The 99,892-nt window shown below is 67.2% G+C and carries 96 protein-coding genes, 1 other RNA gene and 2 pseudogenes; 61 read left to right on the forward strand and 38 right to left on the reverse strand.

The annotated features are described in order from the left end of the window. Positions 1-209: 209 nt before the first annotated feature. Entirely contained in the window at positions 210-1,121 is a 912-nt protein-coding gene (locus tag QMX85_RS06215) for an SdiA-regulated domain-containing protein (protein WP_282339284.1), read from the forward strand. A 31-nt stretch (positions 1,122-1,152) separates the two neighbouring features. On the opposite strand, the gene QMX85_RS06220 is transcribed toward QMX85_RS06215, so the two are convergent. Together QMX85_RS06220 and rpiA are read right to left on the reverse strand one after the other, a co-directional pair. Further along, complete coding sequence (locus QMX85_RS06220) at positions 1,153-3,099, reverse strand: autotransporter domain-containing protein (RefSeq protein WP_282339285.1); 1,947 nt, start codon at positions 3,097-3,099, stop codon at positions 1,153-1,155. A 225-nt stretch (positions 3,100-3,324) separates the two neighbouring features. Then, positions 3,325-3,996, reverse strand: a complete 672-nt coding sequence (gene rpiA, locus QMX85_RS06225; protein WP_090224266.1) for a ribose-5-phosphate isomerase RpiA — start codon at positions 3,994-3,996, stop codon at positions 3,325-3,327. A gap of 120 nt (positions 3,997-4,116) precedes the next feature. Between rpiA and ilvA the strand changes: the two genes are divergently transcribed. Genes ilvA through QMX85_RS06245 form a run of 4 tightly spaced genes read left to right on the forward strand, consistent with a single transcriptional unit; the run spans position 4,117 to position 8,617 of the window. After that, on the forward strand, positions 4,117-5,652 hold the full coding sequence (gene ilvA, locus QMX85_RS06230; protein ID WP_282339286.1) for a threonine ammonia-lyase, biosynthetic: 1,536 nt from the start codon (positions 4,117-4,119) through the stop codon (positions 5,650-5,652). Between the two features lie 3 nt (positions 5,653-5,655). Beyond that, positions 5,656-6,927: an SDR family oxidoreductase gene (locus QMX85_RS06235; RefSeq protein WP_282339287.1), complete on the forward strand. Its 1,272-nt coding sequence runs from the start codon at positions 5,656-5,658 to the stop codon at positions 6,925-6,927. Further along, complete coding sequence (locus tag QMX85_RS06240) at positions 6,924-7,391, forward strand: DUF2269 domain-containing protein (protein WP_090224260.1); 468 nt, start codon at positions 6,924-6,926, stop codon at positions 7,389-7,391. The genes QMX85_RS06235 and QMX85_RS06240 overlap by 4 nt, the downstream gene beginning before the upstream one ends. Continuing rightward, positions 7,391-8,617: an MFS transporter gene (locus tag QMX85_RS06245; protein WP_282339288.1), complete on the forward strand. Its 1,227-nt coding sequence runs from the start codon at positions 7,391-7,393 to the stop codon at positions 8,615-8,617. Before QMX85_RS06240 ends, QMX85_RS06245 begins: the two co-directional genes overlap by 1 nt. Here QMX85_RS06245 and QMX85_RS06250 read toward each other — a convergent pair. Continuing rightward, positions 8,604-9,257, reverse strand: a complete 654-nt coding sequence (locus QMX85_RS06250) for an HAD family hydrolase (RefSeq protein ID WP_282339289.1) — start codon at positions 9,255-9,257, stop codon at positions 8,604-8,606. The two genes, QMX85_RS06245 and QMX85_RS06250, sit on opposite strands and share 14 nt — an antisense overlap. 188 nt (positions 9,258-9,445) lie before the next feature. Between QMX85_RS06250 and QMX85_RS06255 the strand changes: the two genes are divergently transcribed. The 14 genes from QMX85_RS06255 to QMX85_RS06320 all read left to right on the forward strand — a co-directional run bounded on the left by QMX85_RS06255 (position 9,446) and on the right by QMX85_RS06320 (position 22,367). After that, complete coding sequence (locus tag QMX85_RS06255; RefSeq protein ID WP_282339290.1) at positions 9,446-9,925, forward strand: RNA pyrophosphohydrolase; 480 nt, start codon at positions 9,446-9,448, stop codon at positions 9,923-9,925. Positions 9,926-9,946: 21 nt separating this feature from the next. Next, positions 9,947-12,226 (forward strand): phosphoenolpyruvate--protein phosphotransferase, encoded by a 2,280-nt coding sequence (ptsP, locus tag QMX85_RS06260; protein WP_273234036.1) that lies wholly within the window; start codon positions 9,947-9,949, stop codon positions 12,224-12,226. 133 nt (positions 12,227-12,359) lie between these two features. Next, a complete protein-coding gene (locus QMX85_RS06265) occupies positions 12,360-13,106 on the forward strand; it encodes a GntR family transcriptional regulator (RefSeq protein ID WP_282339291.1) in 747 nt (248 codons plus the stop codon). Positions 13,107-13,425: 319 nt separating this feature from the next. Further along, positions 13,426-14,808, forward strand: a complete 1,383-nt coding sequence (locus QMX85_RS06270) for an ABC transporter substrate-binding protein (RefSeq protein ID WP_282339292.1) — start codon at positions 13,426-13,428, stop codon at positions 14,806-14,808. A gap of 211 nt (positions 14,809-15,019) precedes the next feature. Beyond that, positions 15,020-15,796: an ABC transporter permease gene (locus tag QMX85_RS06275; RefSeq protein ID WP_282339355.1), complete on the forward strand. Its 777-nt coding sequence runs from the start codon at positions 15,020-15,022 to the stop codon at positions 15,794-15,796. Positions 15,797-15,847: 51 nt separating this feature from the next. Beyond that, positions 15,848-16,720, forward strand: a complete 873-nt coding sequence (locus tag QMX85_RS06280) for an ABC transporter ATP-binding protein (protein WP_282339293.1) — start codon at positions 15,848-15,850, stop codon at positions 16,718-16,720. 114 nt (positions 16,721-16,834) lie between these two features. Beyond that, the gene (locus tag QMX85_RS06285; RefSeq protein WP_282339294.1) at positions 16,835-17,581 is read left to right on the forward strand and encodes a GntR family transcriptional regulator; all 747 of its coding nucleotides are present in this window, start codon (positions 16,835-16,837) and stop codon (positions 17,579-17,581) included. A gap of 8 nt (positions 17,582-17,589) precedes the next feature. Further along, the gene (locus QMX85_RS06290; protein WP_090224245.1) at positions 17,590-19,323 is read left to right on the forward strand and encodes a fumarate reductase/succinate dehydrogenase flavoprotein subunit; all 1,734 of its coding nucleotides are present in this window, start codon (positions 17,590-17,592) and stop codon (positions 19,321-19,323) included. Between the two features lie 73 nt (positions 19,324-19,396). Continuing rightward, complete coding sequence (locus tag QMX85_RS06295) at positions 19,397-19,630, forward strand: 4Fe-4S dicluster domain-containing protein (RefSeq protein ID WP_282339295.1); 234 nt, start codon at positions 19,397-19,399, stop codon at positions 19,628-19,630. Between the two features lie 30 nt (positions 19,631-19,660). Continuing rightward, positions 19,661-20,620, forward strand: a complete 960-nt coding sequence (locus QMX85_RS06300; protein ID WP_282339296.1) for a HEAT repeat domain-containing protein — start codon at positions 19,661-19,663, stop codon at positions 20,618-20,620. Between the two features lie 63 nt (positions 20,621-20,683). Further along, entirely contained in the window at positions 20,684-21,007 is a 324-nt protein-coding gene (gene fdxA, locus QMX85_RS06305) for a ferredoxin FdxA (RefSeq protein WP_282339297.1), read from the forward strand. Positions 21,008-21,010: 3 nt separating this feature from the next. Beyond that, the gene (locus QMX85_RS06310; protein WP_282339298.1) at positions 21,011-21,196 is read left to right on the forward strand and encodes a hypothetical protein; all 186 of its coding nucleotides are present in this window, start codon (positions 21,011-21,013) and stop codon (positions 21,194-21,196) included. 19 nt (positions 21,197-21,215) lie between these two features. Next, positions 21,216-21,518: a DUF971 domain-containing protein gene (locus QMX85_RS06315; RefSeq protein WP_282339299.1), complete on the forward strand. Its 303-nt coding sequence runs from the start codon at positions 21,216-21,218 to the stop codon at positions 21,516-21,518. Between the two features lie 72 nt (positions 21,519-21,590). Next, positions 21,591-22,367 carry a ferredoxin--NADP reductase gene (locus QMX85_RS06320; RefSeq protein WP_282339300.1) on the forward strand — a complete coding sequence of 259 codons (777 nt, stop codon included), beginning with the start codon at positions 21,591-21,593 and terminating at the stop codon, positions 22,365-22,367. A 10-nt stretch (positions 22,368-22,377) separates the two neighbouring features. Here QMX85_RS06320 and QMX85_RS06325 read toward each other — a convergent pair whose 3' ends face one another. Further along, positions 22,378-23,133 (reverse strand): NRDE family protein, encoded by a 756-nt coding sequence (locus QMX85_RS06325; RefSeq protein WP_282339301.1) that lies wholly within the window; start codon positions 23,131-23,133, stop codon positions 22,378-22,380. Between the two features lie 159 nt (positions 23,134-23,292). On the opposite strand from QMX85_RS06325, the gene QMX85_RS06330 reads away from it, so the two are divergent. The 3 genes from QMX85_RS06330 (at position 23,293) to QMX85_RS06340 (ending at position 25,784) form a co-directional block, all read left to right on the forward strand. After that, positions 23,293-24,075, forward strand: a complete 783-nt coding sequence (locus QMX85_RS06330) for a sulfite exporter TauE/SafE family protein (protein WP_282339302.1) — start codon at positions 23,293-23,295, stop codon at positions 24,073-24,075. 9 nt (positions 24,076-24,084) lie between these two features. Then, positions 24,085-24,879, forward strand: a complete 795-nt coding sequence (lgt, locus tag QMX85_RS06335; RefSeq protein WP_282339303.1) for a prolipoprotein diacylglyceryl transferase — start codon at positions 24,085-24,087, stop codon at positions 24,877-24,879. Positions 24,880-24,989: 110 nt separating this feature from the next. Next, a complete protein-coding gene (locus QMX85_RS06340; protein WP_282339304.1) occupies positions 24,990-25,784 on the forward strand; it encodes a thymidylate synthase in 795 nt (264 codons plus the stop codon). 286 nt (positions 25,785-26,070) lie between these two features. Here QMX85_RS06340 and QMX85_RS06345 read toward each other — a convergent pair whose 3' ends face one another. Then, on the reverse strand, positions 26,071-27,390 hold the full coding sequence (locus QMX85_RS06345; protein WP_282339305.1) for a sigma 54-interacting transcriptional regulator: 1,320 nt from the start codon (positions 27,388-27,390) through the stop codon (positions 26,071-26,073). Between the two features lie 183 nt (positions 27,391-27,573). On the opposite strand from QMX85_RS06345, the gene cydP reads away from it, so the two are divergent. Genes cydP through cydX form a run of 5 tightly spaced genes read left to right on the forward strand, consistent with a single transcriptional unit; the run spans position 27,574 to position 31,019 of the window. Then, positions 27,574-27,777, forward strand: a complete 204-nt coding sequence (cydP, locus tag QMX85_RS06350) for a cytochrome oxidase putative small subunit CydP (protein ID WP_090224222.1) — start codon at positions 27,574-27,576, stop codon at positions 27,775-27,777. A 2-nt stretch (positions 27,778-27,779) separates the two neighbouring features. Then, positions 27,780-29,375 carry a cytochrome ubiquinol oxidase subunit I gene (locus QMX85_RS06355; RefSeq protein WP_282339306.1) on the forward strand — a complete coding sequence of 532 codons (1,596 nt, stop codon included), beginning with the start codon at positions 27,780-27,782 and terminating at the stop codon, positions 29,373-29,375. A 10-nt stretch (positions 29,376-29,385) separates the two neighbouring features. Then, positions 29,386-30,522, forward strand: a complete 1,137-nt coding sequence (cydB, locus tag QMX85_RS06360; protein ID WP_282339307.1) for a cytochrome d ubiquinol oxidase subunit II — start codon at positions 29,386-29,388, stop codon at positions 30,520-30,522. Positions 30,523-30,532: 10 nt separating this feature from the next. After that, entirely contained in the window at positions 30,533-30,871 is a 339-nt protein-coding gene (locus tag QMX85_RS06365) for a hypothetical protein (RefSeq protein ID WP_282339308.1), read from the forward strand. A 31-nt stretch (positions 30,872-30,902) separates the two neighbouring features. Then, a complete protein-coding gene (gene cydX / locus QMX85_RS06370; protein WP_273234066.1) occupies positions 30,903-31,019 on the forward strand; it encodes a cytochrome bd-I oxidase subunit CydX in 117 nt (38 codons plus the stop codon). Here cydX and QMX85_RS06375 read toward each other — a convergent pair. Next, positions 31,016-32,386: a DUF3482 domain-containing protein gene (locus QMX85_RS06375; RefSeq protein ID WP_282339309.1), complete on the reverse strand. Its 1,371-nt coding sequence runs from the start codon at positions 32,384-32,386 to the stop codon at positions 31,016-31,018. The genes cydX and QMX85_RS06375 overlap by 4 nt on opposite strands. 72 nt (positions 32,387-32,458) lie before the next feature. After that, on the reverse strand, positions 32,459-33,847 hold the full coding sequence (locus tag QMX85_RS06380; protein ID WP_282339310.1) for a DUF2868 domain-containing protein: 1,389 nt from the start codon (positions 33,845-33,847) through the stop codon (positions 32,459-32,461). 102 nt (positions 33,848-33,949) lie between these two features. On the opposite strand from QMX85_RS06380, the gene QMX85_RS06385 reads away from it, so the two are divergent. Beyond that, the gene (locus QMX85_RS06385) at positions 33,950-34,465 is read left to right on the forward strand and encodes a dihydrofolate reductase (protein WP_282339311.1); all 516 of its coding nucleotides are present in this window, start codon (positions 33,950-33,952) and stop codon (positions 34,463-34,465) included. 63 nt (positions 34,466-34,528) lie between these two features. Here QMX85_RS06385 and QMX85_RS06390 read toward each other — a convergent pair whose 3' ends face one another. Next, positions 34,529-34,990, reverse strand: coding sequence for a metallophosphoesterase family protein (locus QMX85_RS06390; protein WP_282339312.1), 462 nt, complete (start codon positions 34,988-34,990; stop codon positions 34,529-34,531). A gap of 183 nt (positions 34,991-35,173) precedes the next feature. On the opposite strand from QMX85_RS06390, the gene QMX85_RS06395 reads away from it, so the two are divergent. After that, the gene (locus tag QMX85_RS06395) at positions 35,174-35,533 is read left to right on the forward strand and encodes a DUF1090 domain-containing protein (protein WP_282339313.1); all 360 of its coding nucleotides are present in this window, start codon (positions 35,174-35,176) and stop codon (positions 35,531-35,533) included. 87 nt (positions 35,534-35,620) lie between these two features. Here QMX85_RS06395 and ilvD read toward each other — a convergent pair whose 3' ends face one another. Together ilvD and QMX85_RS06405 are read right to left on the reverse strand one after the other, a co-directional pair. Continuing rightward, positions 35,621-37,459: a dihydroxy-acid dehydratase gene (gene ilvD / locus QMX85_RS06400; RefSeq protein ID WP_282339314.1), complete on the reverse strand. Its 1,839-nt coding sequence runs from the start codon at positions 37,457-37,459 to the stop codon at positions 35,621-35,623. 371 nt (positions 37,460-37,830) lie between these two features. Then, the gene (locus QMX85_RS06405; RefSeq protein WP_090224203.1) at positions 37,831-39,027 is read right to left on the reverse strand and encodes a class I SAM-dependent rRNA methyltransferase; all 1,197 of its coding nucleotides are present in this window, start codon (positions 39,025-39,027) and stop codon (positions 37,831-37,833) included. 126 nt (positions 39,028-39,153) lie between these two features. Between QMX85_RS06405 and QMX85_RS06410 the strand changes: the two genes are divergently transcribed. Beyond that, the gene (locus QMX85_RS06410; RefSeq protein WP_282339315.1) at positions 39,154-40,335 is read left to right on the forward strand and encodes an NnrS family protein; all 1,182 of its coding nucleotides are present in this window, start codon (positions 39,154-39,156) and stop codon (positions 40,333-40,335) included. Here the strand turns inward: QMX85_RS06410 and QMX85_RS06415 are convergent. Continuing rightward, positions 40,324-41,004 (reverse strand): Crp/Fnr family transcriptional regulator, encoded by a 681-nt coding sequence (locus QMX85_RS06415; protein ID WP_282339316.1) that lies wholly within the window; start codon positions 41,002-41,004, stop codon positions 40,324-40,326. The genes QMX85_RS06410 and QMX85_RS06415 overlap by 12 nt on opposite strands. Before the next feature lie 161 nt (positions 41,005-41,165). Here QMX85_RS06415 and QMX85_RS06420 point away from each other — a divergent pair, with 161 nt between their 5' ends. Then, positions 41,166-42,683, forward strand: a complete 1,518-nt coding sequence (locus QMX85_RS06420; protein ID WP_282339317.1) for an acetyl-CoA hydrolase/transferase family protein — start codon at positions 41,166-41,168, stop codon at positions 42,681-42,683. Between the two features lie 56 nt (positions 42,684-42,739). Here QMX85_RS06420 and QMX85_RS06425 read toward each other — a convergent pair whose 3' ends face one another. Beyond that, a complete protein-coding gene (locus QMX85_RS06425) occupies positions 42,740-43,279 on the reverse strand; it encodes a type 1 glutamine amidotransferase domain-containing protein (RefSeq protein ID WP_090224196.1) in 540 nt (179 codons plus the stop codon). Positions 43,280-43,515: 236 nt separating this feature from the next. Between QMX85_RS06425 and QMX85_RS06430 the strand changes: the two genes are divergently transcribed. The 3 genes from QMX85_RS06430 (at position 43,516) to QMX85_RS06440 (ending at position 45,676) form a co-directional block, all read left to right on the forward strand. Next, on the forward strand, positions 43,516-44,328 hold the full coding sequence (locus QMX85_RS06430) for an HDOD domain-containing protein (RefSeq protein ID WP_175534289.1): 813 nt from the start codon (positions 43,516-43,518) through the stop codon (positions 44,326-44,328). Positions 44,329-44,419: 91 nt separating this feature from the next. Continuing rightward, the gene (gene mutM / locus QMX85_RS06435) at positions 44,420-45,232 is read left to right on the forward strand and encodes a bifunctional DNA-formamidopyrimidine glycosylase/DNA-(apurinic or apyrimidinic site) lyase (RefSeq protein WP_090224193.1); all 813 of its coding nucleotides are present in this window, start codon (positions 44,420-44,422) and stop codon (positions 45,230-45,232) included. A gap of 99 nt (positions 45,233-45,331) precedes the next feature. Beyond that, on the forward strand, positions 45,332-45,676 hold the full coding sequence (locus QMX85_RS06440; RefSeq protein WP_282339318.1) for a multidrug transporter: 345 nt from the start codon (positions 45,332-45,334) through the stop codon (positions 45,674-45,676). 28 nt (positions 45,677-45,704) lie between these two features. Here QMX85_RS06440 and ggt read toward each other — a convergent pair whose 3' ends face one another. The 6 genes from ggt to QMX85_RS06470 all read right to left on the reverse strand — a co-directional run bounded on the left by ggt (position 45,705) and on the right by QMX85_RS06470 (position 52,111). Then, on the reverse strand, positions 45,705-47,402 hold the full coding sequence (gene ggt / locus QMX85_RS06445; protein ID WP_282339319.1) for a gamma-glutamyltransferase: 1,698 nt from the start codon (positions 47,400-47,402) through the stop codon (positions 45,705-45,707). 1 nt (position 47,403) lies between these two features. After that, positions 47,404-47,655: a YfhL family 4Fe-4S dicluster ferredoxin gene (locus QMX85_RS06450; protein ID WP_058163014.1), complete on the reverse strand. Its 252-nt coding sequence runs from the start codon at positions 47,653-47,655 to the stop codon at positions 47,404-47,406. Between the two features lie 143 nt (positions 47,656-47,798). Then, positions 47,799-48,278, reverse strand: coding sequence for a pantetheine-phosphate adenylyltransferase (gene coaD, locus QMX85_RS06455; RefSeq protein ID WP_090224188.1), 480 nt, complete (start codon positions 48,276-48,278; stop codon positions 47,799-47,801). Positions 48,279-48,420: 142 nt separating this feature from the next. Then, positions 48,421-50,013, reverse strand: coding sequence for a GMC family oxidoreductase (locus QMX85_RS06460; protein ID WP_282339320.1), 1,593 nt, complete (start codon positions 50,011-50,013; stop codon positions 48,421-48,423). Between the two features lie 76 nt (positions 50,014-50,089). Continuing rightward, positions 50,090-50,635: a twin-arginine translocation pathway signal protein gene (locus QMX85_RS06465; protein ID WP_282339321.1), complete on the reverse strand. Its 546-nt coding sequence runs from the start codon at positions 50,633-50,635 to the stop codon at positions 50,090-50,092. A gap of 33 nt (positions 50,636-50,668) precedes the next feature. After that, positions 50,669-52,111, reverse strand: a complete 1,443-nt coding sequence (locus QMX85_RS06470; protein ID WP_282339322.1) for a coniferyl aldehyde dehydrogenase — start codon at positions 52,109-52,111, stop codon at positions 50,669-50,671. A gap of 216 nt (positions 52,112-52,327) precedes the next feature. On the opposite strand from QMX85_RS06470, the gene QMX85_RS06475 reads away from it, so the two are divergent. Beyond that, complete coding sequence (locus QMX85_RS06475; RefSeq protein ID WP_282339323.1) at positions 52,328-52,993, forward strand: TetR/AcrR family transcriptional regulator; 666 nt, start codon at positions 52,328-52,330, stop codon at positions 52,991-52,993. 73 nt (positions 52,994-53,066) lie between these two features. Here QMX85_RS06475 and QMX85_RS06480 read toward each other — a convergent pair whose 3' ends face one another. Further along, complete coding sequence (locus QMX85_RS06480) at positions 53,067-54,059, reverse strand: hydrolase (RefSeq protein WP_282339324.1); 993 nt, start codon at positions 54,057-54,059, stop codon at positions 53,067-53,069. 162 nt (positions 54,060-54,221) lie between these two features. On the opposite strand from QMX85_RS06480, the gene QMX85_RS06485 reads away from it, so the two are divergent. The 3 genes and pseudogenes from QMX85_RS06485 to QMX85_RS06495 all read left to right on the forward strand — a co-directional run bounded on the left by QMX85_RS06485 (position 54,222) and on the right by QMX85_RS06495 (position 57,357). After that, positions 54,222-55,691: an NAD(P)/FAD-dependent oxidoreductase gene (locus QMX85_RS06485; protein ID WP_282339325.1), complete on the forward strand. Its 1,470-nt coding sequence runs from the start codon at positions 54,222-54,224 to the stop codon at positions 55,689-55,691. After that, a pseudogene (locus QMX85_RS06490) lies at positions 55,675-56,589 on the forward strand (alpha/beta hydrolase); the annotation flags it as partial. The gene QMX85_RS06485 and the pseudogene QMX85_RS06490, both read left to right, overlap by 17 nt. Before the next feature lie 9 nt (positions 56,590-56,598). Continuing rightward, a complete protein-coding gene (locus tag QMX85_RS06495; protein WP_282339356.1) occupies positions 56,599-57,357 on the forward strand; it encodes an SDR family oxidoreductase in 759 nt (252 codons plus the stop codon). Between the two features lie 28 nt (positions 57,358-57,385). On the opposite strand, the gene rsmD is transcribed toward QMX85_RS06495, so the two are convergent. From rsmD to QMX85_RS06510, 3 genes are read right to left on the reverse strand one after another with little or no spacing between them, the layout of a single operon-like run. Beyond that, entirely contained in the window at positions 57,386-57,991 is a 606-nt protein-coding gene (gene rsmD, locus QMX85_RS06500) for a 16S rRNA (guanine(966)-N(2))-methyltransferase RsmD (protein WP_282339326.1), read from the reverse strand. Next, positions 57,991-59,484 (reverse strand): pitrilysin family protein, encoded by a 1,494-nt coding sequence (locus tag QMX85_RS06505; RefSeq protein ID WP_282339327.1) that lies wholly within the window; start codon positions 59,482-59,484, stop codon positions 57,991-57,993. The genes rsmD and QMX85_RS06505 overlap by 1 nt, the downstream gene beginning before the upstream one ends. Then, complete coding sequence (locus tag QMX85_RS06510) at positions 59,477-60,835, reverse strand: pitrilysin family protein (RefSeq protein ID WP_282339328.1); 1,359 nt, start codon at positions 60,833-60,835, stop codon at positions 59,477-59,479. The genes QMX85_RS06505 and QMX85_RS06510 overlap by 8 nt, the downstream gene beginning before the upstream one ends. A gap of 247 nt (positions 60,836-61,082) precedes the next feature. Between QMX85_RS06510 and ftsY the strand changes: the two genes are divergently transcribed. The 4 genes from ftsY to rpoH all read left to right on the forward strand — a co-directional run bounded on the left by ftsY (position 61,083) and on the right by rpoH (position 65,039). Beyond that, a complete protein-coding gene (gene ftsY, locus QMX85_RS06515) occupies positions 61,083-62,345 on the forward strand; it encodes a signal recognition particle-docking protein FtsY (RefSeq protein ID WP_282339329.1) in 1,263 nt (420 codons plus the stop codon). After that, positions 62,342-63,010, forward strand: coding sequence for a cell division ATP-binding protein FtsE (ftsE, locus tag QMX85_RS06520; RefSeq protein ID WP_090224165.1), 669 nt, complete (start codon positions 62,342-62,344; stop codon positions 63,008-63,010). The genes ftsY and ftsE overlap by 4 nt, the downstream gene beginning before the upstream one ends. Then, complete coding sequence (ftsX, locus tag QMX85_RS06525) at positions 63,007-64,026, forward strand: permease-like cell division protein FtsX (protein ID WP_282339330.1); 1,020 nt, start codon at positions 63,007-63,009, stop codon at positions 64,024-64,026. Before ftsE ends, ftsX begins: the two co-directional genes overlap by 4 nt. 158 nt (positions 64,027-64,184) lie before the next feature. Further along, entirely contained in the window at positions 64,185-65,039 is an 855-nt protein-coding gene (rpoH, locus tag QMX85_RS06530; protein WP_282339331.1) for an RNA polymerase sigma factor RpoH, read from the forward strand. Positions 65,040-65,112: 73 nt separating this feature from the next. Here the strand turns inward: rpoH and mtgA are convergent, their stop codons facing one another. Continuing rightward, positions 65,113-65,820 (reverse strand): monofunctional biosynthetic peptidoglycan transglycosylase, encoded by a 708-nt coding sequence (gene mtgA / locus QMX85_RS06535; RefSeq protein ID WP_282339332.1) that lies wholly within the window; start codon positions 65,818-65,820, stop codon positions 65,113-65,115. Positions 65,821-65,951: 131 nt separating this feature from the next. On the opposite strand from mtgA, the gene QMX85_RS06540 reads away from it, so the two are divergent. From QMX85_RS06540 to trmB, 4 genes are all read left to right on the forward strand, one after another. Then, the gene (locus QMX85_RS06540; RefSeq protein ID WP_282339333.1) at positions 65,952-66,326 is read left to right on the forward strand and encodes a DUF423 domain-containing protein; all 375 of its coding nucleotides are present in this window, start codon (positions 65,952-65,954) and stop codon (positions 66,324-66,326) included. A gap of 92 nt (positions 66,327-66,418) precedes the next feature. Further along, positions 66,419-66,619: a sulfur carrier protein ThiS gene (gene thiS / locus QMX85_RS06545; protein WP_090224157.1), complete on the forward strand. Its 201-nt coding sequence runs from the start codon at positions 66,419-66,421 to the stop codon at positions 66,617-66,619. Positions 66,620-66,637: 18 nt separating this feature from the next. Then, on the forward strand, positions 66,638-67,432 hold the full coding sequence (locus QMX85_RS06550) for a thiazole synthase (protein WP_282339334.1): 795 nt from the start codon (positions 66,638-66,640) through the stop codon (positions 67,430-67,432). Positions 67,433-67,568: 136 nt separating this feature from the next. Further along, positions 67,569-68,240 carry a tRNA (guanosine(46)-N7)-methyltransferase TrmB gene (gene trmB, locus QMX85_RS06555; protein ID WP_282339357.1) on the forward strand — a complete coding sequence of 224 codons (672 nt, stop codon included), beginning with the start codon at positions 67,569-67,571 and terminating at the stop codon, positions 68,238-68,240. Positions 68,241-68,520: 280 nt separating this feature from the next. Here the strand turns inward: trmB and QMX85_RS06560 are convergent, their stop codons facing one another. Continuing rightward, positions 68,521-68,955, reverse strand: a complete 435-nt coding sequence (locus QMX85_RS06560; protein WP_282339335.1) for a TIGR02444 family protein — start codon at positions 68,953-68,955, stop codon at positions 68,521-68,523. 50 nt (positions 68,956-69,005) lie between these two features. Between QMX85_RS06560 and QMX85_RS06565 the strand changes: the two genes are divergently transcribed. The 4 genes from QMX85_RS06565 to QMX85_RS06580 are packed head-to-tail and all read left to right on the forward strand — an operon-like array spanning position 69,006 to position 72,601. Beyond that, entirely contained in the window at positions 69,006-70,913 is a 1,908-nt protein-coding gene (locus QMX85_RS06565) for an ATP-binding cassette domain-containing protein (protein WP_282339336.1), read from the forward strand. Then, on the forward strand, positions 70,910-71,491 hold the full coding sequence (locus tag QMX85_RS06570; RefSeq protein ID WP_282339337.1) for a mechanosensitive ion channel family protein: 582 nt from the start codon (positions 70,910-70,912) through the stop codon (positions 71,489-71,491). Before QMX85_RS06565 ends, QMX85_RS06570 begins: the two co-directional genes overlap by 4 nt. Positions 71,492-71,507: 16 nt before the next feature. After that, complete coding sequence (gene rhtB / locus QMX85_RS06575; protein ID WP_282339338.1) at positions 71,508-72,140, forward strand: homoserine/homoserine lactone efflux protein; 633 nt, start codon at positions 71,508-71,510, stop codon at positions 72,138-72,140. 11 nt (positions 72,141-72,151) lie between these two features. Beyond that, positions 72,152-72,601, forward strand: coding sequence for a YaiI/YqxD family protein (locus QMX85_RS06580; protein WP_090224141.1), 450 nt, complete (start codon positions 72,152-72,154; stop codon positions 72,599-72,601). Between the two features lie 11 nt (positions 72,602-72,612). Here the strand turns inward: QMX85_RS06580 and elbB are convergent, their stop codons facing one another. Together elbB and QMX85_RS06590 are read right to left on the reverse strand one after the other, a co-directional pair. After that, positions 72,613-73,266: an isoprenoid biosynthesis glyoxalase ElbB gene (elbB, locus tag QMX85_RS06585; protein WP_282339339.1), complete on the reverse strand. Its 654-nt coding sequence runs from the start codon at positions 73,264-73,266 to the stop codon at positions 72,613-72,615. A 117-nt stretch (positions 73,267-73,383) separates the two neighbouring features. Further along, complete coding sequence (locus tag QMX85_RS06590; protein WP_090224137.1) at positions 73,384-73,938, reverse strand: DedA family protein; 555 nt, start codon at positions 73,936-73,938, stop codon at positions 73,384-73,386. A 218-nt stretch (positions 73,939-74,156) separates the two neighbouring features. Here QMX85_RS06590 and hemB point away from each other — a divergent pair, with 218 nt between their 5' ends. Beyond that, positions 74,157-75,170 carry a porphobilinogen synthase gene (hemB, locus tag QMX85_RS06595; protein WP_282339340.1) on the forward strand — a complete coding sequence of 338 codons (1,014 nt, stop codon included), beginning with the start codon at positions 74,157-74,159 and terminating at the stop codon, positions 75,168-75,170. An 18-nt stretch (positions 75,171-75,188) separates the two neighbouring features. Further along, complete coding sequence (gene ppk1, locus QMX85_RS06600; RefSeq protein ID WP_282339341.1) at positions 75,189-77,399, forward strand: polyphosphate kinase 1; 2,211 nt, start codon at positions 75,189-75,191, stop codon at positions 77,397-77,399. A gap of 51 nt (positions 77,400-77,450) precedes the next feature. On the opposite strand, the gene QMX85_RS06605 is transcribed toward ppk1, so the two are convergent. Next, a complete protein-coding gene (locus QMX85_RS06605; protein WP_282339342.1) occupies positions 77,451-78,422 on the reverse strand; it encodes an AraC family transcriptional regulator in 972 nt (323 codons plus the stop codon). 202 nt (positions 78,423-78,624) lie between these two features. Between QMX85_RS06605 and QMX85_RS06610 the strand changes: the two genes are divergently transcribed. Beyond that, on the forward strand, positions 78,625-80,925 hold the full coding sequence (locus QMX85_RS06610; RefSeq protein WP_282339343.1) for a TonB-dependent siderophore receptor: 2,301 nt from the start codon (positions 78,625-78,627) through the stop codon (positions 80,923-80,925). Between the two features lie 132 nt (positions 80,926-81,057). Next, positions 81,058-81,357: a DUF2218 domain-containing protein gene (locus QMX85_RS06615; RefSeq protein WP_282339344.1), complete on the forward strand. Its 300-nt coding sequence runs from the start codon at positions 81,058-81,060 to the stop codon at positions 81,355-81,357. Between the two features lie 6 nt (positions 81,358-81,363). Here the strand turns inward: QMX85_RS06615 and ppx are convergent, their stop codons facing one another. Beyond that, entirely contained in the window at positions 81,364-82,866 is a 1,503-nt protein-coding gene (gene ppx, locus QMX85_RS06620) for an exopolyphosphatase (RefSeq protein WP_282339345.1), read from the reverse strand. A gap of 266 nt (positions 82,867-83,132) precedes the next feature. On the opposite strand from ppx, the gene trxA reads away from it, so the two are divergent. The 4 genes from trxA (at position 83,133) to QMX85_RS06640 (ending at position 87,560) form a co-directional block, all read left to right on the forward strand. Beyond that, complete coding sequence (trxA, locus tag QMX85_RS06625; RefSeq protein WP_090224122.1) at positions 83,133-83,459, forward strand: thioredoxin TrxA; 327 nt, start codon at positions 83,133-83,135, stop codon at positions 83,457-83,459. Between the two features lie 249 nt (positions 83,460-83,708). Then, the gene (gene rho, locus QMX85_RS06630; protein ID WP_090224120.1) at positions 83,709-84,968 is read left to right on the forward strand and encodes a transcription termination factor Rho; all 1,260 of its coding nucleotides are present in this window, start codon (positions 83,709-83,711) and stop codon (positions 84,966-84,968) included. Positions 84,969-85,088: 120 nt separating this feature from the next. After that, complete coding sequence (gene ubiD / locus QMX85_RS06635; protein ID WP_282339346.1) at positions 85,089-86,555, forward strand: 4-hydroxy-3-polyprenylbenzoate decarboxylase; 1,467 nt, start codon at positions 85,089-85,091, stop codon at positions 86,553-86,555. 39 nt (positions 86,556-86,594) lie between these two features. Continuing rightward, on the forward strand, positions 86,595-87,560 hold the full coding sequence (locus QMX85_RS06640; RefSeq protein WP_282339347.1) for a CDP-6-deoxy-delta-3,4-glucoseen reductase: 966 nt from the start codon (positions 86,595-86,597) through the stop codon (positions 87,558-87,560). A gap of 86 nt (positions 87,561-87,646) precedes the next feature. On the opposite strand, the gene QMX85_RS06645 is transcribed toward QMX85_RS06640, so the two are convergent. Further along, positions 87,647-88,624, reverse strand: a complete 978-nt coding sequence (locus tag QMX85_RS06645; RefSeq protein WP_282339348.1) for an NADPH:quinone oxidoreductase family protein — start codon at positions 88,622-88,624, stop codon at positions 87,647-87,649. Between the two features lie 168 nt (positions 88,625-88,792). Here QMX85_RS06645 and QMX85_RS06650 point away from each other — a divergent pair, with 168 nt between their 5' ends. Then, positions 88,793-89,209 carry a flagellar basal body-associated protein FliL gene (locus QMX85_RS06650; protein WP_090224112.1) on the forward strand — a complete coding sequence of 139 codons (417 nt, stop codon included), beginning with the start codon at positions 88,793-88,795 and terminating at the stop codon, positions 89,207-89,209. Positions 89,210-89,218: 9 nt separating this feature from the next. On the opposite strand, the gene QMX85_RS06655 is transcribed toward QMX85_RS06650, so the two are convergent. The 9 genes and pseudogenes from QMX85_RS06655 to QMX85_RS06695 form a co-directional block, all read right to left on the reverse strand. Next, entirely contained in the window at positions 89,219-90,343 is a 1,125-nt protein-coding gene (locus tag QMX85_RS06655; RefSeq protein ID WP_282339349.1) for an ABC transporter permease, read from the reverse strand. Positions 90,344-90,345: 2 nt separating this feature from the next. Continuing rightward, entirely contained in the window at positions 90,346-93,078 is a 2,733-nt protein-coding gene (rbbA, locus tag QMX85_RS06660; RefSeq protein WP_282339350.1) for a ribosome-associated ATPase/putative transporter RbbA, read from the reverse strand. Then, positions 93,075-94,145 (reverse strand): HlyD family efflux transporter periplasmic adaptor subunit, encoded by a 1,071-nt coding sequence (locus tag QMX85_RS06665; protein ID WP_273233168.1) that lies wholly within the window; start codon positions 94,143-94,145, stop codon positions 93,075-93,077. The genes rbbA and QMX85_RS06665 overlap by 4 nt, the downstream gene beginning before the upstream one ends. Positions 94,146-94,220: 75 nt before the next feature. Continuing rightward, complete coding sequence (locus tag QMX85_RS06670; RefSeq protein ID WP_282339351.1) at positions 94,221-96,095, reverse strand: diguanylate cyclase; 1,875 nt, start codon at positions 96,093-96,095, stop codon at positions 94,221-94,223. Positions 96,096-96,146: 51 nt separating this feature from the next. Then, complete coding sequence (locus tag QMX85_RS06675; RefSeq protein ID WP_282339352.1) at positions 96,147-96,596, reverse strand: EVE domain-containing protein; 450 nt, start codon at positions 96,594-96,596, stop codon at positions 96,147-96,149. Between the two features lie 355 nt (positions 96,597-96,951). Next, positions 96,952-97,551, reverse strand: a pseudogene (locus QMX85_RS06680) (5-formyltetrahydrofolate cyclo-ligase); the annotation flags it as partial. A gap of 61 nt (positions 97,552-97,612) precedes the next feature. Continuing rightward, positions 97,613-97,790, reverse strand: a non-coding RNA gene (gene ssrS / locus QMX85_RS06685) — 6S RNA. Positions 97,791-97,823: 33 nt separating this feature from the next. After that, positions 97,824-98,138 carry a cell division protein ZapA gene (locus tag QMX85_RS06690; RefSeq protein ID WP_090224100.1) on the reverse strand — a complete coding sequence of 105 codons (315 nt, stop codon included), beginning with the start codon at positions 98,136-98,138 and terminating at the stop codon, positions 97,824-97,826. Beyond that, on the reverse strand, positions 98,138-98,344 hold the full coding sequence (locus tag QMX85_RS06695) for a TIGR02449 family protein (protein WP_090224098.1): 207 nt from the start codon (positions 98,342-98,344) through the stop codon (positions 98,138-98,140). The genes QMX85_RS06690 and QMX85_RS06695 overlap by 1 nt, the downstream gene beginning before the upstream one ends. Positions 98,345-98,558: 214 nt before the next feature. Here QMX85_RS06695 and QMX85_RS06700 point away from each other — a divergent pair, with 214 nt between their 5' ends. Together QMX85_RS06700 and QMX85_RS06705 are read left to right on the forward strand one after the other, a co-directional pair. After that, entirely contained in the window at positions 98,559-99,122 is a 564-nt protein-coding gene (locus QMX85_RS06700) for a YecA family protein (protein WP_282339353.1), read from the forward strand. Positions 99,123-99,141: 19 nt separating this feature from the next. Continuing rightward, the coding region (locus tag QMX85_RS06705; RefSeq protein ID WP_282339354.1) for an aminopeptidase P N-terminal domain-containing protein at positions 99,142-99,892 on the forward strand (751 nt) is incomplete at its 3' end.

The raw sequence follows: 99,892 nt of genomic DNA on the forward strand, positions 1-99,892 counted from the left end.
AAGCTGGAAGTGGGTGGCCGTGCGAGCTTCGACAGCCAGGTGCTTTGCCGCCCGGCGGCCCGCCGCGCGGCGGGCCACCGAGGGCGATGATCCGACGGGCTTTCGACGGCTTGGCGAAAGCCTCATCGGGCATCCTGCCGGGCGTTCAGCTCGGCGTAAGCTCCGCCTGATATCCCTGCGCCACCTTCCCCTTCCGAGTAGTAGTTTCGATGCGTGTCGCCCTGAATCCGAAAATACTCCTGGCCGCCTCGCTGGCCGTCCTGCTGGTGCTCAGCGGACAGTACTTCCGCCTGTTCGAGCGCGGCTGGTTCGCGCTCCAGGAATGGCGCCACGCCGATGCGTGGGAAGCGCGCTCGGTATGGCTGCCCGATTACCGGGTGACGCTGGACGGCCAGCCGATCGAAGGCCTCGACGAGGACCTCTCGGCGCTGACCTACGACCCGGACCGCAAGACGCTGTTCTCGGTGACCAACAAGCATCAGCGTCTGGTCGAGCTGTCGCTGGACGGGCGCCTGCTGCGCAGCGTCGAGCTGGTGGGTTTCAAGGACCCCGAGGCGGTCGAGTACATCGAACCCAACGTCTACGTGATCGCCGACGAGCGCCGCCAGCAACTGGTGCGCGTGCAACTGGACGAGGACACCCGCTCGGTCGACGCGAGCTCGGCGCAGAAGCTCTCCTTGGGGATCGGCACAAACGGCAACAAAGGCTTTGAGGGGCTCGGCTACGATACCGCGGGCAAGCGTCTGTTCGTCGCCAAGGAGCGCGATCCGGTGCGGATCTACGAGGTCCGCGGGTTCCCCTACGGCACGTCGCCGGAGTCGATCTCGGTGCACGTACTGGAGGATCGCAAGCGCGATGCCAGGCTGTTCGTGCGCGACCTTTCCAGTCTCGAGTACGACCGCCAGAGCGGCCATCTGCTGGTGCTCTCCGACGAGTCGCGGATGATCCTGGAGCTGGACGTGGAGGGCCGGCCGATCAGCAGCCTGTCGCTGCGCGCCGGGCAGAACGGCCTGGTGAAAAGCGTCCCGCAGGCCGAGGGTCTGGCGATGGACGACGAGGGCGCGTTGTACGTGGTCAGCGAGCCGAACCTCTTCTACAAGTTCGAGAAACCCGCCAGGTGAACGCCACGCCGTTGCGGCGTGGCGTCTTGCGTCAGAACTGCAGGCTGACCCCCAGCGAGTAGCCGGTCTGACTGCCTTCGCTGTGGCCGAAGCGGCTGTTCGCTTCGGCGAACACAGCGAACATCGGGTTGATCAGCAGGCGGCTGCCCAGTTGGGCGCGGCCGAAGCGGGTGTCCACGCTGCCGAGTTCGGCGACCCGCACCTGGCGATCGCCACGGCTGACCAGGTCGATGTCTTCGAGGCGACCGTCACCCAGTTCCTTGACCAGTGCCACGCTGCCGTAGGGCTGCAACTGCATGCCGTTGCCCAGCGCCAGGTTGCCGCGCAGGCGCCAGCCGAGGCTGGCTTCCAGCGAGTCGAAGGTCTGATCCTCGTAGCCGAGGGCGGTGCGCAGGTCTTCGCGTTCGTTGAAGCTGTCGATGCGGTAGTGGCTGTAGTCCAGGCCGGCGAAGGGGCCGCTGCGCAGTTCGCCGAAGCTGAAGTCGTAGCCGCCTTCGACGCGGGCGCTCCAGAACAGCGCGCTGGTGTCGCCGCTGAGTTCCTGGTCGAGGAGCACCGGGCCGCCTTCGCTCTGGATCTGCAGGTGGCGATCACTGTCGAAGCTGGCGTGACCCAGGCTGAGGTCGCCGGCCAGCCAGGCCGGGCCGCCGTCGTTGAACAGGGCGTAGACACCGGCCAGCCAGGTGTCGTTGTCCAGCTTGCCGCGATGCTCCAGCTCGTCGCGACCGTTCTGGTAGCTCAGGCTGGCGCCCAGGGTGAGGCTGTCGCTGAGCTGATAGTCGCCCAGCATGTACAGGCCGAAGCGACGGGCCTCCGGGTTCGGAGCCTTGTCGAAGCCCTGGTCGGGGGAGATTTCGCCGTCGGCACCGATCTCGCCGTCGAAGCTGCCGGTTTCGCGGCTCATGCTCTGCAGCGTCAGCCAGCGTCGTTCGTGCAGGCGGCTGAGGGTCTGGTGCTGGCGCTGCAGGTTGTCCTGCATGTTGCGCGCGACGGCGCCGCCGGACGCGGTGGAGGCCAGCAGGTCGGCGTTGGTCAGCTCCAGCACCAGGCGGCTGAGCAGGCGCGAGTAGTCGCGCAGGCGCTGCTCGATGCGCTCGGCGCCGAAGGCGTCGGTCAGCACGTCCTCGTTGTCCAGTGTCGGGTTGTGCCAGGTCGCGCCACCGGGAATCGCCGGGTTGGTGGTCTGCTCGTAGCCGTCCAGGTCGCCGATGTCCCAGTTGGTCGCCTCGACGTAGAGGATCGGCACGCCGAGGTCCTCGAAGGATTCGCCGTCGCTGCAGCAGCCCGTGCCAATTGGATATTCGTCGTTGAGACCGGGGTTGCTGTGCAGCTCGATGTTCAGCTCCTTCGCGATGCGAAAGGTCTGTTCGCGCCAGGCGGCCAACGCGGGGTTCTCCGCGCTGTTGATGCCGGCGTGGGCGTACATCATGTCGCCGGTGATCAGGCTGTCGAGGTTGATCATGCCGAGCATGTTGGCGCGCTGGGTGGCGTCCAGCGAGGCGACGTAGGCGGCGGAGCCGCGCAGGCCTTCTTCCTCGGCGCCGAAGCCGACGATCTGCACGCCGTTCTCCATCTTCAGGCCGCCGAGGTTGCGCGCGATCTCGGTGAGTACCGCGGCACCGGAGCCATTGTCGTCCAGGCCTTGCAGGGTGGGCCTGCCATAGTAGGTATCGAAGTGGGCGCCGATGACCACATAACGGTCGGTGGTGCCGGCGGCGGAGGCGATGACGTTCTGCGACGCGCGGGTGCCGTTGGACCAGGTGAAATTCTGCCGGCTCAGGGTGTAGCTGTTGCCCATCTGCGCCGCCATCCAGTCCGCGGCGCCGGCGAAGTTGGCGGTCCCCCGATAGCGACCCGGATAGTCGTTGATCAGGGTGTCGAGTGTAGTGGCGGCATGCTCGCCGTACTCGTATGCGCCTGCCCAGTTGGGCAGCAGTGCACTGGCCAGGGCCAGGCTCAGAATCGAAAGCTTTGACACGAGACGCTCCTGCGGTTTGTTTTTTGGCGTGGAGCCGTTTGCAGGATGTGCGCCTTAACCTGGCACGAACGTCAGGTTGGCGCCTGACTGTATGGATGAGTCGCCTTTGTACACGCTTGTATCAGGCGATTTACATTTGGCTTTCAGGCCCGTTCCAGAGCCATAAAAAAAGCGCACCGGGCAGGTGCGCTTCGCCTGGCGGCAGAAACGGCCGGGCGGCCGCCCTCAGCGGGTCAGCGTCTGCACGCCGTCGGCGGTGCCGAGCAACAGCAGGTCGGCGGGGCGCGCGGCGAACAGGCCGTTGGTGACCACGCCGACGATGTTGTTGAGGTCTTCCTCGAGCGCCATCGGACTGTCGATGCGCAGGTTGTGCACGTCGAGGATGATGTTGCCGTTGTCGGTCAGCACGCCCTCGCGGTACACCGGATCGCCGCCGAGTTTGACGATCTGCCGGGCGACGTGGCTGCGCGCCATGGGGATCACCTCCACGGGCAGCGGGAAGCCGCCGAGCAGCGGCACGCGTTTGCTGCCATCGGCGATGCAGATGAAGGTGCGCGCCACCGCGGCGACGATCTTCTCGCGGGTCAGCGCGGCGCCACCGCCCTTGATCAGCTCCAGGCGGTCGTTGGCTTCGTCGGCGCCGTCGACGTAGAACTCAAGGTCGCTGACCGTGTTCAGCTCGTAGACCGGAATCCCGTGGCCCTTGAGGCGCGCGGCGGTGGCTTCGGAGCTGGCCACGGCGCCGTCGAACTCCATCTTGTGCCGGGCCAGCGCGTCGATGAAGCAGTTGGCGGTGGAGCCGGTGCCGACGCCGACGATGCTCTTGGCGTCGAGTTTGGGGAGAATGAAGTCGACCGCGGCCTGTGCCACCGCCTGCTTGAGTTGGTCCTGGGTCATGTCCGTTTCCGCGCCGCTGGGGCTTTCAAAAGACACCATTATAGCCGTGCGAACCGCCAAAACCGCGCATTCGTTGTGGTCCGTGGCGGAACGGCTGGAGTAGACTTCCGGGTCCCCGAAGTGCCCGCCAGTGAAGCCGTGATGCTCGAACAGTACGTCAAGAAGATCCTCAGCTCGCGCGTCTACGACGTCGCCGTGGAAACCCCGCTGCAGCCCGCCAGGCAGCTCAGTGAGCGCCTGGGCAACCAGATTCTGCTCAAGCGTGAAGACCTGCAGCCGGTGTATTCCTTCAAGGTGCGGGGTGCCTACAACAAGCTGGCGCAGCTGTCCGCCGAGGAACTGGCGCGCGGCGTGGTCACCGCCTCGGCCGGCAACCACGCGCAGGGCCTGGCGCTGGCTGCCCGCGAGCTGGGCATCGAGGCGACCATCGTCATGCCGCGCACCACGCCCGAGCTGAAGGTGCAGGGCGTGCGCGCCCGCGGCGGCAAGGTGGTGCTGCACGGCGACGCGTTCCCCGAGGCGCTGGCGCATTCGCTGAAACTGGTCGAGGAAAAGGGCTACGTCTACATCCACCCGTACGACGACCCGCACGTGATCGCCGGTCAGGGCACCGTGGCGATGGAAATCCTCCGCCAGTACCAGGGCCCGCTGGATGCCGTGTTCGTTCCGGTCGGCGGCGGCGGCCTGATTTCCGGGATCGCCGCCTACATCAAGTACCTGCGCCCGCAGACCAAGGTCATCGGCGTCGAGCCGGACGACTCCAATTGCCTGCAGCAGGCGCTGGCCGCCGGCGAGCGCGTCGTGCTGCCGCAGGTCGGACTGTTCGCCGACGGTGTCGCCGTGGCGCAGATCGGCCTGCACAACTTCGAGATTTGCCGGCATTACGTCGACGAAGTGATCACCGTCAGCACCGACGAAATCTGCGCGGCGATCAAGGATATCTACGACGACACCCGCTCGATCACCGAGCCTGCCGGCGCGCTGGGCGTGGCCGGGATCAAGAAGTACGTCGAGCGCGACGGCGTGCGCGGGCAGACACTGGTGGCGATCGACTCCGGCGCCAACGTCAACTTCGACCGCCTGCGCCACGTCGCCGAGCGCGCGGAGCTGGGCGAGAAGCGCGAGGCGATCATCGCCGTGACCATCCCCGAGCAGCCCGGCAGCTTCAAGGCCTTCTGCGAGGCGATCGGCAAGCGCCAGATCACCGAATTCAACTACCGCTACCACAGCGCGCGCGAGGCGCAGATATTCGTCGGCGTGCAGACCCACCCGGAGAACGACCCGCGCGCGGCGCTGGTGGAAAACCTCCGTGGCCAGGGCTTCCCGGTGCTCGACCTGACCGACAACGAGCTGGCCAAGCTGCATATCCGCCACATGGTCGGCGGCCACAGCGCGCAGGTCGACGACGAGATGGTGCTGCGCTTCGAGTTCCCCGAGCGGCCGGGCGCGCTGTTCAACTTCCTCAACAAGCTCGGCGGGCGCTGGAACATCTCGATGTTCCATTACCGCAACCATGGCGCCGCCGACGGTCGCGTACTGGCCGCGCTGCAGGTGCCGCCGGAGGAGCGTCACCAGGTGCCGGCCGCTCTGGAAGCCATCGGCTATCCCTACTGGGACGAGACCGAGAACCCCGCCTACAAACTGTTCCTCGGCTGACCGATGCGCATCCTGTTGGTGGGCGCGGGCGGTTTCATCGGCCGTCACCTGCTGACGGCCCTGCAGGCGGGCGGCCATGAAGTGGTCGCCACCTCGCGCTCGGGCAGGGGCGCCGAGCTGCCGGGCGTAATCTGGCGCGCGCTGGACCTCGCCACGCTGGCGGACGACCCCACGGCGTTCGGCTGGCCGGAGCAGGTCGAGCTGCTGATCAACGCCGCCGGGCTGCTCGATACCGACGCCGAACACCTCGACCGCGTGCAGCACCGCGGTACCCGCGCGCTCTTCGATCTCGCCGCGCAATGGCCGGTGAAGGTCATCCACATTTCTGCATTGGGCGCCGGCAGCCAGCGCGACGTGCCCTTTCTGGCGAGCAAGGCCATCGCCGACGACCACCTGCTCGAACTCGGCGTGCCGGCCGTGGTGCTGCGCCCGTCGTTGGTACTCGGCCAGGGCAGCGCCAGCAGCGCCTGGCTCGGGCGCCTGTCGGTGTGGCCGCTGGCGCCGCTGCTGGATACCCGCGCGCAGCTGCAGCCGTTGCACATCGACGATCTGGTAGGCGCCGTGCTGGCGCTGCTGCGGCACTGGCCGGAGGAATCCTGCGTGCTGCCGGTGGTGGGCGGCGAGCCGATGACCCAGGCCGAGATCGTCCAGTTGCTGCGTCGCCAGCAGGGCCGCGGGCGCGCGCTGACCTTCGCGCTGCCGGGCTGGCTGGCGGCGATCGGCGCCTTCCTCGGCGACACCTTCGGCTGGCGCGCGCTGAATTCGCAGACGCGCACGCTGGCGCGGCGCGACAACATCGCCTCCGGCGAGCCGCTGCAGGATGCCTGCGGCTACCGCGTGGCGCCCTTGCGCGCGCGCCTGCACGAGTGGCCGGACGCCCGCAGCACCGCCAGCGATGCCCTGCGCCCGTTGCTGCTGGCGACCCTGCTGCTGGTCTGGCTGGGCACCGCCTACGTCTGCCTCGGGCCGGGCTTCAACTGGGGCCTGAGCATCCTCGCCGAGGCCGGCGTGCGCGGCGAGGGCGCGGCCTGGGTGGTTCGCGTCGGTGCCGTCTGCGACGCGCTGCTCGGCCTCGGCCTGCTCAGCCGCCGCTGGCGCAAGCCGGCCCTGCGCGCGCAGCTGGCGCTGATGCTCGGCTACAGCCTGATCCTCACGGCGATCCTGCCGTACTACTGGTTCGATCCATTCGCCGCGCTGGGCAAGAATCTGGTCCTGATGGTCGCCACGCTCTGGCTGTTGTGGACCGAGGCTGGAGCTGGACAAATGCGCCGATGAGCTTCTACCTGACCCTCAAGACGCTGCACATCCTCTCGTCCACGGTCCTCTTCGGCACCGGCCTGGGTTCGGCCTACTACAGCCTGCGCGCCTGGCTCAGCGGCCGCGTCGAGGTGATCGCGGTGACCTTCCGCCACCTGGTCTTCGCCGACTGGGTGTTCACCGCCACCGCGGCGGTGTTCCAGCCGCTTTCCGGGCTGGGTCTGGCGCACCTGGCCGGCTTCGATATCACCCAGCCGTGGCTGCTCTGGAGCCTGGGGCTCTACGTGTTCGCCGGCGCCTGCTGGCTTCCGGTGGTCTGGCTGCAGATCCGCATCCATCGCCTCGCCGAGGACGCGCTGCGCGACGGCACGCCCATCGCGCCGGTCGCCGCGCGCTACATGCGCCTGTGGTTCATCCTCGGCTGGCCGGCGTTCGCGGCTTTTCTGATCATCTTCCATCTCATGGTGAACAAGGGCTTTTGATGACGCAGGCAGCCAGAAAAGCCCCCTCCGCCGTCGTCGTCGTGGCGCTGGTGACCGCCCTCTGTCTGACCGGCGACTCGATGCTCTATATCGCCCTGCCGATCTACTGGCGCGAGGCGGGGCTGGATTCGCTCTGGCAGGTCGGCGTGCTGCTGTCGGTGAACCGGCTGGTGCGCCTGCCGTTCAACCCGCTGATCGGCGCGCTGTACCGGCGCATCTCGCTGAAGACCGGGCTGCTGCTGGCGGTTGTTCTCGGCGTCATCACCACGCTCGGCTACGCGCTGGCCAGCAGCTTCGTCGCCTGGCTGGCTCTGCGGGCGCTGTGGGGCGTGGCCTGGTCGTTTTTCCGCATCGGCGGCATGTCGACGGTGGTCTACAGCGCGGCCGAGGGCGGTCGCGGGCGGGCGATGGGGCTGTACAACGGACTGTACCGGCTCGGCAGCCTCGGCGGCATGCTGATCGGCGGGTTGCTGGTGCCGCGCTACGGATTGCCGGCGCTGGCCGCCGGTTTCGGCATCGCCTCGCTGCTCGGCATCCCGCTGTTGCTGATGGGCTTCCGGCTGCCGCCGGGCCACGAGCAGGCGGCGTCCGCTGCCGCGGTGGTGACGCAGGGCGAGCCGCTGCTCGGACGCTTCTGGAACCGCGTGGTACTCAGTGGCTTCTGCATCGCGCTGCTGATACAGGGCGTGCTTGCCGCGACGCTCAGCGCCCTGATCGAGCATTACTACGGCGCCCGCATCGACCTGTTCGGCCTGTTGCTCAGCGTCACCGCGCTGTCCGGGCTGCTGCAGGCGGCGCGCTGGAGCTGGGAAACCTGGCTGGGTGGCCGCATCGGTCACTGGAGCGATGGCGCGCGCGGCCGCCTGCCGCTGCTGATCGGCACGCTGGTGCTGGGCGCGCTGGGGTTCGCCGGGCTCGGCAGCGGCTTGCCGATGGGCCTGTGGCTGCCGACCTGCCTGCTGGTGATGCTGCTGTGCACCGCGCTGACCACGCTCAACGATGCGCTGGCGGCGGATGCCGCCCGGCGCGGCGACGTGGTGCGGGCGATGACGCGCTACTCCGTGGCCCAGGATCTGGGCGCCGCGCTGGGGCCGGTGCTGGCGTTCCTGCTGGTGGCGCTGCCCGGCGGTTTCATCTGGCTGTACGGCGGCGGCGGGCTGATGCTCGCCGTGCTGGCCGGATTGTGGTGGCGCAACCGGGGCGCGGCGCCGCTTAGCGCAGCGTGATGACCGGCCAGCCGCGGCGCTCGGCCTCTGCGCGCAGGGTCGGGTCGGGGTCGACGGCGACCGGGCGGGTGACCTGTTCGAGCAGCGGCAGGTCGTTCATCGAGTCGCTGTAGAAGGCGCTGTCGGAGAGATCCAGGCCGTTCTCCGCGAGCCAGCGGTTCAGCCGCGTGACCTTGCCTTCCTTGAAGCAGGGCACGTCGGTGGTGCGCCCGGTGTAGCGCCCGTCGGCCATCTCGCACTCGGTGGCGAGCAGCGTCTCCACGCCCAGGCGCGCGGCGATGGGCTGGGTGACGAAGCGGTTGGTGGCGGTGATGATCAGCAGCTTGTCGCCGGCCGCGCGGTGCTCGGCGAGCAGCGCTTCGCCCCTGGGCAGGATGATCGGCTCGATGCATTCCTTCATGAACTCCAGGTGCCAGTCGGCCAGTTGCCGCATCTCGCTGCGGCCAAGGATTTCCAGGCTGAAGTTGAGGTACGCCTGGATGTCCAGCTTGCCGGCCAGGTAGTCCTGGTAGAAGGCGTCGTTGCGCGCCTTGTAGGCGACGCCGTCGAGGATGCCGCGGGCGCACAGCCAGTCGCCCCAGGCGTGGTCGCTGTCGCCGCCCAGGAGGGTGTTGTCGAGATCGAATAGGGCCAGGCGCACGGTGAACCTCTCTTGGCGAAAAGCCCGCAGCATAGCGAAAAAGCCCCGCGCGCTGCAGGTACGCCGGCATTTGCGGCATGCCGCGACGGCGATTTCGGCCAATCTCCGCGCGCAGGCGCCAGCCGCCTTTCGGCCGCGTGCCCTTTTATGGAACAATGCCGAAACATGCGTTTACGAGGTTGTTCGCCGTGATCGATCCTGATGGTTTCCGCCCCAATGTCGGCATCATCCTGACCAATGATGTCGGGCAGGTGCTCTGGGCGCGTCGCATCAATCAGGATTCCTGGCAGTTCCCTCAAGGCGGTATCAACGACCGCGAAACCCCCGAAGAAGCGCTTTTTCGCGAGTTGACCGAGGAAGTCGGTCTCGAGGAGCAGGATGTGCGCATCCTCGCCTGCACCCGCGGCTGGTTGCGCTACCGCCTGCCCCAGCGCCTGGTGCGCACCAACAGCCAGCCGCTGTGCATCGGCCAGAAACAGAAATGGTTCCTCCTGCGCCTGACCGGCTCGGAGGAGCGGGTGCGCATGGACCTGACCGGCAAGCCAGAGTTCGACGGCTGGCGCTGGGTCAGTTACTGGTATCCGCTGGGCCAGGTGGTGACCTTCAAGCGCGAGGTTTACCGCCGGGCCCTGAAAGAACTCGCCCCACGCCTGCTGGCGCGGGACTGACCACCGACCTAGAGCCGAGCCATGCTCAACGTGCTGCGTAAGATCGTCCAGGAAGTGAATGCCGCCAAGGACCTCAAGGCGGCGTTGGGCATCATCGTGTTGCGGGTCAAGGAGGCCATGGGCAGCCACGTTTGCTCGGTCTACCTGCTCGATCCGGACACCAACCGCTTCGTGCTGATGGCTACCGAGGGCCTCAACAAGCGCTCCATCGGCAAGGTCAGCATGGCGCCGAACGAAGGCCTGGTCGGCCTGGTCGGCACCCGCGAAGAACCGCTCAACCTGGAAAACGCCTCCGATCACCCGCGCTACCGCTACTTCGCCGAGACCGGCGAGGAGCGCTACGCCTCCTTCCTCGGCGCGCCGATCATCCACCACCGCCGGGTGATGGGCGTTCTGGTGATCCAGCAGAAGGAAAACCGCCAGTTCGACGAGGGCGAGGAAGCCTTCCTGGTGACCATGAGCGCGCAGCTCGCCGGCGTCATCGCCCACGCCGAGGCCACCGGTTCGATCCGCGGCCTGGGCCGCCAGGGCAAGGGCATCCAGGAGGCGCGCTTCGTCGGCGTGCCCGGCGCGCCCGGCGCGGCGGTCGGTACCGCGGTGGTGGTGCTGCCGCCGGCGGACCTCGAAGTGGTGCCGGACAAACCGATCAAGGACATCGAGGCCGAGGTCGAGCGCTTCAAGGCGGCGCTCGAGGGCGTGCGCCAGGACATGCGCGAGCTCTCCAGCAAGCTCGCCAGCCAGCTGCGCAAGGAAGAGCGCGCGCTGTTCGACGTCTACCTGATGATGCTCGACGACGCCTCCATCGGCCTGGAAGTGAAGCGCGTGATTCGCACCGGCCAGTGGGCCCAGGGCGCGCTGCGCCAGGTGGTGATGGAGCATGTCAAGCGCTTCGAGCTGATGGACGATCACTACCTGCGCGAGCGCGCCTCCGACGTGCGCGACATCGGCCGCCGCCTGCTCGCCTACCTGCAGGAAGAGCGCAAGCAGAACCTGGTCTACGACGACAACACCATCCTGGTCAGCGAGGAATTGTCGCCGGCGATGCTCGGCGAAGTGCCGCAGGGCAAGCTGGTCGGCCTGGTCTCGGTGCAGGGCTCGGGCAACTCCCACGTGGCGATCCTCGCCCGCGCCATGGGCATTCCCACGGTGATGGGCGTGGTCGACCTGCCGTACTCCAAGGTCGACGGCATCCAGCTGATCGTCGACGGCTACCACGGCGAGGTCTTCACCAACCCCAGCGAAATCCTCCGCCGGCAGTACGCCGAGGTGGTCGAGGAGGAGCGCCAGCTGACCCAGGGCCTGGACGCGCTGCGCGCGCTGCCGTGCGAGACGCTGGACGGTCATCGCATGCCGCTGTGGGTCAACACCGGCCTGCTCGCCGACGTGGTGCGCGCGCAGGAGCGCGGCGCCGAGGGCGTCGGCCTGTACCGCAGCGAAGTGCCGTTCATGAACGGCCAGCGCTTCCCCAGCGAGAAGGAACAGCTGGCGATCTACCGCGAGCAGCTCGCCGCCTTTCACCCGCTGCCGGTGACCATGCGTACCCTGGACATCGGCGGCGACAAGGCGCTGTCGTATTTCCCGATCAAGGAAAGCAACCCGTTCCTCGGCTGGCGCGGCATCCGCGTCACCCTCGATCACCCGGAAATCTTCTTGGTTCAGGCGCGCGCCATGCTCAAGGCCAGCGAGGGGCTGAACAACCTGCGCATCCTGCTGCCGATGATTTCCGGCATCCACGAACTGGAAGAGGCGCTGCACCTGATCCACCGCGCCTGGGGCGAGGTGCGCGACGAGGGCACCGACGTGCCGCTGCCGCCGGTGGGCGTGATGATCGAGATCCCCGCGGCGGTCTACCAGACCCGCGATCTGGCGCGGCAGGTGGACTTCCTTTCGGTCGGCTCCAACGACCTGACCCAGTACCTGCTGGCGGTGGACCGCAACAACCCGCGGGTCGCCGACCTCTACGACTACCTGCACCCCGCGGTGCTGCAGGCGCTGCAGCACGTGGTCCGCGACGCGCATGCCGAGGGCAAGCCGGTGAGCATCTGCGGCGAGATGGCCGGCGATCCTTCCGCCGCCGTACTGCTGCTGGCGATGGGCTTCGACAGCCTGTCGATGAACGCCACCAACCTGCCCAAGGTGAAGTGGCTGCTGCGGCAGATAAGCCTGAGCAAGGCGAAGGAATTGCTGACGCAACTGATGACCATCGACAACCCGCAGGTCATCCACAGCACGCTGCATCTGGCGTTGCGCAACCTTGGCCTGGGCCGCGTGATCAACCCGGCGGCGAGCGTCCAGTCCTGAGTCGGCCGGCGCCTCGTCGCCGTTTCCCCGGTTCGTTGCTCCGGCGCCGATGCGAGTTGTTCGCAGCGGCACATGGCCGGTTGCCGAGTCTTGCTTTACAGTTCATGTCACGACTCGTCATGACGCGTACCCGATGAACTCCAAGACGCCCGCCCAACTGATTCCCCATTCGCCAGTGCCGCTGTACACCCAGCTCAAGGAATTGCTGCGCGCGCAGATTCTCGACGGGGTGTTCGCGCCGCATACGCGGATGTCCTCGGAAAGCGAACTGGGCGAGGCCTACGGGGTCAGCCGCATCACCGTGCGCCAGGCGCTGGGCGACCTGCAGAAGGAAGGGCTGATCTTCAAGATCCACGGCAAGGGCACGTTCGTCGCCAAGCCCAAGGCGGTGCAGAACGTCAGCACCTTGCAGGGCCTTTCGGAAGCGATGTCGGCGTCCGGCCACGAGGTGCTCAACCGCATGCTCAGCCAGCGCTTCGTGCCGGCCGGGCGGCTGGTGGCGGAGCGCCTGGGGATGGCGGAGGGCACCACGGTCTGCGAGATCAAGCGGGTACGGCTGATCAACCGCGAGCCGGTGTCGCTGGAGGTCACTTACCTGAGCCAGACGCTCGGCGAGCGCCTGCAGAAAGCCGACCTGGTGACCCGTGACATCTTCCTGATCCTGGAAAACGATTGCGGCGTGCCGCTGGGCCACGCCGACCTGGCCATCGACGCGATCCTCGCCGACGCCGAGCTGGCCAAGGCGCTGCAGGTGTCGGTGGATGCGCCGATCATGCGCATCGAACGCCTTACCCATGCCGCCGATGGCACGCCACTGGATTTCGAGTTCCTCTACTACCGCGGCGATGCGTTCCAGTACCGCCTGCGCGTCGACCGCTAGTTTCCTTGCACAGTCCCCGAGACCGTCCATGGACGGTCTCTTCGTTTCTGCCGCCGGCCGGCGCCGGCACTTGTCCTACTTGTCGCATCGATCCGCGCGCGGCCTGCGCCTCGCTGGAACCCGGCCGCTCCGCTCGCACCAGCGGAGGGCGCAACGGCGTGCCGCAACGGCCCGGAGGCCTGAGCCTCCCTCCATCAAATAATCCTTGAGAAACAAGCGGCTATGACCCTGCTGCAACCAAGTGGCACGGCCAATGCACCCGTATTTGAAGCCGTTATGGCTTGTTAGTACAAGTTGCCCGGACTACAGGTGCACAACCATGAACAACCGTAAAAGCCTGATCGTGTCATGCGTGTTCGCGTCACTGTCGATGCTGGGCAACCCAGCGTTCGCCGAAACCATCCGTATCGGCATCGGCCACCAGAGCATGGTGACCAATACGGTCTCCGGCGGCGTGGTCCTGGAGAAGCTCAAGCTGATCGAGAAATACCTGCCCAAGGACGGCAAGTACGCGGATGCCGGCTACAAGATCGATTTCAAGGACTACGATTCCGGCCCGCCGATCACCAACCAGATGCTCGCCGGCAAGCTCGATTTCGGCGTGATGGGCGATTACCCGCTGATCGTCAACGGCGCCAAGTTCCAGGAAACCGGCAAGCTGCAGACGCGCCTGGTCGGTATCACCGGCTACAACCTCCGCGGCACCGGCAACGGCATCGTGGTGCCGACCGGCTCTTCGGCGCAGAGCCTCGCGGATCTCGCCGGCAAGTCGATTTCCACGCCGGTGGGCAGCGCCGCCTGGGGCATGACGCTGAAAGCCCTGCGTGACGCCAAGCTGTTCGACCAGGTGACGATCATCAACCAGGCGCCGCCGGTGGGCGCGGCGAACATCGCCGCGGGCAAGATCGACGCGCATGCCGACTTCTGCCCGTGGTCGGAAATCATGGAGTTCCGCGGTACCGGACGGAAGATCTTCGACGGCAGCGAGGCGGGCATTCCCACCTTCCACGGCATCGTCGTGCGCGAGGACTACGCGAAGGAATACCCGGAAGTGGTCGAGGCGGTGCTGCGGGCCACGCTGGAGGCGCAGCGGTGGATCCAGGCCGATCCGGTGCGCGCGGCGACCCAGGTGGCCGAATGGACCGGCGTCGACAAGGAGGTGCTCTATCTCTACTTCAGCGCGGGCGGCATCACCACGATGGACGCCAGCATCAAGCCGGCCTGGGTCGAGGCGCTGAAGTACGACCACGCGCTGCTGCAGAAGGAGAAGCAGATTCCCGACCTCGACTTCGCCCAGTGGATCGACGACAGCTACCTGAAGAAGGCCTACGCCGCCGCTGGCCAGGATTACCCGGCGGCGCTGCAGGCGATGGTCGAGCCGATCCCCGGCAACCCGGCGCTCAAGCCGGCGGAAATCTGGTTCGCCGACGCCGGCGTAGTCGGTTACGACAGCGTCGCAGCGATGCTCGAGGCCTATAAGCAGGCCGGCGCGGCGGGCAAGAAGGTCAACGCCAGCTATGTCTACGACAAGCCGAGCGGGATCAAGCTGTTCGGCAAGTCGGCCTACCTGGTGCAGGACGCTTCCGGCGCGGTCGTCGCCTTTCGCAAGAAGGTCGATTCCGAACAGTACGTCGCCCAGTCCGGAGGCAAGCCTCTGACGCTGGCCGCCTTCGCCGACGCCAAGGTGGCCGCCGCCGACTGAATCCGCAGCGGACGAGCGGGACGCCAGATCCCGCCGCCGACCCGCAATGCCTTGTACGCGGCTCGCAGAGCCCGTGCCCCGTGTAGCCGCGAGGTGTGTGATGAGTGTGAAACCCAGTCCCGTCTTCAAGCCGGTGGAGGCGCCGAGTGTTCCCGTTCACGAGGTGCCGCCGGCCGCTGTGCTGCCGGTCGCCAGCGCCCCGCAACGCAAGGTGCCGTTGCGGGTCCGGCGTTACCTGGTGCGCAGCCTGGCGCTGCTGGTGGCGCTGCTGCTCTGGCAGTTGGCGTCGAGCACCGGCTTCGAGCTGTTCGTCAAGTTCGACAACGTGCCGACCCCGGTCGCGGTCTGGCAGGCGCTGCTGGTGGAACTGTCCAGCGGCGAGTTCTACCTGCACATCCTGCATAGCCTGCAGCGTATCGGCATTGCCTTCGCCCTGGCGGCGGTGCTCGGCGTTTCCCTCGGCATCGCCATGGGCCGTTCGCCGCTGGCCGAGGACATCATCCTGCCGTACATCGAGCTGCTCCGGCCGATTCCGGCGGTGGCGTGGATTCCGCTGGCGATCCTGATGATGCCCAGCGAGGAGTCGAGCATCATCTTCATCACCTTCCTCGGCGCGTTGTTCCCGGTGGTGCTGAACACCTGCCAGGGCGTCGAGCAGAGTTCCAAGCTGCTGGTGCGCGCCGCGCGCAGCCTCGGCGCCAGTCGCACGGCGATCCTCTGGCATGTGGTGATTCCCGGCGCCATGCCGAGCATCGTCACCGGCCTGGCGGTGGGCATGGGCGTCGCCTGGTTCTCGCTGCTGGCGGGGGAAATCATCAGCGGGCAGTACGGCATCGGCTACTTCACCTGGGCCTCCTACACCCTCATCGAGTACCCCAAGATCATCATCGGCATGCTCGCCATCGGCGGCCTCGGCACGCTCTGCACGCTGCTCGTGCGGCTTGCCTGTTCGCCGCTGCTGCGCTGGCAGAAGCGCGGAGGGCACTGAGTGGACGCACCTTCGGCAAGCCCCGCCCCGTCGCCCGTGGAGGATCAGGACATGAACAGCGCCACCCAGCTCAACCGTCTCGCCGTGCTCGACCACAGTCGCTTGGCGCGCAGCCAGGAAGGCAGCAGTCGCAAGGGCCACATCAGCGTTCGCAACGTGCAGGTGGAGTTCGGCAGCGATGCCGGGCGCCGCGTGGCGGTGCAGGACGCCAACCTGGAGATTCGCCCAGGCGAGTTCGTCTGCCTGCTGGGACCGTCCGGCTGCGGCAAGTCGACCCTGCTCAATGCGGTCGCCGGCTTCGTCGAACCCTGCGCTGGCGAGTTGCGCGTCGACGGCCAGCGGGTGAAGGGCCCCGGGCCCGAGCGCGGCATGGTGTTCCAGCAGCATTCTCTGTTCCCCTGGAAGACGGTCAAGGAGAACGTCGCCTTCGGGCCGCTGATGGCGGGTGTCGGCAAGTTCGAGGCGGATCAGGTGGGGCGCACCTTCCTCGGGCTGGTCGGCCTCTCGGCCTACGAGGATGCCTTTCCCGAGACCCTGTCCGGCGGCATGCAGCAGCGCGTCGGCATCGCCCGCGCGCTGGCCAACTATCCCAGCGTGCTGCTGATGGACGAGCCGTTCGGCGCGCTGGACGCGCAGACGCGGATCATGATGCAGGAGAACCTGCTGGATATCTGGCGGGAGTTCCATAACACCGTGCTGTTCGTCACCCACGACATCGACGAGGCGGTGTTCCTCTCCGACCGCATCGTGGTGATGAGCGCGAGTCCGGGGCGGATCATCGCGGACATCCCGGTCAGGCTGCCGCGACCGCGCAGCCAGGACCTGCTCACCGAGCCGGCATTCATCGCGCTGAAGCGTGAATGCCTGGCGCTGATCCGCCAGGAAACCCTGCGCGCCTTCGAGCAACAGAACGCCAGCCGCTGAATTTCCGCGGGCGCCTGACGGTGCTGGCGACGGCCGGTTCATCGAGGGCGGATCGGACATTGACAATCCATTCGCTAGTTTATAACTTGTCATAACAAGTAGGGAGGAGCCGATATGAACCTTGCCGTAGCGACCCTCAACCCGAGTGATTCGCCGCAGCCGTTGTATGCGCAGATTCGCGATCAACTGCGCCGGCAGATTCTCGAGGGCGGTTACGCCACGCATCAGCAACTGCCCTCGGAAAAGAGCCTGATGGGCGCCTTCGGCGTCAGCCGCATCACCGTTCGCCAGGCGCTCAGCGACCTGCACAGCGAAGGCCTGGTGTTCAGCGCCCAGGGCAAAGGCACCTACGTCAGCCGGCCGAAGGCGGTGCAGAACATCCAGCGCCTGCAGGGCTTCGGCGAAGCGATGGCGGCGCAGGGCTACGCGGCGAGTGCGCGCCTGCTCGGCTTCCAGGAACGCCGGCCGCCGCGCGCGGTGAGCGAAGCGCTGGGCCTGGCCACGGGCGAGGAGGTGATCGAGGTGACCCGCGTGCGCTACCTCAACCAGCAGGCGGTGTGCGTCGAGAGCAGCTACTTCCCGCTCGTCATCGGTCGCCGGCTGTTCGGCCTCGACCTGTCCGGCGACATCTTCCCGCTGCTGGAGAACCGCCTCGGCATCGCGCTGGGCGCGGCGGACATCGGCCTGGAGTCGGTGCGTTGCGACGAAGCCGCGCAGCACCACCTGAACCTGGGCGCCGATGAGCCGATCCTGCGCGTCGAGCGCCTCACCCACGACCGCAATGGCCGACCGATCGATTTCGAATACCTCCGCTTTCGCGGCGATTCCTTCAAGTACCAGTTCCGCGTCGAGCGGAAATAGGAGGCAGCATGCAGATTCAAGACATCCCGGTGATCGACACCGACGTGCTGGTGATCGGTGGCGGCACGGCCGGCCCGATGGCCGCGGTGACCGTCAAGGAGCAGGACCCGAACCTCAGGGTGATCCTCCTGGAAAAGGCCAACGTGAAGCGCTCCGGGGCGATTTCCATGGGCATGGACGGGCTCAACAACGCCGTGGTGCCCGGCCACGCGACGCCCGAGCAGTACGTGCGCGAAATCACCATCGCCAACGACGGCATCGTCCACCAGCCGGCGATCATGGCCTACGCCCAGCGCTCGTTCCCGATGATCGAGAAGCTCGACTCCTGGGGCGTGCACTTCCAGAAGGACGAGACCGGCGACTACGACATGAAGAAGGTCCACCACCTCGGCACCTACGTGCTGCCGATGCCGGAGGGCCACAACGTCAAGAAGATCCTCTACCGCCGCCTGCGCCGGGTACGCGTGGAAATCGAGAACCGCTACCAGGCGACGCGCCTGCTGAAGGACGCCGAAGGCCGGATCGCCGGCATGGTCGGGGTGAACACCCGCACCGGCGAGCCGATCATCATCCGCGCCAAGGCGGTGATCATGGCCACCGGCGCCGCCGGACGCATCGGCCTGCCGACCTCGGGCTACCTGTTCGGCACCTACGAGAACCCGGCCAACTCCGGCGACGGCCATGCGATGGCCTATCACGTTGGGGCGGACCTGGCGAACCTCGAGTGCTTCCAGATCAACCCGTTGATCAAGGACTACAACGGCCCGGCCTGCGCCTACGTCACCGGTCCGCTCGGCGGCTACACGACGAACGCGGCGGGCGAGCGCTTCATCGAGTGCGACTACTGGTCCGGGCAGATGATGCTGGAGTTCTTCAAGGAGCTGGAATCGGGCAGCGGCCCGGTTTTCCTCAAGCTCGACCACCTCGCCGAGGAAACCATCCAGGAAATCGAGACGGTGCTGCACACCAACGAGCGCCCCAGCCGCGGGCGTTTCCATGACGGCCGGCAGACCAACTACCGGCAGAAGATGGTGGAGATGCACATCTCCGAGGTCGGCTTCTGCAGCGGGCATTCCGCCTCGGGCGTGTGGACCGACGAAACCGGCGCGACCACCGTGCCGGGCCTCTACGGCGCCGGCGACATGGCCTCGGTGGCGCACAGCTACATGCTCGGGGCGTTCGTCTACGGGCAGATCTGCGGCGAGAACGCGGCGGCCTTCGCCAGGGACCGCGCCGAACCGCAGCTGGACGAAGCCTACATCGCCGCCGAGCTGGCGCGGATTCGCGCACCGCTGGCGCGCACCGATGGCATCCCGCCCGAGCAGATGGAATACAAGGTCCGCCGCCTGGTGAACGACTACCTGCAGCCGCCCAAGGTCACCCGCAAGATGGAGATCGGCCTGGAGCGAATCCTCGCCGTGCGCGAGGACGTGGACAAGCTGGTTGCCCGCGACCCGCACGAGCTGCTGCGCGCGCTGGAGGTCCAGTCGATCATCGACTGCGCCGAGATGGCCGCCCGCGCCTCCCTGTACCGCACGGAATCGCGCTGGGGCCTCTATCACTACCGGGTCGACTTCCCCGAGCAGGACAACGCCGAGTGGTTCTACCACAGCCGCCTGTTCAAGGACGCCAACGGCAACATGGCCCACGGCAAGCGCCCGATCGCCGACTACGTGGTCGAGCTGGGCGAGGAAAAGGACGCCTACAACCGCTTGCGGGTCAAGAAAGCCGCCAACGGCTGACCATCCATGACGCGGGAACGGGCCGTGCCGTTCCCGCGCGACAGAACCATTGCCCGAGTGCGAGGAGAGTTTCATGCCATTGGCCAACCATACATCCAGCGTCCCGGTGATCGTCGACGAAGACAAGTGCATCGCCGACAAGGGCTGCCGCGTCTGCATCGAGGTCTGCCCCCTGGACGTCCTGTGGATCAACGAAGAGACCGGCAAGGCGCACATGAAGTACGACGAGTGCTGGTACTGCATGCCGTGCGAGGCCGACTGCCCGACGGACGCCGTGAAAGTGAACATTCCCTACCTGCTGAGCTGATCAGCGCAGCCGCGCATGCCGGAGAACCTTATGAAACAATATGACGATCCCGAACTGCAGCGCCTGGCCGGCGAGCTGGCCTCCGACGATCCGGAGATTCGCCGGGTCGCGGTGCTCGATCTGGTCGACAGCGGCGAACCCGAAGCGGCCGAGTTGCTGATTCTGGCGCTGAAGGACCCCGACCCAACGGTTCGTCAGGAGGCGGCAAAGGTGGTCGACGAGTTCGACGCGGCGGAGATCGCCGACGCGCTGCTCGCCGCGCTGGGTGACGACGACGAAGTGGTGCGCAACGCCGCGGCCCATGCACTCTCCGATCTCAAGGACCCGGCGGCCGCCACGCCGCTGCTCGCGGCACTCAGCGCGAGCAGCGCGCCGTTCGTGACCGCCGGCATCCTGCGGGCGCTTAAGGCCTTGCGCGACCCCCGTAGCCAGGGCCCGGCGCTGGAGTGCCTGGGCCATGCCGACCCGCAGGTGCGCCGCGAGGCGGTGGCGGTGCTCGGCTGGCTGCGCCAGTTGCAGAACCTGCCCGCGCTGATGGAGCGCGCCCACGCCGATGCCGACCCGGAGGTGCGTCGCGCCGCCGCCGGTGCGCTGGTGTATGCCGAAGCCGGGCAGGTCGGGCCGATGCTCATCCAGATCCTGCGCGACGAGCACTGGCAGGTGCGCATCGAGGCGGCGGTGAGCATCGGCAAGCTGAACTACCGGGACGGTGTTCCCGCCCTGGTCAAGGCGACCGAGGATGAGTTCTGGCAGGTGCGCGAGAAAGCCGTCGACAGCCTCGGCAAGCTGGCGGCCGTGCCGGCGATTCCCGCCATCGGCGCGTGCAGCCATGACCCAATGCCGAACCTGCGCAAGGCCGCCATCGGCGCGCTGGGCACGATTGCCCACGCGGACGGGCGGCCCTACGTGGAGGCGGCGATGGACGACGCCGACCCGGACGTTCGCAAACTGGCGCGCTGGGCCATGTCCAAGCTCGACGCCGCGGCCTGAACCCCGTCTCCCGCGGCGCACCCGGCGCCGCGTGGCTCGACCTTCCTGCTGGAGAAACACGCCATGACCTACGTGGTGACGGAAAACTGCATCCGCTGCAAATACACCGACTGCGTCGAAGTGTGCCCGGCGGACTGCTTTCACGAGGGGCCGAACTTCCTCGTGATCAACCCGGAAACCTGCATCGACTGTTCGCTGTGCGCGCCGGAGTGTCCGGCCGACGCGATCTTCGCCGACAACGCGCTGCCGACCGGGCAGGCGCATTTCCTCCAGCTCAACGTCGAACTGGCCGAGGTCTGGCCGGTGATCGCCGCCTCAAAGTCGCCGCTCGGCGAGGCCGAGGACTGGGTCGACCGTGGCGACAAGCTGCAGTACCTGGAGCGCTAGGCCGTGTCCGCATTCGCCCTGCGCCGTTGCCGGCGTGCGCTTCTGCTGCTGGTGCTCATCGGCGCCGCCACCCAGGGCAGCGCCCGCCCGCTGGATATCGACCCGGCGGTCCTGCGTCCGCCCGAAGTCGCCGCGCTGATCCTGCCCGACTGGCAGGCCCTGGCCCCCGTTCACTATGCGCGGCTGTAGCGCCGCGGGAGGAATACCCATGTCCGCACAGATCGCCGCGCCGCTGGAAGTGCGCCTCAACCGCCGCGAGCGCCACCTGCAACTGACCTGGCCGGACGGCGCGGTCAGCCGCTTGAGCTGCCTGATGCTGCGCCGCTGTTGCGCCTGCTCAAGCTGCACCCAGGCGCGCCGCGGCGAGCAGCTGCGCCTGCTGGATGCCGGTCTCGGCCTGGAGCGCGTCGAACTGTTCGGCGTCAGCGGCCTGCAACTGCACTTCAGCGACGGCCACTCGCGCGGCGTCTACCCGTGGCGCTACCTGCGCGAGCTGGGCGAGGGCGCCTGAGATCCGTCTCACCCGAAACGCCTCGTTTCATTCACCCAACCGCCTGCGGGCGATGCACTCCGGAGAGCCTGCATGGCAGCCATCGGTACCGAAAGCGTTCTCAGCGTCCATCACTGGAACGACTCCCTGTTCAGCTTCAAGACCACCCGCGACCCCGCGCTGCGCTTCGAGAACGGCCACTTCGTGATGATCGGCCTGGGCGTCGAAGGGCGCCCGCTGATGCGCGCCTACAGCATCGTCAGTGCCAATCACGACGAGCACCTGGAGTTCCTCAGCATCAAGGTGCCGGACGGCCCGCTGACCTCGCGCCTGCAGCACCTCAAGGAAGGCGATCCGATCTTCATCAGTCGCAAGCCGGTCGGCACCCTGGTGATGCACGACCTGCGCCCCGGCCGGAACCTGTTCCTGTTCGGCAGCGGCACCGGGTTGGCGCCGTTCATGAGCATCATCCGCGACCCCGAGGCCTACGAGCGTTTCGAGCGGATCGTGCTGGTGCACAGCGTGCGCACGATCAGCGAACTGGCCTACCACGACTACATCAGCCACGAATTGCCCGAGCACGAATTCCTCGGCGAGGAGGTCCGCGCCAAGCTGGTCTACTACCCGACGGTGACCCGCGAGGCGTTCCGCAACCAGGGCCGCATCACCACGCTGATCGACAACGGCAAGCTCTGCGACGACATCGGCTTGCCGCCGCTCAACCCGCAGAGCGACCGGGTGATGCTTTGCGGCAGCCCGGCGATGCTCGACGAGCTGACGCGGATGCTCGATGCGCGCGGTTTCGAGGCCTCGCTACAGCAGGGCGAACCGGGCGACTACGTGATCGAGCGGGCGTTCGTCGAGAAGTGAGCAGGGACGCTCACCCCGCGGGCAACTGCAGGCGGGTTTCGCCGAGGGCGCGGCCGCCTTCGCCGAAGCGGCGCTCGACGAGTTCGCGGCGGCCCTGGGCGTCGGCGATCAGCACCGTGCTGGCGCGGGTGCCGTAGGTCGCGCTGGCGATGAACGGGCTCGACAGCAGGCGCTCCATGGCGAGGCCGATGCCGGTGTCCGGCAGGGCCTCGTCGGACGCGGGCGCGGCGTCGTGCAGCAGCTGCAGCAGCATCGACGGGGTGGGCGCTTCCAGGCATTCGGCAAGGCCCGCGCGGGTTCGCTGCAGCTTCGGCCAGGGGGTGTCGAGGTCGGCGTTGGACAGGCCGTAGACGCCCGCCGGCAACCGCCCGATCCGCCCGGCGCGGGAGTTTAGGTGCCACAGCTGCGCGCCGTCGCCGAGCAGCAGGTTGAAGCCGGAGTAGTCGGCGATTCGCTCGCGCAGCCGTTCCAGATAGCGTTCGGCGTCCAGGCTGCCGCGCAGGAAATCCGCCACCAGCTCGCCGCGCGATCGGTCGCCCGGCGCCTGCTGCGGATCGCGGATGTTGGTCAGTGCGGCGAAGCGATTGGCCGGGCCGACGCCGAGCCAGGTGCCGCCGGCCTGCAGGTCGCGCCCGGCGAACACGCCTGGGCAATCCGCCCATTCGCCCAGGGCCTGGGTCGGGCGCCTGTAGAACTCGTCGCGGTTGGCGGCGACGATCAGCGGCAGTTCGTGGTCCGGCCGCCAGGCGAAAACGATCAGGCACATGGCGCACCGCTCCCGCTGCCGTGTCGACGGTAGAAAGCGTTCATCCGTTGTTCTCCTTGTTTCCCCCACTCTACGGAAAGCCCCGGGGCGCTGCCAACCTCGCCGGTGGAGTGGCGGCGGGGCTTCCGCTACCATGCCGGTTCGTTTTCGGAGACCTCGATGGAATTCCTCCTCTACCTCGTGCTGGGCGCCTGCGCCGGCGTGCTTGCCGGGCTGTTCGGCGTCGGGGGCGGCCTGATCATCGTGCCGGTGCTGGTCTACAGCTTCACAGCCCACGGCTTCCCCGTCGAAGTGCTGACCCAGATGGCGGTCGGCACCTCGCTGGCGACCATCTGCTTCACCTCGATCAACGCGATCCGCGAGCACCACAAGCGCGGCGCGGTGCGCTGGCCGGTGTTCGTCTGGATGACCGTCGGCATCGTCGTCGGCAGCGGCCTCGGCGCCTTGACCGCGGCGCACATCCACGGCCCGATCCTGCAGAAGATCATCGGCAGCTTCGCCGTGCTGGTGTCGATCCAGATGGCCCTGGACATTCGTCCCAAGGCCAGCAAGGACCTGCCCGGGAAGCCCGGGCTGACGGTCGCCGGCGTGGTGATCGGCTGGGCCTCGGCGATCTTCGGCATCGGCGGCGGCTCGCTGACCGTGCCCTTCCTGTCCTGGCGCAGCGTGCCGATGCAGCAGGCAGTGGCCACCTCGTCGGCCTGCGGGCTGCCGATCGCGCTGTCCGGCGCGGCCTCGTTCATCTTGGTCGGCTGGGGCAATGCGCAGCTGCCGGAATACAGTTTCGGTTTCGTCTACCTGCCGGCGCTGCTCGGCATCGCCGTCGCCAGCATGTTCTTCGCCCGCTTCGGCGCGCGGCTGGCGCACCGGCTGTCGCCGAAAGTGCTCAAGCGCCTGTTTGCCCTGCTGCTGTTCAGCGTCGGGCTGAGTTTCCTGATCTAAGGAGTCGCAATGCTGCCTTACCCGCAAATCGACCCGGTGGCGCTGGCCATCGGTCCGCTGAAAATCCACTGGTACGGCCTGATGTACCTGATCGGCATCGGCAGCGCCTGGTGGCTGGCGTCGCGCCGGCTGAGCCGCTTCGAACCGAGCTGGAACAACGAGAAGCTCTCCGACCTGGTGTTCTGGACGGCCATGGGCGTGATCCTCGGCGGCCGCCTCGGCTACGTGCTGTTCTACGACCTGGCCGCCTACATGGCCAACCCGCTGCTGATCTTCGAGGTGTGGAAGGGCGGCATGTCGTTCCACGGCGGCCTGCTCGGCGTGATGCTGGCGACCTGGTGGTTCGGCAAGCGCAACGGCAAGAGCTTCTTCGAGCTGATGGATTTCATCGCGCCCTTCGTGCCGATCGGCCTGGGGGCCGGGCGCATCGGCAACTTCATCAACGCCGAGCTGTGGGGCAAGGCCAGCGACGTGCCCTGGGCGATGATCTTCCCCACCGACCCGGCACAACTGCCGCGGCACCCCTCGCAGCTCTACCAGTTCGCCCTCGAGGGCGTGGCGCTGTTCCTGATCCTCTGGGTCTACTCGCGCAAGCCGCGGCCGACCATGGCGGTCTCCGGGCTGTTCGCGCTGTGCTACGGGATCTTCCGCTTCATCGTCGAATTCGTCCGCGTACCGGACGCCCAGCTCGGCTACCTGGCCTTCGGCTGGCTGACCATGGGCCAGGTGCTGTGCATGCCGATGATCCTCGGCGGTCTCGGCCTGATGGTCTGGGCCTATCGCCGGCAGCCGCAGCCGGCCTGATCCATCCGCGCCGGCGGGCATCGGTCGCTATCCACTTGAGGCGAGCCCGCCCGGCTCTTACCATGCTGCATCCATCCGCGCCGGCATGACCGGCCCGCACGAGCTCCGCGATGAAACAGTACCTCGACCTGATGCGCCACGTGCGCGACCACGGCACCTTCAAGAGCGATCGCACCGGTACCGGCACCTACAGCGTGTTCGGCTATCAGATGCGCTTCGACCTGGGCGCCGGCTTCCCGCTGGTAACCACCAAGAAGTGCCACCTGAAGTCGATCATCCACGAGCTGCTGTGGTTTCTGCAGGGCGACACCAACATCCGTTACCTGAAGGAAAACGGCGTGCGCATCTGGGACGAGTGGGCCGACGAGAACGGCGATCTCGGCCCGGTCTACGGCTACCAGTGGCGCAACTGGCCGGCACCCAATGGCGAGGCGATCGACCAGATCGCCAAGCTGGTGGCGATGCTCAAGAGCAACCCGGATTCGCGCCGGCTGATCGTCTCCGCCTGGAACCCGGCGCTGGTCGACCAGATGGCGCTGCCGCCGTGCCACGCGCTGTTCCAGTTCTACGTCGCCGACGGCAAGCTCAGCTGCCAGCTCTACCAGCGTTCGGCCGACATCTTCCTCGGCGTGCCCTTCAACATCGCCAGCTACGCGCTGCTGACGCTGATGCTGGCGCAGGTCGCCGGGTTGCAGCCGGGCGATTTCGTCTGGACCGGCGGCGACTGCCACCTCTACGCCAACCACCTCGAACAGGCCGACTTGCAGCTCGCCCGCGAGCCGCTGGCGCTGCCGACGATGAAGCTCAACCCCGAGGTGAAGGACCTGTTCGCCTTCCGCTTCGAGGACTTCGAGTTGCAGAACTACGAGGCGTATCCCCACATCAAGGCGCCCGTCGCGGTCTAAGCGGCCCGGTTGTCGCGGCGCTCAACCGCAGGCTGCGGTGGACGGGGGCCTAGCCTGGCGCAGCCCGGCAGGTAAACCGGGGATCGGCTCCGATTCCCACCGCAAAGCGCTCGACACGTCGTGCGCTTTCGCGTCGCCTTTTGGTTTCTGCACCCTGCTGTTTGCTTTCCCCGCCCAAATCACCCGCCGTGCATCCGTCGCGCCAGCTGGCTGTTGCCGATCGCTGCGAGCCGCTGTTCGTGCCGATTTGCGGGCAGGCTATGCCGCCTTCGTGGGCCTCGGGTACTCAGCGAGGGGGCAGGGCGCCGGCGGGAAGTTTGCGGTAGAGGGTGCGGACGCTGACTCCCAGGGTTTTCGCCATGGCGCCAAGATCGCCGTTGAACTGCGCGAGCAGCCAGCTCAGATAACGCTGTTCCAGTGTGTCCAGGTCCACCGCCTCGTTCAGGGTAAAGCCTTGGGTGGCGGGCCCGGTGAGTGCCGGTTCGTCGCCGTCCAGCAGGTCCGCGAGCGTGATGCTCTCGCCGTCGGCCATCAGGGTGGCGCGTTCGATGAGGTTGCGCAGCTCGCGGATGTTGCCGCTGTAGCGACGCGCGCTGAGCCAGGCCATGGCTTGCGCGGTGAAAGGGCGTCCCGGGCGGCGGTCGACCCGACTGAGCAGCGAGCTGGCCAGTAGCGGGATGTCCTCGGCCCTTTCGTGCAGGGCGGGGGTATGGATCGGGAAGGTGTTGAGGCGAAAGTAGAGGTCGCGTCGGAAGGTTTCGGCCTCCACCATGGCGCGCAGGTCGCGGTGGGTCGCCGCGATCAGGCGGAAGTCGGCGGGACGGCTATCCAGTCCGCCGACCCGGCGAAAGGTGCCGCTTTCCAGCAGGCGCAGCAGCTTCACCTGCAGGGTCAGGGGGAGCTCGCCGATTTCATCGAGAAACAACGTGCCGCCGGCAGCCGCTTCCACCAGGCCCAGTTTGCGATGGGTGGCGCCGGTGAAGGCGCCTTTTTCATAGCCGAACAGTTCGCTCTCGAACAGGGTTTCGGTCAGCCCTGCGCAATCGACGACGACGAAGGGGCTGTCGCGGCGGTCGCTGGCCTCGTGAAGCGCGCGCGCCACCAGCTCCTTGCCGGTCCCGGTTTCCCCCAGCAGCAGGACCGAGGTGCTGGCGCTGGCGACACGCAACATGCGCTCCAGCATCCTCACGAACGCCGGCGAGCGCCCCACCAGGCCACGGGCGGCGGTCTGGCTGCTGGCCTGGCGCACCACGCGCAGGGTCTCCACGAAGTAGCTGATGCGCCCATCCTCGTCGCGGATCGGACTCAACTCGACGTCGACGTGCTCCTCACCGCGGGCCGTGTGGTGCAGATGCAGGACGCGCTGGGCGGTGCCGCTCTCCTGGCAGCGGCTCAGCGGGCAGGCTTCCCCGGCCTGATCACAGGGCACGTCATAGTGGTGTGACACGGCATAGCAGGTGCGCCCCAGTGGGCTGCTGGCGGAGCCGAACTCTTGGATGTATGCGCGGTTGGCGCCAACGATGCGGAATTCGCCATCCATGACGATGCGGGGTTCGGGCAGGCCGTCGAGGAAGGAGACCAGTTCCGGCAGCGAATAGGAGTCCATGGGACACCTTTGACAGATATGTCAAAGCAGTTTGCCATATCTGGCGAGCGGCTGTCGCAAGGGCAGGTCGCCGCCTCCCGCGTCCGGCCCCAAATGCCCGGAATTCGCGCCCTGGCAAGGCGTTGATGCCGATGGCACGGCTCTTGTACTGCGTCCTGGGGGAAGCAGGACCCTGGAGCCGAGATGAACGTAGACCTTCCATCCACGCCGCCGCTGGCTCGTGAGTTGTTCCTGATCGTGCTGCTCAAGCTGGTACTGCTCGGCCTGATCTGGTGGGCGTGCTTTGCACACCAGCCTCGGATCAAGGGCGAAGCGCTCGCCGAGGGGCTGCTCAGCAGGGTTTCTGCTTCCTCTTCCGTCGCCTCACACCCTCCGAGGAACCCCTGACCATGCTCACCGATGAACTGGTGGACCTCTCGCGGCTGCAATTCGCCGTTACGGCCATGTACCACTTTCTATTTGTTCCACTGACCCTGGGTTTGGCGTTCATTCTGGTGATCATGGAGGCCTGTTACGTGCTTACCGGCCGCCAGGTCTACAAGGACATGACGCAGTTCTGGGGCAAGCTGTTCGGTATCAACTTTGCGCTGGGAGTGACCACCGGCATCACCATGGAGTTTCAGTTCGGTACCAATTGGGCTTACTACTCGCACTACGTCGGCGACATCTTTGGCGCACCGCTGGCCATCGAAGGGCTGATGGCGTTCTTCCTGGAATCGACCTTCATCGGCTTGTTCTTTTTCGGCTGGGACCGCCTGTCACGCGGCAAGCACTTGTTGGTGACCTTCCTCATGGCGTTGGGCTCGAACCTCTCGGCCTTGTGGATTCTCATCGCCAACGGCTGGATGCAGGACCCGGTGGGCTCGGTGTTCAGCGATGTGACCATGCGCATGGAGCTGGTGGACTTCTGGGCCGTGGTGTTCAACCCCACCGCGCAGGCGAAGTTCGTGCATACCGTGTCGGCGGGCTACGTCACCGCCTCGGTGTTCGTCCTGGCGATATCCAGTTACTACCTGCTCAAGGGGCGCGACCTCGACTTTGCCCGCCGCTCGTTCCGGGTGGCGGCGGCGTTCGGCTTCGCCTCTGCCTGCTCGGTCATCGTCCTGGGCGACGAGTCGGGCTACACGGTCACGGCTTCGCAACAGACCAAGCTCGCAGCCATGGAAGGCATGTGGCAGACCCTCCCGGCGCCCGCGCCCTTCACACTGTTTGCCCTGCCCGACGACGAGGCGCGGCAGAACCGCTACGCACTGGAGATTCCCTGGGTGATGGGGCTGATCGGCACCCGCTCGCTGAGCCAGGAAATCCCTGGTATCCGCGAGATCGAGGCGCAAAACCGCGAACGTATCGCTTCGGGCGCCGTCGCCGTGCAGGCCTTGGCGGTATTGCGAAGTCGTGAGGCCAGCGAACAGGCCAAGGCCCAGGCGCGAATACCGTTCGAGGCGCACAAGGCCGATCTCGGCTTTGGCCTCCTGCTGCAGCGCTATACCAGCGACTACAGCCAGGTGACCCCCGATCTGATTGCCCAGGCCGCCCGCGACACCATCCCGAAAGTAGCGCCAATGTTCTGGAGCTTTCGCCTGATGGTGCTGCTGGGCTTCTCCTTCTTCGCCCTGTTCGGCCTGGCGCTCTACTTCAGCCTGAAGAACAGCTTCATGCAGAAGACGTGGCTGCTGCGCTGGGCGCTGTGGTTCCTGCCCACGCCCTGGCTGGCCTGCGAGCTGGGCTGGTTCGTCGCCGAATATGGCAGACAGCCCTGGACCATCTACGGGGTACTGCCGACGCACCTGTCGGTGTCCAGCCTGACGCCGGCCAGCCTGTATGGCTCGCTGGGCGGCTTTGTCGGTTTCTACACGCTGCTGCTGGGGGTGGAGATGTACCTGATGATCAAGTTCGCCCGCCTCGGCCCTGCGTGTCTCGGCAGCGGGCGATACGGCGCCTCTGCGGCGCCGTCCGGTGCGCTTGCCCGTCCCGTGGATATTTGAGGACAACGCCATGCTCGACTACATGACCTTAAAACTCATCTGGTGGGTGCTGGTAGGGGTACTGCTGGTGGGCTTCGTCATCATGGATGGCCACGACATGGGGGTCGGCACGTTGCTTCCCTTCGTCGGCCGCAGCGACCCGGAGCGACGCGTGGTGATCAACACCGTGGGTCCGCACTGGGACGGCAATCAGGTGTGGTTTATCACCGCCGGCGGGGCAATCTTCGCCGCCTGGCCATTGGTGTACGCCACGGCCTTCTCGGGCTTTTACTGGGCCATGCTGGCGGTGCTGTGGTCGCTGTTCTTTCGCCCGGTAGGCTTCGACTACCGCTCGAAAATCAGCGATCCGCGCTGGCGCAGCACCTGGGACTGGGGGCTGTTCATTGGCGGTGCGGTGCCTCCTCTGATCTTCGGTGTGGCCTTCGGCAACCTGCTTCAGGGGGTGCCCTTTCACTTCGACGACAACCTGCGCTCCACCTATACCGGTACGTTCTGGGCCCTGCTCAATCCCTTCGCGCTGCTATGCGGCCTGCTGAGCACGGCGATGATCACTGCCCACGGCGGCCATTACCTGATGCTGCGCAGCGAGGGCGCGGTTTATCAGCGGGCCCGTCGCGCCGCTATGGGCTTTGCGGGGTTGGCACTGGTGTGCTTCGTCGCTGGGGGGCTTTGGGTTCAGCTGTTGCCAGGGCATGTCATCACCATCGCCGCATCCCCCAACGCGCTGCCCGATCCGCTGGCGAAAACAGTGGCGCTGGTTCCGGGTGCCTGGCTTGACAACTTCCGCCAGGCTCCGTTGCTCTGGAGCGTGCCGGGGTTGGGGATAGGGGCGTTGGCGCTGGGGTTCGCCATGGCCCTGCTGAATCGCCCGGGCCTGGCCTTCGTGGCCTCGGCGCTGGCCATGACGGGCGTCATCGGTACTGCCGGGGTGGCGCTGTTCCCCTTCATTCTGCCGTCGTCCACCGACCCTTCTTCCGGTCTGACGGCCTGGGATGCGGTGTCCTCGCACTTCACCCTGGGCCTGATGCTGGGCGCCACGCTGATCTTCATGCCGCTCGTCGTGCTGTACACCAGCTGGGCGTACCGGGTGATGGCCGGCAAGGTGACGCTGGAGTTCATCCGCCAGCACGACAGGAGCGCCTATTGAGGAGGCTGCCATGCGACTGATCGGCGTTAGCTGCCAGGATGGGCGCACCGTGACCGGCCATGCCGGACGTTGCCGACGATTCTTTCTATTCGGAGACCGGGGCGGGCCGATGATGGGCACCTTGGAACTGACCGCCGACCAAGTGCTGCATCGTGGCCCTCTGGGCGCCGATCACCCGCTCGGACGGATCAAGGTACTGGTGACGGCCGGGATGCGCCCGGCCCTGCAGAAGTCGTTGGCCAGCTGCGGAATCGATGTATTCATCACCGACGAGCAGTCGCCGGAGCTGGCCGTGCGCCGGTTCCTCGAGGGCACGCCGTCACTCCCCTGTCTCGACGGCTGCCGCTGAGGCGACGCGTCGATCCAATGAGGTAATGGTCATGTGGTATTTCGCCTGGATTCTCGGCCTTGGTCTGGCCTTGCTGCTGTCGGTCCTCGCCAATCTGTACGGCGACGCCCGGGAAGCGCGCGCCGTGGTCCGTGAGGGCGACGACTAGCGCGCCAGCTGCGCCGAAAGGGCTGCTACCTGCTCCGCCCGCTCGGGCTGGTGCAGCGCGGCGCCGGCGTTGAGGCTCGACCAGCGGGGGTGCGCCCGCGCCTTGCGCAGCGGTTCGGGCAGGTCGCCCTGGCGCCATGCCGGGTCCTGCCGCAGATCGAGGCGGATGGCCTGTTGGGCGGCGTGGCCGCGACGAGCCAGGGCGTCGAGCAATTGCCGCTGACGCAACGCCAGCAGCCGCAGTACGGCATCGTCCAGGGTGAGTTCACGCTCGCCGCGGAGCTTGCCCAGCAAGCGCTGGCCATAATGACGCGCAGTCTGAGCCCCGCCACCGGCGAGGGCGCCGACCAAGGCGGCGGCGCCCAGGGTGAGTCCGCCCACCAGCAAATCGACACCGGCGCCAGCCGCCGCGCCGGCCGCCACGCCACTCCCCAGGTTGACGCTCAACTGTTTCAGCGTCTCCGGGTTGAACAGGTCGTCACCCCAACGGCCGTCGAGCAGGGGTAAATCCGTGACGTCGGCCGTTCCGCCGTCGAACGCATACAGGCGCAGCAGGGCATCGACGCACTGTTGTTCGCGGCGCCGCACGTCTTCATGCAGTGCCATGACCGCGGACCTTGCCACGGCGGGTTCAGTCGCCACCTGACGCCGGCAGGCGGCGATATCCACCAGCAACTCGGCGATCAACCGACGGCCGTCTTCCTGTCGCGCCCGGGCCTGCGCCTCGTGATCGGCGATCAGGCGCTCCAGCTGCGGGCGCGAGCGCTCCAGCAGCAGCGCCAGGCTTTCGTACAGGCGCCGCTCGCCATCCAGCGGCGGCGCCACGCTGTCGAAGCGCACCAGCGCGTGCAGTCCGAGCCGCGCCAGCGCCTCGCGCCAGTCGTCCTCGCGGGTGGCCGGGCTGGCGATGAAGTTGAGCACCGGCAACAGCGGCTTGCCGCAGCCGGCGAGCACCGCCAGCTCGTCGCGGTACTTGGCCAGTACCGGTTCGCGGGCGTCGATCACGTAGAGGCCGGCGTCCGAGGCGAGCAGTTGACGCAGCACCTTGGCTTCCTGTTCGAAACGCTGGCGCGCCTCGCTGCCGTCGAGAAAGCGCGCCAGCCGCGCCGGACCGTCGAGGCGTTCGCCGGGCCGCTCGCTGCGCTCGAGGTGATCGAGCAGGGCGATGGCGTCCTCCAGGCCGGGCGTGTCGTACAGCTCGAGCAACGCATCGCCGTCCACCGACAGCCGCGCGCCCTCGACGTGGCGGGTGGTGCTCGGCCGGTGCGAGACCTCGCCGAAGCCGATGTCGCGGGTCAGGGTGCGCAGCAGCGAGGTCTTGCCGACATTGGTGTGGCCGACCACGGCCAGCTTCAGCGGGGCGCTCATCGGTGCTCACCCCTGTTCGGGAGGCCTTGGTGGGTGAAAAAAAGGGCGTCATCCATCCGGCGTTCGATCGGCTCAGTCATGGCCCGTCTCCAGCCAGCCCAGCGGCGCATCGCCGTGCTTCAGGCCGAGCGCATCCAGCGCCTGGTGCCAGTCGCCCAGGCGGGCGCCGTCCAGCGCCTCGCCGGGGAGCGGCGCGAGCAGCCAGATACGCGTGGCCGCGGCGCAGCGCGACAGTTCGCCGATCAGCGCCAGGGTGCCGCGGTCGGGCGAGCGGCGTGGGTCACAGGCGATGGCCAGGCGCGCTGGCGCGAAGCGGCTGAGCTGATCGAGCAGGCGATTGCGCTGTTCGCGGCTGTCGAGGATGCCGGCATCGGCGACGCCCGCGGGCAGCGCCGGCGGCCAGGGGCGGCGGTCGTCCAGCTCGATGGCCACCAGCAGCGCGCCCTGGCCGTCGCCGATCAGCGCCCCGGCCCTGTGCTCGGGCAGCGACGCCGGCGCGGCATCGGCCACGCCGAGGCGTTCGCTGGTCGGCTGCAGGCGCTCGCGCAGCACCTGGTAGCCCGGCAGCGAGAGGTCCAGCGCCAGGCGCCGCGTGCCGGTCTTCCAGCGCCACAGGCAGAGCAGCGCCAACAGCAGGCGCGGCAGCAGGCCGTAGACCAGCAGCACGCCGAGCAGCCAGCCGGCCCAGGCCTGGCGCGCGCTTTCGTCGACCAGGGCCTGGGCGCCGCTGGCGCGGATCGCCGTGGCGTCCGGCACGCTCAGGCCGAGCAACGCGGGCAGGGCGCCGAGGGCCTGGGTCAGGGCGACGAAGGTGTCGCCGCCGAGGATGGTGGTCTCCCAGACGAAGCCGTAGCGGCGGGTGGCGAACAGCATCAGCAGGGTCACGGCGGCGGTCGCCAGCAGCAGCGTCCATAGCCCGTGCACCAGCAGGCCGAGGCCCCAGCGGCTCAGGCGCTGGCGGCGCAGCAGGATCAGCAGCGCCGGCAGCAGGTGCGCGGCCTGGGCGTCGCGGGCGAGTTTTTCGCTGAGCCACAGCCAGAGCCGCCCGAGCGCGCCACCGCCGTTGCCGAACGCCGACGCCAGCGCCCAGCCGAGCAGGGTGATCAGGTTCAGGCCGAGCAGGCTGCCCAGCGCCCAGAAAACGTTGACCGGGCGCAGGCCGTCGCCTAGCGCGGCGACGGCGAGGCTCGCGCCGCTGACCAGCGCCAGCAGGGCCAGCATCAACAGCGCCAGTCGCGCGCCCTGTCGCCAGTGCAGCAGTGCGGCGCGCTGGCCGTCGCGTTCGGCCAGCAGCAGGGCGCGGGCCTCGATGCGTGCGCCCAGCTCGCCGCCGGCGGCGCTCGCCCGGCGGTTGGCTTCGGCGTCTTCCAGCGGGCCACCGTGTTCTTCGCGCAGGCGCACGGCTTCGGTCAGCCAGAGGCGGTCGAGGGGGGCGATCGGGGGCAGGGCGGTATCGGGCACGCGGCGGCTCGTCTGGCGGATTGAGCCCGAGGATAACCGCTTGACGCCCCGGCTTCACCCGCGCGGCTTCATTCGCCGACGTCGAGCCGTTATCCTCCGCGGATGAATACGACCCGGCTACCCCTCGCCCTGATCGCCGCTCTCGCGCAGAACCGCGTGATCGGCCTCGACAACAAGATGCCCTGGCACCTGCCGGCGGACCTCAGGCACTTCAAGGCCATGACCCTCGGCAAACCGGTGATCATGGGCCGCAAGACCTGGGATTCCCTTGGCCGTCCGCTGCCGGGGCGCCTCAACCTGGTGGTCAGCCGCCAGCCCAACCTGCTGCTGGACGGCGCCGAGGTCTTTCCGACCCTGGAACAGGCGCTCCTGCGCGCCGAGCAGTGGGCGCGCGAGCAGGGTGCCGACGAGCTGATGCTGATCGGCGGCGCGCAGCTCTATGGGCAGGCGCTGGATCAGGCCGACCGGCTGTACCTCACACGCATCGCCGCCAGTCCCGAGGGCGACGCCTTCTTCCCGGCGTTCGATGAGGCGCAGTGGGCGTGCATCTCCAGCGTCGAGCATCCGGCCGACGGCGAGGCGCCGGGTTACGCGTTCGAGGGGTGGGTCAGGCGCTGAGGTGAGTGGTGCGCGCGGCGCAGGCGTTCGTAGGGTGCGCCGTGCGCACCGCCAGCACCGAAATCAGGGCAGCAGCGTCTTCAACTCGGCGCTGACTGCCAAACCGTCGATGTGCAGGTAGGCGATGCCGATCGGCAGCTTGAAGCGACGCGGGCCGGCGCTGCCCGGGTTCACGTAGAGCACTCCGTCGCGGAGTTCCTGACGCGGGACGTGGGAATGCCCGCTGACCACCACGTCGATGCCTTCCGCGACCGGGTCGAGGTCGAGTGCCTTGAGGTCATGCAGGACATAGACGCAGACGCGTCCGAAACGGATCAGCAGGCGCTCGGGAATGTCCGCGGCCCATTCCTGGTCTTCATCGTTGTTGCCGCGGATCGCCGAGAGAGGCGCTATCCTCTCCAGCTCGACGAGAATCCCGGGATTGCCGATGTCGCCCGCGTGGATCAGATGATCGCACTGCTTCAGAGCCTCCAGCGCTTCGTCGCGCAACAGACCGTGGGTATCCGAAATCAGTCCGATCTTCATCACTACCCTTGTGCAGAAAATGATCGCGAAGGGCCATCTTCGCACAGCGTCCGGCAGAAAACAGGGATCTTCGGCGAATTGGCCTGATCTGTTGCCGTTTCAGGTTCGCCGCGGGCGAACAGGCTCCGCCAGGCGCCCGCGCGGGCATGGCGGATACACGCTGACTATCGAAAGGATCTACCGATGAGCATGCTCGTTCGCCTCTGCGCCCTGTCTTCGCTGCTGCTGCTCGCCAGCCCCCTGCTGGCGGCGCAGAGCTGTACCGACAAGGAACATGAGCTCCAGCAGAAGCTCGACGAGGCGCGCCAGCAGGGCGACAGCGCGCGGATCGACGGGCTTTCCACGGCCCTCGATCAGGTCCGCGAGCGTTGCACCGAAGAGAGTCGGGCTGCCGACCGCAAGGATCGTATCGCCGCCAAGCAGGCCGAGGTGTCGAAGCGCGAGGCCGACCTGCGCGACGCCCAGCGTGACGGCGACCCGAAGAAGATTGCCAAGCGCGAGCGCAAGTTGCGTGAGGCCCGTGAGGAATTGATGCGCGAGTAACGCGCGCCGCGCGTGGGTACGCGGGCATCGCAACGAAAAAAAGCCCGGCGGTTGCCGGGCTTTTTCGTGTGGGCATGCCGGTCGGGATCAGCCGTCGAGCAGCGCCTTGTTACGTACCGCGCCCTTGTCGGCGCTGGTGGCGAGCAGGGCGTAGGCCTTCAGCGCGGTAGTTACCTTGCGCGCGCGCGGGGCGGCGGGCTTCCAGCCTTTCTTGTCCTGTTCGATACGGCGATGGGCAAGTTCCTCGTCGCTCACCAGCAGGTTGATCGAGCGCTTCGGAATGTCGATCAGCACCTTGTCGCCGTCGCGCACCAGGCCAATGGCGCCACCAGCCGCGGCTTCCGGCGAGGCGTGGCCGATGGACAGCCCCGAGGTGCCGCCGGAGAAGCGCCCGTCGGTGAGCAGCGCGCACTGTTTGCCGAGGCCCTTGGACTTCAGGTACGAGGTCGGATAGAGCATTTCCTGCATGCCCGGACCGCCCTTCGGGCCTTCGTAGCGGATGATCACGATATCGCCAGGCTGCACCTCGTCGTTGAGGATGCCCTTCACCGCGCCGTCCTGGCTCTCGAAGACCTTGGCGCGGCCCTCGAAGACGTGAATCGACTCGTCGACGCCGGCGGTTTTCACCACGCAGCCGTCGAGGGCGATGTTGCCGTAGAGCACCGCCAGCCCGCCTTCCTTCGAGAAGGCGTGCTCGACGCTGCGGATGCAGCCTTCGGCGCGGTCGTCGTCCAGGGTTTCCCAACGGGTCGCCTGGCTGAACGCGGTCTGCGTCGGGATGCCGGCCGGGCCGGCCTTGTAGAAGGTCTTCACCGACTCGTCCTGGGTGACGGTGATGTCCCATTTCTCGATGCCTTCGCCTAAGGTGCGGCTGTGCACGGTCGGCAGGTCGGTGTTGATCAGGCCGCCACGGGCCAGCTCACCGAGGATGCCGATGATGCCGCCGGCGCGGTGCACGTCTTCCATGTGGTACTTCGGCGTGTTCGGCGCCACCTTGCACAGCTGCGGCACCTTGCGCGACAGGTCGTCGATGGCGCGCAGGTCGAAGTCCAGCTCCGCCTCCTGGGCGGCGGCCAGCAGGTGCAGGATGGTGTTGGTCGAGCCGCCCATGGCGATGTCCAGGGTCATGGCGTTCTCGAAGGCCGCGCGGTTGGCGATATTGCGCGGCAGCACCGAGGCGTCGTTCTCGCCGTAGTAGCGGCGGCACAGCTCGACGGCGGTGCGCCCGGCCTGGAGGAACAGCTGTTCGCGGTCGGCGTGGGTGGCCAGCAGCGAGCCGTTGCCCGGCAGCGCCAGGCCGAGGGCTTCGACCAGGCAGTTCATTGAGTTGGCGGTGAACATGCCGGAGCAGCTGCCGCAGGTCGGGCAGGCGCTGCGCTCGTATTCGGCGACCTTCTCGTCGGAGGCGCTGGAGTCGGCGGCGATGACCATCGCGTCGACCAGGTCCAGCCCGTGGCTGGCCAGCTTGGTCTTGCCGGCTTCCATCGGCCCGCCGGAAACGAACACCACCGGGATGTTCAGGCGCAGCGCGGCCATCAGCATGCCGGGGGTGATCTTGTCGCAGTTGGAGATGCAGACGATGGCGTCGGCGCAGTGCGCGTTGACCATGTACTCGACGGAGTCGGCGATGATCTCGCGGCTGGGCAGCGAATAGAGCATGCCGTCGTGGCCCATGGCGATGCCGTCGTCCACGGCGATGGTGTTGAATTCCTTCGCCACGCCGCCGTGTTTCTCGATCTCGCGGGCGACCAGCTGGCCGAGGTCCTTCAGGTGCACGTGGCCGGGCACGAACTGGGTGAAGGAGTTGGCGATGGCGATGATCGGCTTCTTGAAGTCTTCGTCCTTCATCCCGGTGGCGCGCCAGAGGGCGCGGGCGCCGGCCATGTTGCGGCCGTGGGTGGAGGTTTTCGAACGGTAATCGGGCATGACGGTTTCCTGCGGCTGATCAGGTCGTTATGAGGCGTATGGTGAGCGTCGCGAAAAACGGATGCAAACGGCGTTGACCGTGCGTACGCGATGGCCGAAGGGCGAGGCGGGATCACCGCTCGCGTGGCCCAAACTCAGGCCCGCCGAAGGATGGATGGCAGGGAATGCTGCGATTCTACGCCGCAGCTCGCGCCGAGGGAAAGGCTGGCCGGGCGGCGGGGGCGGTGTCGTTGGTCCGGCTCGGTGTATTCAGGCGTGCTTCGCCGTGGTCGGCGAAGGCACATGCCTGCGGCTCGAGTCGCGCCCCGGTGAAACGCCGCTGACGGCGAAGATGCAGGGGGCGCGGGAGGGTGCGGCGCAGGCGGCGCCGCTCAGGCGCTCGGCAGCAGACGACAGATCAGGCTCTTGATGTAGCGCGTTTCGGCGATGGCCGGGTGCACCGGATGGTCCGGGCCCTGGGCGCCGCGTTCGAGCAGCTGCATGTGGCGGTCGAGGTGGCGGGCGCTGCCGAGCAGGACGTTCTGCAGGTCGTCCTCCGGCAGGTGCATCGAGCAGGACGCGCTGACCAGGATGCCGTCCTTGTTCAGCAGGCGCATCGCCTGCTCGTTGAGGCGGCGGTAGGCGGCCTCGCCGTTCTTGAAGTCCTTCTTGCGCTTGATGAAGGCCGGCGGATCGGCGACCACCACGTCGAAACGCTCCTCGGCGGCCTTGAGCTCCTTCAGCGCCTCGAAGACGTCGCCTTCCACGCTGATCACCTGGTCGGTCAGGCCGTTCAGCGCGGCGTTGCGCTGCACGCCGTCGAGGGCGAAGGCCGAGGCGTCGACGCACATCACTTCGCTGGCGCCGAAGGCCGCGGCCTGCACGCCCCAGCCGCCGATGTAGCTGAACAGGTCGAGCACGCGCTTGCCCTTGACGTAGGGCGCCAGGCGCGCGCGGTTCATGCGGTGGTCGTAGAACCAGCCGGTCTTCTGGCCTTCCATCACCGGCGCCTCGAACTTCACGCCGTTCTCTTCCAGCCCGACCCACTCCGGCACTTCGCCATGGGCGACGCTGACGTAGCGCTCCAGGCCTTCCGCGTCGCGCGCGGCGGAGTCGTTCTTCCAGAGGATGCCGCTGGGCTTGAGCACCTGGACCAGCGCGGCGAGCACGTCGTCCTTGTAGCGCTCCATGGTCGCCGAGGCGAGCTGGGCCACCAGGATGTCGCCGAAGCGGTCGACCACCAGCCCGGGGAGCAGGTCGGAGTCGCCGAATACCAGGCGGTAGAAGGGCTTGTCGAACAGCCGCTCGCGCAGCGACAGGGCGACCTTGATGCGGTGCACCAGCAGCGACTTGTCCAGAACGTGCTTGGTGTCACGGGACATCAGGCGGGCGCAGATCAGGTTGTTCGGCGAGAGGGCGACGATGCCCAGTGGCTTGCCTCCGGCTGCCTCGAGGATCGCCTGGTCGCCGGCAGCGAAGCCGGCGAGCGGCGAGGCGGCCACGTCGATCTCGTTGCTGTACACCCACAGGTGACCGGCACGCAGGCGGCGATCGGCGTTGGCTTTGAGGCGCAGGCTGGGTAAGGACATGTTCATCTCCGGAAGGGGAGTGGAATTCTAGCCGGATAGTCGTCGCCGTGCAGGATTTGACATTTCTCATGGCGCCAGACAAACGGCGCGGCGCAGAGTCGGCGCGCTCATCGATGGAGGTGCCCCATGCTTCAGATTTCCCGACCCGCGCTGGGCTTTCCGCTCTGGCGCCTGGGCTTCCGGCCGTTCTTTCTCGGCTGCGCCGCCTATGCCTGCGTGGCGCTGGGCCTGTGGCTCCTGGCGCTCTCCGGCGCCCCGGTCTGGCAGCCGACCGGCGGTTGGCTGGCCTGGCACCTGCACGAGATGCCGTTCGGCTTCGGCGTGGCCGCGGTGGCCGGTTTCCTGCTCACCGCGGTGCCGAACTGGACCGGCGCCCAGGCGCTGTCGGGCCCGCCGCTGGCCGCGCTGTTCCTGCTCTGGCTGCTGACGCGCCTGGCCTGGCTTGGCGGCGCGCCGCTGGCGTTCTGCGCGGCGCTGGAGCTGGCCTTCCTGCCGTTGCTGGCCTTCGCGCTGGGCCGCAGCCTGTGGCGCGCACGGCAGCGCAACAACTACCCGCTGGTCGGCGTGCTGCTGCTGTTCGCCCTCGCCGATGGCCTGGCGGTGGCCGGGCAACTGCTCGATCGCGCCGACTGGCAGCGCCAGGGCGCGCATGCGGCGCTCTGGCTGCTGGCGGCGCTGAGCGGAATCATCGGCGGGCGGGTGATTCCGTTCTTCACTCAGCGCGGTCTCGGTCGGACGCAGGCGGTGCCGGCCCTGAAGTGGCTGGAGCGCCCGGCGCTGGCCGGGTTGGCCGTGCTCGCGGTGCTCGCGGCGGCGGGCCTCGATCTGCAGCCACGCGCCTGGATGGCGCTGCCGTTCGGCCTGGTGGGCGTGCTCCACGGCATTCGCCTGTCGCGCTGGTACGACAAGGGCCTGTGGCGCGTGCCGCTGCTCTGGTCGCTACACCTGGCCTACGCCTGGCTGGTGCTGGCGCTGCTGGGCATGGCCGCCTGGCACCTCGGGTTGATCGATAACGGCAGCGCCGCGCTGCACGCGCTCACCGTCGGCGGGCTGGCCGGGTTGATCCTGGCGATGATGGCGCGGGTCTCCCTGGGCCACAGCGGCCGTCCGCTGTTGCCACCGGCGGGCATGCGCTGGGCGTTCGTCGCGCTGAATGCGGCGGCGTTCGCCCGCGTACTCTTGCCGACGTGGCTGCCGCAAGGCGCGCTGGTGCTCGCCGGCCTGCTCTGGCTGCTGGCGTTCGGGATGTTCCTGGCGCGTTATGCGGGTTGGCTGTGCCAGCCCCGGGTGGACGGGCTATCGGGCTGAACGCAGGCGCTGCAGGGCGTCGGCGTCGAGCAGGGTGACGGCGGTGCCGCGCCCGCTGATCAGCCCCTGGCGGCGCCAGTCGGCGAGTTGCCGGCTGAGGGTTTCGCCGCGCATGCCCAGGCTCGCGGCAAGCTGGCCGAGGCGCAGCGGCAACTTCAGGTCGTCGTTACCCTGGACGCCGCGTTGTTCCAGCAGATAGCCGGCCAGTCGCTGGGCGCAGGAATCCGCCGCCAGCCGCTCGCCCAGGTCCACGCTGCGCAACAGGCTGCCGCTGACGCTCTGCAGCAGGCGCAGGGACAGCGCCGGGTGCGCCGCGCAGAGCCGGTGCAGGGCCTCGCGTGGCAGCCACCAGCCGGACACCGTGGTCTGCGCGCGGGCGCTGGCCGGGTAGCGACCGTCGGCCATGAACAGCGCCGCCACCGCGATCAGCTCGCCGCGGCCGAACTGGCCGAGCACGCGCTCCTCGCCATCCAGGCCGAAGCGCAGCACCTGCACCTCGCCGTCGCCGAGCAGCAGGCAGCGTCGGGCCTGCTCGCCGCTGCGAAACGGCAGGTCGCCGGCGGGAAAGCGGCAGCGCTGCAGGCTGCCGGAAAGGGTCTCCAGCTCGGTCGGCGGCAGGTCGTGGAAGAACCGATGGGCGGCGAGCAGGTCGAGGGCGGAGGAGGGCATGGCGGTCGGCGTCGGGAATGAGCGCGCATCTCAGCACAGGCAGTGGACCGGGCGCCAGTTGCGCACCGGGCGCGCCTGCGACTTTGGTATGACGCACGTTTCGTAGGGTCTTGCATCGACTACGCTGCGCACCTTCCAGCCCAGCTCGCGAGACCCCAACCATGCATTCCGACCGTGTGCGCCTGCCCTCCCTGCTCGACAAACTGATGAGTGCGGAGCAAGCCGCCGCGCTGATCGAAGACGGCATGACCGTCGGCATGAGCGGTTTCACCCGCGCCGGTGAAGCCAAGGCGGTGCCGCGCGCGCTGGCCGAGCGGGCCCGCAAGCATCCGCTGCAGATCAGCCTGATGACCGGCGCCAGCCTCGGCAATGACCTCGACAAGCAGCTCACCGAGGCCGGCGTGCTGGCCCGGCGCATGCCGTTCCAGGTCGACGCCACGCTGCGCAAGGCGATCAACGACGGCAGCGTGATGTTCATCGACCAGCACCTCTCGGAAACCGTCGAGCAGCTGCGCAACCACCAGCTCAAGCTGCCGGACATCGCCGTGATCGAAGCGGTCGCGATCACCGAGGACGGCCACATCGTGCCGACCACCTCGGTGGGCAACTCGGCCAGCTTCGCGATCTTCGCCAAGCGGGTAATCGTCGAGATCAACCTGGCGCACAACCCGAATCTGGAAGGCCTGCACGACATCTACATCCCCACCTACCGGCCCACCCGCACGCCGATCCCGCTGACCCGCGTGGACGACCGCATCGGCAGCGGGGCGATTCCGATCCCGCCGGAGAAGATCGTCGCCATCGTCGTCAGCAACCAGGCGGATTCGCCATCCACCGTGCTGCCGCCGGATGCGGAGACTCAGGCCATCGCCGACCACCTGATCGATTTCTTCAAGGGCGAAGTGGCGGCCGGGCGCATGAGCGACAGCCTCGGCCCGCTGCAGGCCGGCATCGGCAGCATCGCCAACGCGGTGATGTGCGGGCTGATCGAGTCGCCGTTCGAGAACCTCAGCATGTATTCCGAGGTGCTGCAGGACTCCACCTTCGACCTGATCGACGCCGGCAAGCTGCGCTTTGCCTCGGGCAGTTCGATCACCCTGTCGGCGCGGCGCAATGCCGAGGTGTTCGGCAATCTGGAGAAGTACAAGGACAAGCTGGTGCTGCGCCCGCAGGAAATCTCCAACCACCCGGAAGTGGTGCGCCGCCTCGGCATCATCGGCATCAACACGGCGCTGGAGTTCGACCTCTACGGCAATGTCAACTCGACCCACGTCGGCGGCACGAAAATGATGAACGGTATCGGTGGCAGCGGCGATTTCGCCCGCAACGCGCACCTGGCGATCTTCGTCACCAAGTCCATCGCCAAGGGCGGCGCGATCTCCAGCGTGGTGCCGATGGTCAGCCACGTCGACCACACCGAGCACGACGTCGACATCCTGGTCACCGAGCAGGGCCTGGCCGACCTGCGCGGCCTCGCTCCGCGCGAACGGGCGCGGGCAGTGATCGACCATTGCGTGCACCCCAGCTACCGCGCGGCGCTGAACGACTACTTCGAGCGTGCCTGCGCCAAGGGTGGTCACACCCCGCACCTGCTGCGCGAGGCGATGCAGTGGCACATCGACCTGGAGGAAACCGGAAGCATGATCGGCGGCGTACTGGGTGTGGCGGCAAGCGCCTGACCTGAACCGCGAACGAAAAAGCCCGGCATCGCCGGGCTTTTTCGTCTGTGTCGCGATCAGGCGGCCAGCACGTCGATCAGCTTCTGGCTGAAGGCCGGGATGTCATCGGGCTTGCGGCTGCTGATCAGCGTGCCGTCCACCACCACCTGCTGGTCGATCCAGTTGGCGCCGGCGTTCTTCAGGTCGTCGGTCAGCGATGGCCAGCTGGTCATGGTCTTGCCCTTGACCAGGCCGCTGCTGGCGAGAATCCAGCCGCCGTGGCAGATCACCGCGATCGGCTTGTTCGCGTTCGCCGCGCCCTTGACCAGCGCCTGGGCCTTCTCGTCGGTGCGGATGGTGTCGCCGTTGACCACGCCGCCGGGCAGCAGCACGGCGTCGTAATCGTCGATATTGGCGCTCTCGAAGGTCTTGTCGACCTCGAAGGTGTCGGCTGGCGTGGTGTGGTTCCAGCCGGTGACCTTGCCGGTCTTGGCGGAAATGATGTGGGCCGTCGCGCCGGCCTTTTCCAGGGCGTCCTTGGGGCCGGTCAGCTCGACCTGCTCGAAACCGTCGGTGACCAGGATGGCGACTTTCTTGCCGTTCAGCGATGCGTTCATGATCTCTCCTCGAAGGTCTGGGGCGCAGCCTGCAAGCCCCCTCGCAGAGCCTGGCGGGGCCAGCTTGCGCGCTGCGCCGTGCAAGAAATACCGAACGGCGCCTCAGGTGAAAGTTCGGTGTCGCGGACGAGCTGCAAATGGCAAACTGCGGCAATTCCCCCCACTTCACCGATGTACCCGACATGTCCCAGGAACTCTCCTCCGAACAGATCCGCAAGGCCCTGCAAGGCATCAGCGTGCCGCCCCAACCGCAGATCATGGTCGACCTGCAGATGGAGCAGCTCATGCCCAACCCGGACCTCAAGGCGATCGCCAAGCTGATCAGCCAGGACCCCGGTTTGTCCGGCGCGCTGCTGAAGATCGTCAACTCGCCCTACTTCGGCCTGGCCAACAAGGTCAGCTCGATCCAGCGCGCGGTGAACCTGCTGGGTTGCAACAGCGTGATCAACATCATCAACGCGCAGTCGATCCGGGGCGAGATGAGCGACGAGACCATCGTCACCCTGAACCGCTTCTGGGACACCGCGCAGGACGTCGCCATGACCTGCCTGACGCTGGCCAAGCGCGTCGGCATCCAGGCGGTGGACGAGGCCTACGCGCTGGGGCTGTTCCACAACTGCGGCATCCCGCTGATGCTCAAGCGCTTCCCGCACTACATGAGCGTGCTGGAGGAGGCCTACGCCAGCACCACCGCCGAGCGCCGCGTGGTGGATACGGAAAACCGCCTGCTCAACACCAACCACGCGGTGGTCGGTTACTACACGGCGCGTTCGTGGAACCTCAACCCGCACCTCTGCGAGGCGATCGCCAACCACCACAACGCGCTGGCGATCTTCAGCGAGGACTCCGGGCGCGACAGCCAACTGAAGAACCTGCTGGCGATCCTCAAGATGGCCGAACACATCTGCGGCTGCTACCGGGTGCTCGGCGGCCAGACCGAGGACCACGAGTGGCACGTGGTGCGGCCTTACGTGCTGGATTACATCGGCCTCTCCGAGTACGACTACGAAACCCTCAAGGAAAGCATCCGCGAGCTGGGCGTGGGCTAGCCACTGCCCGTAGGGTGCGCCATGCGCACCTTGCGGATCGCTCGATGCGCTTTTCCCGCGCCTTACCCCTCCCTGGCAGCCCGACGTTCCCATGCCCGAATTACCCGAAGTCGAAACCACCCGCCGCGGCATCGCTCCCCACGTCGAAGGTCAGCGCGTCGAGCGGGTGATCGTGCGTGAGCGGCGCCTGCGCTGGCCGATTCCCGAGGACCTCGACGTGCGCCTGTCCGGGCAGCGCATCGAACACGTCCAGCGGCGCGCCAAGTACCTGCTGCTGCAGGCCGAGAGCGGCACGCTGATCGCCCACCTGGGCATGTCCGGCAGCCTGCGCCTGGTGCCCAGTGGCCAGCCGGCGCTGAAGCACGAACACGTGGATTTCGAGCTGGAGTCGGGGATGTCGCTGCGCTACACCGACCCGCGCCGCTTCGGCGCGCTGCTCTGGAGCGCCGATCCGCTGGCCCACGAGCTGCTGCGCAACCTCGGGCCGGAGCCGCTGACCGACGCCTTCGACGGCGAGCGCCTGTTCGAGCTGTCGCGCGGGCGTTCGATGGCGGTCAAGCCGTTCATCATGGACAACGCGGTGGTGGTCGGGGTGGGCAACATCTACGCCAGCGAGGCGCTTTTCGCCGCCGGCATCGACCCACGGCGCGCGGCGGGCGCGATCTCCAGGGCGCGTTACCAGCGCCTGGCGCAGGAGATCAAGCGCATCCTCGCGCATGCCATCGAGCGCGGCGGCACGACCCTGCGCGACTTCGTCGGCGGCGACGGGCTGCCCGGCTATTTCCAGCAGGAGCTGTTCGTCTACGGTCGTGGCGGCGAGTTCTGCAAGGTCTGCGGCAGCACCCTGCGCGAGGTTCGCCTGGGCCAGCGCGCCAGCGTGTATTGCGGCCGCTGCCAGCGCTGAGGCGTGACCTCTCGGCGATGATAAGAAGCGCACGCTGACAATTGCCGCGGCGCTGTTATAGTTACGGCCAACGCCCCGCATCCCCTGAAGGACCGCCCGATGAACCTGTTTCGTTGCACTGCTCTTGTCTTGGCGCTGACCACCGTCTCGCTGGCTTTGCCTGCCCAGGCCGGGCAGGTAGTGGAGGAGAACTCGTCCGGCGACCCGATGTACACCGTCGAGGCGCCACCTGCGTATGCAATGATCGGCGATCTGGTTATTGCGCGGCCCCTGCTGATCGCGGCGACCGTGATCGGCGCGGCTGCGTTCGTCGTGGCACTGCCGTTCACCGCTGCGAGTGGCAGCATCGGCGACTCTGGCAAGGCGCTGGTGGTCGATCCCGGCAAGGCTGCCTTCGTGCGTTGCCTGGGCTGCACCACCACCGGTTACAACCACGCCGACTGAGGCGAACCCCGCTGCAAAGAAAAGCCGGTCAATCGACCGGCTTTTTCATGGCCCTCGGAAACACCGCGGCGGTGCCGATGCCGCGGGGGTCGCTGGCGGCTTCGACGCGGTTGGACGGCTTGTGCCAGCGCAGCACCTGCAAATTGCCGTAGCGCCGGTCGACCTGCCTGAGCGTATAGCCGCGCGCCTGCAGCTCGGCGACTTCCGCGGCGCTGAAGGCATCCGCCTCGTACTCCAGCACGTCCGGCAGGTATTGATGATGGAAGCGTGGCGTCTTCGGCCATTCGGCCACCGGCTTGCCGTCGAGGTAGTCCAGCACGGCGAGCAGCACCATGCTCGGGATGCGGCTGCCGCCGGGCGTGCCGAAGGCAGCGAAGTCGTCGCGGCTCTCGATGAAGGTGGGGCTCATGCTCGACAGCGGGCGCTTGCCGGGGGCGATGGCGTTGGCCTGGCTGCCGCTGAGCGCGTAGGTATTGGAACCCTGCGGATCGGCTGCGAAGTCGTCCATCTCGTCGTTGAGCAGCACGCCGCTGCCGGCCGGGCTGAAGGCGGCGCCGAAGGGCAGGTTGATCGATAGGGTGGCGGCGACCGCGCGCCCGTCGGCGTCGAGCACGGCGAAGTGCGTGGTGTTATCGCCTTCGCGCCAGGCGGGCGAGGGCGGCAGTTCGGCGCTCGGGGTGGCCCTGGTCGGGTCGATGCCAGCGGCGAGGCCCTTCAGGTAATCGGCGCGCAGCAGCTTGGCCAGCGGCGCGGCGACGAAATCCGGGTCGCCGAGCAGGCCGCGGTCGCGGTAAGCGCGGCGTAGCACTTCGGTGACGTAGTGCGCGCGCTGCAGCTTGTCGGCCTCCGCCAGCGGCAGTTGCTGCAGCATGGCGAGGCTCTGCGCCAGGGCCATGCCGCCGGCCGAGGGCGGCGGCGCAGCGATCAGCTCGCGGCCGCCGGCGAGGGCGAAACGCAGCGGCGTGCGTTCGACCACGCGGTACTTGTCCAGGTCTTCCAGGGTCCAGATGCCACCGGCGGCGCGCACGCCGTCGACCAGCCGCTGCGCCACGGCGCCCTTGTAGAACCCGTCGCGGCCCTGTTCGGCCAGTGCTTCTAGGGTGGCGGCCAGTTCCGGCTGGCGCAGCACGCTGCCTTCGGTCGGGACGTCGCCGTCCACCAGGAACAGCCGTGCGCTTTCCGCATCGTCGCGCAGCGCGGCGAGGCGCCAGGCGGCGCGTTCGCGGTAGACGGCGTCGACCGCGAAACCGTCGCGGGCTAGCCGGATCGCCGGCGCCAGCGCGCGTTTGAGCGGCAGCTTGCCGTAGCGTGCGGAGAGGTCGACCAGCGCCGCCGGCAGGCCGGGAACCGCCGCGGCCAGCGCGCCGTCGAGGGACAGCCGCGGCTGCACGGCGCCGTCGCGCCGGTAGAGGTCGGCATTGGCGGCCTGCGGAGCGCGCTCACGGGCGTCGAGGAAGTTGTAGCGCAGCGGATCGCCCGGGCGGCGCAGCAGGAAGAAGCCGCCTCCGCCGAGTCCCGAGCCGTAGGGTTCGACCACCGCCAGCGCGGCGGCCACGGCGACGGCGGCGTCGAAGGCGTTGCCGCCGTCATCGAGGATTTCCCGGCCGGCGGCGGTGGCCTGCGGGTGCGCACTGGCGACGGCGGCCTCGCCGGTGCTCTGGGCCTGGGCGGTGCAGACGAGAAGGAGGGCGGCGAAGCCGAGGAACGCCCGCTGCAAGCGGCGCATGTCAGGCCTTGCCCGTGATGATCAGGTACTTGCTCATCAACTGCTCCCGAGTCTCGACGCGCGCCTCGTCGAGGGGAATGCAGTCCACCGGACACACCTGCTGGCACTGCGGTTCGTCGTAGTGGCCGACGCACTCGGTGCACAGGTTGGGATCGATGACGTAGATCTCCTCGCCTTGGGAAATCGCCCCGTTCGGGCACTCGGGTTCGCAGACGTCGCAGTTGATGCAATCGTCGGTGATTTTCAGGGACATCGAACAACTCCTGCCGAGGCGAACGGCCTGGGCACTGGCAAGGTGGCCGTAAATTGTGCCGCATCGTCGCCGGGCTTGCACGCCGCGGCGGCGAATGGGTAGGGGCGCGGCGTTCGATCCGGCCGCGCGCGAAGGGTTCCCGCTCAGCGCTTGAAGCGTTGCGCGAGGGCCCGGGCGACCGCCGGATGAACGAACTTGGTGATGTCGCCGCCGAGGTTGGCGATCTCGCGGACTAGCGTCGAGGAGATGTAGGAGTAGTGCTCCGACGGCGTGAGGAACAGGCTCTCCACGTCCGGCGCCAGTTGACGGTTCATGTTCGCCAGCTGGAATTCGTACTCGAAGTCGGACACCGCGCGCAGGCCGCGCAGGATGATGTTGGCCTGCTGCTCCTTGACGAAATGCGCCAGCAGCGTGGAGAAGCCGACCACCTCGACGTTGGGCAGGTGCCGGGTCACTTCGCGGGCCAGTTCGACGCGTTGCTCCAGGGGGAACAGCGGGTTCTTCTTCGGGTTGGCGGCGACGGCGATGACCACGCTGTCGAACAGTTTCGATGCGCGTTCGATGAGATCGCCGTGCCCCTGGGTGATGGGGTCGAACGTACCCGGGTACAGCACTCGGTTCATCGCGATGTCCTGGCAGGATCAAGGGGACCCGGATGGTAGCGCAGCAGGCCGGAGCGGCCAAGCGGGGCGCGATGGCGTGATCGTCGGCATTCTTGTGGCGAATGGGCGGGATGCGCGCCGCGCCGAAGCGGTGCTGCGCGGCTCACGCCTTCAGCCGCTCGGCCAGGTGCGTGGCCAGCTGGGCGGTGAGCCCGTAGACCGACAGCTGCGGGTTGGCGCCGATGCTGGTGGGGAACAGCGAGCCGTCGTGGATCGACAGGTTCTGCAACTGGTGATGCCGGCCCAGGCTGTCGGCGACCGACCGTTTGGGGTCCTCGCCCATGGCGCAGCCGCCCATCACGTGGGCACTGCCCAGGCGCGTGCGGAACAGCTCCAGGCGCAGGCCGTCGATCAGCTCGCGCGCGGCCTTTGGCGTGGTCACGTAGTTGGCGTCGGCGTGCAGCGGCAGCACCGCCTTGGCGCCGGCGGCGAACTGGATCTCGGCCATGGTCTGGAAGGACCGGCGCAGGCCGTCCCAGGCGTAGTCGCTGACCTGATAATCGAGCACAGGCGAGCCGTCGCCGCGCAGCTCCACGCTGCCGCCCGTGCTCTGCGGGTGGAAGCCGTCGCGCAGCAGGGCGAGCATCACGTTGGTGTGCGGCAACTGTTCCATGCGCAGCGCGTTTTCCTCGCCGAAGCGGCCGAGCAGGGTGGAGGACAGCGCCGGTTGTAGCGGCGGCACTTCGAGCTTGAAGGACATCCGCCCTGTGGGGCCGTCGTCCCACTGGAAATGGTCCGAATAGATCGACTGCGGTGCCCCGTAGAACGGGTTGATGACCTGCTCGAACTGCGCGGCGGAGAAGTTCACCAAGTGCAGGAAGGTGCGCTTGCCGGTGCGCCCGTGCGGGTCCGGCGCGGCGGAGCGCAGGAGGATCGCCGGGGTGTTGATGCCGCCGCCGGCGAGCACGTAATGCCGCGCCTTGACCGTGATGCGTCGCCCGGTCGGCGCCACGCAGCGTGCGTCCAGCGCCTGGCAGCTCAACCCGGTGACCTTGTCGCCGTCGAGCAGCAGTTTGTCGGCGCGAGCCAGGTAGAGCAGCTCGCCGCCCTTGTCGAGGGTTGCCGGAATGGTCGTCACCAGCATCGATTGTTTGGCGTTGGTCGGGCAGCCCATGCCGCAGTAACCGATGTTCCAGCAACCACGGACGTTGCGCGGGATGACTTTCCAGTGATAGCCGAGCTTCTCGCAGCCCATGCGCAGCACGTCGTTGTTGCCGTTCGGCGGCAGCGCCCAGGGCGTCACGCCGAGGCGCTCCTCCATGCGCGCGAACCAGGGCGCCATCTCGGCGGCGCTGTGGCCCCTGACGTCGTACTCGCTTGCCCAGTGTTCGAGGGTCGGCTCCGGGGTGCGGAAGCTGGAGGTCCAGTTGACCAGCGTGGTGCCGCCCACTGCGCGACCCTGGAGGATGACGATGGCGCCGTCCTTGCTCATCCGGCCGATGCCTTCCTGATAGAGGCTCGGGTACGCCTCGGCCTCCTGCATCTTGAAGTCGCTGCTGGTCTTCAGCGGACCTTCCTCGATCAGCAGCACCTTGTAGCCGGCGGCGCTGAGGATTTCCGCCGTGGTGCCGCCGCCGGCGCCGGTGCCGACGATGGCCACGTCGCATTCCAGGGTCAGGTCGCTTTCCAGGCGCGAGCCGTCGTGGGTCTTCCAGCCGCGGGCCAGGCCTTCGCGGAACGGATCGGGTACGGGCATTCAGGCTTCTCTCTTGTTCTTATGGGGTCCGAATTCGCAACGCGCTTGCGGGCTGGCGGGCGACGCGCCGCCATCGTCAGATCGTCGGCGGGCCGGGATAGCCGCAATGCGCCCAGGACTCCTGGCGGCTGTACCAGGCCATCATCACCAGCTTGAGCAGGGACTCGTGGCCCATGCGCAACAGGGAGATGGAGCTGTCCTGCCAGCGTGCGAGGAACTGGCGGATGTCGTCGGCTCCGGCGTTGTCCCAACTGCCCCACACGCCGGTCAGCGGCCCGCGGGTGATCGGCAGGGCGAGCACGTCGAACAGTTGCAGGGTCAGCGTGAGCAATTCCGGGGAGAGGTGGTCGAGGCTGTAGTCGAGGCTCTGCAGGGTGCCGTCGATCGCCGCGGGCATCTGCGCGGCAGGCACCCCGCCTTCGAGCATTACCGGGATCAGTGCGCGGAGAAAGGGCAGGTCGGTTTCGCGCAGCACGGTATAGCCGCTGGCCGGGCTGCTCGCCGAACAACCGCTGAGCGCGGCGCCGAAGCCGGCGGTGGCGAGGAACGCCGAGCCGACCAGGCCGACCCTGAGCAGGCCGCGGCGGCTGAGCGCCGGGGTGGAAAGCGTGGTGTTGGTCATTCGTGTGGTCACTCTAGGGTTCGCCGCACCGCGTCAGCGGATGAACAGTCTGTAGACCAGCTTCTGGATCGCCTTGCCGTAGGGCGGGTAGATCATGCGCGCGGCGTTGAAGCGCGGTTTGCTGAACACCGCCTTGGCCTTGCTGAAGGTGAGGAATCCCTCGTGGCCGTGGTAGTGGCCCATGCCCGAGGGGCCGACGCCGCCGAAGGGCACGTCGTCCTGCGCGACGTGCAGTAGGGTGTCGTTGAGGCAGACGCCACCCGAGTGGGTCTGCGCCAGCACGCGGCGCTGCTCGGCCTTGTCGTAGCCGAAGAAGTACAGCGCCAGCGGGCGTGGCCGCGCGTTGACGTAGTCCAGCGCCTCGTCGAGCGTCCCGTAGGGAATCACCGGCAGCAGCGGACCGAAGATCTCGTCCTGCATCACGCGCATCTCGTCGTTCACGTCCAGCAACAGGGTGTGCGCCAGGCGCGCGCCCTGGCTCTGCGGGAACAGCGGCAGCAGGGTTGCGCCATGTGCCTGGGCATCGCTCAGGTAGTCGTTGAGCCGGGCCAGCTGGCGCGGGTTGATGATCGTCGTGTAGTCCGGATTGTTCTCCAGCGCCGGGAAGAAGCGCTGCACCGCCTCGCGGTAGGCGGCGACGAATTCCTGCAGGCGCGCCCGCGGCACCAGCACGTAGTCCGGGGCGATGCAGGTCTGCCCGGCGTTCAGCGTCTTGCCCCAGGCGATGCGCTCGGCGGCCTGCGCCATCGGCGCCTCGGCGCTGATGATCACCGGAGACTTGCCGCCCAGTTCGAGGGTCACCGGCACGAGGTTGTCCGCCGCCGCGCGCATCACCTGGCGGCCGATGCCCGTGGCGCCGGTGAATAACAGGTGGTCGAAGGCCAGGCGCGAGAAGGCGATGCCCACCTCGACGTCGCCCTCGACCACCGCCACCAGGTCTTCCGGATAGATCTTCGCCAGCAGGGTCTTGAGCAGGCGCGAGGTGGCGGGTGTCGATTCGCTCATCTTGATCATCACCCGGTTACCCGCCGACAGCGCGCCGATCGCCGGACCGAGGGCGAGAAACAGTGGGTAGTTCCACGGCACCATCACGCCGATCACTCCCAGCGGCTGGTAAACCACCTGGGCGCTGGCCGGCTGGAACTGCAGCCCCACGGCGCGCCGCGAGGGCTTCATCCATTTGCGCAGGCGCTTGCGGGCATAAGCGATGCCGTGCAGGCAGGGCATGATTTCGGCGAGCAGGGTTTCATCGGCCGAGCGGTTGCCGAAGTCCGCGTTTATGGCGGCGACGATCGCCTGCTGTTCATCGAGCAGCAACCGGTGCAGATCGCCGAGGCGGCGGATGCGCGCCTCGGCGGAAGGCATCGGATCGGCCCGAAAGGCGGCGCGTTGCCGGGAGAGAAGCGCTTCCAGCGGCCCGGCATCCTGGGGGTGGACGGACGGCAGCGGGGTGATCAGGGCGAGATCGGCGGGCATGGCGGCACCTTGGCGGGGCGGTTGTTATTGTCGTTCGGGAATTTTTAGAGCAATTGCTCTAAAGTGTCAAATGTCGGGGCGCCCGCGCCTGTCGAGAGCCTGGGCGCCCGGCGCGAACCGCGCCAGCCAACCAAAAGCGGGTGCGGCCGATCCGTGGAGGTGTGCCCATGCGCCCCGCGTTGTACCTTGTGCCCACCTGCCCCCATCGAGCGAGCCATGCCGCCAGCACCCAAGACCCGCGAGCGCATCGTCCAGGCCAGCCTGCAACTGTTCAACGCGCAGGGCGAACGCAGCGTGACCACCAACCACATCGCCGCGCACCTGCAGATTTCGCCGGGCAACCTGTACTACCACTTCCGCAACAAGCAGGCGATCATCGCCGAGTTGTTCGCCGAGTACGAAAGCCGCGTGGATGTCTTCCTGCGCCGTCCGGAGCGCGCGCTGACGGTGGACGACAAGACCTTCTATCTGGAAGCGGCGCTCGCCGCGATGTGGCACTACCGCTTCCTCCACCGCGACCTCGAACACCTGCTGGAAACCGACGCCGCGCTGGCCGAGCGCTACCGGCAGTTCGCCCAGCGCTGCCTGACCCACGTGCAGGCCATCTACGCCGGCTTCGTCGAGGCCGGCATCCTGAGCATGACCCCGGCGCAGGTGGAGGCGCTGAGCCTGAATGCCTGGATCATGATGACCTCCTGGGTGCGCTTCCTCTGCACCGTGCGCGGCGCCTCCGCCGAGCTCGACGAGGACCTGATGCGGCGTGGCGTCTACCAAGTGCTGGCGCTGGAAGGCGGCTACCTCACCCCCGCCGCGCAGGGTGCGGTGGATCGGCTCTACGACCGTCTGTTCGTGCCATTGGAACGAGTGCTCGGGCAGGAATAGCTGTCCAGGACGTAGGGTGGATCACGCTTCATCGATCCACCGGCGGAGCGACGTGGATGGGAACAGGGCCTGGCTAGCGCTTCGCCAACTGCGCCAGCCACTGCGGGATGCGGCGCTCCAGGTAGTACACCGGGCGCCGCGGCGAGCCCTCGACGAAGCCGACGTGCCCGCCTTTCGCCTGCAGCTCCAGGGTGGTGCTGGCCGATAGCTCGTCCACCGTCGGCACGCTGTGGGCGAAGACGAACGGATCGTCGGCGGCCTGGATGATCAGCGTCGGCACGCGGATGTCGCCGAGGAAATAGCGGCTCGACGAGCGCCGGTAGTAATCCTGCGCATCGGCGAATCCGTGCAGCGGCGCGGTGATGCGTCCGTCGAAATCCCAGAAGGTGCGCACATCGTCCAGCGGACCGAGCTTCTCCATCACCGACAGCCGGTCGGCCATGCCCTGGTGGGCGAACAGGCGCTGCTTGTCCTTCACGTAGGCGAGCATGGCGCGCATGAAATGCGCCTGGTAGACGCGCGAAAACCCCAGGCCGATGCGGTCGGCGCACTGGTCCAGGCGAAAGGGCACCGACACCGCCACGGCGCCCCGCAGCGGGCAGTTCGCGGCGCGCTCGCCGAGGTACTTGAGCAGCACGTTGCCGCCCAGCGAATAGCCCACCGCGTGCAGCGGCGCCAGCGGACGCTTGCGCTGCAGGTGTTCGATGACCGCGCCGAGGTCGTCGCTGGCGCCGGAGTGGTAGGCGCGCGGCAGCAGGTTCGGCTCGCCCGAGCAGCCGCGCCAGTTGATCGCCACGCTGGCCCAGCCGTTCTCGCCCAGGCGCCCCTGCAGGCCCATCACATAGTGCGAGGCGGACGAGCCGGTGAGTCCGTGCAGCACCAGCACCAGCGGCGCATCGGTGTCGCGCGGGCCGTGCCAGTCGAGATCGATGAAATCGCCGTCCTCCAGCCATAGCCGCTCACGCTGGCGCTCGAGCGGCTGCGGCCTGCGGCAGAACGGCGACCACAGCGTCTGCAGGTGCGGGCCGGGCAGCCACCAGGCGGGCTGGAAGGGGGCGTCGGGCATGCGGGGACAATCCTCGGGAGGTTTTATCGGCGTCATGCTACCGCGTAGGACTGTTGCCGGGCACGTCGCTGGCACGATCGCCGCGAATGGCTAGGATGGTGGCATCCGCCTCGCTGCGGAGGGATCGCGCCGGACTGCTCGGTCCAACGATGGGAGAGAACAATGAACAATAATCCCCACCCCCCGGCGCCCCTGCGCGTGCTGATCATCGGCGCCGGTTTCGCCGGCCTGGGTCTGGCGATCAAACTGCGCCAGGCCGGCATTGAGGACTTTCTGATACTCGAGAAGGCCGACGACATCGGCGGCTGCTGGCGCGACAACCACTACCCTGGCGCCGCCTGCGACGTGCCCTCGCACCTGTATTCCTATTCCTTCGAGGCGAAGGCCGACTGGTCGCGCAAGTTCGCCCCGCAGGCGGAGATCCTCGCCTACCAGCAGCAGTGCGTGGCGAAGTACCGGCTGCGGCCGTTCATCCGCTTCGGCTGTGAGGTCGCCGAGGCGCGCTTCGACGCAGAAGCCGGCGTCTGGAATGTGCTGGACGGCGAGGACCGGCGTTATTCCGCGCGGGCGCTGGTCAGCGCCACCGGCCAGCTCAGCCGGCCGCTGTATCCGTCGCTTCCCGGACTGGGACGCTTCGCCGGGGAACGCTTCCATTCGGCGCACTGGCGGCATGGCCTGGACCTGCGCGGCAAGCGGGTGGCGGTGATCGGCACCGGTGCCAGCGCGATCCAGTTCGTGCCGGCGATCGCAGGCGAGGTCGCCCGGTTGCATCTGTTCCAGCGCAGCGCCGCCTACGTGATCGCCAAGCCGGATCGCGCCTACGCACCCTGGGAGCGTCGCCTGAAGGCGCGCCTGCCGTGGCTGCAGCGCCTCGACCGCGGCCTCAAGTACGTGCAGCACGAGGCGCGGGTGCTGGCCTTCTCGGTGTTTCCGCCGCTGATGAAGGTGATGCGCCTGCGCTTTCTCTGGCACCTGCGCCGCAGCATCGCCGATCCGGCGCTGCGCCGGCGGCTGCAGCCGGACTATCCGCTGGGTTGCAAGCGCATCCTGATCAGCAACGACTTCTACCCGGCGCTGGCGCGAAGCAACGTGGAACTGGTGGATACGGCGATCCGCGAGGTGGTCCCGAGCGGCGTGGTCACTGCCGACGGCCGCTTGCGCGAGGTCGACGCGATCATTTACGGCACCGGCTTCGCCGCCACCGAATTCCTCGCCCCCATGCGGCTGTACGGCCTCGACGGACGCGAGCTCGGCGCCGCCTGGAAGGACGGCGCCGAGGCCTACAAAGGCATCAGCGTCGCCGGCTTCCCCAACCTGTTCATCCTCTACGGACCGAACACCAACCTCGGCCACAACTCGATCCTCTACATGCTCGAGAGCCAGTTTTCCTATGTGCTGGCCTGCCTGCGCCGCCTCGACGGGTTGCGCTACCTCGACCTCAAGCCGCAGGTGCAGGCCGCGTTCAACCAGCGCCTGCAGGAGGACGTGCGGCACACCGTGTGGGAGCGCGGCTGCCACAGCTGGTACAAGACCGCCGCCGGCAAGAACACCAACAACTGGCCGGGCTTCACCTTCCGTTACCGCCAGCAGACCCGCCTACCGGAGTTCACCGATTATGACCTTGTCCGTTGATATCCCGGCGTCCGCGGGCGCGTCCCAGCGTCTGCTCGGCGGGTTGCTGCGCGGTACCCTGCGCCTATTGTTTCGCGGGCTGATCCGCCCGCCGATGCCGATTACCGGGCAGCGCTTGGTGCTTCGCGTGCTCGCCGCGGCGACGCTGACGCCGCGCGGCGTTCGTCGCCAGCGCGGGACGATCGGTGGAGTTCCTTGCGAATGGCTGCGCGTGCCGCACGCCGAGGCTCGGGTGCTGCTGTACCTGCACGGGGGGGCCTACGTCATCGGCTCGCCGGCCACCCACCGCTCGATCACCGCGAACCTGGCCAGGCGCTGCGGCGCGGACGTCTGCGCGCTGGACTACCGGCTGGCGCCCGAACATCCCTATCCGGCGGCGTTGGAGGATGCATTGGCTGCATACGCGGCGCTGTTGGAGCAGGGCACGCCGGCGTCACGGATCGTCTTCGCCGGGGACTCGGCCGGTGGCCACCTGGCGCTGATCACCGCGCTCGCGCTGAAGGCGCGCGGTATGCCGTTGCCCGCGGCGCTGGTGCTGTTCTCGCCGCTGACCGATGCCGGCGGCAGCGAACGGCACGCCCCGGCAGCCGGCGATCCGCTGCTCTCCTCGGCGTGGATCGAACAGGCGGCGCACGCATTCTTCCCGTCGCACATCCCGCGCGAGGCGCCCGAGCTGTCACCGCTGAATGCCGACCTGACCGGCCTGCCGCCGTTGCTTATCCAGGTCGGCGAGGACGAGATCCTGCGCAATGACAGCTTGCGCCTGGCCGAGCGCGCGTCGGCGGCGGGCGTGAGCGTGCGCCTGCAGCGCTACCTCGGCTGCTGGCACGTGTTCCAGGCGCATGCTGGCGTGCTGGCGGTGGCCGACCGGGCGCTGGACGAGGTGGCGCGTTTCGTCGCACCGGGGATGAACAGCATCCTCATTACCGGCGCCGCCTCCGGTATCGGCGCCGCCACGGCGCGACTTTTCCACGCCCGCGGGTGGCGCGTCGGTCTGCTCGATCAAGACGGCGAGGCACTGGCGGCGCTGGCCGGGGAGCTGGAGGGCGCCTGGCATGCCGAACTGGATGTGCTGGACAGGCCGGCGGTGAGCGCGGCGCTGGACGCGTTCGTCCAAGCCTGTGGCGGCCACCTGCGCATGTTGTTCAACTGCGCCGGCATTCTGCGTTTCGGCGCCTTCGCCGAGATCACTGCCGAGGAGCACGGGCGTATCGTCGCGATCAACGTGGAGGGGCTGATTAACTGTTGCCATGCCGCGTTTCCCCATTTGCGCCGAACGCCCGGGGCGCAGGTGTTGAACATGGGTTCGGCCTCCGGGCTCTACGGCGTGCCACAGATGGCCAGCTACTCGGCGTCGAAATTCGCCGTGCGCGGGTTGACCGAGGCGTTGGAGCTGGAGTGGCGGCCACACGGGATTCGCGTCGCCGACCTGATGCCGCCCTTCGTGCGCACGCCGATGGTCATCCGGCAGACCTTCGAGCCGCCGGTGCTGCGCAGGCTGGGGTTGCGCATGGGACCGGAGACGATCGCCGAGGCGGCCTGGCGGCACACCACCTGTGAGGCCGTGCACCGGCCGATAGGCGCGCAGTTCAAGGCACTTTACTGGGCCGGGCAGCTGTCGCCGCCGTGGATGAATCGGCTGGTGATGCGCTGGCTGAGCCGTTGATGCCGGCCCGGCCAGGCTCCAGGGTGCGCTAGCCGCGCTCCCAGAGCGCGTAATGCACCTGCCCGGCGTTCTTCTCGCGGTGCAGGCGCCAGTTGGCGGGCATCGGCAGGCCTGACGGAGCCCCTTCGCTTTCGGTGTAGATCCAGGCGCGCGCGGCCAGCCAGCCGCGGTTTTCCAGCAGCTCGCAGCTGGTCTGCAGCAGGTTCTGGTGGAAGGGCGGATCGAGGAAGACTACGTCGAACGGCTGCGCGGCCTGGTTTTCCAGGTAACGCAGGGCGTCGCCCTGGACCAGTTGCCCGCGCCCGCAGGCCAGGGTGTCGAGGTGCTGGCGCAGCGCGGCCAGCGCCTCGCCGTTGGTGTCCAGCGCCAGGGTCTGCCCGGCGCCGCGCGACAGCGCTTCGAGGAACAGCGCGCCGCTGCCGGTGTAGGCATCCAGCACGCGTGCGCCCTCGATGTACGGCGCCAGCCAGTTGAACAGCGTCTCGCGAACCCGGTCCGGGGTCGGCCGCAGGGCCGGGCCGTTGGGAAAGGCGAAACGCCGGCTGCGCCATTCGCCGCCGATGATGCGCAGCGATCCCGTGCCGCCATGGGGCTTGGCGGCGCTACGCGAGGGTTTGACGGTCTGTCCGCGCATCAGTGCTCCGGGACCCCGAGGGGCTGTTCGGCGGGTTTGTCGGTCGGCGCCGGCAACGGCTTCTGCGCCACCGTGGGGCCGGCCGTGACGACGACGAAGTCATCGGCGGAGAGGTGTTTCGCCATCGCCGCCCTGACCTGTTCGACGCTCAGCGCCTGGGCCTGGTTCATGAAGTCCTGCAGATAACTCAGCGGCAGGTCATAGAAACCCATGGCGCCCAGTTGGCCGACGATGTCGGCGTTGCTCGCGGTGGTCAGCGGGAAACTGCCGGCCAGCTCGCGCTTGGCGTCGTCGAGTTCCTTCTGCGTGGGGCCTTCGGCGAGGTAGTCGCGGACGATCTGTTGAACCAGCCCGAGCGTGCCTTCGCTCTGCTCGGCGCGGGTCTGCAGGCTGATCATGAACGGCCCGCGCGCCTGCATGCCGGAGAAGCCGGAGCTGACGCCGTAGGTCAGGCCGCGTTTCTCGCGCACCTCTTTCATCAGCCGGGTGCCGAAACCGCCGCCGCCGAGAATCTGGTTGCCCATGAACAGCGCCGCGTAATCCGCGTCTCCGCGCTTGATGCCGAGCTGGGCGAGCAGGATGTGGGTCTGTTTGGAGGGGAACTCGATATGGCTGAGGCCGGGTTTCGGCGCCTGCGGTTCGGCCATCTTCGCCAGTGCCGGGCCTTTCGGAAGGGCGCTGGAGACCTGCGCGGCGATGGTTTCCGCCTCGCTGCGCGAGAGGTCGCCGACCAGTGCGATCACCACGTTGCCGGCGGCATAGGCCTTCTGGTGGAAGGCGCGCAACTGTTCCAGGCTGATCGCCGGGAGGGTCGCCTCGTTGCCGTCGCTGGGGTGCGCGTAGGGGTGGTCGCCGTAGAGACGCTCGAACAGCGCATCGCCGGCCAGCTTGCCGGGGTTCTGCTTTCGGTACTCGAAGCCGGCCAGCAGCTGGTTCTTGATCCGCGCCAGCGAGTCGGCGGGGAAGGTCGGCTTGCCGATCACTTCGGCGAACAGCGCCAGCGCCGGCTCGCGCTTGTCGACCGCGCTCAGGCTGCGCAGGCTGGCGATGGCCATGTCGCGGTAGGCGCCGTTGCCGAAGTCGGCACCCAGGCCCTCGAAGCCTTCGGCGATGGCGCCGACATCCTTGCCGGCGACGCCTTCGTTGAGCATCGCGTTGGTCAGCGTGGCCAGGCCGGGCACGTCGCCGTCCTGGGCGCTGCCAGCGGCGAAGGTCAGGCGCAGGTCGAACATCGGCACCTCGCGGGCCTCGACGAAGAGCACCTTGGCGCCCTCGGCGGTCTGCCAGCTCTGGATGTCCAGGTTGCGGTAGCTCGGCGCCTTCTTGTCCAGCTCGGCCAGCGACTCGAGCCTGGCCTGCGCTTCGCTCTGGTGTGGCACGGCTTGCGCGGCGGGCTGGCGGTCATGGTTGACGTACACGGCCAGCAGCACGATGAGAATGATCAGGACGAGGCCGAACAGGCTGTGGCGCAGGTCGTTGCTGGACTCACTCATCGTGGGCTTCCTCAGGCAGAACGTGGGCGACGCTCAGCCGCGTGCGGGTGAAATAGGTGCTGGCGGCGGCCTGGATATCCGCCGGGGTGACGGCTTCGAGATCGGCGAGCTCCTGGTCCATCAGCTTCCAGGACAGGCCGACGCTTTCGAGCTGACCCATGGTGTTGGCCTGGCTGGTGATCGAGTCGCGCTCGTAGACCAGCCCGGCGATCACCTGGGCGCGGACACGGGCCAGTTCCTCGGCGGACGGCGGGGTTTTCTTCAGCTCGTCGAGCAGGCGCCAGACGCCGGCTTCGGTGTCGGCCAGGGTCTTGCCCGTCTGCACGTTGGGCGTGGCGCTGACGACGAACAGGCTGTCGCCGCGGGTATAGGCCTCGTACCAGGCTGACGCGCCGGAAACCAGCTCCTCGCCACGCTCCAGCCGCGACGGCAGTCGTGCGCTGTAGCCGCCGTCGAGCAGCGCTCCGATCAGGCGCAGGGCGTTGACCTCCCGCGGATTCTTGGCGGTCGCCAGGCCCGGCACGTTGAAACCCATGATCAGGCTCGGCAGCTGGGTCTTGACGTGCAGCGTCAGGCGCCGCTCGCCGGGTTCCGCCAGCTCCAGCGGACGTTTGGAAGAGGGCACCGCGCGTTTCGGGATGTTGCCGAACCAGCGCTGGGCGAGCGCCTTGACCTCGTCGGCGCTGACATCGCCGACCACCACCAGGGTGGCGTTGTTCGGCGCATACCAGCTCTGGTACCAGGCGCGCAGTTCGTCGATCTGCATGCGCTCGAGGTCGGCCATCCAGCCGATGGTGGGAATGCTGTAGCCGCTGGCCGGGTAGGCCATGGCCTTGAAGCGCTCGAAGGCGAGGGCGTTCGGCTTGTCGTCGGTGCGCAGGCGGCGTTCTTCCTTGATCACTTCGATCTCGCGGCTGAACTCGTCGGCCGGCAGCTTGAGCCCGGCCATGCGGTCGGCTTCCAGCTCGAGGGCGACGTTCAGGCGATCGCGCGCCAGCACCTGGTAGTAGGCGGTGTAGTCGTCGCTGGTGAAGGCGTTTTCCTCGGCGCCGAGGTCGCGCAGGATCAGCGAGGCCTCGCCCGGGCCGAGCTTGCGGCTGCCCTTGAACATCATGTGTTCTAGGGCGTGAGAGAGCCCGGTGCGACCCGGCTGTTCGTAGCTCGAGCCGACCTTGTACCAGAGCTGGGAGACCACCACGGGGGCGCGGTGGTCCTCGCGGACCAGGACCTTGAGGCCGTTGTCGAGGCTGAATTCGTGGGTGGGCGAGGGTTCCGCGGCCAGCAGCGGCAGCGGCATGCAGAGGGCGCCGAGGAGCACACCGGCGACACGGCAGAGAAGCGCTTTGTTCATCGAATGGACCTTTCGGGCGGGCCGCCGGGTCTTAGCCTCAGCGGGCGAGGAGGTGCTAGGATACGCATCCATTTTCCCGGCGGCCATGCCTGTCGGGGCCGCCCTGCGACGCTGCCTTCGCGGGTGGCGGAAAACCTGCTCGAGTCGCCAGGTGTGTCGTCCCTTTCGTTTCGCCCCGTTCGGCCGACGCCCTCTTTATGTTTGGACGAGCCCGCTGGCGCGGCGCTCCCTTGAGATACCCGTCCCCATGTTTGGTTCCAACGACGACAAGAAGCCCCCGGTCGCTCCGGAAGAGAAGAAAGGCCTGTTCGGCTGGCTGCGCAAGAAGCCGCAGGACAGCGCCGAGCCGACCCCGGCCGCGCCGCAGCCGGAGGCCGAGCCGAGCCTCGAAGAAACTCCCGCCGAGGCGTTGCCGAGCGCCAGCGCGCCGCAGCCGTTGGTGCTGGAAAACCTGCCTGAAAGCCTGGCCGAACCAGCGCCTGAGGTCGCGCCCTTGCCGCAGGCAGTCGTCGCCGAGCCCGAGCCGATCATTCCTGCTCTCGCCGCTGCGCCGGTTGAAGTCGCCAAACCCGTCGACAAGGCCGGTTTCTTCGCCCGTCTCCGTCAGGGCCTGTCGAAGACCAGCGCCAGTCTCGGCGAAGGCATGGCCAGCCTGTTTCTCGGCAGGAAGGCGATCGACGACGACCTGCTCGACGAACTGGAAACCCGCCTGCTGACCGCCGACGTCGGCGTCGAGGCCACCTCGGCGATCATGCAGAGCCTGACCAAGCGCGTGGCGCGCAAGGAGCTGGCCGACAGCGGCGCGCTGTACAAGGCGCTGCAGGACGAACTGGCCGCGCTGCTCGCTCCGGTCGAACAGCCGCTGCGGATTCCGGCGCAAATCCGCCCGTACGTGATCCTTGTGGTCGGCGTGAACGGTGCCGGCAAGACCACCACCATCGGCAAGCTGGCGAAGAAGCTCCAGCTCGAAGGTAAGAAGGTCATGCTCGCCGCCGGCGACACCTTCCGCGCCGCGGCCGTGGAACAGCTGCAGGTGTGGGGTGAGCGCAACAACATCGCGGTGATCGCCCAGCACACCGGCGCCGATTCCGCCTCGGTGATCTTCGATGCGGTGCAGGCCGCCAAGGCGCGCGGCGTCGACGTGCTGATCGCCGACACGGCCGGGCGTCTACACACCAAAGACAACCTGATGGAAGAACTGAAGAAGGTCCGCCGGGTGATCGGCAAGCTCGACGAGGCGGCGCCGCACGAGGTGCTGCTGGTGCTTGACGCCGGCACCGGGCAGAACGCGATCAACCAGACCAAGCAGTTCAACCAGGCGGTCGCGCTCACCGGCCTGGCCCTGACCAAGCTCGATGGCACCGCCAAGGGCGGGGTGATCTTCGCCCTGGCCAAGCAGTTCGGTCTGCCGATCCGCTACATCGGTGTCGGCGAAGGCATCGACGACCTGCGCGACTTCGAGGCCGAAGCCTTCGTCAAGGCGCTGTTCTCGGAGAAAACCCCCGCATGATCCGTTTCGATCAGGTCGGCAAGCGCTATCCCAATGGCCACGTCGGCATCCACGAGCTGTCGTTCCGTGTGAAGCGCGGCGAATTCCTCTTCGTCACCGGCCATTCCGGTGCCGGCAAGAGCACCCTGCTGCGGCTGCTGCTGGCGATGGAACGACCCACCACCGGCAAGCTGCTGCTCGCCGGACAGGACCTGTCGACCATCACCAACGCGCAGATTCCGTTCCTGCGCCGGCAGATCGGCGTGGTGTTCCAGAACCACCAGCTGCTCTTCGATCGCACGGTGTTCGACAACGTCGCACTGCCGCTGCAGATCCTCGGCCTGGGCCGCGACGAGATCGCCGAACGCGTCGGCACCGCGCTGGAGCGCGTCAGCCTGCACGACAAGGCCGAGCTGTATCCGGCCGACCTGTCCACCGGCCAGCAGCAACGCGTCGGCATCGCCCGCGCGGTGGTGCATCGCCCGGCACTGCTGCTCGCCGACGAACCCACCGGTAACCTCGACCCGCGCCTCGCCGCGGAGATCATGGGCGTGTTCGAGGACATCAACCGCCTCGGCACGACGGTGTTGATCGCCAGCCACGACCTAGCGCTGATCGCGCGCATGCGCCATCGCATGCTGACCCTGCAGCGCGGACGCCTGATCGGCGACGGGGAGGCCGCATGAGCGCCACCCGCATGCCGCCACCCAACCCGTCCGAGCGCGTCGGCGCGGCGCGTAAGCAGCAGCCGGAGCCGCAGCACCACGACGACGGCCCGGACTTCCGTACGTTGCTGCACGCCTGGCTGGAAAGCCATCGCGCCAGCCTGGTGGACAGCCTGCTGCGCCTCGGCCGGCAACCGATCGGCAGCTTCTTCACCTGCCTGGTGATGGCCATCGCCCTGAGCCTGCCGATGGGCCTGTCGCTGCTGCTGAGCAACGTCGAGCGGCTGGGCGGTTCCTGGCAGCGCGCCGCGCAGATTTCCCTTTACCTGCAGATGGACGCCACCGACAAGGATGGCGAGGCGATGCGCGACAACATCGCCACGATGCCGGGCGTGGCGGACGCCGAGTGGATCAGCCGGCAACGCGCGCTGGACGAGTTCCAGCAGCAGTCCGGCCTCGGCCAGGCGCTCAAGGAGTTGCCGGACAATCCGCTGCCTGGCGTTGTCCTGGTGACTCCAAACGAGATCGACAAGGCCGCCCTGGAGGCGCTGCGCCAGGCGTTGTCCGAGCTGCCCAAGGTGCAGCAGGCGCAGCTCGACCTGGTCTGGGTCGAGCGGCTCACCGCGATCCTCGGCCTCGGCGACCGCTTCGTCTTCGGCCTCACGGTGCTGCTGGTGCTGGCGCTGTTGCTGGTGATCGGCAATACCATCCGCCTGCACATCGAGAACCGCCGTACCGAGATCGAGGTGATCAAGCTGGTCGGCGGCACCGACAGCTACGTGCGCCGGCCCTTCCTCTACATGGGCGCGCTCTACGGCCTGGGCGCGGGGTTGCTGGCCTGGCTGGTGCTGGCCTTCGGGCTGGACTGGCTGAACCAGGCGGTGGTGCGTCTGGCGGGGCTGTACAACAGCGACTTCGCCCTTGCCGGCGTGCCGCTCGACGACGGCCTGTCGTTGCTGCTGGGGGCGGTGTTCCTCGGTTACATCGGTGCCTGGCTGGCCGTGGCGCGCCATCTACGCGAGCTGGCTCCGCGATGATTCGATCATCGAGATTCAGTTTTTAGATAGATAAAAGCTATATATTTCAATCGGTTGACGGCACCGTAGCAATCGGTATGGAAGGAACTTGGCGACCGTCTTGCAGTCCAATCGAGCAGTGATAAACTGCCCGACGTTTGATGAATCGGAGGATTCGAATGACCACTTCATTGCAACCTGTGCGTGCGTTGGTCCCAGGCTCGAACCTGGAGGCTTATGTGCACTCGGTCAACAGCATTCCGCTGCTGACCCTGGAGCAGGAACGCGAACTGGCCGGACGCCTCTTCTACCAGCAGGACCTCGAGGCGGCCCGGCAGATGGTGCTCGCGCACCTGCGCTTCGTCGTCCACATCGCACGCAGCTACGCCGGTTACGGGCTGAACCAGTCCGACCTGATCCAGGAAGGCAACGTCGGCCTGATGAAGGCCGTGAAGCGCTTCAACCCCGAAATGGGCGTGCGTCTGGTTTCCTTCGCGGTGCACTGGATCAAGGCCGAGATCCACGAATTCATCCTGCGCAACTGGCGCATCGTCAAGGTCGCCACGACCAAGGCGCAGCGCAAGCTGTTCTTCAACCTGCGCAGCCAGAAGAAGCGTCTGGCCTGGCTGAACAACGACGAAGTGCAGCGCGTGGCGGAAAGCCTTGGCGTCGAGCCGCGTGAAGTGCGCGAGATGGAAAGTCGCCTGAGCGGCCACGACATGGCCTTCGATCCGGCGGCGGATGCCGACGACGACAGTGCATTCCAGTCGCCGGCGCACTACCTCGAAGACCACCGCTACGACCCGGCCATGCAGATGGAAGACGCCGACTGGAGCGACAGTTCCTCCGCCGGTCTCTACGAGGCGCTGGAAGGCCTCGACGAGCGCAGCCGCGACATCCTCCAGCAGCGTTGGCTGGCCGAGGAGAAGGCGACCCTGCATGACCTGGCCGCCAAGTACAACGTCTCCGCCGAGCGTATCCGCCAACTGGAGAAGAACGCCATGAACAAGCTCAAGGGCTCGATCCAGGCGTAAGCGACCGATAATGAAAAAGCCGCACCCGGGTGCGGCTTTTTTCTGTCTGCGATTCGCTGATCCGGGGACGGCCTCAGGGCAGCCGGCCTTTGAGCGCCATCAGGTAGTCGCTGCCACCCAGTTGCCGGCTTTGCTGGCGAATCCAGCTGGCACGGCGGCTGACGTAGGCGCTGGGTCGGCTGGCGCTCCATTCGCGCGGATTCGGCAGCACTGCGGCGAGCAGACTGGCCTGGCGCGCCGAGAGGTAGGCGGCGCCTATGCCGAAGTGATGCTGCGCTGCGGCCTCGGCGCCGAAGATGCCGTTACCGAACTCGACGCTGTTTAGGTAGACCTCGAGGATGCGCTGCTTCGGCCAGAGCAGCTCCAGCAGGCCGGTGAACCACACTTCCAGGCCCTTGCGCAGCCAACTGCGACCGGACCAGAGGAACAGGTTCTTCGCCGTTTGCTGGCTCAGCGTGCTGGCGCCGCGCAGCGAGCCGCCGCGTTCGTTGTGCGCCATCGCCGCCTGGATCGCCGCGATGTCGAAGCCCCAGTGCTCAGCGAATTTCTGGTCCTCGCCGGCGATCACCGCGATCTTCAGGTCGTCCGGCAGCTGTTTCCAGGGCCGCCAGGTGCGCTGCAGATCGATCGGCTCACCGTCGGTCCACGACTCGATCTTGCGCTCCACCATCAGCGCCGTGAGCGGCGGCGGTACCCAGCGAAGTACCAGTACCAGCAGGGCGCTGAGGGCGACGAAGCCAAGGAGAAGCTTGACCAGGCGACGGTACAGCGTTCGGAGCATGGGCTGGCCTCAATCCGTTGTGGGCCGGTCGACAGGCTGCGACTGAGGGTCGCGACAGGTCCGATCCGGAATAGGAATAATCGGTGCGGCGCGCCATTATAGCGGCGCATTCCCGCCATCTGGAGTTACACATGCTGCGCCTGCATCTGATGCTTTCCGCGTTCTTCGGTTTCACCGGCGTGGCCCTTGGCGCATTCGCAGCGCATGGCCTGAAGAGCCGCCTCAGCGCCGAATACCTCGCGGTGTTCCAGACCGGCGTGCATTACCAGATGATCCACGCCCTCGCCCTGTTCGGCGTTGCGCTGCTCTCGCTGCATGCGCCGAGCCGGCTGCTGGGCATCGCCGGCGGTGCCTTCGTTCTCGGCATCCTGCTGTTTTCCGGCAGCCTTTACGCGCTGATCCTGGTCGGTATCGGCAAGCTCGGCATCATCACCCCGATCGGCGGTGTGGCCTTCCTGGTCGGCTGGGCGTGCCTGGGGCTGAGCGCTTGGCGCCTCACCGCCTGATCGTTCCGGGACGAATGGTGCCCGATGCCCTTGGTCCACCGGGGCGATCGGGCTAGAATGCCGACCCCGTAAAATCGCGACCATTCCAGCCCATGCATATCCAGTTGAACGGCGAATCCTTCGAGCTCCCTGACGGCCAGACCGTCGCGGACCTGCTCGTGCGCCTCGATCTGGTCGGGCGCCGGGTGGCCGTCGAGCTCAATCTGGACATCGTTCCGCGTAGCCAGCACGCCAGCACGTCGCTGGCCGAAGGCGACCAGGTCGAGGTCGTCCATGCCATCGGTGGCGGTTAACCGCACGAGGAGTTTCCCATGAGCGCAGTCCCCAACGACAAGCCTTTCGTCCTGGCCGGTCGTACCTACCAGTCGCGCCTGCTGGTCGGCACCGGCAAATACAAGGATCTGGAGGAAACCCGCGCCGCCATCGAAGCCTCCGGCGCGGAGATCGTCACCGTCGCCGTGCGGCGCACCAACCTCGGCCAGAACCCCGGCGAGCCGAACCTGCTCGACGTGATTCCGCCGTCGCGCTACACCATCCTGCCGAACACCGCCGGCTGCTTCGACGCGGTCGAGGCGGTGCGCACCTGCCGCCTGGCTCGAGAGCTGCTGGATGGGCACAAGCTGGTCAAGCTGGAAGTGCTGGCCGACCAGAAGACCCTCTTCCCGAACGTGATTGAAACGCTCAAGGCGGCGGAAACCCTGGTCGCCGACGGTTTCGACGTGATGGTCTACACCAGTGACGACCCGATCATCGCCCGTCAGCTTGCAGAAATCGGCTGCATCGCGGTGATGCCGCTGGCCGGACTGATCGGCACCGGGCTGGGCATCTGCAACCCGTACAACCTGCGCATCATCCTCGAGGAATCGCCGGTTCCGGTGCTGGTCGACGCCGGCGTCGGCACCGCCTCCGATGCCACCATCGCCATGGAGCTGGGCTGCGAGGCGGTGCTGATGAACAGCGCCATCGCCCACGCGCAGAAGCCGGTGCTGATGGCCGAGGCGATGAAATACGCCATCGAGGCCGGGCGCCTGGCCTACCTCGCCGGACGCATGCCGAAGAGGCTCTATGCCAGCGCCTCGTCGCCGCTCGACGGGCTGATCCGCTGAATCCCCGGGCGCGGGCGACGCGCCCTTTCCTTCAACGCGGCGCACCCTCAGGTACGCCGCGCCTCTCCGCGCCACGGAAACAACCCGCATGACCGAACCGTCCGAAAGCCCCATCGCCCTCGAAGCCGAACGCCCGATGCGCACCATCAAGAGCTTCGTGATGCGTGCCGGACGCATGACCGAGGGCCAGCAGCGCGGTCTCGAACAGGGCCTGCCGAAGTTCGGCCTGGAGCTGGGCGACGGTCTGCGCGACTTCGATGAGGTGTTCGGGCGCCAGGCGCCGCGCACCTTCGAGATCGGTTTCGGTATGGGCCATTCGACCCTGGAAATGGCCGCCGCCGCGCCGGAGCAGGACTTCATCGGCGTCGAGGTACACCGGCCGGGCGTCGGTGCGTTGCTCAACGGCCTGCTCACCCAGCGCATGGACAATGTCCGCGTGTACAGCTGCGATGCCCTGGAGGTGCTGCGCCAGTGCGTCGCCGATGCCAGCCTCGACCGCGTGCTGCTGTTCTTCCCCGACCCCTGGCACAAGGCGCGCCATCACAAGCGGCGCATCGTCCAGCCGGCGTTCGCCGAACTGGTGCGCAGCAAGCTCAAGCCCAGCGGCGTGCTGCACATGGCCACCGACTGGCAACCCTACGCCGAGCACATGCTCGAGGTGATGAACGCCGCGCCTGGTTATCGTAACCAGGCCGCGGACGGGCAGTACGTGCAGCGCCCCCTGGAGCGCCCGGTGACCAAGTTCGAGCGCCGCGGCGAGCGCCTCGGTCACGGCGTCTGGGACCTCAAGTTCGAGCGCGTCGACTGAGCCCACCCTGGCGCCGGGCTTCGGGTAGACTAGCGCCACGGAGCCGCGCGCTCCCCTGACTTCCGGCCTGCCTGGCCTCGAGCCGCCCGTTGGGCGGCTTTTTTATGCGCGGATGAATCCCTTGTTCGTAGGGTGCGCCGCGCGCACCGAATGGCCTCGTCGGTGGGTGGTGCGCGAGGCGCACCCTACGAAACGCTCGTCGCATGTCGCGAGGCTTCCGTGGGGCGGGTGAACCCGCGTCGCGGCGTCTCTAACCTTGCGGTCGCGGGTTTCCCCCGCCCTACACCAGGGATTGCAGTGCCGGGTGATCGAATCCGGCGAGTTCGCGCAGCCAGTCGTGCGTGGTTTCGCCAGCGTCTTCCGGCCAGTCCGCGGAGGCGGATTCCAGCCGGCGCAGCAGTTCGCGCTCGGCCCGCAGCTCCAGCGCCTTGACCTGTTCGCGCAGTTCGGCCAACGCGGCGTCGCTGGTCGTCGCGGCTTTCCAGCCCTGGCGAAGCTGGCGCAGCGGCGTGACTACGGTTATTTGCCAGGGCGTCGCCAATGCTTTCAACTGCTCCGCGCGCGACGCCGTGCAGCTCACGCGGCGTGCGCCGAGCCAGGCGCCGCAGAGCAGCAGGCAGACGTCCGCGCCCTCGGCCTGCAGCGTCAGGCAGGCGTTTTCCACGCCGGGACGGGCGTAGCGGGCGAGGGCGAAACTCCATAGATCGGCGGGCATTCGGCACTCCGGGCGGGGTGGGGGCGAAGCTGATAAACTCCGCCGCCATCATGATACGACTACAGAATCTTACCTTGCAGCGCGGTCCGCAGCGCCTGCTCGAAGGCGCCGAGCTGACCCTGCACCCCGGCCAGAAGGCCGGCCTCGTGGGTGCCAACGGCGCCGGCAAATCCAGCCTGTTCGCGCTGCTGCGCGGCGAACTGGGGCCGGACGCCGGCGACTGCCAGTTGCCCGCCGACTGGCGCATCGCGCACATGCGCCAGGAGATCGAGACCCTCGATCGCCTGGCAGTGGACTACGTGCTCGACGGCGACCTCGAGTTGCGCCGCGTGCAGCGCGGGCTGGCCGTCGCCGAGGCCAGCCACGACGGCGCCGCCCTGGCGCGGCTGCACACCGAACTGGACAACGCCGATGGTTACAGCGCCGACGCCCGTGCGCGCAAGCTGCTGGCCGGGCTGGGCTTCTCCAACGAACAGATGGAGCGCCCGGTCGGCGACTTCTCCGGCGGCTGGCGGATGCGCCTGAACCTGGCGCAGGCGCTGATGCGGCCGTCCGACCTGCTGCTGCTCGACGAACCGACCAACCACCTCGACCTCGACGCCATCCTCTGGCTCGAAGGCTGGCTGAAGAGCTATCCCGGCACCCTGGTGCTGATCTCCCACGACCGCGACTTCCTCGACGCCGTGGTCGACCAGATCGTCCACCTCGAACAGCGCAAGCTGGCCCTCTACCGCGGCGGCTATTCGGCCTTCGAGCGCACTCGCGCCGAGCGCATGGCGCAGCAGCAACAGGCGTTCGAGAAGCAGCAGGCGCAGCGTGCGCACATGGAAAGCTTCATTCGCCGCTTCAAGGCCAAGGCCAGCAAGGCGCGCCAGGCGCAGAGCCGGATCAAGGCGCTGGAGAAACTCGAGGAACTGGCGCCGGCGCACGTCGATTCGCCCTTCGATTTCGTCTTTCGCGAGGCCGACAAGGTCTCCAGCCCGCTGCTCGACCTCGCCGAGGGCCGGCTCGGCTACGGCGAGCGCGCGGTGCTGGAGGCGGTCAAGCTGCAACTGGTGCCGGGCGCGAGGATCGGTCTGCTCGGGCCGAACGGCGCCGGCAAGTCGACCCTGATCAAGACTCTGGCGGACGAAATCCAGCCGCTCGGCGGGCGCCTGACGCGCGGCGAGAACCTGGTCATCGGCTACTTCGCCCAGCACCAGCTGGATGCCCTTGACGACAAGGCCAGCCCGTTGCTGCACCTGCAGCGCATCGCCCCCGGCGAGCGCGAGCAGACCCTGCGCGATTTCCTCGGTGGCTTCGACTTCCGTGGCCCGCGCTGCGACGAACCGGTGCTGAATTTCTCCGGTGGCGAAAAGGCCCGCCTGGCGTTGGCGCTGATCGCCTGGGGCAAGCCGAACCTGTTGCTGCTCGACGAACCGACCAACCACCTCGACCTGGAGATGCGCCTCGCGCTGACCATGGCGCTGCAGGATTTCGAGGGTGCCGTGCTGGTGGTCAGCCACGACCGGCACCTGCTCAAGAGCACCACCGACGAATTCCTGCTGGTCGCCGATGGGCGCGTGCAAGCCTTCGACGGCGATCTCGAGGATTACGCCCGCTGGCTGCTGGACTACCGCGCGCGGCAGCAGCCGGTGGCGGTTGCCAGCGGCGCGGACAAGACCGACAAGCGCGCCCAGCGGCAGGCCGCCGCGGCGTTGCGTCAGCAACTGGCACCGCACAAGCGCGAGGCCGACAAGCTGGAGAAACAGCTCGGCGAGGTGCAGGAGAAGCTCGCCGCGCTGGAAACCCGGCTCGGCGACGCGGCGCTCTACGAGGCGGGGCGCAAGGACGAGCTGCGCGACCTGCTGGCCAGCCAGACGAGCCTCAAGGTGCGTGAGAACGAGCTGGAGGAGCACTGGCTGGAGGCGCTGGAAGTCCTCGAAGGCCTGCAGCGCGAACTGGAGGCTGCATCGTGAACGAGGTCTACCTGTTCCTGCAGCAGAGCTGGCTGCAGCCGGTGTTCGAAGGGCTGAAGATCCTGCTCATCGTGCTGTTCGCCTACATCCTGCAGCGCCTGGTATGGCGGGGGCTGACGCGCCTCGGCGAGCGCTACCAATTGCCGGTGGAACTGCTGCTGCCGCTGCGCGGCGGCTTGCGCTGGTTCATCATGGGCAGCGCCTTCATCATGGTGCTCGAGCGCCTCGGCGTGTCGGTGACCGTGCTCTGGACGGCGGTGTCGGGCTTCATCGCGGTGGCTGCGGTGGCCTTCTTCGCGATCTGGAGCGTGCTCTCCAACCTGTTCTGCGCGGTGCTGATCTTCACCGTCGGGCCGTTCCGCCTGGGCGACGTGGTCGAGGTGCTGGACGCCTCGGACAAGCCCGGCATCAAGGGCCGCGTCGCCTCGATCAACCTGCTCTTCACCACCCTTGAAGAAGTCGACGAGCACGGCAACACCTGCTCGGTGCAGATCCCCAACACGCAGTTCTTCCAGAAGTCGGTGCGCCGCTGGCGCGGCTCCGAACCCTTCACCCTATTCTCCAACCGCGACGAATGATCGGAAGGTAAATCCCATGGCACTGCATACCTGGCTTGCGTTCCTGGTGGCCTGTTGGGTCATCAGCCTGTCCCCCGGCGCCGGGGCCATCGCCTCGATGTCGGCGGGCCTGCAGTACGGATTCTGGCGCGGCTACTGGAATGCGCTGGGGCTGCAGGTTGGCCTGGCGCTGCAGATCGCCATCGTCGCCGCCGGCGTTGGCGCGGTGCTGGCCACCTCGGCGCTGGCCTTCGCCCTGATCAAGTGGTTCGGCGTCGTCTACCTGGTGTGGCTGGCGATCAAGCAATGGCGCGCGCTGCCCGCCGACCTGCCGGATGCCGCTGCCGCACGACCCATCGGCCGGCCGCTGAGCCTGGTCCTGCGCGGCTTCCTGGTGAATGCCAGCAACCCCAAGGCGATCGTCTTCATGCTCGCGGTGCTGCCGCAGTTCATCGATCCGGTGCTGCCGCTGATGGGGCAGTACCTGGTGCTCGGCGCGACCATGATCGTCGTCGACCTGATCGTCATGGCCGGCTACACCGGCCTCGCTTCGCGGGTCCTGCGCCTGCTGCGCACGCCGCGTCAGCAGCGCCTGATGAACCGCAGTTTCGCGGTGATGTTCGTCGGCGCCGCCGGTTTGCTGGCGACGGTGCGCCGGGCCGTGGTGTGAGCGACACGCCGATGCGCGTCTGGATCGATGCCGACGCCTGCCCCAAGGCGGCCAAGGAGCAGGTGGTCAAGTTCGCCCTCAAGCGGCGCTTTCAGGTGCTGCTGGTAGCGGGCCAGCCGCAGATAAAACCGGCCTTCGCGCTGGTGCAGTTGATCGTGGTGCCGAGCGGCCCGGACGCCGCCGACGATTACCTGGTCGAGCACGCCGAGCCCGGCGATCTGGTGATCTGCAGCGACGTGCCCCTGGCCGACCGGCTGGTGAAGAAGGGCGTGCTGGCGCTCGACCCGCGCGGCAAGGTATTCGACGAGCGCAACATGGGCGAGCGCCTGGCGGTGCGCAACCTGTTCACCGACTTGCGCGAGCAGGGCCAGGCTGGCGGCGGTCCGGCGGCTTATTCGGAGCGCGATCGCCAGGCCTTCGCCAATACGCTGGATCGGCTGCTCGTGCAGTTGATGCGTTAGGCGCCGGCTTCTCAGGCCATTTCCAGGACCTGGTCCACCAGCTTGTTGATCCCGGCGGCCGCTTCCGCGATCGACTGGGCGAGCATGTAGGCCGGCGTGGTCACCAGCTTGTGCTCGGGGTCGACGACGATGTTGTCCACCTCGCACTCCTCGTGCCGCGCGCCCATCTGGGTCAGCGCCGCCGCCGTGTCGGCGTCCTTGCCGATGGTGCAGGTGACGCCTTCACCAAAGATCTTCGCCGCCATCGACGGCGCGATGCACATCAGCCCGATGGGCTTTTCGGCAGCGGCGAAGGCCTGGGCCAGCGCCAGCACGTCGGGCTGCACGCTCATGTTGGCGCCGCTGACGGCGAAATCGCAGAGGTTCTTCGCCGCGCCGAAACCGCCAGGCACGATCAGTGCGTCGAAAGCTTCGGCCTTGGCTTCGCGCAGGTCCTTGATCTGGCCGCGAGCGATGCGCGCCGACTCGACCAGCACGTTGCGCGTCTCGGACACCTCGTCGCCGCTGAGGTGGTCGACGACCTGCAACTGGGCGATGTTCGGCGCGAAGCACTGCACCTGCGCGCCACGCTGGTCGAGGCGCAGCAGGGTGAGCACGCTTTCGTGGATTTCCGCGCCGTCATAGACGCCGCAACCGGAAAGGATCACCGCTACTTTCTTGCTCATCGCCATTCTCCTGGGCAGGTGGAACGCTTCGGCGCCGGCAACTGCAGGGCCGTCATTCATATGGAGGTCACGATTGTGCGGCGGTTCAGCCGCCAGCGCGAGGCGGCGGGGCGAGGCTCAGCCGCGACGCGCCAGGTGCAGGCGGCGCAGCCACAGCAGGACGCCGCCGAGCAGCAGCGCGCCAAGCACGTAGAGCTCGTAGCGGCGCAGGTTGCCGAGCAGCCCTTCGAGGGCGGCACCGAAGTGATAGGCGGCCACGGTCAGTACGGTGGCCCAGACCAGCGCGCCGAGGGCGTTGAGCAGCAGGTAGCGGCCGGGTGAATAGCCGGACAGGCCGATCGCCACCGGCATGACCGTGCGCAGGCCGTAGACGAAGCGGAAACCCAGCACCCAGAGGTCGGGATGGCGGCGGAAGTAGGTCAGTGCCCTGTCGCCCAGCACCTGCCAGCGCGGGCGTCGTTGCAAGATCGCGCGGCCGTGGCGGCGGCCTAGGTAGAACCACAGCTGGTCGCCGGCGTAGCTGCCGAGGAAGGCGGTGAGCACCACCAGTTGCACGTTGAGGTAGCCGCGAAAGGCCAGGAAACCGGCTACCACCAGGATCGTCTCGCCCTCGAAGAAGGTGCCCAGGAACAGGGCGATGTAGCCGAAATTCTCCAGCAGGTGTTCGAGCATGGCGGGGGGTGAGCCGGGAAAAGGTAGGGCGCAGCCTACTCCTATCGCGGCCGCACGGAAAAGCACGCGGATCAATGCGCCCGGTCGCTCGACGGATCGCGCCGGGCTGGTGACAATGTTCGCTTGAGTGCCTTTGCGGCACCTGCCGTCATCAAAGGGTCATAATGACGGCCTATAACCGTCACACTGTGCCCGCTCGTGCGGGTCTGGAGTCCGCCGTGAGTTTTACCCCCGCCAATCGCCTGTTCCCTGCCACCCGCCTGCGGCGCAACCGCCGCGACGAGTTTTCCCGTCGTCTGGTGCGGGAGAACCAGTTGAGCGTGGATGACCTGATCCTCCCGGTGTTCATCCTCGATGGCGAGAATCGCCGCGAGCCGGTCGCCTCGATGCCCGGCGTCGAGCGGCTATCGATCGACCAGTTGCTGATCGACGCCGAGGAGCTGGTCGAGCTGGGGATTCCCTTGATCGACCTGTTCCCGTTCATCCCGGTCGAGCGCAAATCCCTCGACGCTGCCGAAGCCTGGAATCCCGACGGCCTGGTACAGCGTGCGATCCGCGCGCTGCGCGAGCGCTTCCCCGAGCTGGGCGTGATGACCGACGTGGCGCTCGACCCGTACACCACGCACGGCCAGGACGGCATCATCGACGCCGAAGGCTACGTGCAGAACGACATCACCATCGACGCGCTGGTCAAACAGACCCTGTCCCATGCCGAGGCCGGCGCGCACATCGTCTCGCCGTCGGACATGATGGACGGGCGCATCCAGGCGATGCGCGAGGCGCTGGAGGTGGCCGAGCATCCGAACGTGCGGATCATGGCCTACTCGGCCAAGTACGCCAGTGCCTACTACGGGCCGTTCCGCGACGCCATCGGCTCGTCTGGCAACCTCGGTTCGGGCAACAAGTACAACTACCAGATGGACCCGGCCAACGGTGACGAGGCGCTGCACGAAGTCGCCCTCGACCTCGCCGAAGGCGCCGACATGGTCATGGTCAAGCCGGGCTTGCCCTACCTCGACGTGTTGCGCCGGGTGAAGGACGAATTCCGCGTGCCGACCTTTGTCTATCAGGTCAGCGGCGAGTACGCGATGCACATGGCGGCCATCCAGAACGGCTGGCTGTCCGAGGCGGTGATCATGGAATCGCTGATTGCCTTCAAGCGCGCCGGTGCCGACGGCATCCTCACCTATTTCGCCAAACACGCGGCCAAGGCCCTCAAGCAAGGGCATTGAGATCACGCAGGAGACTCGATGAACAGCAGCGAAGGACTCACTGAAACCCCGCTCGACGAGGTGCCTGCCCTGGCCATCGCCGAGGCGCCGGAAACCCCGCCCGTGGAGGCGCTGCCCGATGTGGTCGCCGAGCCGGCCCCGGCCGCGCCGGTTCCGGGGGTCGACGACAGCAGCCTGTACATCCACCGCGAGTTGTCGCAGCTGCAGTTCAACATCCGCGTGCTGGAGCAGGCGCTGGACGAGTCCCAGCCGCTGCTGGAACGGCTGAAGTTCCTGCTGATCTTTTCCAGCAACCTCGACGAGTTCTTTGAAATCCGCGTCGCCGGGCTGAAGAAGCAGATCACCTTCGCTCGTGAGCAGGCCGGCGCCGATGGCCTGCAGCCGCACCAGGCGCTGGCGCGGATCGCCGACCTGGTGCATGAGCAGGTCAACCGTCAGTACGCGATCCTCAACGATATCCTTCTGCCGGAACTGGCCAAACATAACGTCAACTTCATCCGTCGCCGCTACTGGACGCCGAAGCTGAAGGCCTGGGTCCGCCGCTATTTCCGCGACGAGATCGCGCCGATCATCACGCCGATCGGCCTCGACCCGACGCACCCGTTCCCGCTGCTGGTGAACAAGAGCCTGAACTTCGTCGTCGAGTTGGAGGGTATGGACGCCTTCGGCCGCGACTCCGGTCTGGCGATCATTCCGGCGCCGCGCCTGCTGCCGCGGGTGATCCGCGTGCCCGAGGACGTCGGCGGCGCCGGCGACAACTTCGTGTTCCTCTCCTCGATGATCCACGCGCATGCCGACGAGCTGTTCCACGGCATGAAGGTCAAGGGCTGCTACCAGTTCCGCCTGACCCGTAACGCCGATCTGTCGGTCGATGCCGAGGACGTCGAGGATCTGGCGCGTGCGCTGCGCGGCGAACTGTTCTCGCGGCGCTACGGCGATGCGGTGCGCGTCGAGGTGGTGGAAAGCTGTCCGAAGCCGCTCACCGACTACCTGCTCAAGCAGTTCGGCCTGTCCGAAAGCGAGCTGTACAAGGTCAACGGACCGGTCAACCTGACGCGCCTGTTCAGCATCACCGGCCTCGACAGCCATCCCGAGCTGCAGTACGCGCCGTTCACCCCGCTGATTCCCAAGCAGCTGCAGAACCGCGACAACCTGTTCAACGTGGTCGGCAAGCTCGACTACCTGCTGATGCACCCGTTTGAGTCCTTCACCCCGGTGATCGACCTGCTGCGCCAGGCCGCCAAGGACCCCAGCGTGCTGGCGATCAAGCAGACGCTGTACCGTTCCGGGGCCAACTCGGAGATCGTCGATGCGCTGGTCGATGCCGCGCGCAACGGCAAGGAGGTCACCGCGGTGATCGAGCTGCGCGCGCGTTTCGACGAGGAGTCCAACCTGCAACTGGCGAGCCGCCTGCAGGCCGCCGGCGCGGTGGTGATCTACGGCGTGGTCGGCTTCAAGACCCACGCCAAGATGATGCTGATCCTGCGTCGCGAGAACGGCGAGCTGCGCCGCTACGCGCACCTCGGCACCGGCAACTACCACGCCGGCAACGCCAAGCTGTACACCGACTACAGCCTGCTGACCGCCGACGTGGCGCTCTGCGAGGACCTGCACAAGCTGTTCAACCAGTTGATCGGCATGGGCAAGACGCTGCGCATGAAGAAACTGCTGCATGCGCCGTTCACGCTGAAGAAGAACCTGCTGGAGATGATCAACCGCGAGGGCGTCGCCGCCAGCGAAGGGCGTCCGGCGCAGATCATGGCCAAGGTCAACTCGCTGACCGATCCGAAGATCATCCGCGCCCTCTACAAGGCCAGCCAGGCGGGCGTGAAGATAGACCTGGTGGTGCGCGGCATGTGCTGCCTGCGTCCGGGTGTGCCGGGTGTTTCGCACAACATCCAGGTGCGCTCCATCATCGGCCGGTTCCTCGAACACAGCCGCATCTACTACTTCCTCAACGGCGGCGACGAGAAGATCTTCCTCTCCAGCGCCGACTGGATGGAGCGCAACCTCGACAAGCGCATCGAGACCTGCTTCCCGGTGGAGGGCAAGAAGCTGATCACGCGGGTGAAGAAGGAACTGGAGTCGTACCTGACCGACAACTCCCAGGCCTGGGCGCTGCAGTCGGACGGCAGCTACGTGCGCTGCAGCCCGACCGGCAACCAGAACTCGCGCAATGCACAGGCCGCGCTGTTCGATCGGCTGACCAACCCGGTGACCGCGCGCTGAACAACGCGCCAGGGTTTCCCGCCACTCGCCCGGACACCCGGGCGAAACCCCTCAGATGCGCCCGCGAACCTGCTTCGGCGTCAGCCCGAACTGACGCTTGAACGCCGTGGCGAAGTTCGTCGCGCTGTTGTAGCCGGCGATCCAGGCCGCCTGGGCCACGTTGGCGCCTTGCCTTTCCAGGGCTTCGCGGGCCTCCAGCAGCTTGCGCGCGCGCTGGTACTCGAAGACGGTGGTCCCTTTGTGCAGGCGGAACTGGCGCTGCAGGGTGCTGGTATTGACGCCGGTTTCCCGCGCGATCCGTTCCAGCGACCAGCCATCGGCGGCGCCGCTGTCGAGCAGCTCCACCACCCGCAACAGCCGCCGGTGTTCGTGCGGACGCAGGCTGCCGGCCGGCAGCGTCGCCTCGTGGGTGATCGTGGTCAGCGCCTCGCCGGCGATCTCCAGCGCGCGACTTTCCAGGTAGAGGTTCTGCAGCATCGGGCTGTAGCCCGGCGGGCAGAGCATCTGTTCGGCCAGCGCCAGCAGCCGCGCCGACGGCTGCCAGTAGCGCACCTCAAGGTGCTGGCGCTTGAAGCCGACGATCTGCGCGTAGCCGGCGTGCTCGTCGAGCCCGCCGGACTCGAACCACTCCGGCGCCAGGCTCACCACCAGCTTGCGGACATGCGCGCCGCGCTTCGCCTCACGGCTGAACAGCGCGGGTTCGGCCAGGGCGATCGCCAGGCCTTCCGGCGGCGCACCGAGCCTGCTGCCGATGCGCAGCGCCTTGTCGCCGTAGCGCACGTCGCTGTGCCCTTCGAGGAAGAGGGCGAAGCTCAGGCGTGGCAGGACTTCCACCTCGGTGCAGAAGTCCTGCAGTTCATGGCAGTCGGAACAATGGAGCGACAACCCGGTACGCAGGTTGTGCCAGCGCACTTGGCCCTGGAACAGGCGCTCCTCGTCCGCCGACTCGTTGCGCAGGAAGCGCAGCCGGGTTTCCGAATTCAGCAGATTGGAACGGCCGACGAAGGATTCGGGGCTGCACATGGAGGCTCCTTGCGACGAGTCGGCTGCAGGCCGGCTCCGGGAAAACAACTTCGAGCAGGAGAGTGGATGGCGCAAACCTTTTGCTCGTTTGCGCAAACCTTTTGCGGGTAGCGCTGTGGAAGACTACCGCCCGACATCAGTTGATGCAAATCGTTATCATTTGATTGGGCGCCGTCTTTGCGCCCGTTCGGGGGAGTTCACCGTGGCAACAGTCGCAAAATCGCCCATATTCATCCGTCGCCGTCTGGTCGTCGCGTTGTTGGCCGCCAGCACCGGCCTGGCCCACGCGGCCGACGTGGACACCGACACCTCCGCCGCGAGCGCAGCCATCCAGTTGGAGGAAGGCAAGGTCCTCGGCACCGCCGCCGAAGAGCTAAAGCAGGCACCGGGCGTTTCGGTGATCACGGCCGAAGACATCAGGAAGTCGCCGCCGGCCAACGACCTTTCCGAAATCATCCGCCGGATGCCGGGCGTCAACCTGACCGGTAACTCCACCAGCGGTCAGCGTGGCAACAACCGGCAGATCGACATCCGTGGCATGGGCCCGGAGAACACCCTGATCCTGGTGGACGGCAAGCCGGTGAGTTCGCGCAACTCGGTGCGAATGGGCTGGCGTGGCGAGCGTGACAGCCGCGGCGATACCAACTGGGTGCCGGCCGAACAGATCGAGCGCATCGAGGTGCTGCGTGGTCCGGCGGCAGCGCGCTACGGCTCGGGCGCGGCGGGTGGCGTGGTGAACATCATCACCAAGGCGCCGACCGAGGAAATGCACGGCAACGCGACCGCGTACATGAGCTTTCCCGCCCACAAGGAAGAAGGCGCCAGCAAGCGCATCAACTTCTCCCTCGACGGCCCGCTCACCGAAAACCTTTCCTACCGGTTCTACGGCAACGTGGCGAAGACCGACATGGACGACGCGGACATCAACGCCGGGCATCAATCGCCACGCACCGGGACCAATGCCGCCAGCCTACCGGCCGGCCGCGAAGGGGTGCGCAATCGCGACCTGAACGGACAGCTGGAATGGCGTTTCGCCGAAGGGCAGAAGCTCAGGCTGGAGGCCGGCTTCAACCGCCAGGGCAACCTGTATGCCGGCGATACCCAGAACACCAACACCAACGCCCTGGTGCAGCAGATGTTGGGGCATGAAACCAATACCTTGTATCGCCAGAGCTATGCGCTGACGCACGAAGGCCAGTTCGATTTCGGCTCGACGATGAGCTACCTGCAGTACGAGCGCACGCGTAACCGCCGCCTTGGCGAGGGGCTCGCCGGTGGTATCGAGGGAGTCTTCAATCCGAACGGCGCCCTCGGCCCAGTCGGCGTGAGCACCGCCGAGCTGAAGACCACCACCGCCCACAGCGAAGTCAGCCTGCCGTGGGAAACCGCCATGCCGCAGGTCGCGACGATCGGCGTGGAATGGCAGGACCAGCGCCTGGACGACAGCGCCTCGAACTCGCTGAACTTCTCGCTGCCGCAGTTTGGCAACAACACCCTTCCGGGAATCGATGCCACCAACCGCGGCAGCAAGACGTCGGCGCGACTGGCTTCGGTGTTCTTCGACGACAACATCGAGTTGCGTCCCGGCACGACCCTGACGCCGGGCCTGCGCTTCGACCATCACAGCGAGTCCGGCAGCAACTGGAGCCCGGCGCTGAACCTGTCGCACGCATTGACCGAAGCCTGGAGCCTCAAGGCCGGTATCGCGCGCGCCTACAAGGCGCCCAACCTCTACCAGACCAACTCGGGATACCTACTCTACAGCGCCGGTCAGGGCTGCTGGGGCGGCGCCGGAAGCGGCGCCAGCGCCGGCTGCTATCTGGTCGGCAACAAGAACCTTGAGGCCGAAACCAGCATCAACAAGGAGCTGGGCGTCGAGTTCAACGAGGGCGGCGTCACGGCCGGCGTCACCTACTTCCGCAACGATTACCGCAACAAGATCGAAGCGGGCACCAGCCCGGTCGCCTATTCCTCCACCGGCCGCCGGGTGTTCCAGTGGGACAACGTCGACAAGGCGCTGGTCGAGGGCATCGAAGGTACGCTGAACCTGCCGCTGAGCGATTCCGTCACCTGGAACAACAATTTCACCTACATGCTGCAGTCGAAGAACGAAGACACCGGCGATCGCTTGTCGATCATCCCGAAGTACACCCTCAACTCCATGCTCGACTGGCAGGCGACCGAGCAGCTCTCGTTGCAGGCCACCGTCGTGTACTACGGCAAGCAGCAGCCGAAGAAGTACAACTACCAGGGTGTTGCGGTCTCGGGCAGCGAGGCTCGGGAAATCTCGCCCTACGCCATCGCCGGGCTAATCGGCACCTATGCGTTCAGCGAGAAGCTGAGCGTCACCGCAGGCGTATCGAACCTGTTCGACAAGCGCCTCTACCGCGAGGGCAACTCGCAAACCACCGGGACCGCGCCGAACCAGATCTTCGGTGCCGGCGCCTACACCTACAACGAGCCTGGGCGGACGTTCTACACCAGCGTCAGCACGTCTTTCTGAGGAGGCGTGAGACCCGACGCGCGGTACCGCAGAGCCGCCGTGCTTCGTCCTGCCAGGCCATCCGTGAACCGCTGATGAGGGCCGCCGCCGCGCGAGCGGCGCGGCCTGAGGTCGATCGACGAGGAGCAAGCGATGAACCACTTCCATGCCCGGGTACCGACCGCGCAGGCGTCGCGCAACATGACCCGGCTGTGCAAGCACTTCCGCCACAAGGTCAGCGTGAACTATGACGAGCGCCAGGCGAACGCGGCGTTTCCCTTTGGCCTGTGCCGCATGCGCGCCGAGGCGGACGCGCTGCTGCTGGACTGCCAGGCCGAGTCCGGCGAGGCGCTGGCGCGCCTGCAGTTCGTGCTCGCCGACCACCTGCTGCGCTTCTCGCGCGATGAACGCCTGGCGATCGAGTGGCAGGACGGGGCGAACCCGCAGATGTGAGCCGGCTCAGCGAGCCTTGAGCTGATAACCGACCCGCGCCAGCCATTCGGCTTCCTGGGCGAAATCCGCCTGGGTCAGCGGGTTGCTCTCCAGCCAGCCGTCCGGGAAGACCACCTCCAGGCTGCGCCGTCCGGCTTTGAGCTGGACCTTGGGCATTTCCTGGGTGCCGCGGATGTGGTGGAAGAGGATCGCGAAGCGCAGCAGGATGCACAGCCGCACCAGCTTGTCGGAGTCGGCGGTGAACTCCACGTACTTGTCGCGCGGGATGTTGCGGCGGTGGCCGCGCACCAGCAGTGCAAGCATCTGCTGGTCCTGACGCGAGAAGCCGGCCAGGTCGGAGTGCTCGATCAGGTAGGCGCCGTGCTTGTGGTAATGGTAGTGGGCGATGTCCAGGCCGATCTCGTGGACCCGCGCGGCCCAGGTCAGCAGTTCCCTCCAGGCCTCGTCGCGCAGGTCCCAGGCGTCGGCGACCTGCTCGTAGGCCGACAGGGCCTTGGCTTCGACCCTCGCGGCCTGTTCCAAGTCGACGTGGTAGCGCTCCATCAGCGACCCGAGGGTGCGTTCGCGGACGTCCTCGTGGTGTTGGCGGCCAATCAGGTCGTAGAGCACGCCCTCGCGCAGCGCTCCCTCGGAGTGCAGCATCTGGTCGAGTTCGAGTGCGTCGTAGATCGCCTCGAGGATTGCCACGCCCGCCGGGAAGATCGTCCGCCGGTCTGGCTTCACGCCGTCGAGATCGATGCGTTCGACATCGCCCAGCTTGAGCAGGCGGATTTTCAGCAGTTTCAGTCCCTGCGGATTGACCTCGCCGTTGCCGTTGCCCTCGCCACGAATCGCCAGGCCAACCGCGCGGATGGTGCCGGAGGCGCCGAGCGCTTCCTGCCAGCCAAGGCGGCGCAGCGCATGTTCGATGCCCATCAGTTCCAGGCGCGCCGCGGTGTAGGCCTGGGCGTAACGCGCCGAGGTGATCTTGCCGTCGCGGAAATAGCGCTGGGTGAAGCTGACGCAGCCCATCTGCAGGCTTTCCCGCAGGAGCGGTTCGAAGCGCTGGCCGATGATGAATTCGGTGCTGCCGCCGCCGATGTCGACGACCAGCCGTTTGCCCGGCACGTCGGGAGATGTCTGCGACACGCCCAGATAGATGAGGCGGGCTTCTTCGCGGCCGGAAATCACGTCCACCGGATGCCCGAGAATGGCTTCGGCCTGGCGGATGAAGTCGCCACGGTTGCGCGCCTCGCGCAGCGCGTTGGTGCCGACGATGCGCACCGCGCCCTGCGGCAGTCCGTTGATCATCTGTGCGAACAGGCGCAGGCAATCGAGCCCGCGCTGCATGGCTTCGGCGCTGAGCTGGCGATTCTCGTCGATACCGGCGGCCAGCTGAACCTTGTCGCCGATGCGCTCGAGAATGCGGATTTCACCGCGATCGGCTTTGGCCAGGACCATGTGGAAGCTGTTCGAGCCCAGGTCGATGGCGGCGATCAAAGGGAAATGTTTGGCAGGAGCTGACGGCATGCTTAGCGTCTCGAGTTAGAACCGCGCCATCCTGCCACGATAGGGCGACTTCGCCAATTCGGCGCCCGTGGCGCTGCCGATCAGGGCGCGCAGGTGAATCAGGTCGGCATCGGTTGGGACAGGCATGCGCGGGCAAAGGTTGCGCCACCGCCGTCGATAGGATTTGCCTTGGCCGCGATAGCGAAGCTCAATCGCCGGCGGCTTTCGATCCGTAGGCAAGCGGGCTATGATGGCCGCCAATTTCGATTCTGACCACGGAGACTTCCATGAGCGAGTTCATTACCCACGTCAGCGATTCCAGCTTCGATCAAGACGTGCTGCAAGCCGACGGTCCGGTTCTGGTCGACTATTGGGCCGAGTGGTGTGGCCCGTGCAAGATGATCGCGCCGGTACTCGACGAGATCGCCCAGACCTACCAGGGCAAGCTGAAGATCTGCAAGCTGAACATCGACGAAAACCAGGACACCCCGCCGAAGTACGGCGTGCGCGGCATCCCGACCCTGATGCTGTTCAAGAACGGCAACGTCGAGGCGACCAAGGTTGGTGCGCTGTCCAAGTCGCAACTGGCGGCATTCCTCGACGCCAACATCTGACGCCGCTGCGCTGCAGACGGCGAATTAAAGGCCCCGCAAACGACGGGGCTTTTTTCTGCGCAAAAGCTAGACGCTCGAACAAAGCCGGTGTTACATTCGGCTCGCTGCATTTTCTGACGCAGCCCTTCGCAAGCCGCCATCGCCGCACTCCTACTCCAGTCAGTACTGCGATTCCTTCGCCTCCCCCCGGCGCGGTCGGCATCCCAAGCTAAATGCTTCCTTCCTATTCTTCGTATCTACGTCATTCCTATGAATCTGACCGAACTCAAGCAAAAGCCGATTACCGAACTGCTGGAAATGGCCGAACAGATGGGCATCGAGAACATGGCCCGTTCGCGCAAGCAGGACGTGATCTTCTCGCTGCTCAAGAAGCACTCCAAAGGCGGTGAGGAAATCTCCGGTGACGGCGTGCTGGAGATACTCCAGGACGGTTTCGGCTTTTTGCGCTCCGCGGACTCTTCCTATCTCGCCGGCCCGGACGACATCTACGTCTCGCCGAGCCAGATCCGCCGCTTCAACCTGCGCACCGGCGACACCATCATCGGCAAGATCCGCCCGCCGAAAGAAGGTGAGCGCTACTTCGCACTGCTCAAGGTCGACTCGATCAACTACGATCGACCGGAGAACGCGAAGAACAAGATTCTCTTCGAGAACCTGACCCCGCTGTTCCCCACCAAGCGCCTGGTCATGGAAGCCGGCAACGGCTCCACCGAAGACCTCACCGGTCGCGTGATCGACCTCTGCGCACCGATCGGCAAGGGCCAGCGCGGCCTGATCGTGGCGCCGCCGAAGGCCGGCAAGACGATCATGCTGCAGAACATCGCGGCGAACATCACCCGCAACAACCCCGAGTGCCACCTGATCGTTCTGCTGATCGACGAGCGTCCGGAAGAAGTGACCGAGATGCAGCGCACCGTGCGCGGCGAAGTGGTCGCCTCCACCTTCGACGAGCCGCCGACCCGCCACGTGCAGGTCGCCGAAATGGTGATCGAGAAGGCCAAGCGCCTGGTCGAGCACAAGAAGGACGTGGTCATCCTCCTCGACTCCATCACCCGTCTGGCGCGTGCCTACAACACCGTGATCCCGAGCTCCGGCAAGGTCCTCACCGGTGGTGTCGATGCCCACGCCCTGGAGAAACCGAAGCGTTTCTTCGGTGCCGCGCGGAACATCGAGGAAGGCGGTTCGCTGACCATCATCGCCACCGCGCTGGTCGAGACCGGCTCGAAGATGGACGAAGTGATCTACGAAGAATTCAAGGGCACCGGCAACATGGAGCTGCCCCTGGACCGTCGCATCGCGGAAAAACGTGTGTTCCCGGCGATCAACATCAACCGTTCCGGCACCCGCCGCGAGGAGTTGCTGACCGCCGAGGACGAGCTGCAGCGGATGTGGATCCTGCGCAAGCTGCTGCACCCGATGGACGAAATCGCCGCCATCGAGTTCCTTCTCGACAAGCTGAAGGACACCAAGACCAACGATGAGTTCTTCTTGTCGATGAAGCGCAAGTAAGGGTTCGGCAGGTCGACGAAAGCCGGGGAAACCCGGCTTTCGCGCATCTGCAGGTTCATGCGTCCGGCGGTTGGCGCTAAACTCGGCGCCCCCGCCTGCACGCTCCAGCGAGGCTCACCCATGCAGTATCGCGACCTACGCGACTTTATCAGCGGCCTGGAACAGCGCGGCGAACTCAAGCGCATCCAGGTGCCGGTTTCCCCGGTTCTCGAAATGACCGAAATCTGCGACCGCACCCTGCGGCGCGAAGGTCCGGCGCTGCTGTTCGAGAACCCGACCGGCTTCGACATGCCGGTGCTCGGCAACCTGTTCGGCACGCCCAGGCGCGTGGCCCTGGGCATGGGCGCCGAAGACGTCAGCGAGCTGCGCGAGATCGGCAGGCTGCTGGCCTTCCTCAAGGAGCCGGAGCCGCCGAAGGGCCTGAAGGACGCCTGGTCCAAGCTGCCGATCTTCAAGAAGGTGCTGAGCATGGCGCCCAAGGTGCTGAAGGACGCGCCGTGCCAGGAAGTGGTCGAGGAGGGCGACGACGTCGACCTTGGCAAACTGCCGGTGCAGACCTGCTGGCCAGGCGATGTCGGCCCGCTGATCACCTGGGGGCTGACCGTCACCAAAGGGCCGAACAAGGAGCGGCAGAACCTCGGCATCTATCGCCAGCAGGTCATCGGCCGCAACAAGCTGATCATGCGCTGGCTCAGCCATCGCGGTGGCGCGCTGGATTTCCGCGAGTGGTGCGAGAAGTTTCCCGGCAAACCCTATCCGGTGGCGGTGGCCCTGGGCGCGGACCCGGCGACCATTCTTGGCGCGGTGACGCCGGTGCCGGACAGCCTCTCCGAATATGCCTTCGCCGGCTTGCTGCGCGGGCACAAGACCGAACTGGTGAAGTGCCGCGGCAGCGACCTGCAGGTGCCGGCCAGCGCCGAGATCGTCCTCGAGGGCGTGATCCATCCCGGCGAGATGGCCGACGAAGGCCCTTACGGCGACCACACCGGCTACTACAACGAGGTCGACCGCTTCCCGGTGTTCACCGTCGAGCGCATCACCCGGCGTCTCGAGCCCATCTACCACAGCACCTACACCGGCCGGCCGCCGGACGAGCCGGCGATTCTCGGCGTGGCGCTGAACGAAGTCTTCGTGCCGATCCTGCAGAAGCAGTTCCCGGAGATCACCGACTTCTACCTGCCGCCCGAGGGGTGCTCGTACCGGATGGCGGTGGTGACGATCAAGAAACAGTACCCGGGCCACGCCAAGCGCGTGATGCTCGGCGTCTGGTCGTTCCTGCGCCAGTTCATGTACACCAAGTTCGTCATCGTCACCGACGACGACATCGATGCGCGCGACTGGAAGGACGTGATCTGGGCCATCACCACGCGGATGGACCCCAAGCGCGACACGGTGCTGATCGACAACACGCCGATCGACTACCTCGATTTCGCCTCGCCGGTCTCAGGGCTCGGCTCGAAGATGGGCCTCGACGCCACCCACAAGTGGCCAGGCGAAACCAGCCGCGAGTGGGGCCGGGCGATCGTCAAGGACGAGGCGGTCAGCCGCCGCGTCGACGAACTCTGGACTTCCCTGGGAATCGACTGAATAGTCCGTCTTGTCTTGAACACCGAGCACAACCCACCGATGAAAGTGACCTTGCAGCCGTCCGGAGCGGTACTCGACACGCTTCCCGGCGAGCGCATCCTCGATGCGGCGCGCCGGCTCGGCTACGACTGCCCGCAGAGCTGCCGCAACGGCAACTGCCATGTCTGCGCCGCGCTGCTGGTGGAGGGCCGGGTACGCCAGGACGGCGAGGTCCTAGACCAAGGCGAGCTGTTCACCTGCCTTGCCGAACCGATTGAGGACTGCGTGCTGCAATGGGACGGGGTGCTCGCCCCCGGCGAATTGCCGGTGCATGAGCTGAGCTGCCAATTGATCGAGTGCATCGACGCCGGCGGCGACGTGTTCCGTGTGCGCCTGCGTGCGCCGGCCGGCAAGCCGCCGCGCTACCACGCCGGTCAGTACCTGCAGGTGCTGCGCGAGGATGGCGAGTGGGCGGCGTTCTCCCTGGCGTCCTCGCCGCATTCGGGCCGCGAGCTGGAGCTGCATGTGCTGGCGCGGGAGGACTCCGCGCGCAACCTGCTGGCGTTCGTCCAGCGCCAGGGTTTCGCCCGTGTGCGCCTGCCATTCGGCGAGGCGCACCTTGCCGAGTTGCCCGACGGCCCGCTGGTGCTGATCGCCGCCGGCACCGGCATGGCGCAGATGCACAGCCTGATCGAATACTGCCGCAGCCAGGGTTTCGCCCATCCGGTGCATCTGTACTGGGGCGCGCGCCAGCCCGACGATTTCTACCGCGTGCCGCACTGGCAGGAATGGCAGACGGTGGACAACCTGTTCCTGCACCAGGTGGTCAGCGACCGGTGTGGCTGGGAAGGCCGCTGCGGGCTGTTGCACGAGGCTATCCGCGAGGACTTCGCCGACCTCGGCGCGCTGCATGTCTACGCCAGCGGCTCGCCGGCGATGGTCTATGCGACCCTCGACGCGCTGGTGGAGGCGGGCATGGATGCGCATCAGATGCGCGCGGACGTGTTCGCCTACGCGCCCCGCTGAGGTCGAGCCCGCGAGCGTCCGGGAAAGAGGTGAGGAAGCATGCAAAAGGCCGCCCGTGGGCGGCCTTTTTCGTGGGCGGCTGGCGATCAGCGCACCTGCACCACGATCTTGCCCACGGCCCGGCGCTGGCCGAGCGTATCGATGGCGGCGCCGGCCTGGTTCAGCGGGAAGGTCTGCGATACCAATGGCTTGATCTTGCCTTCGGCGAACCAGTGGAACAGCTGCTGGAAGTTGGCGGCGTTGTCCTGTGGCTGGCGCTGGGCGAACGAGCCCCAGAACACGCCCACCAGCGACGCGCCCTTGAGCAGCGTGAGGTTGGCCGGCAGGGCGGGAATGGTCCCGCTGGCGAAGCCGACCACCAGCATGCGGCCATTCCAGGCGATGGAACGGAAGGCTTCCTCGAACAGGTCGCCGCCAACCGGGTCGTAGATCACGTCGACGCCCTTGCCGCCGGTCAGCGTCTTCAACTGGTCCTTGAGGCCGCCTTCGCTGTAGTTGATCAGCTCGTCCGCGCCGGCGTTCTTCGCCACCGCCAGCTTTTCCGCGCTGCTCGCCGCGGCGATCACCCGCGCGCCCAGCGCCTTGCCGATTTCCACCGCGGCCAGGCCGACACCGCCGGAGGCACCGAGCACCAGCAGGGTCTCGCCCGGCTGCAGGTTGCCGCGTTGCTTGAGGGCGTGCATCGAGGTGCCGTAGGTCATGCCGAAGGCCGCCGCGCTGGCGAAGTGCATGCCCTCGGGGATCGGCATCACGTTATAGCCGGGCACCGCGACCTGTTCGGCAAAGCTGCCCCAGCCGGTCAGCGCCATCACCCGGTCGCCGACCTTCAGATGGCCGACCTTTTCGCCCACTGCCGCGACCACCCCGGCCGCCTCGCCGCCCGGCGAGAACGGGAAGGGCGGCTTGAACTGGTACTTGCCCTCGATGATCAGCGTGTCGGGGAAGTTGACCCCGGCGGCGTGCACGTCGAGGAGCACTTCGTTGCCCTTGGGCTGCGGGCTGGCGATGTCTTCGAGGACCAGGCTGTCGGCGGGGCCGAAGGCTTTGCAGAGCACGGCTTTCATCGGGGGCTTCCTTCGTTCTGATTGTTGGCCTGGCAGTGTAGGGGCGAGGTCTGCCCGGTCAATCAGCATGCCGCTGCCTGATGGCCGGGCATAAGCCGTGATCGCCGCCGGGCTTGGGCGCGGCACGCACACTGGCTATGCTAGGCGCAGACCTCTGGAGAATCGGCTTTGAAAACCTGCATCGCGTTACTGCTCGCCCTGTCCCTGCCGCTGGCGCACGCCAACGAGGAAGCCGAACCCAAGGAAGGCGAGGCGGCCGCGCCGACGACGGCCTACATCGGCCTCACCCCCGCGCTGGTCGGCAACTACGGGTCCGGGCCGAAGCTGAAGTACTACAAGGCGGACATCGCGCTGCAGGTGAAGAGCGCCGACGCCAAGGCCAAGGTCGAGCACCACGAGCCCTTGATCCGCAATCAGCTGGTGATGATCTTCTCGCAGCAGACCGACGAGAGCCTGGGCAGCCCGGATGGCAAGGAAAAGCTGCGCCAGGAGGCGCTCAAGCAGGTCCAGGACGTGCTCCAGCAGGAAGAAGGTGCCCCGCTGGTGGACGACCTGCTGTTCAACAACCTGGTCGTCCAGCCCTAGCCCGGCGATTCAGGCCATCTGCGCCAGCGTCTTGCGGAAGCGGCTCAGCGCGGCGAAGAAGAACAGGCTGCCGATGCCGATGATCGCCAGCAACTGCGGCCAGATGATCGACAACCCCGCACCGCGGTAGAGAATCGCCTGGGCCAGGGCGACGAAGTGGGTGGTCGGCGCCAGCAGCATGATCCGCTGGATCACCTCCGGCATGCTCTCGCGCGGCGTGGTCCCGCCGGAGAGTATCTGCAGCGGCATCAGCACCAGGATGATCAGCAGGCCGAGTTGCGGCATCGAGCGCGCCAGGGTGCCGAAGAAGATGCCCATCGACGTGGTGGCGAACAGGTGCAGTGCGGCGCCTGCGAGGAACAGCCCTACCGAGCCGGCGATCGGCACCTGCAGCCAGCCCTGGACCACCAGCAGCAGCGACAGCGCCGCGGCGCCGAGTACCACCGCGCCCATCGACCAGACCTTGGCCAGCATGATCTCGAGCGGTGTCACCGGCATCACCAGCAGGTGCTCGATGGTGCCGTGCTCGCGTTCGCGGATCAGCGCCGCGCCGGTGAGAATGATCGAGAGCATGGTGATCTGGTTGATCACTTCCATCACCGAGCCGAACCAGGTGCGCGTCAGGTTCGGGTTGAACTGCATGCGCACGTTCAGCTCGGCGCGTTGGGCGGCGAGGACGCGGTAGCGGCCGATGAATTCGCCGATCTCGCTGCTGACGATGTTCTGGATGTAGCCGGCGCCGGTGAACGCCTGGCTGATCTGGGTGGCGTCGACGTTCAGTTGCAGCGCCGGCTGGCGGCCGGCGAGCACATCGCTCTGGAAGTTCGGCGGCACGTTCAGGGTGAAGGTGTAGAGCCCGGCGTCCATGCCGTGGTCCATGCGGTTCAGGTCGATCAGCGCCGGGCTGAGAAAGTAGGGCGGCTGGAAGCTGTGGACGATCCGTGTGGACAGCTGCGAGCGGTCCTCGTCGACCACCGCGATCGCGGCATTGTGCAGGCTCTCCGGCATGCTGGTGGCGGACGAGTAGACGCCCACGCTGAACGACCAGACGATCAGCGCCAGCAGCGCGTAGTCGCGGCCCAGGCTGCGGAACTCCTTGAGCCCCAGGTGGAAGATGTTGGCCAGGCGCTCCATGGTCAGGCCTCCTGCTTCTTCAACAGTGTCGTGCTGAGCAGGGTCAGCAGGGGAATGGTCAGCAGCAGCGGCACGAAATAGGCGGCCAGGTCGGCGACGTCCAGCGCCTTCGAGAAGGCCCCGCGGCTGATTACCACGAAGTGCGACGTCGGATAGACGTGCCCGATCAACGCGCCCAGGCCTTCGAGTGCCGACACCGGGTAGATCAGGCCGGAGAACTGGATGGCCGGCAGCATGGTGGCGATGGCGGTGCCGAACACCGCTGCGATCTGGCTGCGGGTGAAGGTCGATATAAGCAGGCCGAGCCCGGTCGAGCAGAACAGGTAGAGCAGCGCGCCGATTGCCAGGGCCGCCGGGCTGCCCTTGATCGGCACGTCGAACACCAGCACCGCGAAGGTGACGAGGGAGAGGAAGTTGAGCAGGCCGATGCCCACGTAGGGCAGTTGCTTGCCGAGGAGGAACTCCAGCTTCGTGACCGGGGTGACGTAGAGGTTGATGATCGAGCCAAGCTCCTTCTCGCGGACCACGCCGAGTGCGGTGAGCATCGCCGGGATCAGCATCAGCATCATCGGGATTACCGCCGGCACCATGGCCTTGAGGCTTTCCACGTCGGGGTTGTAGCGGTAGCGCACCTCGAGGTCCGCCAGCGCCGCAGCGCCGGGTTGCGGCGAGCGCTGCGCCAGCCCGCGCAGGTAGTCGTTGTGCAGGCCCTGCACATAGCCGTTGATGGTGTCGGCGCGGGTCGGCATGGCGCCGTCGATCCACATGCCGATCTGTGGGCTGGCGCCGCGCTTGAGGTCGCGGCCGAAGTGCGCCGGGATTTCCACCGCCAGGCTGATCTCGCCATCGCGCATGCGTCGCTCGAGGTCGGCGTAATCGGTGATCGCCGGGCGCTCGGTGAAGTAGCGTGAGCCGGTCAGGTTGAGCACGTACTCCTGGCTGGTGGTGGTCTGGTCGCGGTCGAGCACGGCGAAGGTCAGGTTCTCCACGTCCAGGTTGATGCCATAGCCGATGATGAACATCAGCAGCAGCGGGCCGAGCAGAGCCAGCGTGCGACGGATCGGGTCGCGGCGCAGCTCCATGCTCTCGCGCAGCGAGTAGCTGAGCAGCCGGCGCAGGCTGAAGCGCCGTTGTGGCTGCGCCTGTGGCGGCACGGGCGCGCCGACCGGCGTTGCCGGCTCGGTGGCGATGGCGGCGGCGCCGGTGGCTTCCTCGAGGTAGGCGATGAAGGTCGCCTCCAGGGTCGGCAGCCCGCGCTTGGCGATCAGCGCCTGCGGAGTGTCGCTGTCGAGCACCTTGCCCGCGTGCATCAGCGAGATGCGGTCGCAGCGCAGCGCTTCGTTCATGAAGTGGGTGGAGATGAATATGGTCACGCCATCGTTGCGCGACAGGTCGATCATCAGCTCCCAGAAACCGTCGCGGGCGATCGGGTCGACCCCCGAGGTCGGCTCGTCGAGGATCAGGATTTCCGGCTTGTGGATCACCGCCACCGCCAGCGAAAGACGCTGGCGCATGCCCAGCGGCAGGGCGTCGGGCAGGGCGTCCAGCGAGCCGAGCAGGTCGAAGCGGCCAGCCATCTCGGCGACCCGCGCGTCGATCTGCTCGCGCGGCACATGGAACAGCTGGGCGTGCAGCACCAGGTTCTGGCGCACGCTGAGTTCGGCGTACAGCGAGAAGCCCTGGGACATGTAGCCGACCCGGCGGCGGGTGTTCATGTCCTGCGGGTCGACCTTCTGGCCGAACAGGAAGGCTTCGCCCTCGCTGGCCGGCAGCAGGCCGGTGAGCATCTTCATGGTGGTCGACTTGCCGCAGCCGTTGGAGCCGAGGAAGCCGAAGATCTCGCCGCGCTCGATGCGGAAATTCACATGGTCGACCGCGACGAAGTCGCCGAAGCGGCAGGTCAGCTGGCGCGCCTCGATGGCGATCTGTCCGGCTTCGCCCTGGGAGCGCGGCGGAATCACCAGTTGCCGGTGATCGCGGCGTTTCTCCTCCGGCTGCAGGGCGATGAAGGTTTCCTCCAGGCTGCTGCAGCCGGTGGCATCGCGCAGTTCCTGCGGCGTGCCGGTGGCGAGGATGCGCCCGTCGTCCATCGCCATCAGCCAGTCGAAGCGTTCGGCCTCTTCCATGTAGGCGGTGGCGACCAGCACGCTCATGCCGCGGCGTTCGCTGCGCAGGCGTGCGATCAGCTCCCAGAACTGGTTACGCGAGAGCGGATCGACGCCGGTGGTGGGCTCGTCGAGGATCAGCAAATCCGGATCGTGGATCAGCGCGCAGCACAGCCCGAGCTTCTGCTTCATGCCGCCGGACAGCTTGCCGGCCGGGCGCTCGGCGAAGGGCGACAGTCCGGTGCTGGCGAGCAGGTCGGCGATGCGCCGCTGGCGCTCGGTGGCATCCTGGCCGAACAGTCGGCCGAAGAAGTCGACGTTCTCGAACACCGACAGCGTCGGGTAGAGGTTCTTGCCCAGGCCTTGCGGCATGTAGGCGATGCGCGGGCAGACCGCACGGCGGTGTTCGGCATCGGCCATGTCGCCGCCGAGCACTTCGATGTGGCCCTGCTGGATCTTCCGCGCGCCGGCGATCAGCGCCAGCAGGCTGGATTTTCCCACCCCGTCCGGGCCGATCAGGCCGACCATCCGGTCCGCCGGGATGTCCTGATCGACACCGCGCACGGCGTAGGTCTCGCCATAACGCAGGTCGACCCCGTGCAGCCGGGCGACCGCGGGCCGCGAGCTCACTGCGGAACCTTGGTCTGCAGCCTTTCGGGCCATTCAACCTGCGGGTCGAGGCGCAGGTAGGCCATGCCCGGCACGCCGGTCTTCACCTGGGCGAGGTGTTGCTGCAGCAGCGCCGGGTCGATGCGTGCCTTGACCCGGAACATCAGCTTCTCGCGCTCGCTGGCGGTTTCCACGGTTTTCGGGGTGAACTGGGCGACGCTGGCGACGTAGGACACCTTGGCCGGAATCACGTACTGCGGGATCGCGTCGATCACCAGGCGCACGTCCGAGCCGAGGGCGACGCGGCCGGCCTGCGCGGAGGGCAGGAAGAAGGTCATGTAGACGTCACCCAGATCGACCAGGTTGAGCACCTTGCCGCCGGCGGCGAGCACTTCGGCCGGCTGGGCGATGCGGTACTGCACGCGACCGCTGCGCGGCGCCTTCAACTGGCTGTCGTCGATATCGGCGAGCAGGCGGTCGACGCTGGCATTCGCGGCCTCCACCGCAGACTGCGCTTCGATCACCTGCGAGCGTGCGGCGGCGATGCCGGCATCCGCCGAGGCCACCTGCGAGCGCGCCGCCGCCAGCGCCGCCTGGGCGCTCTGCAGGTGCGCCAGGTCATCGTCGAGTTGCTGCCGGGGCATGGCATTGCGCTGCACCATGGCCGCGGTGCGCGTGTAGCGCTTGTCGCTGGCGGAGAGTTCGGCCTGACGCTGGCGCACCACGGCTTCGGCGGTGGTCCTCTCGCTTTCGCGCAGGCTGACCTGGGCCTGCGCGGTGCGCGTGGCATTTTCCGCCTGGCGCACCTGGGCGCGGGCCTGGGCGAGTTGCGCCTCGAGCACCTGGGTGTCCATTTTCGCCACGGTCTGGCCGGCCTCGACGAAGTCGCCTTCGTCCACCTCGATGGAGGCGATGCGCCCGCCGAGCTTGCTGGCGACGTCGATCTCGGTGGCCTCGATGCGTCCGTTGCCGCTGGCGATGCCGTCTTCCAGGCCACTGGGACGCCATTCGAACCAGGCCAGCGCGGCGAGGATCAGGAGCCCGGCGAGAATGCCGGCGCGGATCGTCCATTTTCCCTTGAGTGTCATCGGGAGCTGCCTTCTGCTGCGGAGGGGGACATCGGCCCGTCAGGATAGACGACGAGCGCCGATGCCTTTACAGGTTCAGCTTGAGACGGGCGGCAGTTGGTCGCACTGATTCGGATCAAGCGCGTCCCAGCGCATGCTCCGGTTGCGCCCTGCACGCTTGGCCCGATAGAGCGCGCCGTCCGCCTGGGCCACCAGGGTTTCCGCGCGATTGTCGGGCACGTCGCGCGAGGTGGACAGGCCGATGCTGACGGTCACCCGGCCCAGCGGGCTGTCGGGGTGGGGGATGCGCAGTTCGGCGATCAGCCGCTGCAGTCGCGCGGCGACGTGCTCGGCGCCGGCTTCGTCGGTGTCCATCAGGATCAGCGCGAACTCTTCGCCGCCGTAGCGGCAGGCGACGTCGCCTTCGCGCTGCAGGCCGCGTTGCAGCTGGCCGCCCACCTGGCGCAACGCATCGTCGCCCGCGAGGTGGCCGAGGGCGTCGTTGTAGGCCTTGAAGTGGTCGATATCCAGCAACAGCAAGGCCAGCGGCCGCGCGGTGCGGCACATGCGCCGCCACTCCGCCTGCAGGCGTTGGTCGAAGAAGCGGCGGTTGTAGAGCCCGGTCAGGCCGTCCTGCTGCGACAGCCGCTGCAGGTGCGCTTCCAGTTGCAGGCGTTCGCTGTTGTCGCGGGACACGCCGATCAGGTATTCGTGGCCATTCACCTCCACCAGCTGCGCACTGATTTCCGCGGCCCTGACGCTGCCGTCGCGACGGCGCATCTCGCGCTGGAAGATCGGCGAGGTGTCCTCGCGCTGGGCCTGGCGGACTTCCTCCAGCCAGGCGTGATAGCCGGGCAGGATCTGCTCCGGGGCCTCGCTGAACAGCCGGGCGAAGCTTTGCGCGTCATAGCCGAGGCTGTCGTAGGTGGCGCGGTTGGTGTGCAGCAGGCCGCCGCTCTTCGGATCGATGATGAACAGGCCGTCGCTGCTGGAGTCGGTCAGGTCGAGCACCAGTTGCAGGCGCTCGCGGCTGTCGATCAGCACCTTTTCGATCTCCTCGCGCTGGCGCATTTCCTTGTTCAGGCGACGGTTGCCCGCCTTCAGCGCACGGGCGCGGCGGTCGTTTTCCATCGCCAGGGCGAGGGCCGCCACCAGCAGCAGGCTGATCACCAGGCCGGCGCCAAGGACGAACTCGGGCAACGGGCTGTCCAGGCTGGCGACCAGTTCACGGGTCGGGCTGAGTTGCAGCGCGAAGGCATCGTTGTTCAGCAGGTGCAGCGGAACCTGCTGCTGGAGGTCGTCGCGCGCCTCGCGGGTGGTATGGGTGTAGATCGAATTCTGCCGTTCCAGCAGGCGCACGTTGAACTCGTCGGCGCTGTCCGCCAGCAGCTCGTCCATCAACTCCTCGACGCGGAAAACCCCCTGCACGAAGCCGTCGAAGCGCGCTACGCCCTGTTTGTCATGCAGGTAGATAGGGTCGTAGAGGACGAAGCCGCGGCCGCCCTGAACCAGGGCGAAGCTGTTGGAAAACTGCGGCTGGCCGCTGGCCTTGGCCTGCATGGCGATCGGGTAGTTCGGGTGCGTGGGCGTGAGCTGGAAATCGCGCGCGGCCTCGTTGCCTGCCAGGGGCAGCAACCAGTGGATGCGCAGGTCGGCGCCCATCCACTGGATCGACTGATAGCCCTTGAAGTGGCGCAGGGCGAACTCGACGGTGAGTGTCCACTCGTCGTGCGGAATGCGCCCGTGGAAATCCCACAGCTGGGCGATGCGCGAGAGGTTCTGCACCTCCTCGTCGATGTTGCTCTCCAAGGTCTGCGCCAGCGCCCGCGCGTGATAGGCGACGCGCTCGGCGACGCGTTCCTGCTGGATGCTGCGCAGCTTGTGCCACAGCAACCCGCAGCCGCCGAACAGCAGAATCAGCAGTAGCAGCAGCAACAGGCGCGCGGACCAGACGAAACGCTTACGAGGCATCGGGGATTCCAGGGTAATTGGCTGCTGTCATAGCACAGTGCCGCCAGCCGCTCAACGCAGCGCGAGCACGCGCAGCCAGTCGTCCTCGCCGATGGGCATCACCGACAGGCGACTGCCCTTCTGCAGCAGCGGCATCCGCGCCAGCTTCGGCTCGGCGCGCAGGCGTTTCAGGCTCAGCAGCGCGGGAAACGCTTCGACGAACGCCACGTCACGCGCGCTCCAGGGGTTCTTTTCCAGGCTCGCCCTGGCATCGAAGTAGGGGCTCTCGGGGTCCAATGCCGTGGGGTCGGGATAGGGCTCGCCGACGATCCTGCCGATGCCGGCGATGCCCGGTTCCGCGCAGCTGGAGTGGTGGAAAAGGAACAGTTCGCCCACATTCATGGCGCGCAGATAATTGCGTGCCTGATAATTGCGCACGCCATCCCAGCGCGCCTGCCCCAGGCGCTGCAGGTCGCGGATAGACAGCTCGTCGGGTTCGGACTTCATCAGCCAGTGCGGCATGAACCTTGCTCCTTGTTTTTGGTGTTGGGGTGGGGCTGATTCTGGTCTGACGTGCGGTCATCTAGCCAATTGCACGGACTCCTGGCTTGGCGGAAAATGCCGCCCGTTCGACCCGCAACGGCCGCGAGCCCGAAAAGAAAATGCCGGCGAACATTGCGCAACATTTGCCTGGAAGGGGGAGGCAATTAGATGAAACGTAAACCTGATCTGTTGTGGGTTCTGGTCATTCTGTTCGGTCTGGGTGTGGTGACTACCGGCTACACCCAGAGTCAGTGGGAACGTCCCGGTGACATCCCGGTGAGCGTTTCGGCGCAGCAGCAACGCTGATTGCCTCCCGCGCCACGCATCCTCCGGTGGCGCCGTACCATCCGCTGTCGGTGACGCAAGCCTGCAGCGGGACATCCCAACTGGCCTGGGCCAGTCGATCCACCTTCTGACAGTCATGCGCCAAGCCGATCAATCGCGGCTTGTGTATCCCCTTGCGGCGCTGCAGAAACGCCAGGCTGCGGTCGTAGAATCCGCCGCCCATGCCCAGCCTTCCGCCGTTTTCATCGAAGCCCACCAGCGGTAGCAGGATCAGGTCCAGTGCCCATGGCTTGCGTTGCCGCTTCGGCACGCGCGTCGGTTCGGCGATACCGAAGCGGTTGCCGCGCAAGCGTTCGCCCGCGCGCACGCGCTGGAACGCCATGCGCGTGCGCGGCCAGGGATTGAGTACCGGTAGATAGGTCGCCTTGCCGCGGCGGCGCGCTTCCTCGAGCAGCAGGCGCGGATCGATTTCGCCGTCATTGGGCAGGTACATTGCGATGTGCCGGGCACGCCGAAACAGCGCGTGCTGCGCAAGGCGGCGGTACAGCGCGCGGGCGGCCTGGCGTTGTTCGAGGCGACTCAGGGAGCGACGCCGCCGTCGCAGCAGGCGACGCAGTTCGGCGCGGGAAAGGGATTCGCTGGCGATCATCAAGGACGGGCCGCTGCGGATGACCGAAGAATCCGCGGACTGAATCCACGGATTGAAAAGGTGACTCCCCGAGGTGCCGCTGTCGGTTTGACCCTTGAACCCGAAAGTTCAAGGTGGCGACTGCAGGAGACCGTAAGGCTTTCCGTCAGGCGGACATGCACACGGGCCCCACGTGCAGCCTCCAGGGTTTTGCGTATCGGGAGAGGGACGTGACCAACTGGCGCACACACCAGGGAGCTGTGGCGAGTATACCCCAATAGGCCGCCGTGCAATTAGCTACGGGCTTCATCCGGATCGGTGGCAAGGGCCTCGTCGACTCGATCCAGCAGATCGCGCACCTGTTCTCGGGTGGAATCCGCCTGCAGATCGAGGCGTTGCTGCTTGTGCAGCAGGTCGTGGGTGATGTTGAGGGCGGCCATCACGGCGACGCGGTCGGCACCGATGACTTTGCCGCTGGTGCGTATCTCGCGCATCTTGCCGTCCAGGTAGCGCGCGGCGCTCTCCAGGTTGGCTCGCTCGTCCTGCGGGCAGGAGATGCAGTACTCCTTGTCGAGAATCTGCACGTTTACGGTATTTGGCTGGGTCATTAGTCCTGCTCCAGGGCTTTCAGGCGCGAAATCATCGCTTCGACCTTCTGCCGGGCCATTTCGTTCTTTTCGATCAGATGAGCGCGCTCTTCGCGCCAGGAACGCTCGCTTGCCAGCAGGAGTCGGTTCTGCGTCTTGAGCTGCTCTATGCGCTGGATTAACAGCTCCAGCTTGCCCGCGAGCGCTTGCAGTTCGGCGTGTTCCATGGGCTCCCTACTTGGGCTGATTGATGGGCGGAACTATAACAGCCGCTCGGCAGGACGCCGGACCGGCATCGCCCCGATACTTCGCGCGAAGGGCTCGCGGCAAACGGCCACGGCGGGTGCCGACGTGCTGCGACAGGGCTGCCTTCGGGGCGTCAGGCTGCTAGGATACCTGGCCCTCATTCTAGTGATTGCGCCCTTCCGCGCCTAGCCGCCCATGCCTTCTTCGAACTCCCCGTACACCGCTTTCGCCGCGCTGCTTTCCAGCAGCGGTCACCCCGTTTCCCCGGCCGAACTGCATGGCCTTCTGCTCGGTCGCAGCTGCGCTGGTGCAGACTTCGATCACGCAGCATGGCTGCAGGATGCCGCCGAACTGCTCGGCGGCGAGCCGCAGGACAACGTGCGCCAGGCGCTCATCGGCCTGCAGGACATGGTCAAGAGCGAACTCACCGGCGACGACATCGCCGTGGTCCTGCTGCTGCCTGGCGACGACGCGCCGCTGAGCGAGCGTGCCGTCGCCCTCGGCCAGTGGTGCCAGGGCTTCCTCGGCGGCTTCGGCATGACCGCCCGTGACGGCGCATTGTCCGCCGAGGCCATGGAAGTGCTGCAGGACCTCGCCGCCATCGCCCAGGTGCAAAGCGCGCTGGAAGAGTCCGAAGACGGCGAGAACGACTACATGGAAGTGATGGAGTACCTACGCGTCGCCCCCCTTCTATTGTTTACCGAATGTGCCAAGCCGGTCGCCGCGGCGCCCGTTGCGAGCAAACCCTCCCTGCACTGAGAAGCTAAGGCGTCCTGCCATGACCAGCATCCCGAAGTCGGAATACGCCCGCCGCCGCAAAGCGCTGATGGCGCAGATGGAACCCAACAGCATTGCCATCCTGCCGGCCGCGCCGGTGTATATCCGCAACCGCGATGTCGAGCATGTCTATCGTCAGGACAGCGACTTCCAGTACCTCTCGGGCTTTCCCGAGCCGGAAGCGGTGATCGCCCTGATCCCCGGCCGCGAGCACGGCGAGTACGTGCTGTTCTGCCGGGAGCGCAACCCCGAGCGCGAACTGTGGGACGGCCTGCGCGCCGGCCAGGACGGCGCGATCCGCAACTTCGGCGCCGACGATGCCTTCCCCATCGGCGACATCGACGACATTCTTCCCGGCTTGATCGAAGGCCGCGAGCGGGTCTACTACGCGATCGGCACCAATCCGGAGTTCGACCAGCACCTGATGGAGTGGGTCAACGTGATCCGCTCCAAGGCGCGCCAGGGCGCGCAGCCGCCGAACGAGTTCGTCGCCCTCGACCACCTGTTGCACGACATGCGCCTGTACAAGAGCGCCGCCGAGGTGAAGGTGATGCGCGAGGCCGCGGAAATCTCCGCGCGCGCGCACATCCGCGCCATGCAGGCGAGCCGCGCCGGGCTCTTCGAGTACCACCTCGAGGCCGAGCTGGACTACGAGTTCCGCAAGGGCGGGGCGAAGATGCCGGCCTACGGCTCCATCGTTGCGGGCGGGCGCCACGGCTGCATCCTGCATTTACGCGTGAACGCCTCGGTGT

This window comes from Pseudomonas sp. PS02288, from assembly GCF_029959715.1.
In the GTDB taxonomy this organism is placed as follows: Bacteria; Pseudomonadota; Gammaproteobacteria; order Pseudomonadales; family Pseudomonadaceae; genus Pseudomonas_O; species Pseudomonas_O kuykendallii.

Bases quoted from the DNA above. Each gene is read 5' to 3' on its own strand.
- QMX85_RS06215 (WP_282339284.1), top strand. From the start codon at position 210: ATGCGTGTCGCCCTGAATCCGAAAATACTCCTGGCCGCCTCGCTGGCC.
- rpiA (WP_090224266.1), bottom strand. From the start codon at position 3,996: ATGACCCAGGACCAACTCAAGCAGGCGGTGGCACAGGCCGCGGTCGAC.
- QMX85_RS06235 (WP_282339287.1), top strand. From the start codon at position 5,656: ATGCGCATCCTGTTGGTGGGCGCGGGCGGTTTCATCGGCCGTCACCTG.
- QMX85_RS06240 (WP_090224260.1), top strand. From the start codon at position 6,924: ATGAGCTTCTACCTGACCCTCAAGACGCTGCACATCCTCTCGTCCACG.
- QMX85_RS06245 (WP_282339288.1), top strand. From the start codon at position 7,391: ATGACGCAGGCAGCCAGAAAAGCCCCCTCCGCCGTCGTCGTCGTGGCG.
- ptsP (WP_273234036.1), top strand. From the start codon at position 9,947: ATGCTCAACGTGCTGCGTAAGATCGTCCAGGAAGTGAATGCCGCCAAG.
- QMX85_RS06265 (WP_282339291.1), top strand. From the start codon at position 12,360: ATGAACTCCAAGACGCCCGCCCAACTGATTCCCCATTCGCCAGTGCCG.
- QMX85_RS06270 (WP_282339292.1), top strand. From the start codon at position 13,426: ATGAACAACCGTAAAAGCCTGATCGTGTCATGCGTGTTCGCGTCACTG.
- QMX85_RS06280 (WP_282339293.1), top strand. From the start codon at position 15,848: ATGAACAGCGCCACCCAGCTCAACCGTCTCGCCGTGCTCGACCACAGT.
- QMX85_RS06285 (WP_282339294.1), top strand. From the start codon at position 16,835: ATGAACCTTGCCGTAGCGACCCTCAACCCGAGTGATTCGCCGCAGCCG.
- QMX85_RS06290 (WP_090224245.1), top strand. From the start codon at position 17,590: ATGCAGATTCAAGACATCCCGGTGATCGACACCGACGTGCTGGTGATC.
- QMX85_RS06295 (WP_282339295.1), top strand. From the start codon at position 19,397: ATGCCATTGGCCAACCATACATCCAGCGTCCCGGTGATCGTCGACGAA.
- QMX85_RS06300 (WP_282339296.1), top strand. From the start codon at position 19,661: ATGAAACAATATGACGATCCCGAACTGCAGCGCCTGGCCGGCGAGCTG.
- fdxA (WP_282339297.1), top strand. From the start codon at position 20,684: ATGACCTACGTGGTGACGGAAAACTGCATCCGCTGCAAATACACCGAC.
- QMX85_RS06315 (WP_282339299.1), top strand. From the start codon at position 21,216: ATGTCCGCACAGATCGCCGCGCCGCTGGAAGTGCGCCTCAACCGCCGC.
- QMX85_RS06320 (WP_282339300.1), top strand. From the start codon at position 21,591: ATGGCAGCCATCGGTACCGAAAGCGTTCTCAGCGTCCATCACTGGAAC.
- QMX85_RS06325 (WP_282339301.1), bottom strand. From the start codon at position 23,133: ATGTGCCTGATCGTTTTCGCCTGGCGGCCGGACCACGAACTGCCGCTG.
- QMX85_RS06330 (WP_282339302.1), top strand. From the start codon at position 23,293: ATGGAATTCCTCCTCTACCTCGTGCTGGGCGCCTGCGCCGGCGTGCTT.
- lgt (WP_282339303.1), top strand. From the start codon at position 24,085: ATGCTGCCTTACCCGCAAATCGACCCGGTGGCGCTGGCCATCGGTCCG.
- QMX85_RS06340 (WP_282339304.1), top strand. From the start codon at position 24,990: ATGAAACAGTACCTCGACCTGATGCGCCACGTGCGCGACCACGGCACC.
- QMX85_RS06345 (WP_282339305.1), bottom strand. From the start codon at position 27,390: ATGGACTCCTATTCGCTGCCGGAACTGGTCTCCTTCCTCGACGGCCTG.
- cydP (WP_090224222.1), top strand. From the start codon at position 27,574: ATGAACGTAGACCTTCCATCCACGCCGCCGCTGGCTCGTGAGTTGTTC.
- QMX85_RS06355 (WP_282339306.1), top strand. From the start codon at position 27,780: ATGCTCACCGATGAACTGGTGGACCTCTCGCGGCTGCAATTCGCCGTT.
- cydB (WP_282339307.1), top strand. From the start codon at position 29,386: ATGCTCGACTACATGACCTTAAAACTCATCTGGTGGGTGCTGGTAGGG.
- QMX85_RS06365 (WP_282339308.1), top strand. From the start codon at position 30,533: ATGCGACTGATCGGCGTTAGCTGCCAGGATGGGCGCACCGTGACCGGC.
- cydX (WP_273234066.1), top strand. From the start codon at position 30,903: ATGTGGTATTTCGCCTGGATTCTCGGCCTTGGTCTGGCCTTGCTGCTG.
- QMX85_RS06375 (WP_282339309.1), bottom strand. From the start codon at position 32,386: ATGAGCGCCCCGCTGAAGCTGGCCGTGGTCGGCCACACCAATGTCGGC.
- QMX85_RS06385 (WP_282339311.1), top strand. From the start codon at position 33,950: ATGAATACGACCCGGCTACCCCTCGCCCTGATCGCCGCTCTCGCGCAG.
- QMX85_RS06390 (WP_282339312.1), bottom strand. From the start codon at position 34,990: ATGAAGATCGGACTGATTTCGGATACCCACGGTCTGTTGCGCGACGAA.
- QMX85_RS06395 (WP_282339313.1), top strand. From the start codon at position 35,174: ATGAGCATGCTCGTTCGCCTCTGCGCCCTGTCTTCGCTGCTGCTGCTC.
- ilvD (WP_282339314.1), bottom strand. From the start codon at position 37,459: ATGCCCGATTACCGTTCGAAAACCTCCACCCACGGCCGCAACATGGCC.
- QMX85_RS06405 (WP_090224203.1), bottom strand. From the start codon at position 39,027: ATGTCCTTACCCAGCCTGCGCCTCAAAGCCAACGCCGATCGCCGCCTG.
- QMX85_RS06410 (WP_282339315.1), top strand. From the start codon at position 39,154: ATGCTTCAGATTTCCCGACCCGCGCTGGGCTTTCCGCTCTGGCGCCTG.
- QMX85_RS06415 (WP_282339316.1), bottom strand. From the start codon at position 41,004: ATGCCCTCCTCCGCCCTCGACCTGCTCGCCGCCCATCGGTTCTTCCAC.
- QMX85_RS06420 (WP_282339317.1), top strand. From the start codon at position 41,166: ATGCATTCCGACCGTGTGCGCCTGCCCTCCCTGCTCGACAAACTGATG.
- QMX85_RS06425 (WP_090224196.1), bottom strand. From the start codon at position 43,279: ATGAACGCATCGCTGAACGGCAAGAAAGTCGCCATCCTGGTCACCGAC.
- mutM (WP_090224193.1), top strand. From the start codon at position 44,420: ATGCCCGAATTACCCGAAGTCGAAACCACCCGCCGCGGCATCGCTCCC.
- QMX85_RS06440 (WP_282339318.1), top strand. From the start codon at position 45,332: ATGAACCTGTTTCGTTGCACTGCTCTTGTCTTGGCGCTGACCACCGTC.
- ggt (WP_282339319.1), bottom strand. From the start codon at position 47,402: ATGCGCCGCTTGCAGCGGGCGTTCCTCGGCTTCGCCGCCCTCCTTCTC.
- QMX85_RS06450 (WP_058163014.1), bottom strand. From the start codon at position 47,655: ATGTCCCTGAAAATCACCGACGATTGCATCAACTGCGACGTCTGCGAA.
- coaD (WP_090224188.1), bottom strand. From the start codon at position 48,278: ATGAACCGAGTGCTGTACCCGGGTACGTTCGACCCCATCACCCAGGGG.
- QMX85_RS06460 (WP_282339320.1), bottom strand. From the start codon at position 50,013: ATGCCCGTACCCGATCCGTTCCGCGAAGGCCTGGCCCGCGGCTGGAAG.
- QMX85_RS06465 (WP_282339321.1), bottom strand. From the start codon at position 50,635: ATGACCAACACCACGCTTTCCACCCCGGCGCTCAGCCGCCGCGGCCTG.
- QMX85_RS06470 (WP_282339322.1), bottom strand. From the start codon at position 52,111: ATGCCCGCCGATCTCGCCCTGATCACCCCGCTGCCGTCCGTCCACCCC.
- QMX85_RS06475 (WP_282339323.1), top strand. From the start codon at position 52,328: ATGCCGCCAGCACCCAAGACCCGCGAGCGCATCGTCCAGGCCAGCCTG.
- QMX85_RS06480 (WP_282339324.1), bottom strand. From the start codon at position 54,059: ATGCCCGACGCCCCCTTCCAGCCCGCCTGGTGGCTGCCCGGCCCGCAC.
- QMX85_RS06485 (WP_282339325.1), top strand. From the start codon at position 54,222: ATGAACAATAATCCCCACCCCCCGGCGCCCCTGCGCGTGCTGATCATC.
- QMX85_RS06495 (WP_282339356.1), top strand. From the start codon at position 56,599: ATGAACAGCATCCTCATTACCGGCGCCGCCTCCGGTATCGGCGCCGCC.
- rsmD (WP_282339326.1), bottom strand. From the start codon at position 57,991: ATGCGCGGACAGACCGTCAAACCCTCGCGTAGCGCCGCCAAGCCCCAT.
- QMX85_RS06505 (WP_282339327.1), bottom strand. From the start codon at position 59,484: ATGAGTGAGTCCAGCAACGACCTGCGCCACAGCCTGTTCGGCCTCGTC.
- QMX85_RS06510 (WP_282339328.1), bottom strand. From the start codon at position 60,835: ATGAACAAAGCGCTTCTCTGCCGTGTCGCCGGTGTGCTCCTCGGCGCC.
- ftsY (WP_282339329.1), top strand. From the start codon at position 61,083: ATGTTTGGTTCCAACGACGACAAGAAGCCCCCGGTCGCTCCGGAAGAG.
- ftsE (WP_090224165.1), top strand. From the start codon at position 62,342: ATGATCCGTTTCGATCAGGTCGGCAAGCGCTATCCCAATGGCCACGTC.
- ftsX (WP_282339330.1), top strand. From the start codon at position 63,007: ATGAGCGCCACCCGCATGCCGCCACCCAACCCGTCCGAGCGCGTCGGC.
- rpoH (WP_282339331.1), top strand. From the start codon at position 64,185: ATGACCACTTCATTGCAACCTGTGCGTGCGTTGGTCCCAGGCTCGAAC.
- mtgA (WP_282339332.1), bottom strand. From the start codon at position 65,820: ATGCTCCGAACGCTGTACCGTCGCCTGGTCAAGCTTCTCCTTGGCTTC.
- QMX85_RS06540 (WP_282339333.1), top strand. From the start codon at position 65,952: ATGCTGCGCCTGCATCTGATGCTTTCCGCGTTCTTCGGTTTCACCGGC.
- thiS (WP_090224157.1), top strand. From the start codon at position 66,419: ATGCATATCCAGTTGAACGGCGAATCCTTCGAGCTCCCTGACGGCCAG.
- QMX85_RS06550 (WP_282339334.1), top strand. From the start codon at position 66,638: ATGAGCGCAGTCCCCAACGACAAGCCTTTCGTCCTGGCCGGTCGTACC.
- trmB (WP_282339357.1), top strand. From the start codon at position 67,569: ATGCGCACCATCAAGAGCTTCGTGATGCGTGCCGGACGCATGACCGAG.
- QMX85_RS06560 (WP_282339335.1), bottom strand. From the start codon at position 68,955: ATGCCCGCCGATCTATGGAGTTTCGCCCTCGCCCGCTACGCCCGTCCC.
- QMX85_RS06565 (WP_282339336.1), top strand. From the start codon at position 69,006: ATGATACGACTACAGAATCTTACCTTGCAGCGCGGTCCGCAGCGCCTG.
- rhtB (WP_282339338.1), top strand. From the start codon at position 71,508: ATGGCACTGCATACCTGGCTTGCGTTCCTGGTGGCCTGTTGGGTCATC.
- QMX85_RS06580 (WP_090224141.1), top strand. From the start codon at position 72,152: ATGCGCGTCTGGATCGATGCCGACGCCTGCCCCAAGGCGGCCAAGGAG.
- elbB (WP_282339339.1), bottom strand. From the start codon at position 73,266: ATGAGCAAGAAAGTAGCGGTGATCCTTTCCGGTTGCGGCGTCTATGAC.
- QMX85_RS06590 (WP_090224137.1), bottom strand. From the start codon at position 73,938: ATGCTCGAACACCTGCTGGAGAATTTCGGCTACATCGCCCTGTTCCTG.
- ppk1 (WP_282339341.1), top strand. From the start codon at position 75,189: ATGAACAGCAGCGAAGGACTCACTGAAACCCCGCTCGACGAGGTGCCT.
- QMX85_RS06605 (WP_282339342.1), bottom strand. From the start codon at position 78,422: ATGTGCAGCCCCGAATCCTTCGTCGGCCGTTCCAATCTGCTGAATTCG.
- QMX85_RS06615 (WP_282339344.1), top strand. From the start codon at position 81,058: ATGAACCACTTCCATGCCCGGGTACCGACCGCGCAGGCGTCGCGCAAC.
- ppx (WP_282339345.1), bottom strand. From the start codon at position 82,866: ATGCCGTCAGCTCCTGCCAAACATTTCCCTTTGATCGCCGCCATCGAC.
- trxA (WP_090224122.1), top strand. From the start codon at position 83,133: ATGAGCGAGTTCATTACCCACGTCAGCGATTCCAGCTTCGATCAAGAC.
- rho (WP_090224120.1), top strand. From the start codon at position 83,709: ATGAATCTGACCGAACTCAAGCAAAAGCCGATTACCGAACTGCTGGAA.
- ubiD (WP_282339346.1), top strand. From the start codon at position 85,089: ATGCAGTATCGCGACCTACGCGACTTTATCAGCGGCCTGGAACAGCGC.
- QMX85_RS06640 (WP_282339347.1), top strand. From the start codon at position 86,595: ATGAAAGTGACCTTGCAGCCGTCCGGAGCGGTACTCGACACGCTTCCC.
- QMX85_RS06645 (WP_282339348.1), bottom strand. From the start codon at position 88,624: ATGAAAGCCGTGCTCTGCAAAGCCTTCGGCCCCGCCGACAGCCTGGTC.
- QMX85_RS06655 (WP_282339349.1), bottom strand. From the start codon at position 90,343: ATGGAGCGCCTGGCCAACATCTTCCACCTGGGGCTCAAGGAGTTCCGC.
- QMX85_RS06665 (WP_273233168.1), bottom strand. From the start codon at position 94,145: ATGACACTCAAGGGAAAATGGACGATCCGCGCCGGCATTCTCGCCGGG.
- QMX85_RS06670 (WP_282339351.1), bottom strand. From the start codon at position 96,095: ATGCCTCGTAAGCGTTTCGTCTGGTCCGCGCGCCTGTTGCTGCTGCTA.
- QMX85_RS06675 (WP_282339352.1), bottom strand. From the start codon at position 96,596: ATGCCGCACTGGCTGATGAAGTCCGAACCCGACGAGCTGTCTATCCGC.
- QMX85_RS06690 (WP_090224100.1), bottom strand. From the start codon at position 98,138: ATGACCCAGCCAAATACCGTAAACGTGCAGATTCTCGACAAGGAGTAC.
- QMX85_RS06695 (WP_090224098.1), bottom strand. From the start codon at position 98,344: ATGGAACACGCCGAACTGCAAGCGCTCGCGGGCAAGCTGGAGCTGTTA.
- QMX85_RS06700 (WP_282339353.1), top strand. From the start codon at position 98,559: ATGCCTTCTTCGAACTCCCCGTACACCGCTTTCGCCGCGCTGCTTTCC.